This window comes from uncultured Aliiroseovarius sp., assembly GCF_947497285.1.
GTDB lineage: Bacteria > Pseudomonadota > Alphaproteobacteria > Rhodobacterales > Rhodobacteraceae > Aliiroseovarius.
This window is the reverse complement of the sequence record NZ_CANMFT010000008.1, coordinates 111,994-225,016: the sequence shown is the minus strand read 5'-3', so window position 1 is coordinate 225,016 and position 113,023 is coordinate 111,994. Positions and strand designations below refer to the sequence as shown.

The window sequence follows — 113,023 nt, the reverse complement described above, 5'->3', positions numbered from 1 at the left end:
GCGCAAGACCCTGCGCCAGACCGCGCCACCGCGCCCAACCCACCACCCGTGGCGCATTCCGGCGCCGCCCTCGCCATCGCCCCGACCACCACGCCGCCCGACACCCAGACCGACCCGGAACACCAAAACCTCGAGGCGTGGGAAGAGTTTTGACCACAATCAAATCGGGAACTTATGATGCAAGAAAAAACCCGTGTGCTGATCGTTGATGACAGTGCTTCGATGCGCGCCCTCATCCGACAGGTGTTGCAAGACGCGGCAGATATTGCCGTTGTTGGCCAAGCCGCCTCTGCGCAAGAAGCGCGCGACCTGATAAAGAAACACAACCCGGATGTTCTGACATTGGATGTCGAAATGCCGGGCATGGACGGCATCGCGTTCTTGGAAAAGCTGATGAGACTACGTCCCATGCCTGTCGTCATGCTTTCATCCTTCACACCGGCAAACAGTGATCTTGCACTGGCTGCCTTGTCGATGGGCGCGGTCGATTGTGTTGAAAAGCCCGCCTTTGCAGATTTGGGACGATTCCGTCGCCGTCTTGCACAGGCAATTCGTCTGGCAGCCACGGTTGCACCACACTCTGCCGCTGGACGCACGCTTACACAGCTTTCCGGTGTCCAAGAGGGCAAATGGAATGGAAGCGCGGTCTTGATCGGCGCATCAACGGGCGGGGTTGATGCGCTGGAAACCGTGCTCTCTGGTTTTCCCGCGATGTGTCCGCCCACCTTGATCGTCCAACACATGCCGGCACTGTTCTTAGAGAGGTTTGCCGACCGTCTGAACGAACATGTGCTGCCACATGTGAGCATTGCACAGCACGGTCAGAGTGTTGGCTGCGGTGAAGTGATCCTGGCACCCGGAGAAAACACCCACCTGATGCTCAGGCCAGGGCGAAGCTTCGTCGTCGACCTCGTGCAGGGTCCAAAGCAGAACGGTCACCGACCGTCCGTAGATGCTCTGATGCGCAGCGCAGTTCCTGTCGCCTCGCGCGTTGTCGGGGTCGTGTTGACGGGAATGGGGCGCGACGGTGCGCAAGGCATGGCGCAACTGCGCGCGCAGGGTGCGAAATGCGCCGCGCAGAATGAAGCAAGCTCTGTCGTGTTTGGGATGCCCCGCGCCGCGATCGCCCAAGACGGCGTTGATCGTGTTTTGCCTCTGTCTGAAATTGCCAGATGGGTTCTCCGTGCCACCTTCGATCCCCAAACGACACAGGCTTTTTCATGAACCAGATTAGTTTTCCCCACGCGCGGTTGCAAAAGACCTATATCTGCCAAGGTGAGTTTGCGATCCTGAAGCAGAGTGACAGCTGTATTTCAACCCTGCTCGGATCTTGTGTGTCGGCCTGCATTTGGGATCCACAGGAAATGGTAGGAGGGATGAACCATGTGCTTTTCGTCGGCGGCTATAGTGACGCCGAGGAGCATTTTGGCTATGGCGTGAATGGTATGGAGCTTTTGATAAATGGCCTGCTAAAAGCCGGCGCGCGGCGTCAAAATATGCGCGCAAAGGTCTTTGGAGGCGCGCAAATGTTTGACGGGCTATCAGATGCAGGATCGCGAAATGGCGAGTTCGTTCTAGATTTCTTGTCGCGTGAAAGCATCGCCTATGTTGGCGGGGATATTGGTGGCGTGAAAGCACGTCAGGTCGAATTCCACCCAGCGACAGGGCGTGCGCGCCAGAAACTGATCAATGATCGGGTGTGTGCCGCCCCAGTATTGCAAGATACTGGCACAGGGATCGAGCTTTTCTAAGGGTATCAACCAGCGACCGGTGAAGAAGCGCCTTCGGGCAAGTGGATTTCGGGTTTTCCTACACCTGCATCAAAACAGATCCACCTCGCCAGATTTGTTTGCGTTGTTGTGTGTTTGGCCAGAGGGAAACAGCCGTGCTTTTAAGCTGGCGAGTTTCAAAGCATCAGCAAGATCCTTGTGCTGCAGTGCGTGTTCTTCCGTGCTGCTGTCGAGTCGGTCGATGAACGCGGCCAGATCGCAAAGCGTCTGTTCCATCCGGTCAATAACCTGCAGCAAATGCATTTCAGTCGGTAGACCAACTGGGGGTGTCACTACTAACAGATCGCTCAACCCGTCCTGAATGACGTGGCAATCCGCATTCAGCTGATCCAACTCGATCTTGAACCGTTGAAGGGTGGTCGCATTCGACGGGTCGCCGACGCGCGCCAGATCGTCAAAGCCGGTGGGGTCATCCATAGCGTTATAGTCGCCCGACAATCGCTTCGACGGCTTTTCTGAGGTCGTCAGGTTCGAAGGGTTTCTTCACAAAGTTGTTCATGCCCAGCCGTTTGCCATGTTCGATGATTTGCCGGTCAGCCTTGCCCGTTATCAACAAGAAACCAACACCCTTGGTTTTAGGGGCGCTGCGTAGCGCATGCAGGAGCTGCAACCCGTTCATGCCAGGCATATTCATGTCGCTGATGACCAAATGAACGGGCCATGTAGCAATTTTTTGCAGCGCGCTGGTGCCATCGACTGCGGTTTCAACCTGGCGAATGCCGAAACCTTCCAGGGCTTGTGTAATCAAGCCACGACTTGTTGACATGTCATCTACGACGATTGTTCTGAGTTGGTCTCGGAGAGCCATTGAAGTCCCTTCTCATTCGGGGGTGGCGGAGGCTACGTGTCGATAGGTGGTCGTGCCGCTGGTGTGAAACGCCAAGACAGCGGGTTCAGAAAGGCGTTCGGAATGCCCAAGGATCAAGTGCCCATCATCGGTCAAAATCTTTGTGAACCGTTCCCAGAGTTGGTCTTGCGTGTCCTGGTCGAAATAGATCACAACATTGCGGCAGAAAATCACGTCGAATTTCCCAGTCATGGGCCAAGGAGAAAGCAGGTTGAGTTCGCGATAGCTAATCAGATCGCGAACTGATTTCGATGCGCGCCAAGACACGCCATCTTCGCCTGTAACCTGATCGAAGAATCGATCTCGGTTTTGGGGAGGCAAGCCGCTGATCATCCGGTCGGGATACGTGCCTGAAGCGGCGAATCGGATCACGTTTGGGTCGATGTCCGTGGCCAGAATTTTCACATCTCCATTAGGGCGCACCACCCCATGGTCGATCAAGGTCATTGCAATCGACAATGGTTCTTGACCGTTTGAACAACCGGCCGACCAAATGCGAACGCGATCCCCGCGTTCCTGTTTGGCGACCAGCGCGGGGCCGATATCCTTTGCGAGCGCCGAGAAGTGGTGGGGTTCGCGAAAGAAACTTGAGACATTTGTTGTCAGCACCGATATGAACTCACCCCGTTCGGTCGCGTCCGTCGCGTCGGAAACAAGGGCCAGATAGTCCTCAAAACTGCTAAGCCCAAGCCGGCGCAGGCGTGTGGTCAGGCGCGTCTGAAGCATAGCAAACTTCTGGGGCTCGATCGAAAGACCCGCTTCCTGGCGCGCAATGTCGGCCAGCTTCCGAAACGTTTCGGTCTGCTGATGCGCCAAGGGTGTCCGTGTCAGCGGATTTCGGGAAGCGCTAATGCTCATGCGGCCTCCTCACTCATCGTTGGTAACACGCTGTCCAGATCAAGAATGCGGATCATGCGGTCTTCGAATATGGTGAGGGCAGAGACGAATTGGTTTTCCGCATCCGCCTGCATGTCTGGTGGGGGTTGAAGGTCATCAGCAGCCACCGACAAGATGTCAGAGACGGCGTCAACCAGCAGTCCCAGTGTCTTGTCGCCGATGGCAACGACGATGATGACATTGCGGGCAAGTTCGGCGGAACGATCCATTCCAAGGCGAAGCGATAGGTCCAGAATTGGCAGGACGGTGCCGCGCAGGTTGATGACACCAAGCACATAGGACGGTGATCTTGGCAGAGGCGTGGCCTTGCTGGCGCTGCGTATTTCACGCACACTCATGATGTCGACGGAGTAGTCTTGATCCCCAACAATAAACGACAGAAGTTCGGTCTCTTTCTCGGCCTGCGCTGCGCAAAGGGCTTGGTCAGTTTCATCCATTGCATGCTCCTACTTCGTGCTGTTCCAGGGATGGTGGCCGTGTTCTCCATTCTGAATTTGCTATTAAATCAATGGGATCAAGGATCAGGGCGATTTGCCCGTCGCCAAGTATCGTTGCTGCCGCAATGCCGGGAATGCGGCCATAACTGTCTTGCAGTCCTTTGATGACGACCTGTCTTTGGTCTTCGATCGCGTCGACGATGATCGCGGCTTTCGAGCCGTCTTCGGTCGCAACCAGAAGCATCACGCAGCCAACATAGCTTTGAAGAGGGGCACGGTAGCCAAGTTCCGCGCCAAGATCCAACATCGCCACAAAGCTGTCACGGATGCAGATCACATTCGTCTCGGGACCAAAGGCGCGTATATCGTTGGCGGACAGCGTTTGGGTTTCCAAAATCGCATTCAGGGGAACCAACAAAGTCTGATCCGCGACGCGCACGACCATTCCGTCCAGGACAGCCAATGTCAGCGGTAACGAAATCGAGAAAGTGGTGCCCATCCCCGGTGTCGATGCGATTGATATCCGCCCCCCCAGCGCTTGAATTGCGCTGCGCACCACGTCCATGCCGACGCCGCGGCCAGACAGGTTGGACACTTCGGTCGCAGTCGAGAACCCCGGCAAGAACAGAAGGTTGTCAATCTCGGAATCGGTCAGGTCGGCGTCTTTCGGAACCAGACCTTTGCTGATCGCGATGCTTTGAACTTTTGGCCGGTTGATACCGTTACCGTCATCGCGAACCTCAATCACCACCCGGCCGGAACGGTGCGCGGCGGTAAGCTCTATCGTCCCTTCAGCCGGTTTACCTGCAGCAACACGGTCCGCATCGGTTTCAAGCCCATGATCAACGGCGTTGCGGATCATGTGTGTCAGCGGGTCGGCAAGACGTTCGATGACGGTTTTGTCGACTTCGGTATTTTCGCCATCGGTTCGCAAGCGCACGGATTTTCCGATATCGCGAGACGCTTCTCGGACGATACGGCTCATTCTTTGAAACAGGGACTTCACCGGTTGCGCGCGGATCAGCATGACGCTTTCCTGTATGTCGCGCGTTAGCTGCAGGAATTCTTCCAGCCCGGTATGAACTGAAGTGTTCGCTGACAGACCGGCGGCGTCTACACTTTGCGACAGCATGGCTTGGTTGATTACAAGCTCTCCGACGAGATTGACCAGTCGGTCGACGCGTTCAAGCTCTACCCGAACGGTCGCCCGTGGCGCTTCACGGCGCGTGTCATTCGCAGGTGCTGGCGCGGTGGCTTGGGTGACTGGTGACGGAGAAGGAGCGGGAGAAGGGAGAGCAAGCTCGAGGTTTGGCGCGACCTCAGGGTCTGGTGGGCTGATCGCGAGGTCTGCCCCGATGCTGTCACATAGGGTGGGCTGAGCGGTGCCCAAAGTGGTGATTTCGAGCGTGCAGATTCCTTCGACGAACTCAAAAACCTCGCTGAGGCAAGCCTCATCCTTTGTCGTTTGGATCTGGATTTCCCAGCACAGATAACCAGCTTCCGGGTCAAGGTCTTCAAGCGGCGGAACAGCGTTATCGTCGCAGCTTACCTGCACCGTGCCAAGTTCGCTCAGGGCAGACAGCAGGAAAACCGGTTCATTTCCAAGCGTGTAGAGCGCCTGTTGCGGGACAAAGCGGATCAGATAGGTTTTTGCAGTGTCGTCAGGGCCGCCTGCCAGCGGTGGTAGGCCATCGGTGGTCAGAGGCATGTCGTCCAGATCTGGCAAATCGAGTGAAACGGCCATTGGCTGAAAATCTACTGCGTCGTCGGTGTCTTCCTCATCCGCCGGGATCAGTTGGTCCAGCGCTGTTAAAACAGGTTGGACGCTGGCGATATCATGGGCGACGCCGTCGCGGGATTCACGCACAAGGTCCGACAGCACATCGCCACATTGGTAAAACAGCGCCAGCAGGGACTGGTCGATCTGCATCCGGTCAGCGCGCAATTCGTCCAGAACGGTTTCGAACCGATGGGCAAAATCCACAAGCTGCGTCAGGCCAAAGGCGCCCGCGCCGCCCTTGATGGAGTGAACCGCGCGGAAAATCACATTGACCGTGTCGCTGTCCTGCTCTCCGTTTTCGATCAGTTGCAGTCCATCCTGAAGCGCCTCCAGCAGCTCATCGCATTCTATGAAGAAGGACGCTTTTATTTCCGCCATCGGGTCAGCCATTGGATGTCCCCGCGACCATTTTTAGTGCTTTGACCAGCTTTTGCGGGTCAAACGGTTTGACGATCCAGCCTGTCGCACCCGCCTGACGCGCGCGGGTTTTCATGTCGTCAGCGCTTTCGGTTGTCAAAACGAGGATCGGGATCGCGCGACAGTCTGTGCGGGCGCGCACGGCGTCGATCAGACCGAACCCATCCATGCGCGGCATGTTGATATCGGTGATGATCGCATCCGGGGTGGGCATGCCGTCCAGCACCTCGAGCGCGTGAACTCCGTCATCGGCAAGATGGGTGGCAATCCCAGCATTGGTCAGGGTCAACCGCACCATATCGCGCATTGTGCGGCTGTCATCCACGGCAAGCACTTGCAATGTCATGTCGTTCCCTCTGCTTGGGTTAGTGTTTCGGGCGTGAAACCAAGCAATCGCAGCTGTTCCATGCCGTCCGGGGTCACATTCACCAAGGACAGGCGATGTCGGCTGGACGCCCAGCTGAGCGCGGCGGAGCGGATCAATTGCACTGACAACGCGCCGAAATGGGTCACATCCTGTGCGTCCAGAGCAACATCCTGACCTCGCAGATCAAGGATTTGTTCGCGCACGCCATCCAGCGCGTGCAGGTCGAGCTTGGGGGCCAAGGCGAGGGTGGTGAGGGTCATCGCAGACCCCGCATGGCGAATTCAAACCGAGTGTTCACGTGCTGCCCTTTCATCCTTCCGTTTCAAAAGGAATAGGGCATGGACCGTTAAGAATGGCTTACGCGCGCAGAGAATTTCGACCGGGCCGCAAACACGGCTAGCTTTGATGGTCTGATCCGGCAAGGAAATGAGCAAGCCCGGACAGCGCAGCGTAGTCATCCGACACCAGGCTGATCGAAAACCCGTCAAGGAAGGGGCCAAACCGTCCCTTGTCGCTGAAGGCTGCATCAAACCCCATCGGGGCAAGCCATGGCGCAATCGCGCGCGCCATACCGCCGACAAGGAAAATTCCACCAAACGGCAAAAGCGTCAGCGCAAGGTCACCGATCACGCCGCCCATGGCGCGCACGAAAAGCGCCAGCGACTGTTGGGCCACCGGGTCGCCCGCGTCGGCGGCGGCAAATATCTGCGTTGTGGTTGCTGTCCCGGCACCGCCCGCCCGCGCGGCGGCAAAGGCATAGCAGTGCTCCAGACCGCGGCCTGACAGAGCATCTTCGACCGCCGCGTGACCCAGCTTTGAGGTCAGATAGCGCGACAGATCCCATAGATCGGTGTCGACTGACGGCAATGTCACATGCCCGGCCTCGGACGGAGGGACAAGGCGTCCCTTCGCGGTTTGAAAGACGGGTGCGCAATTGAAACCGGTGCCTATGCCGACAACCAGCATTGCAGCCTGTGCGGAGGTCTCGGACCCTGTCTTCAGAACCATCAGATCCTCTGGCGCGATATGTCCAAGGGCGTGACCCTGTGCCTGTAGGTCGTTCACAACGGCTGATCGCGCCGCCCCGCTGAGCCGCGCAAGCGTTTCTTTGTCGAGCTTCCAGTTTAGGTTCGTCAGCTGCCCGGCACCATCCTTCACGGGTCCCGCTATGGCCACCGCAGCCCCGCTGCAGGTCGGCGATCCCTGACGGTCCAGATAGGAGGCAAGCAGCGCCTCAAGCCCCTCGTGGTCCAGATTGCGGTGCTTTACGATCGTGTCGGGCAAAATCGTCGTGCCCTTCGCCAAGGCGACGCGGGTATTCGTGCCGCCGACATCGGCAAGAAGTGAGTATTCGGTCATGGGCACGACAAGGCCTCTCTGAGGGTGTGATATGATGCTTTTGGCTGGCGTTCGAGCGTTTCGAAATCGACATGGACCAGCCCAAACCGAGGTGCATAGCCCAAGGCCCATTCATAATTGTCCAGAAGAGACCAGGTAAAGTAGCCTTTCACCGGAAGCCCTTTGGCAATCGCTCTGCGCACGACCTCCAGATGGGCGCCCAGATAGGCGGTCCTGTCGGGATCATGGGTCGGGTTGCCCTCTTGCTCAATCACGCCGGCCATACCGTTCTCTGTCACATAAAGCGGCAAGTCGCCGGTATAGTCTTGCACGACCATCTCCAGAAAATGGGCAAGGCCGTCAGGGTAGATTTCCCACCCCATGGCGGTTTTCGGCAAGGAGCCGTCATGTTCGCAGGTGCCGGGCCACGGGGCAGGTGCGCCGTCCACCGGGGCAGCGGGACCATAGAGCTTGCGCGTGTAGTAATTCACTCCGATCCAGTCGAGCGGTGCGGTAATTGTCGGAAAGTCATCTTGCCACCCATGCGGCAGATGCGGTTCAATCCCGTCCAGCACCTCGTCGGGATAAACGCCTTTGGTCATTCCAGAAATGAAAAACCGGTTATAGATCGCATCCTGAACGCGCGCTGCGCGATGGGCGTCGTCGCTGTCATCGACGGGGGCTGCGTATTCCATGTTGCACACGGCCCCAAGGTTGGACATGCCCAAACCTCGCATGACCTCGATCGCACGGCCATGGGCCAGCAGCACATGGTGCATCGCGCGGGCGGTCGCGCGAATGTCGCGCAGACCGGGGGCGTGATGGCCTTCGAAGTGGCTGAGCCACGACACGCACCACGGCTCATTGATCGGAGCGGCGGACCAGACGCGATCGCCGATGCGCGACATGATCACGTTGGTAAAATCAGCAAACCAATGCGCGATATCGCGATTGCGCCAGCCCCCCAGATCGGCCAGCGGCGAAGGCAGTTCCCAGTGATACAGCGTTGCCGCTGGTTTGATCCCCCGCTCCAGCATCCCGTCCACCAGACGATCATAGAAATCCAGCCCGGCCGTGTTGGGCGTGCCGCGCCCCTCGGGCAGCACACGCGCCCACGAGGTCGAGAAACGGTAAGCGTCGAACCCTGCGTCCCGCACAAGGTCCAGATCCTCGGCCCACCGATCCAGATGGTCGCAGGCGATGGCCCCGTTCGTGGCACCAGCCACATTGCCGGGTGTAGCAGCGAAATCGTCCCAATGGGTGCGCCCGGCACCGCCTTTGGCATGCCCTTCGATCTGATAGGCAGATGTGGCCGTCCCGAACTGAAAACCTTCAGGAAAATCAGCACGTTTCGGGAGCATATTCATCCCCTTCACTGGCTGGTGCCATGTGGGTGAGTGGCGTGATCGGACCTTCCTGCAATGGGCGGTCGTGGCGCGGGTCCGGTCGACAAGCCCAGGGTCAATTCAGCCTCCAGCAGGATCTCGCGGGGTCGGTCGTGACCTTGAATGATGTCGATCAGCATTTGCGCGGCCTGCCGACCGGCTTCGCGCACCGATGACCGGGTCGACGTATAGACCGGAATGTTCGCGCCATTGCGAAAATAGCTCAGATCATCGTCATAGGTGATCAGCGACACATCCCGTCCCATCGTCAGTCCCAGCTCCTCGATCCCGCGCCGCACGCCGATGGCGGTGATCATCGAGCTGACAAGAATGGCGCTGGGAGGCTCAGGGCGGGCCAGAAGGGCGCGCGTGATGTCATGCCCCTGTGCTTCGGTCATCTCGCCGGAAAACATCAAGGCGGGATCTGGCGCGATGCCGCGCGCCTCAAGTGCTGCCAGATACCCGGCCCGGCGGCGGATCGCAAAATCCATATGCTCCAGCCCGTTGACCAGCGAAATTCGTGTGTGCCCCAGATCCAGCAAGAAATCCGTCGCCCGCTGGAACGCGTGTGTGTTGTTGACATCAATCCAGGCATAAGGCGCGACCGACTGAGAGCTGCGGCCATGCACGACGAATGGGATCTGCAACTCGGTCAGCAACGGAATGCGCGGGTCTTGCAGCGTTGGGGCGTGTAGCATGATCCCATCGACGTTTCGTTTCGTGCGAAACTCACGGTAGGCCTGATCTTCGTCTTCGTCCGACACGACGGACAGCAGCATGTCATAGCCATTGCGGGAATAAACCTCGCCGGCGCCCGCGGTGAAGTCAGCGAAAACGGGGTTCACCATCTCGTGCTTTGCGCTGATCGGGATCACGTGCCCGATGGCCATTGCCCGCCCGGTGGCCAGCGACCGCGCGCGGGTGTTTGGGGCATAGCCATGTTCTGCGGCGGCGGCGGCAACCTTTTTGCGGGTTGCTTCGGATACCTCAGGATACCCATTCAACGCGCGGCTGATGGTGGTCGGGGACAGGCCCAGAAGTTGCGAGAGCTCTTTTAGGGTCATGGTGCGCGCAGCAGCTTTCAAAGCGGTTTGAACGTTCCGAGGTTAGCCACGACGTCCAAGCGCGTCAAAGCAATATTACAAAACTTCGGGGAAAATGCGCATATTTGCAAAGAAAACTGGTTGCGCTAGCAGCATCATTGACAGGCTTCGCGTTCTGGGCGAGGCTGAGTTATTCAAAGCGCTTTGGGGACGCTGGCGAATCTGTCGTTACCTGATGCGATTTGGCGAAATCATATGGCGCTTAGGCGTCGAGGCCGGGGCATCCGGTCTCATTTACCTGGGAAGCCCGTTTGGGCTGTAGGGAGGAAAAAGATGAAGAACGTGTTTTACGCCAGCGCCGCAGCGCTTGCGCTTACGGCTGGAATTGCGCAGGCGGACAACCACCTCAAATTCGCGCCGGGTGAAGGGACTTTCAGCTGGGACAGTTTCGAAGCGCTGAAGTCGATGGATTTGTCGGGTGAGGTGATCACCATTCTGGGGCCTTGGATCGGTGCCGATAAGGATTTGGTCGATAGCGTCCTTCACTATTTCGAAGAGGCCACCGGCGCGGACGTGCATTATGCCGGGTCCGACAGTTTCGAACAGCAGATCGTCATTGATACCGAAGCAGGCAGCCCGCCCAATATCGCGGTGTTCCCGCAGCCGGGCCTTGCCGCAGACCTTGCGTCGAAAGGCTTTCTGGCACCACTGCCCGAAGGCACGGATGACTGGGTGCGCGACAACTATGCCGCCGGACAAAGCTGGGTCGATCTTGGCACCTATAGCGACAAGGACGGCAACCCGGCCCATTTCGGGTTCTTCTATAAAGTCGATCTGAAATCGCTGGTTTGGTATGTGCCCGAAAACTTCGAAGATGCAGGCTATGATGTGCCGCAATCCATGGAAGAGTTGAAGGCGCTGTCCGATCAGATCGTCGAGGATGGTGGCGTTCCGTGGTGCATCGGCTTGGGGTCAGGCGGGGCCACTGGTTGGCCTGCGACCGACTGGGTCGAGGACATGATGCTGCGCACGCAATCGCCAGAAGACTATGATGCGTGGGTGTCCAACGACCTGAAATTCGATGACCCCAAGGTCGTCGGTGCGATCGAAGAGTTTGGCGCCTTTGCGCGCAATGATGCCTATGTGTCGGGCGGGGCAGGGGCTGTGGCAACCACAGATTTCCGCGACAGCCCGCAGGGCCTGTTTGCGTCGCCGCCGCAGTGCTACATGCACCGTCAGGCCAGCTTTATTCCCAGCTTCTTCCCCGAAGGCACCGAAGTGGGTGTCGATGCGGATTTCTTCTATTTCCCGGCCTATGCGGAAAAAGACCTTGGCAAACCGGTGCTGGGTGCCGGCACACTTTGGGCGATTACGGATGACAGCAAGGGCGCGCAGGCGTTCATGGACTTCCTGAAATCCCCGATCGCACATGAGGTCTGGATGGCGCAGAAGGGCTTCTTGACCCCGCATAAGGGTGTGAACACCGGCGTCTATACAGACCCGACCGTGGCCAAGATGAATGACATCCTGCTGAACGCGGATACGTTCAGGTTTGACGGCTCTGACCTGATGCCGGGCGCGATCGGTGCCGGGGTCTTCTGGACGGGCATGGTGGATTATGCTGGCGGTAAGGATGCAGGCGAAGTGGCTGCGTCGATCCAGTCCACCTGGGATTCGATCAAGTAAGCCCAACGTGAAACAAGTGGGTTTGGCCGATCTGTCGGCCAAACCCCTGCCACAACAGCACCGTGCGCGGTGACAGGAGGAGCCATGAACCAGCTGTTCTTTGCAGTCTCTACAATCATCGTCGGCGTGTTTGGCTGTGTCGCTTACTTCTATTTCTCGAACATCGTTCTGGACCGCGTCTTTCCAGCCCGAGGACCCAATGCTGGTCGCAACATCAACCGTTCCACGGCTATCCGGCCATGGCTGTTTGTGTTGCCTGCCCTTTTGGTGCTTGGCCTTTACCTCGTCTATCCCGTCTTCTCGACGTTCTTTTTGTCGATGCGCGACACCTCGGGTGACTTCGTCGGGGCGCAAAACTACGTCTGGCTCGCCGGCGACGAGAAATTTCGCGAAAGCCTTGGCAACAACCTTCTGTGGTTGGTGATCGTGCCGGCGGCCTCGACCTTTTTCGGCCTCGTCGCCGCAGGACTGACCGACCGCATCAAATGGGGATCACTGGCGCAAAGCCTTATCTTCATGCCGATGGCAATCAGCTTTGTCGGCGCCTCGGTCATCTGGAAGTTTATCTATGACTATCGCGGCGAAAATCAGGGCGAGCAGATTGGCCTGTTGAATGCCTTGGTGCAGGCGATGGGCGGGGACGCGCAGGCCTGGATCACGTTGCCGTTCTGGAACAATATCTTCCTGATGGTGATCCTGATCTGGATCCAGACGGGCTTTGCCATGGTCATTCTGTCGGCGGCCCTGAAGGGGATCAGCGAAGAAACCATCGAAGCCGCCTATCTGGACGGTGCGACGCCGCTGCAAATCTTCTTCAAAATCAAGATCCCGCAAATCTGGGGCACCATCGCCGTGGTCTGGACGACGATTACGGTAACCGTCCTGAAGGTCTTTGACATCGTCTTTGCGATGACCAACGGCCAATGGGGCACTCAGGTTCTGGCCAACCTCATGTATGACTGGATGTTTCGCGGGTCGCCCGATTTCGGGCGCGGATCGGCGATTGTCATGGTGATCATGCTGTTGGTGACACCCGTTATGGTCTGGAACATTTCGAACGCACATAAGGAGAACCGCTGATGGAAATGGCTGGCACCCGATCCCGCCTGACATGGGCGGTCAACCTGTCCGTGGGCTTTCTTGTCCTGCTGTGGATCATCCCGACCTTTGGCCTTCTGGTCAGCTCATTTCGGGATCGTGACGCGATCTCGACCTCGGGCTGGTGGACGGCGATGTCTGCCTCGGAACGTAACGCGATCGTGCGCGCGGATGCCCCCGACAATGCCGTGCAGGACGGCGCGGTCTGGGTCGTGACCGGCAATGCCTTCGACAGCGGCGCGGGCAATGTGACCGCCTTTGGCATCACCTCGCGCGAACCAGAGGCATTCGCCCCGGGCGAGGTCGCCACGCACCCAAAGGGCCATGAGATCACCGTCGCGGCCAACGGTGACTACCGCATCAGCTACGCCGAAAAGCCCGAGGGCAGTCGCGGTCAGCGCCTGTTTGTGCGCGCCGAGGCGCCGCCCAGCTTCACCTTCGACAATTACCGCGAGGTCTTGTTCGCCGAGGGGATGGGCAAAAGCCTTCTCAACACGTTCACGGTGACCATCCCGGCAACCATCATTCCGATCCTGATCGCAGCCTTCGCAGCCTATGCGCTGGCCTGGATGGAAATGCCGGGACGCGCGCTGTTGATTGCCGGCATCGTCGGTCTTCTGGTCGTGCCCCTTCAGGTCGCCTTTATCCCGCTGCTAAAGCTTCACAACGGGGTCGGGCTTGGCAAGGGTTATCTGGGAATTTGGCTGGCCCATACCGGGTTTGGTTTGCCCTTGGCGATCTTCCTGTTGCGCAACTACATGGTCGGGTTGCCGGGCGAGATCATTGAAAGCGCGCGCGTTGATGGCGCCTCGGATTTCGACATCTTTCGCAAGATCATCCTGCCGCTCAGCTTTCCGGCGCTGGCTTCATTCGCGATTTTCCAGTTCCTGTGGGTCTGGAACGACCTGTTGGTGGCCAAGGTGTTCCTTGGGTCTGGCGAGAACGAACTGGTCATGACCGGACGGATCGTCGAGCTGCTTGGGTCACGTGGCGGCGATTGGGAAATCCTTGCGGCCTCGGCCTTTGTGTCGATTGCGGTGCCGATCGCGGTGTTTTTCGGACTTCAACGTTATCTCGTGCGCGGCCTGCTGGCCGGCTCGGTCAAAGGAGGCTGAGATTTGAACGCGACTTTAATAAAAAGTGACCTGATCGGGCTTGCCAAGGATCAAGACTGGTGGCGCGGGGCTGTGATCTATCAAATCTATCCGCGCAGTTTTCAGGACGATACCGGGGACGGGATCGGGGATTTGCGCGGCATCACCCGCCGTCTTCCCTATATCGCCAGCCTCGGGGTGGATGCGATCTGGATTTCGCCCTTCTTCACCTCGCCGATGAAGGATTTCGGGTATGACGTGTCGGACTATTGCGACGTGGACCCGATGTTTGGCACGCTGGCGGATTTCGACGCGCTTGTGCATGCGGCGCATGTGCACGGACTGAAAGTGATGATCGACCTGGTGCTCAGCCACAGCTCGGATCAGCACCCTTGGTTTGGCGAAAGCCGTGCGGACCGGTACAATGACAAGGCCAACTGGTATGTCTGGGCAGATGCCAAACCCGACGGCACCCCGCCCAACAACTGGTTGTCGATCTTTGGCGGATCGGCTTGGTCGTGGGATGCGCGCCGGTGCCAGTATTACCTGCACAATTTCCTTGTGTCGCAGCCCGACCTGAATTTCCATGAACCCAAAGTGCAAGACGCGCTGCTGGACGTGGCGCGGTTCTGGTTGGAGCGCGGCGTGGATGGGTTCCGTCTGGATACGATCAATTTCTACACCCACGACGCCCAATTGCGTGACAACCCCCCGTTGCCGGTTGAAGCGCGCAATGCCTCCATCGCGCCTGCGGTGAACCCGTATAACCATCAAGAACACCTCTATGACAAGAACCGGCCCGAGACGCTGGAGTTCTTGCGCAAACTGCGCGCGCTAATGGACCCTTACGGGGCCGCCGCGGTCGGCGAAGTGGGTGACGCGCAACGCGGGTTGGAGATCATGGGCGAATACACTGCGGGCGATGACCTTGTGCAGATGTGTTATGCCTTCGAGCTTTTGTCCGGTGAGCAGCCTGACGCCGCCCATGTCGCCGAGGTGATGGACCACGTGGCACGTGTCGCCAGCGATGGTTGGGCTTGCTGGGCCTATTCCAACCACGACGTGGTGCGCCATGCGACCCGCTGGAACCTGACCGAGGACGCCCAACGGCTGTTTGCCACGCTTCTGATGTGCCTGCGCGGCTCGGCTTGCATCTATCAGGGCGAGGAACTGGGGCTGACCGAAGCAAGCGTCGCCTTTGACGACCTGCAAGACCCTTACGGCATCGAGTTCTGGCCCGAATTCAAGGGCCGCGATGGGTGTCGCACGCCGATGGTCTGGGAGGCGTCAAACCAAAACGGTGGGTTTTCGACCGCCGCCAAACCTTGGCTGCCGGTCGCGCACGAACATCTTGCAATGTCGGTCGAGCAAGCCGAACGCGACCCGCATTGCCTTCTTGATCACTACCGCCACGCCATCGCGTTGCGGCGCGCCCACCCGGCTCTTGCGAAGGGCGCGATGCAACAGATGCGCGCTGATGGTGCGGTTTTGCAGTTTCGGCGAAAAATGCAGGCAGACGAACTGTTGTGCCTCTTTAACATCGGACCGGACACCGCATCGGTCGCGCTGCCTGCGGGCAAGTGGGCCGTTGTGGATGCCGTGCCGAAAGCGACCAAGATCGAGGGCAAGACAGTCACGCTTGCCGGCTGGCAATCGCTTGTGATGAAACCCGAGGGGGACGAATGAATGGCTGATCTGAAGCTGACAGATGTCGACAAGACCTATGGCAAGGTGAATGTCCTGCGCGACATTGACCTGACCATAAAGACCGGCGAATTGATTGTCTTTGTCGGTCCCTCGGGCTGCGGCAAGTCCACGCTTTTGCGAATGATCGCGGGGCTTGAGAAGATCACCGCGGGCACGCTGGAAATCGACGGTGAGGTGGTCAACGATGTGCCGCCCAGCCAACGCGGCATCGCGATGGTGTTTCAGTCCTATGCGCTGTATCCACACATGACCGTGCGCGACAACATGGCATTTGCACTGAACATCGCGAAAAAGCCGAAGGCCGAGATTAACGCCGCTGTGGAAAAAGCCGCCAAGGCGCTGCAACTGGATCCCTATCTGGACCGTTTGCCCAAGGCACTGTCGGGCGGGCAACGCCAGCGGGTCGCGATCGGGCGGGCCATTGTGCGCGACCCCAAGGTTTATCTGTTCGACGAGCCGCTTTCAAACCTTGACGCTGCCCTGCGCGTCGCCACCCGGATCGAAATCTCGCAACTGAAAGAGGCAATGCCAGACAGCACGATGATCTACGTGACCCATGATCAGGTCGAGGCGATGACGCTGGCCGACCGTATCGTGGTGCTGGCCAACAAAGGCATCGCGCAGGTCGGCAGCCCGTTGGAGCTTTACGAACGCCCCCGCACCGAGTTTGTGGCGCAATTTATTGGCTCTCCCGCGATGAACCTTCTGCCCGGCAAGATCACCGGGACAGGCGCGCAGACCGAGGTGACGCTGGACGCCGGCGGCGTCGCGCGCGCTGACATTCCCACCACCTCCGATGACATGGGCAAGCTGGTCAACCTTGGTATCCGGCCCGAGGATTTCGTGCAGACCGATGGCGACGCGATCTTCACCGGTGCCGCCGAAATTGTCGAAGCATTGGGCGAAGTCACGCTGCTTTACCTGCCCGCCAAAATGTCAGTGGGCGAGGGCGCGGACAGCGCCAACCAAACCCACCTGATCGCCAAGGTGCCCGGCATCCACGATGACCTGAAGGGCAAGACGGTCAAACTGACTGCAGACCCATCGAAGCTACAGATTTTTCATGACGGTGTGACGATGCAATCGTAGGGTCTGATCCGCGCGATGATCGGGCGCATCTTGCCCATCCGCGCCCCTGTTGATATTGCGGGGGCAGGTTTTCGGACAAGGGACGCACCCATGCGGGCAGAGGCTCAGAACAACGTTGACGCAATCGAAAAATCTCTGGCGCTGTTGCGTCAGCGGATCGGTTGGGACACGGCGGAACATCGGTTGGAGGAATTCAACGCGATGACCGAAGACCCGGACCTGTGGAACGACCCGGACCGCGCGCAGAAGCTGATGCGCGAACGACAGGCGTTGATGGATTCTGTCAACAGTTACAAAGAGATGGCGCAGGATCTTCAGGATAATGTGGACCTGATCGAACTGGGCGAAATGGAAGAGGATGACGAGGTTGTCTCGGATGCCGAAGCGGCGCTGGCCAAGCTTGTGAAGAAAGCTGCCGCCGCCGAGTTGGAAGCGCTCTTGGACGGCGAAGCGGACGCGAACGATACATTTCTTGAGATCAACGCAGGCGCAGGCGGCACGGAAAGCTGTGACTGGGCGTCGATGCTGGCACGCATGTATGTCCGCTGGGCCGAAAAACAGGGTTACAAGGTCGAACTACAATCAGAAAGTGCGGGCGACGAGGCAGGGATCAAATCTGCTGCCTACAAAATTTCTGGCCATAACGCCTATGGCTGGCTGAAATCGGAAAGCGGTGTGCATCGTCTTGTGCGCATCTCGCCTTATGACAGTGCTGCCAAACGGCACACGTCTTTCAGCTCGGTCTGGGTCTATCCGGTGGTGGATGACAATATCGAGATTGATGTGAACCCTTCGGATATCCGCATCGACACCTATCGGTCCTCGGGCGCGGGCGGGCAGCACGTCAACACGACGGATTCGGCCGTGCGCATCACCCACATACCCACCGGCATCGTCGTCACCAGTTCCGAGAAGTCGCAACACCAGAACCGTGACATCGCCATGAAGGCCCTGAAATCGCGGCTGTATCAGATGGAGCTGGACAAGCGGAACGCCGCGATCAACGAGGCCCATGAAAACAAGGGCGATGCGGGCTGGGGCAACCAGATCCGGTCTTACGTACTGCAACCTTATCAGATGGTAAAAGACCTGCGCACAGGGCACGAAACCTCAGACACTAAGGGGGTTCTGGATGGTGATCTGGATGCGTTCATGGCCGCCGTTCTGGCTCAGGACGTGGCCGGGAAAAGTCGCGCGGAAGCCAACGCCGAGGAATAAGCGGTGCGCGATCGCGGCGACATCACACTTGAACCCCAAAACACCACGCATGCAGAGGGTCTGTTTGCGGCGCTCTCTGACCCTCGGATCTTTCGGTATTTGGATGAAAACCCGCCACTGTCCGTCACGGCCGTCAAGAACCGCATTGCGCGACTGATGGCCGGCGGGCCGCCTGACGGGTCAGAAATCTGGCTGAACTGGTGTGTGGTCCAAGGCGCTTCGATTGTCGGCTATACACAAGCCACATTGCCGCGCGACGGCCATGCCAGCATCGCCTATGTCCTGTCGCCAGAGGTTTGGGGAACCGGCGTTGCCCAAGTCGCTGTCGAGATGATGATCAACGAACTGCGATCACGACATAGCGTCTCAACCTTGGTCGCGGATACCGATCAAGGCAACATCGCGTCGCAACGCCTTTTGCTGCGCATGGGATTTGCCGAAACACACCGGGACGGGCGCGACGTTTTTTACAAACGCGACGCGGATATCGCTGGCTGAAACAACAGGCCGCACAGGCGTAGCCAATACCTTGGTCAGCCGTCGATCCGCGCGCCGATGATGGCAATGGCCTGCTGGTAGACCGTGGCCGCGTTCCATTGCTTGATCACGTTGAAGTTCGGCTGCCCCTGCTGGTATCCCTTGCCGGGCTTCCACCCTTTCTTTCGCAGGAAGTTTGCGGTCGACGCTAGCGCATCCGCCAGATTGTAAAGATCAACGCGCCCGTCGCCTGACGCATCAACACCGTATTTGAAGGCGTTGCCCGGAAGAAATTGGGTGTGTCCCAGCTCTCCGTGCTTTGCACCGCGGGTGTTGGCGGTGATCGTGCCGCGGTCGACAAGTTTCAACGCGCCGATGGCATGTGGCGTGAAGAACTCAGAACGACGGCAGTCATAGGCAAGGGTCGTGATCGCAGAGACGACCGAGGTATCTCCCATAAAGCCACCAAAGCCGGTCTCCATCCCGTGGATCGCGAGTAAAACACCGGCGGGCACGCCATACCCCTTTTCCAGCGCCTGGTAGAACCCAGGATTACGCGCTTTGCGTTTGCGCCCTTGGGCAATGATCGTTTCTGCCCCGCGCACTTGCATGAACTTGGAGAGCGAATATTTAAACGACCGTTGATTGCGGTCCGCGCGGATGGTCGCGGTCGAATAGCTTGCCGAAGCCAGCGCCTGCAAGCCGCGCTGGCCGACGCCTGCTGACTTGGCCTCTGCGGCGAAGCTTGCTTTCCAGGTCTCAAACCCGCTTGCAGTGTTTCCGCAGGTCGCCCCAAGGGCAAATCCAAAGCTTAGGGTGAGGGCGATGCCAGCATGTGCCAGCGTCCGAAAAATAGACATTTGCAATGACTCGTTTAGAAAGATGAACGGCTCCGATATTCGTGTTTATAGCATAACCGCCCCACACGACGCGGTTTTTCTGCGACACTGATCCAAGCAGAGACTGTGACCAAGCGCAGGTCAAGGTTTGTTTTTCGCGCACACGGGCCTGCGAAACTTTCACATGTTCACAAGCTTGACGAATGGCCTGCCACTCGCGACACTCTTTCCACGCGCGCGAACGCCAACAGATACGTGCAGGGAGAAGTCATGTCAGATAGCACCCATTTGGAGGCCTCGGCGCCCCCAAATATCGAAAACATCACGTTCAGCGACATCGTTGCCGCGCTCAATGCTGGCGCGCGGGATTTTGCGCGGGCGCCGGCCTTTGGTCTGTTCTTCGCCGGCTTCTATGTCGTCATGGGAATCGTGATCTACCTTCAGCTTGATGTGTTGGATCAAAGCTACTGGATCATCCCGGTGGGCTTGGGCTTTCCGCTGCTCGCGCCGTTTCTGGCCGTCGGCCTTTACGAGGTCAGTCGTCGACTGGAAAGCGGACAAGCCTTGGATTGGGCGCAAATTCTGGGCGTGGTGTTCAACCAGAAGGATCGACAGTTTCCGTCGATCGCGATGGTGATCATTATGATCTTCATGTTCTGGGTGTTCGTGGCCCATTTGGTCTTTGCCATCTTCATGGGGCTTGAGCCGCTGACCAACATCACAACGAACTGGCAGGATGCGCTGCTGAACCGCAATGGCATTACCATGTTGGTCGTGGGCACTGGGGTGGGGGCGGTTCTGTCTTTCTGCCTGTTTTCGCTGACCGTGACCAGCTTGCCCCTGCTGCTGGACCGCGAGATCGACTTCATCTCCGCGATGATCTATTCGTTCCAATCGGTTTTGCAAAACCTGGTGCCGATGCTGCTCTGGGGCGTGATTGTCAGCGTCGGCATGGTCCTGGCAATGTTGCCCTTCTTTCTAGGACTGTTCGTGGTGCTTCCCATCTTCGGGCATGCCACATGGCACCTGTATCGCCGTGTCATGAGCTTCGAGGCGGACTGACCCCAACGACAGCGCGGGCAGGTGGAACACACCAGACCACAGGCCCCGACATGCACAGCGGGTCGACCAGCGCGCTCAGCCGGATCAGGACGCCGGAAAAGACCCAGCCGAAAAAGAAAGAGGCCGCCCAACACCGGGGCGGCCTTTTTGTTGTCTGTTCGATTGCCTGTGCACGTGTCTGCGCCGCAGACAAAGCTGCGGCAAAGACCGCGTGGCTCAGATCAGCTCTTGTCGCTTTTGGAGGCTGGCTGCGCTGCCGGGGCCGCTGTTGTCTGCGGTGTGGCCATCTTGCCGCCGCCAAGCGGGTCGTCCTGCCGTTGCACGGACCCCTCGAAATGCGCGCCGCTTTCGATCGCGATCGTCTTGTGAATGATGTCGCCTTCGACACGTGCTGCCGAGGTCAGACGTACTTTCAAGCCGCGCAGGCGCCCAATGATACGGCCGTTGATGACCACGTCATCGCCGATCACTTCACCTTTTACGGTGGCGCCTTCACCGACCGTCAGCTGGTGGGCGCGGATATCACCTTCGACGGTGCCTTCGACAATGATATCACCGGTCGATCTGATGTCACCCTTGATGGTGATGTCGGATGACAGGGTGGATGCGGGTGGCTTGGGCTTGGGGGCAGCCGAGGACGACGGAGCGGGCGGAACGGCCGGAGCTGAAGACGACGGCTTGTCAGCCGATGCCGCGGGTTTCGTTTCTTTGTCGCCGGCTTTGGGGCCCGGTTCGTTGATCCTGCTTTTAGAGAACATCTTTTGCTGCCTTGATATAGACCATCGGGTTGATGGGCTTGCCGCCGACGCGCACTTCATAGTGAAGATGCGGTCCGGTTGAACGCCCGGAGTTTCCAATATCACCAATTCTATCCCCGCGCGAGACCCTTTGTCCCTTTTGCACATTCATGCGCGAAAGATGGGCATAGCGCGTTTCGATACCGAATTCATGTTGGATCTTGATTAACCGTCCATAGCCCGAGCTCCAGGCCGCGCTGACCACCACGCCATCTGCCGGCGCATAGACCGGTGTGCCGATGGGGGCGGCGAAATCGGTGCCGTTATGCATGCGGCCCCAGCGATAGCCATAGCCCGAGGTGAACCGAAACCCGGATTTCACCGGCATACCAAACGGCATTTTCTGGGCGGCGATCCGATACAGGTTCATCTTGTCCAGTTCGCTCAGAATAGTGTTGGCGCGATCGGCGTCCGGGTCTGGCCCAGTGCCTCGTGTGGACATGATCATCGGGGTCAGCGGGCCACCTTGGCCGGAATAGCCGCGCCGCACCTGATCAAGGATATGGTCCACAGACATGCCGGACTTGGCAAACATCTTGTCCAGTGGCTCCAACGAGATCGTCACGGCGTCTTCAAGCTGGCGGAAAATCTGGTCGTTGCGTTCGTCGCGCAGGCGCGCCTCATACAGCATGTCCTGAGCGAACCGTTCAGCTTCGGCGGCGTTGTTGGCGATCAGATCGCGTTCGGCCGCGATGCGGCCCAATTCGTCGGTCATGAAGGCAAGCGTTGCGTTCGCTTGGGTCTGGTTCGACCCACTTGTGCCGTTCTGGGTGTCATCCTTGACGGCGGCCAGCATCTCTTCAAGGCTGTCCGTGGCCGCGTCGCGTTCGCCCATGGTGCGGCGCAAGGTTGCCTGAATGACGCCAATGCCGGTTTCCAGTTCCTTGCGGCGTTCTTCTGATGACAGAAGTTCGCTTTGCATCTCGGAAATCTCGGCCAGTGCAAGGTTGAACCGCTCTTGCGCGGCAGCCGCTTCGATGGCGCGGGCGTCGCGTTCTTCGGACAGGGTCTGAAGGCGTTGTTCGTATAGCCGCTTTTCGCGCTGTGCCTGATCACGGAAGTTGCCTGACCCGATCGAATCCATCAACAACACGGCGGTGGCGATGATCGACCAGGCGAAAAAGGCGGCGGATCCGGTCCAGCCCAGAGCCTGCGTCAATGGCGAGAGGCGGATAAAGCGGGTGCCATCTTCGGAGCGCAAAAACAAACGCTGTTCGGGAAAAGCCCGGTCCAGCAGGTGATTTACCTTGTTGATCAAGCGGTTATGCAAGTTTCAAGTCCCAGTTTCTTCCCTAAACCCTCAATCCGCAGCTTTATTATGCTCTTGTCGGCGACGCCAACGGACCCGTGGTGATTACCGCGACGACTTTGCGGGCGCAACATTTTTTGGGTTTTCTGCACAGAGGCCATTGTTTCAAGCGGGAAATTGCCGATGCCCCTGCGTCCGGTAGCCGTATCGTCTGCACCCTTGCAGATCACTGCGGGGTGCCGCGCGTCTGTTTCGGTGTGCTGTCGGCCAGCGGCCAATAGAAATCTGGCGGCAAGCCGGCCTCGGCGCGTTTTTCTTCGTTGAACGGGGGTTTCAGGGCGCCATGGAAATAGGTGCGGACCAGAGTGTGGAACGTGTCTTTGGGGTCAAGCTCGTGGCGACCGCACAGAAAGTGAAACCATTTCGACCCATAGGCCACATGCCCGACCTCTTCGGCATAAATGACCTCCAGCGCCGCGACCGTGTCGTCCAGCTTGGCTTTGCGAAACACCTCGATCATGCCGGGGGTGACGTCCAGACCACGTGCCTCCAGCACCATTGGCACCACCGCAAGGCGCCCCAGAAGATCGCAGGCGGTGTCCTCGGCGGCGCGCCACATGCCAGCATGGGCAGCAAGGGCGCCATAGTGACTGCCCAATGCTTCAAGGCAGTCACTTACAAGGTTGAAATGCTTGGCTTCTTCATCGGCCGCTTTCACCCAGTCGTCGTAAAACCCCATCGGCATTGGCGTGTCGGTGAACCGGGCAATGATGTCCCAGTGCAGATCAACGGCGTTCAGTTCGATATGCGCCACCGCGTGCAACAGCGCGATTTGGCCGTCTCGGCTGCCGGGGCGGCGGCGCGGAACGTCGCGGGGGTCTTTCAGTTCAGGTCGCGCGGGGCGCGCGGGAAAGTCAGGCGGCACGGCGTGGCCGATGATGGCGGCGCGGTCTTCAAGCGGGGCGGTGATCGCGCCGCTGTCGCGCGCGGTGGTCCATTCCGCTGCAAACGCCCGAGCAAGCGCCGTCTTCGCACGACCGTCGGCGGTGCGCAGAACGGCATCCGCCATCTCGGCAAGCGGGCGCGACAGGGCGGTCATGCGCTGACCAGTGCACGCGTGGCGGCCAACACCTCTTCGGCATGGCCCTTCACCTTCACCTTGGGCCAGACCTGCGCGATCTTGCCATCTGGCCCGATCAGAAACGTGGCGCGCGTGATGCCCATATAGGTGCGTCCGTAGTTCTTCTTTTCGCCCCACGTGCCGTAGCGCTCGCACACATCGGTGCCATCATCCGACAAAAGCGGCACGCTCAGGTCCTGCTTCGCACGGAAGTTTTCGTGGCGTTTCAGGCTGTCTTTCGAGATGCCGAACACCTGTGCGCCAAGGGCGTGAAATTCAGGCAGAAGGGTCGAGAAATCAATCGCTTCGGTGGTGCATCCCGGTGTGCTGTCTTTTGGGTAGAAATACAAAACGACAGGGGCCGGCGCGAGCGTGCTCAGCGTGATCTGATCGCCGCCATCCTGCGGCAGGGTGAAATCAGGCGCAATGTCGCCGGTGGCAGGCATGTGATCGGTCATGGTCTTGGCAATCTCCGCTGCGAGTCTCTAATGTTTTGTGAGCTTTCGTTCTAAGCCCGTTCGCGTCAGGATGAAAGGGATGGGGCAGGTCGAAAGACACGCATTTGGGCAAACCGGATGAGCAAGCAGGAAACGCCAGATACCAAAGACGACCCGGCAACCGACCCCAACGGTGCCGGGCCTGATGCGTTGACGCAAGGCCCACCTCAGCAGGAACCCGACGCGGATCAAGTGCCGGATGACGACCAGGACAGCGACACGGATGACGACACCGACGGCGACACGCAAGACGACACGCAAGACGACACCGACGACAACACGGAAGACGACACGGACGGCGCGCCAGATCGGCTCGAAGATGCGTTGGTCGGGGCGGATGACCCAAAGGCGCCCGACGCTGACAGTGGCGAGAAAAAGGATGATCCGGCAGAAGACAAGCCCGCATCGGACGATGTGGCGACAGGCCTGACCGCTGCAGCTGCGACAAGGTCGCGCTTTGGCCGCAAGCGCGCGCGCGAGTCTGACCTTCCGCTCCCTGACCGCCACGCCCGTCGTCGTCGCCGTTTGACTTGGCATTTCAGCATCTGGACCGTCGCGCTTCTTGCCTTGGCCGCAGTCTTCTTGGTGCTGGTATCGATGTCCGCGACCGGCCGCGTGCTGACCATGCCCGACTGGGTGACGCAGCGCATCGAACGCAGCATCAACACGCAATCTGGCAATGTGCAGGTGTCTCTTTCACGGGTTGAGCTGGGCATAACCTCGCGGGGGTTGCCACGCCTTCGGCTTGTCGATCTTGGGGTGCGTGACGCAACGGGGCTGGAAATCGGTCGCTTGAATGCCGTTGAAGGTGCTTTGTTCCTGGGTCCGGTCCTGTCTGGCAATGTCGCGCCGCAATCGCTGTCGCTGTCCGGTGCCCAGATAACCGTGCGCCGCCAGCGAGATGGCGCGTTTGATCTGAGCTTGGGGCAGGGGATCGGCGCCTCGGGCGATCTGGCGGCCGTGCTGGATCGCATCGATACCGTCTTTTCGAAAGGCGTTCTGGCCCAGACCGACACGATCACGGCGACGAATTTGACAATCACGCTAGAAGACGCGCGCTCGGGGCGGTTGTGGCAGGTCACCGATGGGCGTCTTACGGTGTCTCAGACCGAAAAAGCGCTGGATATGACGTTGTCCTTCGACGTGTTCAACCAGACCGAGGAACTGGCCGAAACCGTTTTGGGGTTTCGGTCTGTCAAAGGCAGTTCGGCCGCTCGTCTGACTGCGACGTTCAAAAACGCATTGGCCCGTGACATTGCGGCACAGTCGCCGCTGTTGACCTTTCTGGGGCTAGTGGACGCGCCGATTTCGGGTGCCTTGCGCACGGTTATCGATGCAAGCGGTGCCGTGTCCGGGCTCGCGGGCACGTTGGAGTTCGGGGCTGGAACATTGTCGCCGGACCCTGCCGCGAAGCCCGTTAAATTCACCGGAGGCAAGGTCTACCTGGACTATGATCCTGAACGCGAGCGGATGAACTTTGCCGATATGTTTGTGGAATCCGACTGGGGCGTGATCCATGCCGATGGCCATACCTATCTGCGCGGCTGGAGCGCGGGTTGGCCGACCGAGCTGCTTGGGCAGTTGCAGGTGTCCAAGGCGCGCATAAGCCCGCCCGGCGTGTTCGAGGCGCCGATCGAACTTGGCGAAGGGGCTGCGGACTTCCGGCTGACGCTCGACCCGTTTCGCGTTGATATGGGCCAGTTTGCCGTGTCCCATGACGGGGCGCAGGTGACCGGAGCGGCGAAGATATCGACGGACTCTGAGGGCTGGGTGATCGCCGTCGACGCGCAGGCCAACCATGTCACCCCACAGCAAGTGACAGCGTTCTGGCCTTTGACCACGGGTCTTCGCAGCCGAAAATGGACACATGAGAACGTGATCGGCGGGCAGTTCAACGATGTGGCCGTGGCATGGCGCAAACAGGGATCGGACCCTGCCCACACTGCGCTTAGCGCAGATTTCGAGGGGGTGACGGTGCAGGCCGTCAAATCCATGGCTCCGATCGAAGAGGCCGCGGGCCAGTTCTCAATCGACGGGCGGCGACTGGTCGTCATGGCGGATCGTGGGGTCGTGCGCCCGCGCGACCGCAACGGCAAGGTGGCCGGCATGCTTGATGCGGCGGGCACCAGCTTTGTGATCCCCCAGATGGCGCGGCGTCCGAAGGATCCGGACGCGCCACGCCCACCGGTTCCCGCGCTGGTCAATCTGGCCGTGTCCGGTCCCCTGACCAGTGCCCTACATTTGTTGGACGACGCTCCATTTCGGATTTTTCGCGACACGCCTGAGGGGGCGATCGGCCCCGACATGGCAACGGGCCGGATTGACCTTGCAGGCCGGATCGACATCGCGTTGCAACCCAAGCCCCCGCGCGATGCTGTCCGCTATGATCTGACCGGCACGCTGGCCGCGGTCAAAAGCGACAAGATCGTCGCGGGCAAGACCCTGTCGCTGCCTCAGGCCACGCTGGAGGCCTCTGACACATCGGTGTCGATAGGCGGGCGGGGCAGCCTGTCTGGCGTGCCAATGACGGGCAAATGGGTTCAGGCGTTGAAGGATGGCAAAGCGGCGCCGGTATCAACGGTCAGTGGGCAGCTCACTCTGGATCAGGCGTTTCTAGACGCGTTCTCCATCGGTCTGCCAAAGGGCAGCATTTCGGGGTCCGCGCAGGGTGACTACGAGATTTCGCTGCAAAAAGGACAGCCGCCACGTATGACGCTTTCCTCGTCGTTGGACGGGCTGGGGGTCAGCATCGCCCCCTTGGGCTGGTCCAAGCCCAAGAGCAGCAAAGGCACGTTGTCGGTGGTAGGGCGACTTGGCGCCACGCCGGTGATCGACAAGATCGCCCTGCGCGCGCCAGGGTTAGAGACCTCGGGAAGTGTTCTGATGGCCGAAGGGGGCGGTTTGGTCGCCGCCCAGTTCGACCGGGTCAGGCTGGGCGGGTGGCTGGATGCACCTGTCACCCTGACCGGGCGCGGCGCTGGCAAGCCGGTGTCTGTGACGGTCAAGGGGGGGCGTGTGGATTTGCGCAAGGTCAAGCTTGGGGCGGGCAACGGTACCGCGCCCGTCAGCGGTGGCGCGGTGCCGATTTCGCTGATCCTTGATCGGCTGACCATCTCGGAAGGGATCTGGATCAACGAGTTTCAGGGTGACTTCACGCGCAGTTCCGCCGGGATGAAGGGCACCTTCAAGGGCCGTCTGGGTGGTGTTCCGAATTCCCGTGGGCCACGGATCAATGGCACCGCCGCGCCTCAACCCAATGGCACGGCCTACCGCATCACCTCGCCCAATGCCGGCGGTGTGATGCGCGCCGCAGGCGTTTTCAAGTCGGCGCGCAAGGGGGATCTGGAACTGATCCTGGCCCCCGGTGGCGGCGAAGGCGTATACGAAGGCAACCTGAAGATCAAAAACGTGGACGTGCACGATGCCCCCGCCATGGCCGAGCTTCTGTCCGCCATTTCGGTGGTCGGGCTGCTGCAACAACTGGGCGGCAAGGGCATCGCCTTCACCGATGTCGACGCGCGGTTCCGGTTGGATCCAGAAAAAATCACCGTCTATGAAAGCGCCGCGACAGGCCATTCCATGGGGATCTCGATGGATGGCTATTACCAGCTTGGGTCGGGTCAAATGGACATGCAGGGCGTCATTTCGCCCTTCTACGTGGTGAACTCTGCTGGGCGCATATTTGCCCGGAAGGGTGAAGGCCTGCTGGGGTTCAACTATGACCTCAGAGGCACCGCCAGCGACCCGAAAGTGTCGGTCAATCCGCTGTCCCTGTTCACCCCCGGCTTCTTTCGCGACATCTTTCGTCGCAACCCGCCCCCACAGCAGCAAGACGAATGACGAATGATTGACGCGGCGCGTCAAGAAGCCTACACGCGCGGCCATGAAACTGAGTGATTTTGACTTCGATCTGCCCGACGACCTGATCGCGACGCGTCCTGCGCGCCCGCGCACGTCCAGCCGTCTTTTGGTGGCCACGCCCGATCAGATCACCGACGCGCAGGTCAGCGACCTGACCCAGTGGCTCAGGCCCGGTGATCGGCTGGTGTTGAACGACACCAAGGTGATCCCCGGCCGGTTGTTCGGCACCCGCACCCGCGCGGGTCAAGCGCCCGGCGAAGGGGTCGCGAAGATTGAGGTGACGCTGTTGTCGCCGGACGGGGCCGGGCAGTGGCACGCAATGGCCAAACCGTTGCGCAAGCTGCGCGAAGGCGATGTGATCACGTTTTCCGACAGACTGCACGCAGAGTATCTGGGGCGGGATGGGGAACAGGCCCTGCTGGCGTTTAACCTTGAAGGTGATGCGTTTGACGCTGCGTTGCGCGTGGCCGGCAAGATGCCTTTACCCCCTTATATCGCGGCCAAACGCGCGGCGGATGCGCTTGATGACGAGGATTACCAAACCGTCTTTGCCCGCTATTCCGGAGCGGTTGCGGCACCGACAGCCTCGCTTCATTTCGACGAGGCGTTGCTCGCGCGCATCAAAGCGAAGGGCGTAGACTTAACCCACGTCACGCTGCATGTCGGGGCGGGCACGTTCCTGCCGGTCAAGGTGGACAATGTCACCGACCACAAGATGCATGCCGAATGGGGACAGGTCAGCGCTGAAGCTGCAGCCCAGATCACCGCCACCAAGCAAGCGGGCGGGCGCGTGATCCCGGTCGGCACCACGGCGCTCAGGCTGATCGAAAGCGCGGCCACGGGGCCGGGGCAGATCGCACCCTGGGAAGGCGAGACCGATATTTTCATCACGCCGGGCTTTCAGTTTCGCATCGCGGATGCCTTGATGACCAACTTTCACCTGCCCAAATCGACATTGATGATGCTGGTGTCAGCCCTGATGGGATCTGATCGTATGCGCCAGGTCTATGACCACGCGATTGCAGAGCGTTATCGTTTCTTTTCATATGGCGACAGCTCCTTGCTTTTGCCGTCCGAAGTGTGACAGCACACAAGGACGTATCGGGGCGTTGTAGTGTCGCGAAACCTCGATCCAACGCTGCGTCGTGCTGTTAGCGTGATGGTCTGACGCGAACAGGAGGGATCCATGCTGCAGGTACTCAAAAGCTCTTGGGCTCTGCTTCTTGGCATGATGCTGCTTATGGTGGGCAACGGCGTGCAAGGGACGCTTCTGGGCATCCGGGGCGGGCTCGAAGGCTTTTCCACCTTCGAGCTTTCGCTGGTGATGTCGGGCTATTTTGCTGGCTTCCTGTTTGGCTCGCGCATGGCGCCGATCATGATCCGTCGGGTTGGGCATGTGCGGGTGTTTGCGGCCCTTGGGTCGTTCATCTCGGCTGTGCTGATCCTGTATCCCACGTTCACCGATCCGTGGGCGTGGACAGCGCTGCGTGTGATCATCGGGTTTTGCTTTTCCGGGGTGTATGTCACCGCTGAAAGCTGGCTGAACAACGCGGCTGACAACGAAAACCGCGGCAAGGCGCTGTCGCTTTACATGTTCGTGCAGATGGTCGGCATCATCGCCGCGCAAGGCCTTTTGGTGATTGGAGACCCCGGCGGGTTTATCCTGTTCATCCTGCCCTCGGTGCTGGTGTCCATCGCTTTTGCGCCGATCCTTCTGTCGGTCAACCCGACGCCCGCCTTTGAAAGCATCAAGGGTTTGAGCCTGCGCGAGCTGTTCGAGATCTCCCCCTTGGGCTGTGTCGGCTTCATGCTTCTGGGGGGCGTGTTTGCTGCCCAGTTCGGTATGGCTTCGGTCTTTGGTCAACAGATCGGGCTGTCGGTCGGGCAGATCTCGGCTTTTGTGTCGGCACTGTTTATCGGCGGCCTTGTGCTGCAATATCCGATTGGCTGGATTTCTGACCGGATGGACCGACGCCTCTTGATCCTGATCGTGACCGCTATTGCCATGGTTGCCGCGCTTCTTCCGGTCGTTTTCGGCGTGCGCTACGAAATCTTGCTGGTGGCCTCGTTCCTTCTGGGCGGGATGACCAACCCGCTCTATGCGCTGTTGCTGGCCTATGTGAACGATTATCTGGAGCCTGAAGACATGCCCGCCGCCTCGGCTGGGCTGATCTTCATCAACGGGTTGGGGGCCATCGCGGGCCCTGTGGTCACGGGTTGGGTCATGGGGGTCATGGGGCCGCTTGGGTTCTTTGGCTATATGGCGCTATTGCTGTTTGGCTTTTTGGCCTACGGGATGTGGCGTATGACCCGGCGGTCTGGGCCTGGACCGAAGGAGACGGGTGCGTATATGACCATGTCTCCGGCCGCATCGCCCGTGGCTGCGGATATGGCGCAGGAAGTCTGGGCCGATGAGGCGCAAGACGACGACAACTGAAGCGGTATCGGTAGACGTCTTGCACTGTGTCCCTCACCCGTTAGGGTGGGGGAAAGCGAGAGGGCCAGACACATGACAGAGCCAAAAGACATCATCACTTTCTGGATCGACGAGGTTGGGCCAAAGGGGTGGTATGAAGCCTCGGACGCGCTGGATGACGAAATTCGAACGCGCTTCATGGCGGATTATGAGGCCGCGCGGGACGGTGAACGCGACCACTGGAAGAGCAGCGCAGACGGTGCGTTGGCCTTTTTGATCCTGACCGACCAGTTTCCGCGCAATATGTTTCGCGGCGACGCGCGATCCTTCGCGACCGACCCCGCGGCGCGGACCTGTGCAGACTATGCGATAGAGCATGGGCTAGATATGCAGATCGGGCTGCCCGACCGGCAGTTTTTCTATCTGCCCTTCATGCACAGCGAGGCGATGGAAGATCAGGACCGTTGCATCGCACTGATGGCAGAGCGCATGGCCGACACGCCGGGGCAGGGCGACACCCTGCATGCGCGCGCGCACCGAAAGATTATCGAACGTTTCGGCCGCTTCCCCTATCGCAACGATGCCTTGGGGCGTGACACCACACAAGAAGAAGCCAGCTTCATCGCCGACGGCGGCTATGGGGCGATATTGCGCAGCCTGGAGACGGGCGCCGACTGATGGCGTGCGCGTCGGTCGTCGCGTCAGGCAACAAACGTCGGGCGGGAAGTTTCCCGCTTGGCGCATGGCGGGTCTTCCGCTACGTCATTGATCTGCGAAAAGATATAGTTTAATGGCAAACTACCTTTGAGATAAGGAGATACCCCATGGCGGGCAAGGCTTTTGATACAATCGTTGTCGGTGCTGGTCCCGGCGGTTACGTCGCGGCGATCCGGGCTGCGCAGCTTGGTCAAAACGTGGCCATAATCGAACGCGAAAACCTTGGTGGCATCTGCCTGAACTGGGGCTGTATCCCGACCAAGGCGCTTTTGCGATCGGCAGAAGTCTTCCACCTGATGCACCGCGCCAAGGAGTTTGGCCTGTCGGCAGGAAAGATCGATTACGACCTGCCCGCCATCGTCAAACGCTCGCGCGGGGTGGCGGCTCAACTGTCCGGGGGCATCGGCCACTTGATGAAGAAAAACAAGGTCACCGTGTTCATGGGCGAGGCGACCATCCCCGCCAAGGGCAAGGTGTCCGTCAAAACCGACAAAGGGACCGAGGAACTGACCGCCAAGAACATCGTGGTGGCCACCGGTGCGCGCGCCCGCGAATTGCCGGGGCTTGAGGCTGACGGTGATCTGGTCTGGACCTATCGCCACGCCCTGAACCCGCCGCGCATGCCCAAAAAGCTGCTGGTCATCGGGTCGGGTGCCATCGGCATCGAATTTGCCAGCTTCTTCAATACGCTGGGCGCCGACACGACTGTCGTTGAAGTGATGGAGCGCGTGCTGCCCGTCGAAGATGCCGAGATTTCTGCCTTCGCCAAAAAGTCCTTCGTCAAGCAAGGTATCACGATCATGGAAAAAGCCATGGTCAAGCAACTCGACCGCGCCAAGGGCAAGGTCACGGCCCATATCGAGGTCGGCGGCAAGGTCGAGAAGCTTGAGTTTGACACCGTGATTTCCGCCGTTGGCATCGTTGGCAATGTCGAAGGGCTGGGGCTAGAGGAACTGGGCGTGAAGATCGACCGCACCCATGTTGTGACCGACGCACATTGCCGCACGGGTGTCGATGGACTGTATGCCATCGGCGACATCGCCGGGGCACCGTGGCTTGCCCACAAGGCCAGCCATGAAGGTGTGATGGTGGCTGAACTGATCGCTGGCCTGCACGCCCACCCGGTAAAGCCTGAAAGCATCCCCGGCTGCACCTATTGCCACCCACAAGTCGCCAGCGTCGGACTGTCGGAAGCCAAGGCGAAAGAGCAGGGATACGATATCAAAGTTGGCCGCTTCCCCTTCATTGGCAACGGCAAGGCCATCGCCATGGGCGACCCCGAGGGCATGATTAAGACGATCTTCGACGCCAAGACCGGCGAGCTTCTGGGTGCGCATATGGTCGGGCCGGAAGTGACCGAAATGATTCAGGGCTACGTGGTCGGCAAGACGCTGGAAACCACCGAAGAAGAGCTGATGCACACGGTCTTCCCGCACCCGACAATCTCGGAAAGCATGCACGAGGCGGTGCTGGACGCCTATGACCGCGTCATTCATATGTAAGACATAAAGGCCGGATCATTGCCCGGCCTTTATGCATCGTGCGTGGGTGGTCAGGCAGGGCTGACGGCCATTCAGGTCAACGCCTCATCCAGCTTGGCAAGGATCGCGGTCCAACCGCCATTGTGGTTGTCGCGGCTTTCCTCGGACGGGAAACGGATGTGATGCAGGCACAGGTCGGTGCCTCCGTCTTTCGGCGTCAGATCCAGCGTGACGATCGATTCCTCGGCCGTGCTGGCGGGCGATTCCCAAGTGAATTGCAGCTGCCTGGCGCGATCAATGATCCTGTATTCACCTTCATGCGGCAGATCGCCCGCGTTGGGGACCCGCATGATGATGCTGAAGCGCCCACCGATCTTGGCATCGACAGTCGCGTCGGGCACGGTGACGCCTGCGCCGGGGATCATGAATTTCGCGAGCATCTTCGGGTCCAGCCACGCATCGAATACGCGTTCGGGCGGGTAGGCGATGTGGCGGGTGATTTCGAGGGATAGATCAGTCATTGTCGTCCTCCTTCAAGGCAGCTTCGAGGGCATCCAGCCGCAGCGCCCAGATCGAACGCAATTCGGCAAACCATTGATCGATGTCGGAAAGCGGCCCCATCTGCACTTCGATCAAGTGCTCGCGCCATTCGGTGCGCCGGGTCGCCAGACCACAGGCCTCAAGCACTTTGATGTGCTTTGAAACCGAGTTCAGGCTGATATCAAAATGACGCGCGATATCCGTGACGCGCATGGGGCCTTCTTGTGCCAGCAGGGTCAGGATCGCACGGCGATTGGCGTCCGATGTGGCCTTGAGAACGGCGCTGAGGTGGTCCATGTCGTTTCGTTCAGCCATATGGGTGAATAACGGAATCAAAGGTATCAGTCAACCAAGAAGGTGAATGACGATTTGCCTCTACCATCAAAAACCCGCGCGGGCTGGGCCTGCGCGGGTTGCGTTGTGGGGGGGTGTAGGGCGCTTACCGCTCGATCTCGCCGCCTGCCTGATGCCAATGCCCTAGTCCGCCGATGTTATAGACCTCGTCATAGCCCAGTCGTTTCAGAACTTGCGCGCCTTGGGCAGACCGCGCGCCGGACGCGCAATAGAGCGCGATGGGCTTAGTCGGATCAATCGTCGCGTTGAAGTCCGGCCCCTTCGGGTCGCATTGAAAGGGCATCACCGTCAGCGGCACAACGACAGCGCCCTTGGCCTTGCCAGTCATCTGCACCTCGCCGTGGTCGCGCACGTCGATCACCGTGATCTCGCCAGCGCGGGCTTTGGTCACGGCCTCGCGCGGGTCCATTTTCGCGCCGCCCATCATGAAACCAAACATGTTTTCGCTCCTGTCCCGAAAAGGGTTTGATCCGGGATATAGATCGCAACGTATTCAGGTCAATGGGTCTGAGAATTAAAATTCAAGAAAGTGAATGTAACGGGCTGGGCAACGCAGCGCGTTTACAAGTGTTCCGCAAATGTTCTAACTTTCCGATTGTCCCGCCGCGCGGTTTGGCCTAACCGTTAAGCAATTGTGAACTGGGGGTCAGAATGGCCGAGTTGAAAGAAATTCAGGTTCGCGGCGCGCGCGAGCATAACTTGAAATCCATCGACGTGGATATTCCGCGCGACCGGCTTGTGGTGATCACCGGGCTGTCCGGGTCTGGCAAGTCGTCGCTGGCGTTTGACACGATCTATGCGGAAGGGCAGCGGCGCTATGTCGAAAGCCTGTCCGCCTATGCGCGTCAGTTCCTTGATATGATGCAGAAACCGGATGTGGATCACATTGCGGGACTGTCGCCTGCGATTTCGATTGAGCAAAAGACGACATCGAAGAACCCCCGTTCGACCGTCGGCACCGTGACCGAGATTTACGACTATCTGCGTCTGCTGTTTGCCCGTGCCGGGACGCCGTTTTCACCCGCCACCGGATTGCCCATCGAGGCCCAGCAGGTGCAAGACATGGTTGACCGCGTGATGCAGATGGAGGAGGGCACCCGTGCCTATCTGCTCGCCCCCATCGTTCGCGACCGGAAAGGCGAATATCGCAAGGAATTTCAAGAGCTTCAAAAGAAGGGATTCCAGCGCGTCAAGGTGAACGGAGAGCTGCACGAGCTTGATAATCCCCCCACATTGGACAAGAAGTTCCGCCACAATATCGACGTGGTTGTGGACCGTGTGGTTGTGCGTGAAGGCATGGATCAGAGGCTGGCGGACAGCTTCCGCACCGCGCTGGATTTGGCAGATGGAATCGCACTGTTGGAAACCGCCCCGACCGAGGGCGAGCCAGAGATTTTCACCTTCTCGGAAAACTTCGCCTGTCCCGTTTCGGGTTTTACCATTCCTGAAATTGAACCGCGTCTGTTTTCATTCAACGCACCGTTCGGGGCCTGTCCGGTTTGCGACGGGTTGGGCAAGGAGCTGTTCTTTGATGAGCGCCTTGTCGTGCCCGACGCCACGCTGCAAATCTATGACGGCGCTCTGGCGCCTTGGCGCAAGGGCAAGTCGCCCTATTTCCTGCAAACCATCGAGAGCATTGCGCGCCATTACGAGTTCGACAAAAGCACGCCATGGAAAGACCTGCCCGAACAGGTGCAGCAGGTGTTCCTGTATGGCTCGGGCGAGGAAGAGATCAAGTTCCGCTTCGATGAAGGCGGGCGCGTCTATGAGGTGACCCGTCCTTTCGAAGGCGTCATTCCCAACATGGAACGCCGCTATCGCGAGACGGATTCGAACTGGATTCGCGAAGAATTTGAACGCTACCAGAACAATCGCCCTTGCGGGGCCTGTGGCGGCTTCCGCCTGCGCGACGAGGCGTTGGCGGTGAAGATTGGCGGGCTGCATGTGGGGCAGGTGGTTCAGATGTCGATCCGCGAGGCGCTGGACTGGATCGAGGATGCGCCAAACCACCTGACCGTCCAGAAGAACGAGATTGCCCGTGCGATCCTGAAAGAAATTCGCGAACGTCTTGGGTTCCTGAACAATGTGGGGCTGGAATACCTGACGCTCAGTCGCAACTCCGGCACGCTGTCGGGCGGGGAAAGCCAGCGGATCCGTTTGGCCAGCCAGATCGGTTCGGGCCTGACGGGGGTGCTTTACGTGCTGGATGAACCCTCGATCGGGTTGCACCAGCGCGACAATGGGCGGCTTCTGACCACGCTGAAAAACCTGCGAGATCAAGGCAATAGCGTGATCGTGGTTGAACATGACGAAGAAGCCATTCGTGAGGCGGATTACGTGTTCGACATGGGCCCCGGCGCGGGTGTCCATGGCGGTGAGGTGATCGCCCACGGCACACCTGACGACATTGCGGCCTGCGACGCCTCGATCACCGGGCAGTATCTGACCGGCAAGCGCGAAATCGCGGTTCCGACGCGTCGGCGCAAGGGCAATGGAAAGTCGGTGAAGGTGGTGAAGGCCACTGGCAATAACCTGCAAAACGTGACCGCCACATTCCCGCTGGGCCAGTTCGTCTGCGTGACCGGCGTGTCGGGTGGGGGCAAATCGACGTTGACGATTGAAACGCTGTTCAAGACCGCCTCAATGCGTCTGAACGGTGCGCGCCAGACACCTGCGCCCTGCGAAACCATCAAGGGATTGGAGCATCTGGACAAGGTGATCGACATCGACCAGCGCCCCATCGGGCGCACGCCGCGGTCCAACCCCGCGACCTATACCGGCGCGTTCACCCCGATCCGTGACTGGTTCGCGGGCCTGCCGGAATCCAAGACGCGTGGTTATAAGCCCGGACGCTTCAGTTTCAACGTGAAAGGCGGGCGGTGTGAGGCCTGTCAGGGCGACGGTGTCATCAAGATCGAAATGCACTTCCTGCCCGATGTTTATGTCACTTGCGAGACCTGCAACGGTGCGCGCTACAATCGCGAGACGCTGGAAATTAAGTTCAAAGGCAAAAGCATAGCCGACGTTCTTGATATGACGGTTGAGGATGCGCAGACCTTCTTTCAGGCCGTCCCGACGATCCGCGAAAAGATGGATGCGCTGATGCGGGTCGGGCTTGGCTATATCAAGGTGGGCCAGCAAGCGACGACGCTGTCAGGTGGTGAAGCGCAGCGGGTGAAGCTGTCGAAAGAGCTGTCCAAACGCTCCACCGGGCGCACGCTTTATATCTTGGACGAACCGACCACCGGCCTGCATTTCGAGGATGTCAGGAAGCTGCTTGAGGTGCTGCACGAGTTGGTCGATCAGGGCAATACCGTGGTCGTGATCGAACACAATCTGGATGTGGTGAAAACGGCCGACCACCTGATTGATATCGGTCCCGAGGGCGGCGACGGGGGCGGGTTGATCGTAGCGACTGGCACACCGGAAAAGGTGGCGCAGGTCGCTGAAAGCTACACGGGTCATTATCTGGCGCAGATGCTGACGCCGATGCGTAAAGCGGGCGAGTGACAAACAAAAAGCCCGGCAAATATGCCGGGCTTTTCAGTCTTACTTCCAACTCAGCGTCTTAACCGTCGAAATCGGCTTCCTGCATCAGTTTCAGGGCGTCAGCGCGGTGTCCGGCCACTTCCATCAGATTCAATCCATCCGGGGTAAAGCTGCCCCAGCTTTGCACGATCTCGTCGGCCGCGACATCAGGCGCAATCGGGTATTCGAAGTTCTGCGCGGCGTAAATCTGCTGCGCTTTCGGTGATGCGAGGAATTCCATCAGCTTGATGGCGGTTTCCTTGTTGGGCGCGTGTTTGGTCAGCGCCATGCCCGATACGTTCACATGGGTGCCCGATCCCTCGAAGACCGGGAAGACGACATTGACGCTGTCGGCCCATTCCTTTTGTTCGGGGTCTGACAGCATCTTACCCATGTAATAGGTGTTGCCGATCGAAATGTCGCATTCGCCAGCCCAGATCGCCTTGACCTGCGCGCGGTCATTGCCTTGCGGTTTGCGGGCCAGATTGGCCTTCACGCCTTCGATCCAGGCGCGGGTGGCTTCTTCGCCGTTGTGGGTCAGATGGGCGGCGACAAGGCCTAACGTATAGGCGTGGGTGCCTGACCGCGTGCAGATACGACCTTTCCATTTCGGGTCGGCCAGATCTTCGTAGGTGGTGACTTCGCCGTCAGCGACGCGGTCTTTCGAGGCATAGACGATCCGCGCGCGCGAGGTCAGGCCGAACCATTCATTACCCGGATCGCGATAGGCGGCGGGAATGTTGGCCGTCAGGGTTTCGTTTTCGACCGGCTGGGTCAGGTCGGCTTCGACCACGGCGGCCAGACGGGCGAAATCGACGGTCATGATCAGGTCAGCCGGGCTGCGCTTGCCTTCGGCCTGCAAGCGTTCGATCACGCCGTTCTTCAGGAAGGCCACATTGACCGGAATGCCGGTTTCTTCCGTGAAGGCATCCATCAGCGGCTGGACCAGCTCTGGCTGACGGTAGGAATAGACGTTGACCTCGTCCGCGCTGGCAAGGGCGGGGGTCAGGGCTGTGGCCGCAGTCAGGGCCATGGCGAGTGTGCGGACAGTTTTCATCGCGCGATCTCCTTGTTTCGATGACGCCGCTTAAATCCGAGTCTTTTGCTAGGGTCAATACCTGATTAATTTAATCGGGAATTTTTTTTGCGACCCGCTCAGCAGCCTTCTCGGCGTCCCACAGCGCATCCATTTCTTCCAGCGTCGCATCATCAGGCGCGCGCCCGTCTGCGGCCAGTCGGCGTTCAATCCCCTGAAAACGCCGTTCAAACTTGGCGTTCGTATGGCGCAGCGCCTCTTCCGGCTCGACATTCAGGTGGCGGGCCAGATTGGCGACGACGAACAAAAGGTCGCCCAGTTCTTCGCGCACCTCGTCTTGGCTCAGACTGTCGCGCGCTTCGGCCAGTTCGCGCGCTTCTTCGGTGATTTTGTCTAGCACCGGGCCAATGTCAGGCCAGTCGAATCCCACGCGCGCGGCGCGTTTTTGCAGCTTCACGGCGCGCAGCAGGGCAGGCAGGCCGATGGCGACCCCATCCAGCACCCCTTGCTGCGCCTTGTCTGCCCGTTCTGCCGCTTTGATCGTTTCCCAATCGCGGGTCTGTTGATCGGCAGACTTGTCGCGGGATTCGCTGCCGAACACATGCGGGTGGCGGGCGACCATCTTGTCGGACATCGTGTCGGCGATCTCGTCAAAGCTGAACAGCCCGGCCTCTTCCGCCATTTGCGCATGAAAGACCGACTGAAACAGCAGATCGCCCAATTCGCCTTTTAGTTCGTCCCAGGCTTCACGTTCGATCGCATCTGCGACCTCATAGGCTTCCTCGATCGTGTAGGGCGCGATGGTGGCGAAGGTCTGTTCGATATCCCACGGGCAGCCCCCGTTTGGATCTCGCAGGCGGCGCATGATCTCGCGCAGGCGATCCATGCCACCTTTCGGGTCATACACCAACGCATCTGATCGGCTCAGGCCCTGTGTTTTGGTCATTGCATCCACGCCCTTTTCAGGATTGTCTCGTCGCACCCTTGATAGGAGGAAGTCATGGCCATCATCAACCGCATTGGCGAATTTGCCGGGGATATGACGACCTGGCGACGCCATCTGCACGCGCATCCCGAGTTTGGGTTGGAGTGTCACGACACGGCTGCCTTCGTGGTCGAACAATTGCGCAGCTTCGGGGTGGATGAGGTGCATGAGAAGATCGGAGTCTCGGGTGTCGTCGCGATCATCAACGGGCAGGGCGAGGGGCCGACGATTGGCCTGCGCGCCGATATGGACGCGTTGCCGATGGACGAGGCGACGGGGCTTGACCATGCCTCGACCGTGCCGGGCTTGATGCATGCCTGCGGTCATGACGGCCACACGGCGATGCTGTTGGGGGCGGCGCGATACTTGGCAGAGACGCGGAATTTCAAGGGCCGTGTGGCGCTGATCTTCCAACCGGCCGAAGAAAACTTTGGTGGTGCCAAGCACATGTGTGACGACGGTATAATGGATCGCTTTGCGATCGCTGAGGTCTATGCCCTGCATAACCTTCCCGGTCGCACGCTGGGCGCGTTCTACACCACGCCGGGGCCGATCATGGCGGCTGTGGATACGCTGGTGGTGAAGCTGCGCGGGTTGGGCGGGCATGCGGCCTATCCGCATGACACGGTCGACCCGATCACGGCGTTGGTCACAATGGTGCAGGCGCTGCAATCCATCGTAAGCCGCAATCTGTCGCCGATGGAAAACCTTGTCATCTCGGTCACGCAAGTCGGTGGCGGCACAGCGGACAACATCATCCCCGAAGAGGCATGGTTCGGCGCGACGATCCGCTCTTTCACGCCCGAGGTGCGCGAGATGGCGCAGCGGCGCATCCGCGAGGTGATCGAAGGGCAGGCGGCAAGCTTCGGCGTGACGGCCGATATTGATTATGAACTGGGCTACCCCCCCACGGTGAACGACGCCAGAGCGGTCGAAAAAGCGATCGAGGCCGCCCAAGAGGTCAGCGGCGCGGCGCGCGTTTTTGCCGATCAGGGGCGTGAAATGGGGGCCGAAGATTTCGCCTATATGCTGCAAGAACGTCCCGGCGCCTATTTGTTTTTGGGGCAGGGCGAAGACGGCGCAGGCGTGCATCACCCCGCCTATGATTTCAACGACGAGGCCGCGCCCTATGGGGCCAGTTTCTTTGCGCGGCTTGTCGAGCGATTGAACCCTGTCTAGATGGATCAGTCGATAATTTGATCAAATTATATGGCCAGACCAATCAGTCTGTGCTAATCGGTCTGAAAGCAAAGGAGGCGGCAATGGCTTTGGAAGACGCGAGAACTCAGGTGGACACCGCGTTTACGCGGGATGGGTTGAAGGGCTTAGCCTATGAAAACACGTTCGGCGGGGCGACATCTTTCCTGCGCCGCACCTATTCAAAAGACCTGACAGGGGTGGATATTGCTGTCACCGGCATTCCGTTTGATCAAGCTGTCACCAACCGCCCGGGCACGCGCCTTGGCCCGCGCGCCATCCGCGAGGCGTCATGCCTGCAATCGCCCGATCAGGCCTATGGCTGGGACTTCGACGTGATGAGCGAATTTGCCATCGCCGATTACGGCGACATGGCGTTCGACTATGCCCATATCGACCAGTTTCCCGCGACGCTCGAGGCGCATATCAGCGGTATTCTGGACCAAGGCGCGGCCTGTCTGACCCTTGGAGGCGACCATTACATCACCTTCCCCATCCTGCGCGCGCATGTGAAGAAGCACGGGCCGCTTAGCCTGTTGCAGTTTGATGCGCACACCGACACCTGGCCCGACGATGACATGACCCGTGTCGATCATGGAACGATGTTCTACAAGGCGGTGAAAGAGGGGCTGATTGACCCGTCACGATCCGTTCAGGTGGGCATCCGCACCCATAATGACGACACGTTGGGTGTGAATATCATTGATGCGCGCGAAGTGCATGAAACCGGCCCCGCTGCGGTGGTCAAGAAGATCAAGTCGATCCTTGGCGACCACAAAACCTACCTGACCTTCGACATAGACGGGCTGGACCCTGCCTATGCGCCGGGGACGGGCACACCGGTTTGGGGTGGTCTGACCACAGCACAGGTTGCGATCATCCTGCGTGATCTGGCAGGGATCAATCTTGTCGGTGGCGACATTGTCGAAGTCTCGCCTCCTTTCGACACCACCGGTGCGACGGCGATTGCCGGGGCGCATGTGGCAATGGAAATTCTGAACTTGTGGGCGTTTACGCGCCGAAGCTAGCCCTCACCGCAGGGCCTGCGCTACGTAACGGGCGGCCGTCTTTGCGTCTGCCAGACCGCCCGCGAAACAGCGTGGACTTGCAAGGGGAAGTCTGCTCCAGTATCGCTAGGGTATAGTGGGTGTGGCGGTTCTGGGTGCCGCGAGGGGGGCGTGTGAATCTTCTGACAAGTGTGATTTTGCTGGTCTTGTTTCTGGCCATATTGGGGATAGGCTGGGTGCGATTGGCGCCACTGCCGGTTGAGCGTTTTTCCGCCCGCCCCGGTCCGGACACACCGGGGCGCCATGTTTTTCCGGGCGGCGTCAAATACGTGGTGCCGTTGAAGGACCTGCCCGAGGGCGCGCTGGATCATCTGGCATGGGTCGCGCTGGAGGCCCCGCGCAGCAGGTTGCGCCAGCAATCCGATGACCAGATCGCCATTGTCACCCGAACGCGTCGGATCGGATTCCCCGATATCACCGTGGCATGGGTGGCGGACGACGCGCTTCATATACACGCCCATCTTGTCTACGGGCGCAATGATCTTGGCACCAACGTCGCGCGCATCGACCGTTGGCTGGAAAAGCTGCGCCATTTGGAAGAAGACGACGACTACTGATGGTGCCCGCGCTTACAGGCGGGAAAGATCGTTTGGCGCCGGACTGTTGGGCAGGGGCAGCGGGGTCGCATTGCCAGCCGAAACACAGCCTTTTCCAGTGTCACGCCACATGGGCACGTTCAGGCTCATCTCGCAGCGGGCCATGAAGGCGCGCCCGCCCACGAACAGGCAGATGCTTTCGCCCAACTCAACGCGGCTGCCTTGGGTGTCGGTGCAATAGCAGTCGATCACCTTGCCGCCCGGCGTGGTGACATCCGCGAACGCCGCGGGCGAGGACATCAGCCCCGCGAACAAGATGAAAAGCATGCGATTTGCCATATGCCATTTTACCCCGAAATGTGCGGAATTTGAAGCGTGTCGTCCAAGCGCACGCCAAAGCGCCCTGCCACTTGACCAAACCCGCGCAATAAGGGACACCGCCTGACATGGTTCCGATGGAAAAACTCTCAGCGATCACCGAACGGTTTCAGTTCCTTGAAGCGCGCATGGCCGAAGGGTTGACTGGCGACGAGATCGCCAAAGTTGGCCGTGAATATGCCGAACTTAGGCCTGTGGTCGAAGAAATCGCTTCGTATCGCCAACTTCTGGATGACATCGCCGAAGCCGAGGCGTTGCTGACGGACCCCGACATGCGGGAACTGGCCGAAGAAGAGCTGCCCCTGCTGCGCGAGCGTTTGCCGGAGGCTGAACAGGCGATGCGGCTGGTGCTGTTGCCCAAAGACGCCGCAGACGCGCGCCCTGCGATGATCGAGATCAGGCCCGGCACCGGGGGCGAGGAGGCCTCACTGTTCGCCGCCGATCTGTTGCGGATGTATCAACGCTATGCCGAGGCCCGCGGCTGGCGCTTTGAAATCATGGAACAAACCCTTTCAGAACTGGGTGGCGTCAAAGAGGTGGTGGCGCATGTGAAAGGCGACGGCGTGTTCGCGCGGCTGAAATACGAAAGCGGCGTGCACCGTGTGCAGCGCGTGCCCGAAACAGAAAGCGGTGGACGCATCCACACCTCGGCGGCGACCGTGGCGGTGCTACCCGAAGCCGAAGACGTGGATATCCAGATCGACCCCGGCGATCTTCGCATCGACACGATGCGCGCATCGGGGGCGGGGGGGCAGCATGTGAACACGACGGATTCCGCCGTGCGCATCACCCATATTCCGACCGGGATCATGGTGACCAGCTCGGAAAAAAGCCAACACCGCAACCGCGAGATCGCGATGCAGGTTCTGAAAACGCGGCTGTTCGACCTTGAACGCCAACGTGTCGATGATGCGCGCGCCGCGGATCGCAAGGCGCAAGTCGGGTCGGGCGACCGGTCCGAGCGCATCCGCACCTACAACTTTCCGCAAGGCCGGATGACCGATCACCGGATCAACCTGACACTCTACAAGCTGGATCAGATCATCGCAGGCGATCTGGACGAGGTCATCGACGCCCTGATCGCCGAGGATCAGGCGGCACAACTGGCTGCGCTGGACGGATGACCACCGGAACGGCGCTTTTGATTGCCGCCACGCAGACCCTGCGCGCGGCGGGCGTGAACGACCCCGCGCGCGACGCCCGTGTGCTGTTGGCCCACGCCTTGGGGATCGACCGAAGCCGACTGACGCTTGCCTTGCCCGATGAGGTCGCGCAAGAGGCAGAGGCGGTGTTTGCCGCGTCAATCAACGCCCGCACCGCGCGCCAGCCCGTGGCTCAGATCATCGGCAAACGCGCTTTCTATGGTCGCGATTTCTACGTCACCAGCGACGTTCTTGATCCGCGCCCCGACACCGAACGGCTTGTCGAAACGGCGCTGGATCACCCATTTGATACCGTTGTGGATCTGGGCTGCGGGTCGGGCTGTATCTTGTTGACTTTGCTGGCAGAAAGACCTTTGGCGACTGGGCAGGGGGTGGACATTTCCGCGCCCGCGTTGGGTGTGGCACAGAAAAATGCGTCCCAACTGGCCCTGACCGATCGTGCTGCCTTTCTGGAGGGGTCGTGGTTCGACCCCTTGGCCAAAGCCGAACCGGTCGATCTGATTGTTTCGAACCCCCCCTATATTTCTGAGGCTGAAATGCGCGCGTTAGCGCCTGAGCTGAGGGATTGGGAACCACATGTGGCGCTGACCCCGGGGGGGGACGGGCTGGCGGCCTTCAGGATCATCGTGGCCCAGGCCCCCGATTTCTTGCGCCCCAAAGGGCGCCTGATCGTTGAAATCGGGGCCACCCAAGGGCGCGCTGTGTCCGGGCTTTTTGAAAGTGCGGGGTTTCAATCGGTGCGGGTCGTGCAAGATCTGACCGGGCATGACCGGGTTGTGACCGGATTTTGGCAAGGCAGCTGACCGCTGTTGGTCACAAGAATCACCCGGCGTGAAGGGCGTGTCGGGATGTTGCCCAAGCCCTGCAAACCCGCAAATTTTCGGCAAAAACCCCCGCTTGCAGAGGTTTTGGACAGTTTGGGCTTGTCTTTCGACCCCGCGCATGACAATCAGAAACAAGCAGCGTCGCAGTCCTTTGGACAGCCGCCGCAGGTAAGCCCTACAATTCGGATGTCGTGGCACAGAATGGTGTCTTGTCCGAGAACTCAGCACGGTTATTGCATCGTGCGTCTGAAGCTAAAGCTGGAAAAACAAGCTTATGAGATCTTCCAAATCGCGTTCGCGCAACAAGTCGAACCGTAACCGGAACAATCCGGGAAACAATATCAATCGGGTCTTCGACAGTTCGGGGCCCGAGGGCAAGGTGCGCGGCACCCCCCAGCAGATCATCGAGAAATACACCCAGTTGGCCCGCGATGCGTTTTTGTCCAACGACAGGGTCGCCGCCGAAAACTTCCAGCAACACGCCGAACACTACACCCGCCTTCTGGGCGAAGCGCAGCGCGAGATGGAAGCCCGCCGGGTGCAAACCGAACAGCAGAACCGCGAACGCCAGCAACGCGAAAAAGAGGATCGCGAAGCGCGGCCCGACAACAAGCCGACGCCTGATGTGGCGGGCGAGGGTGAGCAACCCAATGTGTCGGCGCCATCGCAATCTGACGTGTCCAACGACGCCGACAGCGGTTTGGTGGAAACACCGGAAAGCAAGTCCAAGAAAGCCCCAACCCGGGCGCGCAAGCCGCGTAAACCGGTGAAACGATCGCCTGATCAGGGCGAGGCCTCATCTGGGTCCGCACCGGCCGCACCAGATGATGCGCCAAAAGCTGCTGAATAGCCCCGCGCGCTTCACGTCGCTACCAAAACGAAAAACACCCGGTCCTCTTGTCAGAGCGCCGGGTGTTCTTGTTTTTGGTCTGCGCTTTGGGGCAGGAGGGGCCTTGGCAACCGCGCCGCTGTTTAATCTGTGCCGCGATAAGGCTCTACATATTGCAAGGCCATGTCCCAGGGGAAGAAAATCCAGGTGTCCTGGCTGACTTCGGTGATGAAGGTGTTGACCAGCGGACGCCCTTTGGGCTTGGCGTAAACAGTCGCGAAATGCGCTTTGGGATACATCTTGCGCACCAGCTCCAGCGTTTTGCCGGTATCGACCAGATCATCGATGATCAAGATCCCTTCGCCGTCGCCCATCATTGCCGCATCCGGGGCTTTCAGAAGCTCTGCTTCGCCCTGCGATTGGTGGTGATAGGACTTGACCGAGACGGTGTCGACGGTTCGAATGTCCAGCTCGCGGGCGACGATCATCGCGGGGGCAAGGCCGCCGCGCGTGATCGCAACCACGGCGCGCCACCCAGTGTCTTTGGGCCCCTGACCATCAAGGCGCCACGCCAAGGCGCGGCTGTCGCGGTGGATTTGATCCCAGCTGATGTGGAACCCTTTTTCGTGCGGCAAGCGGTCGCTCATATCTGGGTCTCCTTACTTGCGGCCTGTGGCCACGTCGATATCCGGTGCGTCGACGGCCTTCATGCCGACGACATGATAACCACTGTCAACGTGGTGGGTTTCGCCGGTCACCCCCGACCCTAGGTCAGACAGAAGATATAGCGCGGAGTTTCCCACATCCTGAATGGTCACGTTGCGACGCAGCGGGGAATTCAGTTCGTTCCATTTGAGGATATAGCGAAAATCACCAATGCCCGAGGCCGCAAGCGTCTTGATTGGCCCCGCAGAGATGGAATTCACCCGGATGCCATCCTTGCCCAGATCTTCGGCCATATAGCGCACCGAGGCCTCAAGCGCGGCCTTCGCCACGCCCATGACGTTATAATGCGGCATGACCTGTTCGGCGCCGTAATAGGTCAGCGTCAGAAGTGATCCCCCGTCCGGCATCATGGCAGCGGCACGCCGCGCCACCGCAGTGAACGAATAGACCGAGATGTCCATTGTCATCCGGAAGTTTTCCGGGCTGGTGTCCACATAGCGGCCGCGAAGTTCGTTTTTGTCTGAGAACCCAATGGCATGAACGACGAAGTCGAGCTTGCCCCATTTTGCCTCAAGGGTGCTGAACAAGGTGTCGATCGACCCTTGGTCCGACACGTCGCATTCCAGCACGATGTCTGACCCAAGCTGGTCAGCCAACGGCCCGACGCGCTTCTTCAGCGCTTCGCCCTGATAGGAAAAAGCCAGCTCTGCCCCGGCCTCGGCACAGGCTTTCGCGATCCCCCACGCGATGGACTTGTCATTGGCAAGTCCCATGATCAGGCCGCGCTTGCCCTTCATCAATTCGGTCGACATATGTATTCCCCGTCCCGAGATACTGCAATAAGCCCGTTTAGGCGATTGGCATTGCTTCTTCAAGTCTTGGCACCGAAGACGTTGCGTGGTTGGAATTCAATTGGCGCCTTATCGCGCAGGCGCTTATATGTGGCACGAGCAGGAAAGGATGCGACCATGACGGAAAGAGGCGGGATATTTTCGGGCGACGATCCGTTTGTGATTGCACGCAGCTGGTTGACCGAAGCTGAGAAAACCGAGCCCAACGATCCCAACGCCATCGCCCTGTCCACGGTGGACGCAGACGGCCTGCCCAATGTGCGCATGGTTCTGTTGAAAGACATCGAAGACGATGCGTTCGTGTTCTACACCAACTTCGGCTCTGCCAAGGCGCACGAGCTTGATCAAGCCGGCAAGGCCGCATTCGTCATGCATTGGAAAAGCCTGCGCCGTCAGATCAGGGTGCGCGGGTTGATAACGCGCGAAGAGGGGCCGCAGGCCGACGCCTATTATGCGTCACGGTCGCTGAAAAGTCGGCTGGGCGCTTGGGCGTCGCAACAAAGCCAACCGCTCGCCTCGCGAGCGGCGTTGATGGCCGAGGTCGCGAAGGTGACCGCGACCCATGGCACGCATCCGCCGCGGCCTCCGTTTTGGGGTGGATATCGACTTAAGCCGGTCGAAATAGAATTCTGGGCCGACGGGGCATTCCGCCTTCATGACCGGTTTCGCTGGACGCGGGCCGAGGCAGGCGCACCGTGGTCTGTCACCCGACTAAACCCATGATTTCGGGCAATTGTGATGCGTAGCCTAGCTAAAAGTATAGGTTATTAGGTCTTGCGTCACCTGCGCATTAGTCCCATTTATGGAGCTGGGGATGCGAAATTCTAGAGGTTTCAAATGGCGCTAGCCAGCGACGCGCAAGAGCCAGTGGTCGTGCACGGGCAAGTCAAGTGGTTTGACCCGAGCAAGGGGTTTGGCTTCGTCATTGCGGACGAGGGCGGGGCAGATATTCTGCTTCACGCCAATGTCTTGCGCAACTTCGGGCAAAGCTCGGTGGCTGACGGGTCGCGGATCGAAATCACGGTACAGTCCACGGATCGGGGCCGTCAGGCGGTCAGTGTTCTGTCGATCGAGCCACCCGCAGATGGTGGACTTCACCAGTTGGAAGAATTTGCCGAAGGGCTGGTCGACCCCGAAGATGTCGGGCCGGTAGAGCCTGCGCGCGTCAAGTGGTTCGACAAGGCCAAAGGCTTCGGTTTTGCCAATGTGTTCGGCCGCCCCGAGGATGTTTTTATCCATGTCGAGGTTCTGCGCCGCTCTGGTCTGGCGGATTTGCAACCCGGCGAGGCGATCAGCCTTCGCGCGGCCCAAGGCAAACGGGGCTTCATGGCGGTCAGCGTGTCGGCTTGGGACGCAGCGATCCACGAAAAAGAGTGATCTGAGATGCGGCTTTCCTCCTTTGGACGGAACGTCGGGGTCAGCCTTTGGGTCTGGGCGGCAACCTCCATCGCCGCCGCGGCTGGTGATTGCAGCCCGACACATGTGGATTTGCGCGGTGACTGGGGCGTGGCACGTTTCACCGTCGAGCTGGCACAGACCCCCGCCGACCGGGCGCGCGGGTTGATGCACCGCGAAGACATGGCGGCCAGCCACGGCATGCTGTTTCTGTTTGAGGCCCCACAGAATGTGAGCTTTTGGATGAAGGACACGCTTATCGCGTTGGATATGCTGTTTCTGCGCGCAGATGGGACTGTGGCGTCGATCCATGAAAACGCCCTGCCACTTGACCTGACCCCCATTCCGGGCGGATCCGATATACTGGCCGTCCTCGAAGTGAACGGCGGGATGACAGATCGTCTGGGCATCACCACGGGCAGTGTTTTGCGCCACCCTGCATTGGATCAAACGCGCGCCGCATGGCCTTGTGATGCGCCTGAATGACGACTTCTTGCGATTGATGCTGGCCCGCGCGGCGTTTTGCTCTTTTCATCATGCGGAACGGTCGCTATGGAGAGGGCGTTCGGGGCGTAGCGCAGCCTGGTAGCGCGACGGTTTTGGGTACCGTAGGTCGCAAGTTCGAATCTTGCCGTCCCGACCACCACCTTTCTTGACCATCCTGCAGACAAGGTTTTTCCGCCAAACGGGTGTGGGCTGACCCAAGATGTTGTGTCTGATGTGGTGGTCTGAAAACGCCATGGTCCCCCTTGCTGTCTACTCTGCCGATTCTGTTCGTCACGCCGCGCGCTTGGGCAAGGACAGGGGCAAGCCTGTTGCGAACAGGACACGCGTTCAGGCACGAGCGCCTTGATTTGTTGAGTTTCTGCAGGTGCACAATGATTTTCAGTGTGACGGATGCTCCGGGCGCGGCCGGCTGCCACAAAATACACGCGCGCGGTGTTTTGCGACCTTGATGCTATTCAGGCGCCACCTTGCCTTTGTCAGATAAACCAGCCCCATAAATAGAAAAAACTCAATACACGCAGGGGTTGTCGGCGCGGGGGAATCAAACGCCACTTTCTTGCAGAATGAACATGCCCCTCAGGTCAATGGAAAAGAGTTGTGGATATCCCATAATTTTTCGTTGACCTGATAGGTGTCTCTACGCCAACTTGTGGGCGCTGGTCATCAAGCCACAACATATAGTGGCGGCAGGTTGTTGCGGGACAGTGAAACAAATTTGACATGACCCAATAGGTCACTTTGGTCCGAAGCGGTGTTTTCACGTCTCGGAGGGGAGGGGTTTTCTTTGTTTCCGGTCCTTTGTGATCAGCGCAGAAGGTATTGATCAAGGTGGACCCGCGCCAAGACGCGAGCCGCCACAGCGCATGAAGGACAGACGGGGCACATGAAGATTGAACGTAAGTTTACCAAGGCAGGCAAAGACGCTTATTCCGATCTGGATTTCATCACCACATCTTCGGAAATTCGAAACCCAGATGGGACCATCGTGTTCAAACTGGACGATTGCGAAGTCCCATCTGCCTGGAGCCAAGTCGCCTCGGACGTGATCGCGCAGAAATATTTCCGCAAAGCCGGTGTGCCTGCTGCCCTGAAGCGCGTGAAAGAAAAGGGTGTTCCTGAATTCCTGTGGCGCTCGGTTCCCGACGACAAGGCGCTGGCAGACCTTCCCAAAGAAGACCGCTTCGGCGGCGAGACCTCGGCCAAGCAAGTGTTTGATCGTCTGGCGGGTGCGTGGACCTATTGGGGTTGGAAGGGTGGTTATTTCACCACCGAGGCCGACGCCAAAGCCTATTTCGACGAAATGCGCCACATGCTGGCCAGCCAACGCGCGGCCCCGAACTCGCCCCAGTGGTTCAACACCGGCCTGCATTGGGCCTACGGCATCGATGGCCCCGCTCAAGGTCACTATTACGTCGATCACAAGACCCGCAAGCTGACCAAATCCAAGTCGAGCTATGAGCATCCGCAGCCCCACGCCTGCTTCATCCAGTCTGTTGGCGATGATCTGGTGGGTGACGGCGGCATAATGGATCTGTGGGTCCGCGAGGCACGTTTGTTCAAATACGGCTCGGGCACCGGCACCAACTTCTCGTCCTTGCGGGCGGCCAACGAGAATCTGTCCGGTGGCGGTAAGTCGTCCGGCCTGATGGGGTTCCTGAAGATTGGTGACCGTGCTGCTGGCGCGATCAAGTCGGGCGGCACCACGCGCCGTGCGGCCAAGATGGTGATCGTGGACAGCGACCACCCGGATATCGAGGAATACATCAACTGGAAGGTCAAGGAAGAGCAGAAAGTGGCCTCGTTGGTCGCGGGCTCGAAGATGCACGAAGAGCATCTGAACCACATCTTTGCCGCCATCCGCGCATGGGACGGGGCCGAGGAAGACGCCTATGATCCCAAGGTGAACGAGACCCTGAAAGGCGTCATTCGGGCCGCGAAAAAAGTCGCAATCCCCGAAGTTTACGTTAAGCGCGTGCTGGATTACGCCAAGCAAGGCTATGGCTCGATCGAGTTCCCGACCTATGACACCGACTGGGACAGCGAAGCCTATGCGACTGTATCGGGCCAGAACTCGAACAACTCGGTGCGCGTCACTGACGCTTATCTGAAAGCTGTTGAGGCCGACGCCGACTGGGAACTGATCCGCCGCACCGATGGCTCGGTCGCCAAGACCATCAAGGCGCGCGATCTGTGGGACCAGATCGGTCACGCGGCATGGGCCTGTGCTGATCCCGGCATCCAGTATCACGACACGGTCAATGCGTGGCACACATGCCCCGAAGATGGCGCGATCCGCGGCTCGAACCCGTGCTCGGAATATATGTTTCTGGACGACACCGCCTGTAACCTCGCCTCGATGAACCTGCTGACCTTCCTGAAGGACGGCGTGTTCCAGGCCGAAGACTACATGCACGCGACCCGCCTGTGGACGATCACGCTGGAAATCTCGGTGATGATGGCGCAGTTCCCGTCGAAAGAGATCGCCGAACGCAGCTATGTCTTCCGCACGTTGGGTCTGGGCTATGCCAATATCGGCGGTCTGCTGATGAACATGGGCTTTGGTTACGACTCGGCTGAAGGCCGCGCGATGTGCGGGGCGCTGACCGCGATCCTGTCGGGCGTGTCCTATGCGACCTCTGCCGAAATGGCGAGCGAGTTGGGCGCGTTCGAAGGCTACGAGCGCAACAAGGACCACATGCTGCGCGTCATTCGCAACCACCGCACCGCCGCTTACGGCGCGAAAGACGGCTATGAGGATCTGGCGATCAAACCTTTGCCGCTGGACCAGAAAAACTGCCCCGATGCCAAGCTGGTCGATCTGGCCATGGGCGCGTGGGACGAAGCGCTGGCGCTGGGTGAAAAGCACGGCTACCGCAACGCGCAAGTGTCTGTGATTGCGCCAACCGGCACCATTGGTCTGGTGATGGATTGTGACACCACAGGGATCGAGCCTGACTTCGCATTGGTGAAGTTCAAGAAATTGGCGGGTGGCGGTTATTTCAAGATCATCAACCGCTCGGTTCCCGCAGCGCTTGAAAAGCTTGGCTATGCCTCGTCCGAGATTGAAGAGATCATCAGCTACGCCGTGGGGCACGGCACCATCGGCAACGCGCCGGGGATCAACCACACGACCCTGATCGGGCACGGCTTCGGCCAAAACGAGATCGACAAGATCGAGGCGGCACTGCCGTCCGCCTTCGACATCCGTTTCGTGTTCAACCAGTGGACGCTGGGCGAAGAGTTCTGCACCAACGTGCTGGGCATCCCGACCGAGAAGCTGAACAACCCCGATTTCAGCCTGCTCAGCCACCTTGGTTTCACCCGCAAGGACATCGACGCGGCCAACGACCATGTGTGCGGCACGATGACGTTGGAAGGCGCGCCACACCTGAAGGAAGAGCATTACAGCGTCTTCGACTGCGCCAACCCGTGCGGCAAAAAAGGCAAGCGTTTCCTGAATGTTGACAGCCATATCTATATGATGGCGGCGGCGCAGAGCTTCATTTCCGGCGCAATCTCGAAAACCATCAACATGGCGAACGACGCGACGATTGAAGACTGTCAGAAGGCGTATGAGCTGAGCTGGTCGTTGGGGATCAAGGCGAACGCGCTCTATCGCGATGGCTCGAAACTCAGCCAGCCGCTGGCTGCGGCACTGGTCGAAGATGACGAAGAAGCCGAAGAGATCCTCGCATCGGGTTCGACCCACGATAAAGCCGTGACACTGGCCGAGAAGATCATCGAGAAAATCGTGATCAAGGAAGTGGCGCGTGGCCGTGAAAAGCTGCCCGAACGTCGCAAGGGCTACACCCAGAAAGCCATCGTTGGCGGGCACAAGGTTTACCTGCGCACCGGCGAATACGAAGACGGCAATCTGGGCGAGATCTTCATCGACATGCACAAGGAAGGAGCTGGCTTCCGCGCGATGATGAACAACTTCGCCATCGCGGTGTCGGTCGGCCTGCAATACGGCGTGCCGTTGGAGGAATTCGTCGACGCCTTCACCTTCACCAAGTTTGAACCGGCTGGGATGGTGCAGGGCAACGATTCAATCAAGAACGCGACCTCAATCCTGGATTACATCTTCCGCGAACTGGCCGTGTCCTACCTGGACCGCACCGATCTGGCGCATGTGAAGCCTGAGGGCGCTGCCTTCGACGATCTGGGCCGTGGTCAGGAAGAAGGCGTCGCCAACGTTCAGGAAATGACGGAAACCGCCGCCACTAAGTCCTTGGAAGTGTTGAAGCAAATCAGCTCGACCGGATATCTGCGCAAGCGCATGCCGCAAGAGCTGATGGTCTTGCAGGGTGGGGCCGGCGCGGAAGAAACCATGCTGACCGGCACTGATCCGGTGGGTGTTCTGAACACATTGGTTCCGGAAACGTCGGGCGTGACGACGACCGTGACCGAAACGCTGGTCAGCGAGACAGCGATTTCGGCGGGCACGATCAACAAGATCGACGCGCGCACCAAAGCCAAGATGCAAGGCTACGAGGGTGACCCTTGCGGCGAATGTGGCAACTACACATTGGTGCGTAACGGCACTTGCATGAAGTGCAACACCTGCGGCTCGACCACGGGCTGCAGCTAAGATCTTCCGCTGGTTGCCGCTTTTCCCAAGGGGTGGCAATCGGCGAAATAGGGGTAGGGCGGCTATGCCGCCCACCCGACATGACACGGGGCGGGTGCGCTCGCCCCCTGACGCGGATAGGGCCGCAGGTAAAAAACAAATCGGGCAGTATCAATCACGAGCCTTATCAGCGAAACTGGGGTGCCTTCGGGCGCCCCATTCTTTTTGGCTTGGCGGGTTTGGGGTGATCTTGCGCCTCTCCGCATTCAAATACATAGATACCTTTATGTATCGCACTGATTCCTAACGAAAATGATCAAATTGACGTTGGGGCAAATAATGCGCTGAATCCGATCGATTTGACGCGCCTTAGCGTCGGAAAAGCTGCGCAATGACGCCATGCAGCGGCGCTTAAAATTGATATTTGCCCTGTTTCTGCCGCAACCTGCTTCTAGAATAACTCCAAAGAATGGAGACGCGCATGTTGGGGATAATCCTGTGGTATAACGCCGAAAAGAGCGTTGGCTTGGTCTGGTGCGAAGATCAGGGGCCGCTTGCCTATATCGGACCCGAGGTTGAAACGGCGGGGCCAGTCATCAATTTTCATCGTGGAACGCAGATCCGCTTTGAGCTTGAGGAAAGAAACGGCTTTCGGACCGTGCAGCGCATCGACGCGATTGCCGTGTTGCCGGGGACGGTCGATCCGGGGCAGGTGCTGGCCAGCTATGAGCCCGCGCCGGAACGGTCGCGCCTTCGCGTCGTGGCCTGACGCGACTTTGAACGAAATGCGCCCGCCACGTTTCCGAGGCGGGCACAAATTTTCTGGACGGAGGCGCGGTGATCAGACCAGAGCGCCACGCGACAAGGCCGCAACGCCGGTGCGCGCAACCTCGATCAGGCCCAACGGGCGCATCAGGTCAGCAAACGCATCAATTTTTTCGGTTGTCCCGGTGATTTCAAAGACAAAACTGTCCAGCGTGCTATCGACGACATTGGCGCGGAAAATGTCGGCCAGGCGCAAGGCCTCGACCCGTTTGTCGCCAGAGCCCTCGACTTTGAACAAGGCAAGCTCGCGTTCGACCGAACGGCCTTCGACGGTCAGGTCATGCACTTCATGCACGGGCACGATGCGGCCCAGTTGCGCCTTGATTTGTTCGATCACTGCGGGTGTGCCGGTGGTCACGATGGTGATCCGCGACAGATGGCCCTTGTGGTCAACTTCGGCCACGGTCAGGCTTTCGATGTTATAGCCGCGACCGGCGAAAAGACCGATAACGCGGGCCAGAACGCCTGCTTCGTTGTCCACGACGCAGGCCAGTGTATGGCTTTCCACCACGTCGGAGTTGGGATCGCGCAGGTCATAAGCCGATTTGCGTGACGAGCCTTTTTTGATCTTCAGTGCAGACATGTCTCAGCCCTCCTTATACCAGCGTCGCGCCCGAGGCACCGATGACGCCCTGCGTCTCGGCTTCGCCCAGAAGCATCTTGTTGTGCGGTTCGCCCGACGGGATCATCGGGAAGCAGTTCGCGTGCTTTTCGACAAGCACATCCAGAATAAACGGGCCGTCATAATCCAGCATTTCCTGAATGGCGTCGTCCAGCTCGGCCGGGTCCGACACTTGTCGACCTTTACAGCCAAATGCCTCGGCCAGCTTCACGAAATCAGGCAGGCTTTCCGACCAGCTTTGGCTATAGCGTTCGCCGTGCAACAGCTCTTGCCACTGGCGCACCATACCCAGGCGTTCGTTGTTCAGGATGAACTGCTTGATGGGCGCGCGGAACTGAACGGCGGTGCCCATTTCCTGCATGTTCATCAGCCAGCTGGCGTCGCCGGCCACGTTGATGACCACGGCGTCGGGATGGGCAATTTGCGCGCCCAGAGAGGCGGGCAAACCATAGCCCATGGTTCCCAGGCCACCCGATGTCAGCCAGCGGTTCGGTTCCTCGAAGCCAAGAAATTGAGCCGCCCACATCTGGTGCTGGCCAACTTCGGTGGCGACATAGCGATCCGCCCCTTTGGTCAGCGCCTCCAGCCGTTCCAAAGCGTATTGTGGCTGGATGATCTCGTCCGAGTTGCGGTAGGACAGGCAGTTGCGCGCGCGCCAGTCTGCAATCTGTTGGGTCCATCCGGCCAGCGCCTCGCCATTGGTTTTGCGGCCGCGCGCCTTCCAGATTTTTAACATGTCTTCAAGCACATGCCCGACATCGCCGATGATCGGAATGTCCACATGGATCACCTTGTTGACCGAGCTGGGATCAATGTCGATATGCGCCTTTTTCGATCCGGGGCTGAACGCATCCATCCGCCCGGTGATCCGGTCATCAAAACGTGCGCCGACGCAGATCATCAGGTCGCAATCATGCATCGCCATGTTGGCTTCATAAAGCCCATGCATGCCCAACATGCCCAGCCAATGTTCGCCTGACGCGGGATAGGCCCCCAGACCCATCAGGGTTGAGGTGATGGGAAAGCCCGTCGCGGCAACAAGTTCGCGCAGAAGCTGGCAGGCCTCCGGGCCCGAGTTGATCACGCCGCCGCCGGTATAGAAGATCGGACGTTTCGCGGTCTCCATGGCTTCGACCAACGCGGTGATCGCCTCTGTGTCGCCACGCAGACGGGGCGCGTAGTGACCGGTTTCGGCCTTCGCGGGCGGTGTATAAGTGCCGGTGGCGAACTGCACATCCTTCGGAATATCGACAAGCGTTGGCCCCGGGCGACCCGAGGTTGCGACGTGAAACGCCTGATGGATCGTTTCCGCCAGCTTGTCTGTCTCTTTCACCAGCCAGTTGTGTTTGGTGCAAGGGCGGGTGATGCCGACGGTGTCCGCCTCTTGAAACCCGTCCGTGCCGATCATGAAGGTCGGCACCTGTCCGGTCAGCACCACAAGCGGGATCGAATCCAGCAACGCATCGGTCAGCCCGGTCACCGCGTTTGTCGCACCGGGGCCCGAGGTTACCAGAACGACGCCGGGTTTGCCGGTCGAACGCGCATAGCCTTCGGCCGCGTGCACAGCCCCTTGTTCGTGGCGCACAAGAATGTGGCGAATATCATTTTGCTGGAATATTTCGTCATAGATCGGAAGGACGGCACCCCCTGGATAGCCGAATACCGTGTCCACACCCTGATCCTTCAGGGCTTGAACCACCATTTTCGCTCCGGTTATCTGACGCGTCATTTCTCTCTCTCCGTTCCACGTGCGGTATTCACAAAAAAGCCCCCGGTTTTACGGGGGCGCATGGGGGACCTAAAGGGTTCCGTTACCGGCCCATGCGCCATATTTCTACAAGTACGAGGACGCTGCCCATTGCAACTTTTCCTATGCCTTGCCCAAGCGGGCTTCTTGACTACGTGCGCGGGACATTATGAGGGGGGGCAAAGGGCGTCAACCGCGAAATGGGTGAATAAAGTGTCGCAGGGGCGCTTTTTTTGAAATTTTCGTGCAGCATTTGGCTTGAGCGGCGCAATTATCGGAAAGCGAAGGCGAGTTTTGCGACTGTTGCGCGGTCTCGGTCGCCTGGCTCCGCCAACGGGCAGCCCGACGCCTGTGCGTCTCAGCCAAGGCTGCATCAGACCGCGGCCATGCAAATCATCGTTGTCTCAGGTGGTGTTTGGGCCGACCGTGTCCGGCAGGGTGATCCCTGCAACCTGTTCTGCGATCGGATCGGTGGACAGCGGGTGCAGCTCGGCCGAGTAATCTTCGTTTCCGTGCAGCGGTGTCCAGTTACCAGCGCGATAGATTTCAAGCGCGGAAAACTTGGATTTGTAGTCCATCTTCGGACTTCCCGGCACCCAATAGCCCAAGTAGACATAGGGCAACCCCGCCTCGCGCGCGATCTGGATGTGATCGAGGATCATGTAAGTGCCAAGCGAGGTCTTGGTCCGGTCAGGGTCGTAGAAGGAATACACCATCGACAACCCATCATCCAAAACATCCGTCAGGCAGACCGCCCGCAACGGCCCCGTGGCCTCGTCGCCGGGGGTTTGGTCGCGCCCGCGTTCAGCATATTCGATGACGCGACTTTTGATCGGTGTTTCCTCGATCATTGCGGCAAATTCGAACACATCCATATCCGCCATGCCGCCATCAGCATGGCGGGTGTCCAGATAGTGGCGGAACAGCTCGTATTGGTCTTCGCTGGCCCATGGCGCGCGGGCGCGTCGTTCCAGATCGGCATTGCGCCGAACGGTGCGCCGCTGACCTTTGGTAGGGGTGAAATCCGCCACGCGAATACGTGCGGACAGACAGGCAGAGCAATCGGCGCAAGACGGACGATAAAGCACGTTTTGAGACCGGCGGAACCCTTGCTTGGATAGGCTGTCGTTCAGCTTGGTAGCATGCTCGCCCTGCAACGCGGTGAAAAGCTTGCGTTCCATCCGGCCATCCAGATACGGGCAATCCTGCGGCGCAGTGACATAAAACTGAGGGGCAAGGGGTAGTGTATGGCGCATGACACCTTCAAATTTGACCAGTCCAGAGAAGGTTAGCGCGGTCGGTTGAAGCGGGCAAGTCCTGCTTGATCACAGGGTAAATGGCCAGTGCACGACCCGGCGCACCCGGACGATCAGCCTGGTGGCTAGTGGCCCGCGGCGCGGTTCATCGCCGCCGTGCCCAGCACCATGTCACCCAGTCCTTGACCGCGCGGCGTGGTGAACATCATCACGATCGAAAAGATCTGCAGCACGAAGGTGGACATGGCCACCAAATAGGCCAGCGTGTGCAGAACCGCTGTTTGTCGGTCAAAATGCTCTCCGCGATGGGTGCGAAGCTCAATCGCGACCAGCCGCATACCAAGGGTCGCCGAGGCACGCGTCAGCGTCGTTACCCGGTAGACAAATCCAACCGCCAGATAGATCAGGCCCCACAAGAAAAAGCCGATGCCAAGGGTCAGGAGGCTGATCAACAGGCAGATTGCCACGATCATCACCACGTCGATCACCCAAGCCAGCAGGCGCTTTAGGGTCACATCCTGGTAAAACTCGGCTTGCGTGACCGGGTCGGGAAGTCCCCAATAGGGCGCGTGCGTCTGCCCGTTGTCGTGAAAGCTGTGCGGATCGTCCGGCATGGCGGCTCCTGTTGTGAAAGGTCGTTCAGGTGGAAAGACCCGGCCCTGTTGTATGGGGCCGGGTCTGCAGGATGACAGAGTGAACAGTCAATCCCTAGCTTACGATGGCTTTTTCTTGCCGCGTTTGGGTTCGTCAAGCACTTCGATGTCGTCCGCATCAATGTCTGCGTCCATTTCGGTGTCGTCGAACTCGGCTTGGGCGGCTTCACGCGCCGACCGGGCTACGTTTGCGCGTTCATCCATGAACTCGTCAAACTCGGACTTGTCTTTGGCTGCGCGCAGGCGTTCCAAGAAGGCCTCGAAGGCTTCCTGTTCGCTCATCAGGCGGCGCAGGGTTTCCGCTTTATAGGCGTCGAACGCTGTGTTGCCTGAGCTGGAAAAGCCATGGCGACGTGCGAAACGCGCATCATTCCACGGAGCGGTTTCAGTCGAGGTGCGGTGGCGGCAGGATTTCGAAAACATGCGTTTGCTCCAGATCATATAGGCAAGAAGGGCCAGACCGATGGGCCAGAAGAGAATGAAGCCGATGACCATGGCGGCGATCCACGCGCCTTTGCCGCGCTCATCCAGCCAAGTTTCGCTTCGCGAAAACCAGCCACGCGGTGCGGCGGTGTAATCGGTTTGAGCGGCGGTGTTCATGGTGGTCTCCAATCGTTGAGTTAAGTAATGTGAATGCCTTTCACATGATTAAGATGTGGGGATTTCGTGGTCGGCATCAAGGGATAATGTGAAAGTATTTTACATTATTTTTATAAGATACTGTTTAGTAACGAAAAAAGGCCGCAGAAACTTCTGCGGCCCTAGTTCACAATGTATGTCCCCCGCTACAAAATTGGACTTATGCGGCCAAACCAGCAGTGTTTGAGCGCTGTCCTAGCCTGGGCTTAAAGGCTCCCATGAGGATTTCAGTTACCAGCGGAATGACATTGGACATGCCCACTAAGGCTTCTTTTGCTTCTAACGCGTGGAATGCCTCACTTACGGGTCCTGATGGGTCTCCAGCCTCGGCAAGAGCCAGCAACTTAGGCATCATAGGAACGAGGAAGACGAAAGCGTTCACGGCAAGGAAGGCTTGGCAAAGCAGTTTGACGATCATCCAGCGCCCGCGTTCGTTCCAATAAGTAAACAACGCAATGTCGCACATAAGTTTCATCGCTAACCCGGGTAGGATCAGTATATACGCGCTGATCAGCTTGTATTCGTAGATGACAGTTGCGGTCCCGCCATCTGTCGCGCCGACGGCTGCCCCGATGATAATGTGAGACAGGATGCCGCCGACATACATGATGCCGGCGACCTCATTCAGAAAATCAACAAACTTGCGGGACATCACTCGCTCCGTTTGCCGAACCACATCCGGCTGATCAGACCGTCCTTGAGGGCGAACTGGTGATAGGCCCAGCCTGCGACATGCGCAAGAATGGTCAGTGCAAGCAGCTTGGACAGGATCCCGTGCGCCTTGCGCGGGGCCAGATCGTTGAAGGTTTCGGGCAGGGGGGCGCCTGATCCGCCGAACACGATGTCGGGCAGGCCTGCGGTGATCGAAATGCCGATGCCGCTGGCAACCATGAGCAAAACCAAGCCGTAAAGCGCCCAATGGGCCACACGACCGCCCGTGTTCAACAGCGCGTTCCCGGTGTCTGCCTTTGGCGGGTGCTTTGTTCTGAGCCGCGTCACGAGGCGTAGAACCATCAGCGCACCAATCACCAGTCCAACTGTCATATGCGCGCGCAGGCTGAACAGTTTGTCGGGGCTGTCATTGGGCAGTGCAGCCAGCACCTGACCGCCCATGATCAGTGCGCCGGCAATCATTGCGGCCAGTCCCCAGTGCAGGGCGACGAGCAGGGGGTGGTAACGTGTCATGAGGGTCTCCGATGTGTAAAGAGTCGCGCCCATTATAGTTGCAATTGCAACATTGGCAACATTAACATTTGCGAATGCAACAGTTGTTGTCTATGGTTTTCCAGATGACCAAGGACACGCCTCTTTCAAAACGCGCAAAAGCCACGCGGCTCACAAGCGCTGGCTGGCACTTTCAACGGCTGGCCTGCGTGGTCGAGCGTGACATGAGCGCCAGGCTTGCAGCACATGGGCTGAAGATCGATCATTTTGTGATCCTTATGACATTGGCGGAACGCGACAACGTAACCCAGACCCAGTTGGGCGAGGGGATATCGATGCCGAACTACGCGATCACCCGTGCGCTGGATTTTCTTGAAGAAGCTGGGCTGGTCGAGCGTCGAAAAGATGCCCAGTCGCGCCGATCCCATCGGGTTTTTCTGACCCAATCCGGGTCTGACCTGATGCCAAAGCTGTTTGCGACCGTCAGCGACGTGAATGATGCGTTCCTGGCCCCGCTGACCAAAGACGAGCGCGCTTCGTTGGCCAAGTTGCTGGTGACGCTGTCTGCTTCGCCTGACGCTTAGGTGAAGGAACCGGGCAGCGCGCCGCATGCGCTGATCAGGGCGCGGGGCGCGGCGGAAAAGACGTGGCGCGGGGTGCCTGCAGCGGCCCAGACGGTGTCAAACTCCAGCAAACGCGGATCGAAGAACGCCCGCACCGGGCTGATCAGACCCACCGGGGACACGCCGCCAATGGCAAACCCGGTCTCGGCCCGCACAAGGGCCGCATCGGCCTTGCCAAGCGCCTCGCCAGCCAGATCCGAAGCTTTGTCCGTATCCACCTGGTGGCCGCCTGCAGTCAGGAACAGCACCACGTGGCCGCTCTGCGTGCCGCGAAAAATGATCGATTTTGCGATCTGATCGATGGCGCACCCCACCGCGCGCGCCGCGTCGGCTGCGGTGCGGGTGCCCTCGCTCATCTCGCGTATTTCGCTGTCGATCCCGGCGGTCTCCAGCGCCGCGCGCACGCGTTTCAGACTTTTGGACATTTGGCGGCTCCTGCGTTGCGGGTCACGGTAACAAACTGTGAAGGCGGCGCAAGCCAGCTTTGCCCGCCAGTTTTGCACCTTTGTCGCATTCGTCGATCCCCGGTTGACCCATCCCGCGCGGCGGCGCAATTTGCATCCATGACGCACCAGACCTTCTCTGCCCGTATCACCCGCTGTCCGATCCCCTACGAGGCCGATCCGGCGACGGAAATTGATACTGCCTTCGCTGATCAGCCCCCCGAGATCAGAGAGCTTCTGGCCGGGGCGGCGGGCTGCGCGCCCTATCTGAAATCACTGATGGAACACCAGTCCGACTGGTTGCGGCTGGCTTTGTCAGGCCCCCCGGAACACGCCATCACCGAGGTTCTGAACGGCATCGCAGGTGATACCGACAGCGCCCTGCGCGCCGCACTTCGCATTGCCAAGCAGCGGGTGGCCTTGCTGACCGGGCTGGCAGACCTTGCCGGTGTCTATGCGCTGGAGCAGGTGACCGGTGCCTTGACCGATCTGGCCGACACCGCCACCACCAAAGCGATGCAGTTTCAGGTCGGTCAGGAAATCCGACGCGGCAAGCTGCCCGGCAAGACGGAAGACGACATTGCCAGCGCCGGGGGCATGGTCGCGCTGGCGATGGGCAAGATGGGCGCGCACGAGCTGAACTACAGCTCGGATATCGACCTGATCATGCTGTTTGACGACAGCCAGTTCGACCGCGATGACTTCCACGACGCCCGCGCCAGCCACGTTCGCGCCACCCGCAAGATGAGCGCGATGCTGTCCGAGCTGACCGCCGATGGCTATGTTTTTCGCACCGATCTGCGTCTGCGCCCCGACCCGGCTGTGACGCCCGTCTGTGTCTCGATGGAGGCCGCAGAGCGGTATTATGAAAGCCTCGGTCGCACATGGGAACGCGCCGCGCATATCAAGGCGCGCCCCTGTGGCGGCGACCTTGCCGCCGGCGCGGCGTATCTTGAGCGGCTCCGCCCGTTTATCTGGCGCAAGCATCTGGACTTCGCCGCCATTCAGGACGCCCATGACATGCGCTTGCGTATTCGCAAGCACAAAGGCTTGCATGGCGCGTTGGCGCTGGAAGGCCATGACATGAAGCTGGGGCAGGGTGGCATCCGCGAGATCGAGTTCTTCACCCAGACCCGCCAGATCATCGCGGGCGGGCGCGACGAAAGCCTGCGGATGCGCGAAACCGTGCAGGGGCTGGCCGCACTGGCCGCGCGCGACTGGATTCCTGAGCGCGTGGCGCAGATTCTGACCGGCCATTACCGGTCCCACCGCGAGGTTGAACACCGGGTGCAGATGATGCGCGACGCGCAGACGCACAAACTGCCTGCAACGGACGGGGAATTTGACCGGCTGGCGCGGATGATGGGCGAAGGCGACACCGACAGCTTGCGCGCCCGCCTGCGCGACGCCTTGTCCGAGGTTCATGAGGTGACGGAAAGCTTCTTTGCGCCGGATGACGCGTCCTCGGCTGTGCCCGACCTGGACGAAAACGAAGCCGAGATCGTGCGCCGTTGGGAAACCTATCCCTGCCTGCGATCAGCGCGCGCGGTTGAAATCTTCAAACGCTTGAAGCCCGACTTGCTTGCGCGTCTGGCCGAAGCCCCACGCCCGCATGACGCATTGATCCATTTCGACGGGTTTCTGTCACGCCTGCCCGCCGGTGTGCAGCTGTTTTCCCTGTTCGAAGCCAATCCCCCCCTTGTGGACCTGATCGTGGACATCGCGGCCACCGCGCCGGCGCTGGCGGCGTATCTGGGCAACAATGCACAAGTGCTTGATGCTGTCATCGGGGGCGGTTTTTTCGAAGATTGGCCAAGCGCCGAGGCGTTGGAACGCCAGCTGGAGACCCGTTTGCAAAAAGCGCCCGACTATGAGGCGCGCCTTGATATGGCGCGGCGCTGGATGAAGGAATGGCATTTTCGCATTGGCGTGCATTTGCTGCGCGGACTGATCACCGCGCGCGAGGCCGGCATCCAGTATACCGACCTTGCCGATGCGGTCATCCGGGCGCTTTGGCCCGTGGTGATCGACAACTTTGCGCTCAAGCATGGCCCGCCGCCGGGGGCGGGCGCTGTGATTGTGGGAATGGGGTCATTGGGCGCGCGCAGTTTGACGGCGACATCGGATCTGGATTTGATCGTGATCTATGATCCCAAGGACGAAGACATGTCTGACGGGCGTCGTCCGCTGGCTACGCGGGCCTATTATGCCCGTCTGACGCAGGCGTTTCTGACCGCTCTGTCCGCACCAATGGCGGAAGGGCGGCTTTACGAGGTCGACATGCGCCTGCGCCCGTCCGGACGGCAAGGGCCGGTGGCGACGTCGATAAGCAGTTTCAGTGCCTATCAGCGCGACGAGGCCTGGACATGGGAGCATCTTGCGTTGACCCGTGCACGGGTGGTTGCCGGACCCGACGCTGTGGCCGCTTCCTATGACGCCGCGCGCGCCGAGGTTTTGGCGTTTGACCGTGACCCTCCCACGGTGGTCGCCGATGTGAAAGAGATGCGCGACCGGATCGCACAGGCCAAGGGCCACGGGGGCGGGGCTCTGGATGCCAAGCTGGGCGTCGGACATCTCCAGGACGTTGAACTGGTCGCGCAGGCCGCTGCCCTTTTGTCGCGTGAAACGGCCCGCGCGCCGCGCGACCAGATTGCACAAGGCATCGCGATCGGCTGGTTTTCCGACGCCCAAGGCCGCGCGTTGGCCGACAGCCATGACCTGATGTGGCGCCTTCAGGCGGTCTCTAAACTACTGTCAGAGGGTCCGTTGGACCTTGACGCGCTGGGGAAGGGCGGGCAGGACTTGCTCTTGCGAGAGACCGGTGCCGAAAGTGAGGCGGCGCTGGTAGAGGATTTGGAGAAAAAGGCAAGGGCCGCCGCCCAAGCCATCGAAGAGGTGCTGGCCGCACCACCGGGGTAACCCGATCGCGTCGGCACCCAAGGAGCCGCGATGAGCGATCTCATCAAAGACATCGACCCGCGCGGTCTGATCAAGGACAGCTATCTGATCGACGGGATCAGGATAGAGGAATGCCGGTCGATCTTTCTGGACTGGGCCTTGTTTGATGACCATGCCATGCCGCAGTCCGAACGGATCGCGCTGTTGCTGGACCACTACGAAACGGCTCAACCTGCGCACCCGATGACCACCGTGCTGCGCGACGCCCGACAAGAGCTACCCCAGCCCAAGCGGCGCGGTGGTCGAAAGGGGCGGGTCGATCAGGCCTGACCTGTCATGACCTGACCAGAGCGGTCGTTCTTCTGATCCGCCCACGCGATGTGTCGTCAAGCGACGACCCGGCCCAAACCCCAAAGAACCTGACCGTCAGGCTTTGGACAGCGTGGTCAGGCCGAGGTCATCCAAAATGGCATAGATCGCCGGCAGCACAAACAGCACCACCACGCTGGCTGACAGCAGCCCGAACACCAGGCTGGCCACCAGCGGGATCAGGATCTGCGCCTGCAGGCTGGTTTCCGTCAGGATCGGCAACAGACCCGCCGTCGTCGTAGTGGTGGTCAGAAAGATCGCCCTGAACCGCGCCCGTGCAGCGCGCGCAGCGGCTTGCGACACATTTGCCGCCTCGACATGTTCGTGTTTGACAAAATCGACAAGCAAGATCGAGTTGTTGACCACGACCCCCGCCAGCGCGACAAAGCCCAACATGCTGGGCATCGAAAAGTCGAGCCCCATCGCCATGTGGCCGAAGATCGCACCGGGCAGGGACAGCGGGATCACCAACATCACCACGATCGGCTCCAGATACGAGCGAAACAGGAAGCTGAGCAGCAAGAACACGCCCAATAGCCCGATGACGAACCCTTTCAGCATGGATTGCTGGGTCTTACCGGCTTCGGCATTCTGACCCTCGACATCAAGCGTGACGCCGGGATGGCGCGCCAGAAGCTCTGGCACAAAGCGCGTCAGGGTGTCGCCGACGATGGCGTTCGCATTCGCGGTGCGGGTGTCAATCGACCCCTGAACGGTGACCGTGCGCACCCCGTTTTCGTGGTTGATGCGGTTGTAGCCCTGACCGATCTCGACCTTGGCGACGATATCCAGGGGCACATAGCTGCCATCGCTCCGGGTGACCGAGAAGTTGTCGAAGATGGACCGGTCGCCGCGATCATCCTTGCCAAATTGCGCGGTGACCTCGATCAGGCTTCCGGCGACCTGCATTTCGCTGATTGTGGTGCCGATATAGGCGGCGCGCAACTGGTCTGCGACCATCGCCGCGGTGATCCCCATCGGGCCTGCGCTGTCCCTGAGCGTCACACGCAATTCACGTTTGCCCGGTCGCAGGTCATCAAGGATCGAGGTGACGCCCTCATACTGCCACAGCCAATCCTGCAACTCGATCGACGCCGCCTTGAGGGCTGCCAGATCGTCGCCCTTCAAGCGCAAATCGATGGCGATCCCGGCGGGGCCGATCGTGCTTTCGGCGTATTTCAGGCTGATCACATCGGCCACGGGACCGACGGTGTCGCGCCACAGCGCCATGATCTCGTCCGGTGTGCTGACGCGTTTGGCCGAGGGCAGAAGATCGACGCTCAGGGTGACCACATGGGCGCCGGTCTCGAAGGCATCCCGGTTCAAACCGTGAAAAACGCTGACATGGCGGATCAGAGTGGCCTCGTTGGGTTGCTCGGGCGTCAGAGTGGCATTGACCTCGTCCAGACCGGCCTCAAGCTGGGCGACGATCTGGTCGGTGCGCGACAGCGGCGTGCCTTGCGGCAGCAGAACGCGCGCGACAATCGTGTCGCCGTCCAATTCGGGAAAGGCGGTGAATTTCAGATAGCCTCCCGCCAGCATGCTGACCGAGGTCAACAGCACCGCAAGACTTAGCCCTGCCACCGCATATCGCCAACGGATCGTCAGATCGACCAGCGGCCCGACAAGGCGTTCGCGCGTCCAATCGACGGCGTGTTCGACACGCGCGCGCAGCCCCTTGTCGTGGTTGGCGACCTCAAGGCTGTGGATCAGGTGGTGGGGCAGGATCAGGAACGCCTCGACCAGCGACACCATAAGAACGAACAGCATCACCACAGGCACCACGCGCAACACAGCACCCAGATCACCGGCAAGAAAGGCAAGCGAGCCGAAAATCATCGCGGTTGTCCCGAACGAGGCAAAGACGTTGGGAAACACCTGCCTTGCGCCTTCGACCGCGGCGTCCAGCGCACTGCGCCCTTTTTCGCGCAACCGGGCGATGTTTTCCGCGATAACGATGGCGTCGTCCATCAACAGCCCGATCACGATCAACAAGCCCAGCGTCGTCATCAGGTTCAGCGAATAGCCGACAAGCCCCATCAGGGCGACGCCGCCCATGAAGGACACCGGTAGTCCCATCGCCACCCAGAACGAAAACCGAAAGCCGAAAAACAGCCACAGGACCATAAACACCAGAGCCAGACCTTGCAGGCCGTTGACCACCACCAGTGTAAGCCGGTCGCGCACCACCGACACGCCGTCAGCGGTAATTTCAAGTGTCACACCGGGGGGGGCTTGGGCGCGTTCGGCGTCAAGAAACCCCTGCAGCGCGTCCATTGTGCGCAGGCTGTCTTCGGCGCGGGTCTTGGTGATATCAAGGATGGCGGCGGGTTTGCCGTCGAACAAGATCACATCGTCATCAGAGGCGAACCCTTCGGAAATGTCTGCGATGTCGCCCAGCCGCACCTGTCCCCCCTGCGCCGAGGACCGCACGATCAGGGCTTCCAGCGCACGGCTATCGCGCCGCTCTTCGGCGACACGCACCAGCAGTGTTTCGGTTGCCGCCTCTATGTTGCCCGCTGGCAGATCAAGGCTGTTTGCCTGCACCGTGCGTGCAACGTCAGCGACGGAAATGCCGAATTTCTGAAGCTCTGACGGGCGGAGGTCGATCTGGAACTCGCGGGTGGCAAAGCCACGAATGTCAACTTTCGGAATGCCGCCCCAGCGCAGCATACCGGTGCGTATGTATTCGGCATAGTCGTTCAGATCCGTGCGCGTGCGCGGACCGGTCAACGCGACCGAGGCGACGAAATCGGTGCGCCCCAACGGTCTGACGGTGGCCGCCTCGGCGCGTTCTGGAAAATCCGAGATGGCGTCAACTTCCGTCTTCACATCGGCGACGAAGGTTTGAAAATTGTCGCCCTCGCGCATTTTGACGACCGCAAGCGCCGCGTTTTCGCGCGCCTCGCACGCGTGTTTCTCAAGACCCGTCACCCCATCAAGAGCGCTTTCGATCCGCTCGCAAATCGCGGTTTCCACCTCTTCGGGGCGGGCGCCGGGATAGGGGACGCTGATCTCAACCTCGCTGAGATTGGCACGCGGGAAGGTTTCGCGCAGCAAGGTCGGGCTGACAAACAGCCCCGCTGCAAGGAACAGGATCATCAAGAGGTTGGCGATGGTCGGGTGACCTGCGAAAAACCTGATCATTGAGCTGCGTCCTTGGCCAAAAGCTGCGGCATCAGACCTTCATCCACATGCGGATCAAGCAATTGTCCCTCGATCACCGGGTTTGGCGGGGTCAGCAAAACATGCGTGCCCTGTGCAAGCGTGTCGCTGGCAAAAAGCGCGATCTCGCCTTGTTCAAACCGAGGTGTGGCTGCGACCATACGCAGCCGGTTGTCACTGTCAGCGACATAGAGACTGCCGTCACGCAGCGCGCTGCGCGGCAAGACAAGACCCGAAACTGGCGCGCTGCTGAGCACCACATCGACGAACATGCCTTTGGTCAGGGGCGGGCGATTGCCTTGGCCGCTTTGCCCATAGGCGTTTTCCACCACCACAACCACACCGACCGTACCTGACCGTAGGTCGATCCCGTCGCTGACCCGGTCAACCGTGGCCGGCCAGGTTTCGGTTTGCTCGCCCAGCCGCAACCGGACCTGAGCCGTCAGTCCAAGGGCGTGAAGAGCTTCGGTCATCTGGGTTGGTTCGATCGGCATTGTCGGCGCTGTGCTGCGACCAAGCCGCACCAGACGGCCGAAATCGTCCAGAGACACCTGCACCACGACCTCGGCGCGCTCGATCCCGTCCAGACTTGCGGCTGTTTGCCCGGTTTTCAGAAACTGCCCGACCTCGACGGAATAGGCGGCGACGCGGGCCGCAAATGGCAACGTCAATTCACTGCGCTCAAGGTTCAGTTGCGCGGTGGCAAGCGTTGCCTGGTAAACGGCGATCTGTTCGGTCTGAACGGTGCGCTGGGTTGGAAACAAGGCCAGCGTGCTTTCAATCCCCTGCACCTTCTGGCGTTGCGCCAGATGGGCGGCACGGGACTGGTCGCGTGCGCCTTTCGACATGGTGCCTGCTTTGAACAGCGCCTCGGCGCGGGCCAGATCGGATGCTTTTACCTCCAGCGCCTCGCGTTCAATCTCCAGGGCGTCGCGCTGGTTCTGTTCGGACACGTCCAGTTCGGCCAGACGGGCTTCGGCGGCGCGAATGTTGGCCTTGGCCTGTGCAATGGCGAGGTTGAAATCCGTAGGCGATACGCGCAGAAGCACGGCGCCTGCGGGCAGGATCTGCCCGCCGCGGAGCCCCGGATTGACATATTCGACGCGCCCGCCGACCTCTGCGATTGCGTCGAACGTGCGTTGCGGGGTCACAAGCCCGAACCCGGTCAGGGTTGGCACAAGTGATCTGCTGTCAGCAGGGATCACCCGCACCGCGGCGCTGCGTTCGGCCAGCGTGCTGCGTTCGGGTGGTGGGCTTGTCGATACGACATAGGCCAGAATGCCCGCGCCAATGGCCGCGATGGGAAGGGTGATCAGAGCCAGTTTGAAGCCGGTTTTCATATGTCTTTTCCTTGGCGTTCGAAGAGCGTCAGTTGCAGGTCAAGCAGGCGTTCGCCGTCTGGCACAAGCGTTGCGGTGTCGCGGGTTACGATCAGGCGCAGCACCAGGCTTTGCACGATCCCGATCAGCAGCGTCACGCCATCTTCGCTTCGCAGATCGGGGCGAAGTTGTCCGGTCTGTTGGGCGTTCGAAAGATATTGCGCAAGCGTTGCACGAAATTCTGTCATCGCTTCCAGAATGAGGCGGCGGGTTTGGGTCAGATTGCCGGACGGGTCGCGCGTCACCATGATTTCGGGCAGTGCGGGGGTGTCGCAGACCAATTTCAGATGCCCAAGTATCAGGCGACGCAAGGCGTGGGTCGGGGGCAGGTTTGCTTGGGCGGTTCGGTCGATATTGTCGCGGATCAGGGCACAAAGCCGGTCGGTCGCGGCCCGCCAGATATCTTCTTTCTTGGGAAAGTGCTTGTAGATCGCCGGTTGGGTCAGCCCAAGTTGCGTTGCAATCATGCCGGTCGTCACATGGTCCGGCCCGACCCTGAAGGCCAGATCAAGGGTCACGTCCAGGATCTCGGTCTTGCGATCGTCTGTGGATTTGCGCGCGCTCATGCTGGGGCAGAGCGTCGGGTGGTGATCAAGGCAATCGCGGCCCAGAAGGCAAATCTGAGGGTCAGGGCGCCGACCGTGCGCATCTCAAACGGGCTGCCGCGCAAGACGACGAATGCGAAGCCCAGTCCGACCACTGCCGTAGCAATGGCGATCAGTGCGGCCAATCTGGGGGCCCAGGACTTGCCAAGCCACAGGCCGATGGCTGCCAGCACGTAAACGCCGCCTGCGAGGAAGTTGAACCAGACCACGAAACCGACATATTGCCCGGCGGAGGCGCGCGCTTCGTCCGGGCCAAACAGCACGTTGCCACCGGAAAAGAGGGTCAGAAGACCAAACACCAACGCAACAACAGCGATCGGTTTGAGCCAGCGAACGGGTGTGGATTGGTTGGGCATGGCGGCCTCGCAAGGTTAGTTATAGGCTTATAACTAATGACCCGTCACAAGGATTTCAAGCCAAAGCGTCCGGCATGCCAAAATGTCGCTGGGCAAGCTGGTGCCAAGCGGTCGGTGACACATTTTTGTAAAAAAGAGGTGATGTGCGACGGGCAGTTGATGCAGACGCGCCGAGCGCGTCCAATCAGGCCAAATCGTCCTGTGGGCGCAGCATCAGCCAGATCAGCGACGCGCCCGCCAGCGCCAAAAACGGCACCATGGCGATGTTGACCGCGTTCCAGCCCTCGACCGTCGATCCGCCTGAGCAGTTCATCAACCCGCCCGAGGCCAGCGACGCGATGGTCACGCAGCCAAACACGATCATATCGTTCATGCCCTGCACGCGGCCACGCTCTTCCGGGGCATGGGCACCTGCCAGCATGGTGGTTGCGCCGATGAACCCGAAGTTCCAGCCGACGCCCAGCAGGATCAGCGCGATGAAGAAGTTCTCAAGCTCGACGCCTTGCAGCGCGACGACGCCCGCCAGCCCAAGAATGGCCAGCCCGGTTGCGATCACCTTGCGGGTGCCGAAGCGGGCGATCAGGTGGCCGGTGAAAAAGCTGGGCACGAACATCGCCAGCACGTGTGCGGTGACGACATTTCCCGCCATATCGGTTTCAAACCCACAGCCGACGACGGCCAGCGGTGTCGAGGTCATGACAAGGTTCATCAATGCGTAGGATACCATCCCGCAGATGATCGCAACGGCGATGACAGGGTCGCGCAAAAGCTCGCGTCTTGTGCGGCCTTTGGGGTCATCCACATGCGGCTTCGGCGGCTTGGGGATGTCCAGCCCCAAAAATAGGAACGAGCCCAGAATGTTGATCGCGATGATGGTCAGATAAGCCCCAAGAAAGGGCACGACCATCGCGTCGTTTGTGGCGTTGAACAGCTGAGGTCCAATGACCGCCGAGGCCAGACCGCCCGCCATGACATAAGAAATCGCTTTGGGTCGGAACGCGGCCGAAGCCGTGTCGGCCGCCGCAAACCGAAAGAACCCTTGCGAGGATTGATATAGCCCCATCAGGAACGACCCGAGAAGGAAGATACCGAAATCGGCTTGGGTCAGGGCATAGGCGCTGATCGCGGCGCCCAGCGTGCCACCCATCGTGCCAAGCCAAAAGCCCACACGGCGGCCATAGGTCTGCATGACCCAAGATACAGGATTGGCGAAGAACATCGAGCCGCCGACCATCAGCGAGATTGGCAGCGTCGCCCAGCAGGGGTTCGACGCCAGCGATTGCCCGGCCAGCCCTGCCATGGTGAAAATCATCGGCATCTGCGCGCCCAGAAAAGCCTGCGCCAGCACAAGGATGGTCACATTGCGCTTGGCGCGGGCGTCGTCGCCTGGGGTCTGGATCGCGTCACTCATGCGCATATGGGTATCTGCGGGGCGCGGATTTGACCAGATGGAAAAACCAGCCGCGACGCGGCAATTGACCGCTGCCGTCTAGGCGCGGTCGATCAGATGCGCAAAGCTGCCTGAGACTTGGCCGTTCACCAGACCCATAGGGGGCAAGGCGGTGCATTCCGCATCCCTCGCATCGAACAGCGCTTGGCCATTGGCCCGCAGGGTGGTCGCATAGTGGAACTCATGCGCAGCCCATGCGCCGGGGAAGGGGCCGTGGGTCGCGTGAAGGGTCCGGTAGCCAAGATGCAACTTGCGCGTCGCGAAGCTGGTTTCAAGGTCGAGCAGCCCCAACATCTCGTGGCGATCTCCGTCCTTGTCGGTGATCGCGCGGCCCAGCACCATATACCCCCCGCACTCGCCATAGATCGGGCAGGTGGCGGCGCGCAGTCCGGCCTTGAACGTCTGTGCTGCGGCCAGCGTGGCGGCGTGCAACTCGGGATAGCCACCGGGCAGGAAGATGAAGTCGGCGTCGCGCGCCGGGGCTTCGTCGGCCAGCGGCGAGAAGGGCAGGATGGCCGCGCCGTCTGCCTGCCAATCGGCCAGAATATGTGGGTAGGCAAAGGCAAAGGCCCGGTCTGACGCGATGGCGATCCGCTTGCCCGGTGCCGCCAGACACGCCATGGCCTCTGCGCGCGCCGTGATCGGTTCCGCCAGCGCCACCAGCGCCTCCAGATCAAGCGCAGCCTCCACAGCATCGGCCACACGGTCGAGATAGGACTGCAAATCCGGATGTTCACCCGCCTGCACCAAGCCCAGATGGCGCGAGGGATGCGCCATGCCCGTTTGGCGATGAACCGCGCCCAATATCGCAATATTGCTTGGGTGCAGTGCGGCGCGCAGCATTGCCTCGTGGCGCGGGCTGCCGACATTGTTTAGAATCACACCCGCGACGCGGACGTCAGGGTCGTGTGACGCAAACCCGTTGACAAGCGGCGCGACAGAGTGCGCCAACCGCGCGCAGTCGATGACCAACACCACGGGCAGACCCAACTGGCGGGCCAGATCGGCCGTGGCCCCGCGCCCGTGTGGCGGTGCACCGTCAAACAGCCCCATCGCGCCTTCGATCAGTAACAGGTCCGCGCCAGACGCGGCCAAAGCGTCGATCCGTGCGGGTTTCATCGCCCACGCGTCCAGATTTGGACAGTCGCGCCCACAGGCGGCGGCGTGAAAACGCGGGTCAATGTAGTCGGGGCCGGATTTTGCACCGCTGACATCCACACCGCGGCGTGACAGCGCCCGCAAAAGGCCCAAGGTCAGGGTGGTCTTGCCGCTGCCTGACGACGGCGCGGATAGGATAAGCCCGCGCTGACCGTTTCGCGCGGCGGCGGGCATCACCGATCCTCGGCCGGGCGCCCACGGCCCAGCGGGTCGGTGTTGCGGGGCGCATGACCGGCTGCCATCGCCTGCCAGTCCAAGGCCTGTCGCATCAGGACGGCGCGACCGACGCAGATGATCGCAGGCGCGCCGATCCCGTCGCGCGCGGCGTCCTCGACGCAGCTGCCAAGGGTGGTTTCCAAAACCTGCTGCTGCGGCGTCGTCGCGTTTGAAGTGATCGCCACCGGCTCATCACTCGGGCGACCCGCCTCGACCAGCGCAGTGCGGATGCGGTCCAGATGCTTCATGCCCATATAGATCACGATTACCTGTGATCCGCGCGCAATCGCGGCCCAATCCAGCGTGCCGGGCGTTTCGCCCGACTGGTCGTGCCCCGTCACGAAGGTCACCGATTGGTTGACGTCACGGTGGGTGACGGGAACGCCCGCATAAGCCAGCCCGCCAATCCCGGCCGAGATGCCGGGAATAATGCGGATCGGAACGCCATGCTGCACAAGGGTCTGACCTTCTTCGCCACCACGTCCGAATACAAAGGGATCGCCACCTTTCAGGCGCAGGACCTTCTTGCCGGCGCGCGCCAAATCCACCAGTTGCAGGGAAATATCGCGCTGCAAGGCCGAGGGCTTGCCACCGCGCTTGCCGGCATAGATCGCTTCAGCATCGGCACGCGCCCACGCCAAGATCTCGGGTGCCACCAGCGCGTCATGCACGATCACATCGGCCTGGGACAGCGCGTTGAGCGCATGGATCGTCAAAAGCCCGGGATCGCCGGGACCGGCGCCGCACAGCCACACCCAACCGGGTTGCATCACGGGCCAGTCAGTTCCTGGCAAGGGGGGCGGGGTATAAGTGGACGACTCGCTCATTGGCTTCTTATGCACCGGACGGCGGGCAACGAAAAGCGCCGTTGCGACCCCAAACGATGGATTGGCGGCGTGCACCGCTGCGCCTATAGTCGGCGCGATGAGCAGTGATTTGCCCCCCAAACTGCGCCGTGGCTGGACCACGGGCGCCTGCGCTACGGCTGCCGTAAAGGCGGCGCTGGAGGGGGTGTGGGGCGCAGGTGTGCCGTCACAGGTCACGATCACCCTGCCCAAAGGTGAAACCCCAACATTCCAGATTGAAGAGGCCGCGCGGGATGACGGCTGGGCCGAAGCCGCGATCATCAAGGATGCGGGCGACGACCCGGATGTGACCCACGGTGCCCTGATCCGCGCGCATGTCGCGTCCAGGCAACCGGGGCAAGGCATCCGCTTTCTGGCAGGTGATGGCGTGGGCATCGTCACCAAACCCGGCCTGCCCATTCCACCGGGCGAACCCGCGATCAACCCTGTGCCGCGCCAGATGATGAAAGGGGTCATTCACGAAGCGGCGGATGCGTTCGGAAAAAGCGCGGATCTGGATGTCACGATCTCGGTTAGGAATGGCGCGGAACTGGCTGAAAAGACTTGGAATCCGCGTCTTGGCATCAAAGGCGGGCTGTCGATCCTTGGCACGACGGGCATCGTTCGCCCGTTTTCCTGCGCCGCATGGATCGCCTCGATCCACCGGGGCATTGACGTGGCCCGCGCCGAGGGGTTGGCACATGTGGCGGGCTGCACAGGCGCAACGTCCGAACGCGCGGTGCAGGCGCTTTATGGCCTACCGGATGGCGCAATGCTTGATATGGGGGATTTTGTTGGGGGATTGTTGAAATATCTCGCGCGCCACCCGATCCAGCGTGCGACCATTGGCGGAGGTATTGGAAAATTGACGAAACTGGCACAAGGCGCGCGCGATCTGCATTCAGGACGCAGTCAGGTGAATTTTGAAACACTCGCCATCTGGCTGGATGACGCCGAAGTAAAGCACATGAATACGGCCCTTGAGGCCTATGAAAAACATGGAAAAAAGATGTCAGACTTGATCGTCGAGAAAGCCCGGCGCGAGGCCGCCAAGATGTTGCGGGATGCGGACGTTGCCCTTGATGTTGTCATGATCGACCGCAAAGGCGCGGTGATCGCGCGGGCGTCGTGAAAACCTTACTGCTGGCAGGAACGCAAGAAGCGCGCGCGCTGGCGGACCTGTTCGTCGCAGACGGCGTGGATGCGGTCGCGTCACTGGCGGGTGTCACCGACGCGCCAAGGTTGTTCCCCATCCAAACTCGCAGGGGCGGGTTTGGAGGCGAGGCCGCGCAAGAACGCTTTATGCAAGACGGCGAGTTTGACGCCGTGATTGACGCAACGCATCCGTTCGCAACCCAGATTTCCAGCCGCAGCCTGACCATTGCGCGGCGATTGGGGGTGCCATATCTGCGCCTGCTGCGCCCCGCCTGGCGCGCTCAGGACGGCGATCTGTGGCACAGTGTTGAAACGGAGAAAGACGTCGAAAAGCTGATCCCGCAGCGCGCGCGCGTGTTTCTGGCGACCGGGGCGCAATCCATCGACAAATGGGCCGGTCTTGCAAAAGGCAGAACGCTGTTTTGCCGGCGTGTGGACCGAACAAATGACCCGTTTCCCTATGAGGGAAGCTGGATTATCGGCCAGCCGCCTTTTGTTCTGGCTTATGAAATGCGTTTGCTGAAAACATATGCAGTAGAGTGGGTTGTGGCAAAAAACTCAGGTGGTCCGACCCGCGCAAAGCTTGATGCAGCGCGCGCCTTGGGGTTGCCGGTCGCCTTGCTGGACCGGCCCGCGATGTTGGACTGCGATCATGCGCAAACCGCTCAAGAGGCGCTGACGTGGCTGACCACACAGAGCGCCTGATCCGTGGGCCGGATTGCTTGCACGAAGGTGCCGCGTGGCTTTGCGCCAAGGAGCCCAGATTTCAGGGTGTTCTGGATCAGATCGACGAAATACCGCTGCGCCTTCGCGACGACGGTTTTGAAGCCCTCTTGTTTGCCATCGTCGGTCAGCAGGTTTCAACCGCGTCGGCGGCGGCGATCTGGGCGCGGATTGACGCGGCCGGGATGACCACACCCGACAGCGTCGCCCAAGCCAGCCCGGAAGGTCTTGCCGCTTTGGGCCTGTCGCGCCCCAAAATCCGTTATGCCCACGCGCTGGCTGGGGCGGGGCTGGATTACCCAGCATTGCGTCGCGCACCGTCAGATCAGGTGATCGCGACCCTGACTGCCGTGCCGGGTATTGGGCTTTGGACCGCCGAAATCTATGCCTTGTTCGCGCTGGCCCGCGCCGACATCTTTCCGGCGGGTGATCTGGCCTTACAAGAGGCGGCCCGGATGCTGTTTGATCTGCCCACCCGGCCAACCGACAAAGCGCTGCGCACCATGGCCGCAGACTGGACACCCTGGAGGGGCGTTGCAGCCCGGCTGCTCTGGGCGTATTACCGGGTCGAGAAAAAACGCGAAGGGGTCGCATGATGAACCGCATTCTGGATGTAAAACGCCGCGAGGCTGCCTCGGGCACGACCAAGTCGGTCGTCGTGTTTCTGCACGGGTATGGCGCGGATGGCGCGGACCTTTTGGGTCTGTCTGATCCGCTGTCAGAACACATGCCGGATACCACGTTCATCGCGCCCGACGCCCCCGAGAAATGCGCAGGAAACCCGGTGGGCTTTCAGTGGTTCCCGATTCCGTGGCTTGATGGTTCTTCCGAAGAAGACAGCATGAACGGTGCCAATCAGGCCGCGCTGGATATCGATGCCTTCTTGGATCAGGTGCTTGAAGATGAGGGGATAACCCCTGAACAGCTCATCGTTTTTGGGTTTTCGCAAGGCACGATGATGGCGCTACGCGTGCTGCCGCGCCGGGCCGAGCCGATCGCGGGGCTTGTGGCGTTTTCCGGACGCATGCTGGAACCTGACCAGTTCGCGGAGCAGGTGAAATCGAAACCACCGGTGTTGCTGGTGCATGGCGATCAGGATGACATGGTTCCGCCCGGCCATTTTTCGGAAAGCGGCGAGATCCTGCAAGCCGAAGGGTTCGAGACCTACGGCTTCATCATGAAGGGCACGGGGCACGGCATCGCCATGGATGGCCTGTCGGTCGCGCTGAGCTTCATGCAAGACAAGCTGGGCATCGCGCGCGCCGCACAGCCCAAGTAGCTGGCGTTTCCACCATCTTGACGGACGGTGGTGTGATGCCGGTGCGGCCTCTATATCTAGGGGTTGTCAGGTTGAATTGCCCATATATAGTCATCTTATATTGCTGGGGCGGGTATCTCGCCCTGATCCGACCGCGACGGGTCGATAAGGTGAGGTGATGTGGCACGATGGACGGAGACTTCAGGACAGATTTTGTGCGCGAAGGGGGTGGCGTGAAGAACCACGCGGCCCTGGTGCTCAATGCCGACTACAGACCGCTTTCCTACTACCCTTTGTCACTGTGGCCTTGGCAAGAGGCGGTGAAGGCCGCGGTGCTGGACCGGGTCAACATATTGGTCGAATATGACGAGGTGGTCCGAAGCCCGTCGCTTGAGATACGGATCCCCTCGGTCGTTGTCCTGAAAGACTATGTGAAACCTCAAAAGCGCGTGGCCTTCACGCGCTTTAATCTTTTTTTGAGGGACGAATTTTGTTGCCAGTATTGCGGGGCCAAGGGGGATCTGACCTTTGATCATGTGGTGCCACGGGCCGCAGGTGGCGTGACCAGTTGGGAAAATGTCGTGGCCGCCTGCCAGAAATGCAACCTGCGCAAAGGGTCAAAGCCCCTGCGGTTTTCCGGGCTGAACCTGCGCAAACCGCCGCGCCAGCCTGCTGCGGAAGAATTGCGCAACATCGGGCGCAAGTTTCCGCCGGGCCACTTGCATGAAAGCTGGATGGATTTCCTCTATTGGGATGCCGAACTGGAGGCGTGACGGTGACTGCGCAAGGCGATAGCCTGCCTTCATGAAAAGGGAGCTTCGCCATGTCTGATCCGTTCTTCACGCCGATTTCTGGATTCGATCTGCCGCGCTTTGCAGGTGTGCCGACCTTCATGCGTCTGCCACACGTCGAATTTGACCATCCCCGATTTCCCGAGGTGCAGATCGGGTTGATCGGCGCACCGTGGGATGGGGGCACGACGAACCGGCCCGGCCCACGCCACGGCCCGCGACAATTGCGCGATCTGTCCACCATGATCCGTGCGCAAAACGGGGCGACCGGTGTGCGCCCGTTCGAGGCCGCGAACTGCGCCGATCTGGGCGATGTGGCCCCAAACCCCGCCGACCTGATGGACAGTTTGCAGCGGATGGAGCGGTTCTATGAACGGGTGAAGGCGGCGGGGATCAGGCCGCTGACAGCGGGCGGCGACCATCTGTGCACCCTGCCGATTTTGCGCGCTTTGGCCAAAGACAAGCCGCTGGGCATGGTGCATTTCGACAGCCACACGGATTTGTATCACTCCTATTTCGGCGGGACCATGTATACCCACGGCACCCCGTTCCGCCGCGCGGTGGAGGAGGGGCTTCTGGACCCTCTGCGTGTGGTGATGATCGGTATTCGTGGCACGGCTTATGACAACGAGGACCGGGATTTCGCCGAAAGCGTTGGCATCCGGGTCATCCCGATCGAAGAATTCCACAAGCGTGGCGTGGCCGATGTGATGGCCGAAGCTCGTGACATCGCGGGATCAGGCGACACCTATGTCAGCTACGATATCGACTTTGTTGACCCGGCCTTTGCGCCCGGCACCGGCACGCCGGAAGTGGGTGGCCCAAACTCGTTTCAGGCGCTCGACGTGGTGCGCGGCTTGCGTGGGACTAAGATTGTCGGGGCAGATCTGGTTGAAGTCTCGCCCCCGTTCGATGCATCCGGCGCAACCGCATATCTGGGCGCCTCGATCATGTTCGAGCTTTTGTGTGTCATGACGGGCTAGGTGACGGACCACTTTCGCTTGAGGTCGCGCCGATGAATGCTAGACTTCGTGGGTATTGATCGGTAGAACGCATTTCACACAGTTCGTTAGCGCTAACGCAGTCTTGGAGGTTCCCATGGTCTCTCGCGTCATTCCAGTCGATCCGTTCGACCTTGTGATCTTTGGGGGCACGGGTGACCTTGCGCGCCGCAAGATCCTGCCCGGTCTGTATCGGCGTTTTCAAGATGAACAAATGCCCGACACCGCGCGCATCATCGGCGTGGCGCGCAGCGACATGGATACCGAAGGGTATCGGGCGTTCGTCAGCGAAGCGGTGCGCGAATTCATTTCCAAAAAGAAGTGCGATCCCAAGGTGTTGTCAGCCTTTCTTGACAGGCTGTGTTTTGTTCAGGTCGACGCGGTTGGGGAACAGGGATGGGACAAGCTAAAGGCCGAAATTCGCGATGAGCACGTGCAGGCCTTCTATTTCTCGGTCGGACCAAACCTGTTTGGGCCCATCGCGGAACGCTTGCATCGCCATGGCATTGCCGGGCCCGAGGCGCGCATCGTGGTCGAAAAGCCCTTTGGGCATGATCAGGCGACTGCGCGGGCGCTGAACCAGGTGCTGGCCCGGCATTTCGATGAGGGTCAGATTTATCGCATCGACCACTACCTTGGAAAGGAAACCGTCCAGAACCTTATGGCCTTGCGCTTTGGAAACATGCTGTTTGAACCGCTGTGGAATGCGCAATACGTGGACCACATCCAGATCACGGTGGCCGAAACCGTCGGGGTCGAAGGTCGCGGCAGTTACTATGACAAGTCGGGCGCGATGCGCGACATGGTGCAGAACCACCTGATGCAGCTTCTTTGCCTGACCGCGATGGAGCCGCCTTCGAAATTCGAACCTGACGCTGTGCGTGACGAGAAACTGAAGATCATACGCGCCCTTGATCCGGTGACCTCTGACGATATCGTGCGGGGGCAATATCGCGGTGGCGACAGCGTGGCGACCTATCTTCAGGACGCCGAAACCGATGCCAGCACCACTGAAAGCTTTGTGGCGATGAAGCTGCATATCTCGAACTGGCGCTGGAACGGGACACCCTTCTATCTGCGCACGGGCAAACGTCTGCGCGCCCGGATGTCCGAAATCGTCGTGCGCTTCAAGGAACCGCCTCATTCGATCTTTGAAGAGGATACCGGCCAGTCCGCCAACGAATTGTCGATCCGCCTGCAACCCAATGAAGGCATGGATTTGAAGGTCACGATCAAGGAACCCGGACTGGGCGGCATGCGTCTGATCGACGTGCCGTTGGATATGACCTTTGCAGAAGCCCTTGGCGATGATGTGGCCGATGCCCCTGATGCCTATGAACGGCTGATCATGGATGTGATTCGGGGCAACCAAACGCTGTTCATGCGCGGAGACGAAGTAGAAGCCGCCTGGGCCTGGACCGATCCGATCATTGCTGGCTGGGTAGACCGTCGCGACAAGCCCAGGCTTTACGACGCTTTCTCGACGGGACCGGAAGAGGCGCTTATGCTGCTCCACAAAGACGGACGTCGCTGGAGGGAGATCCGCGAATGAAACTGATCGAATATGCCGATCGCGACATGATGATGCTGGATTTGGCGGACACGCTGGCCTCGGAATTGGTGGCGATGCTGGATCACGAGGATCGCGCGTCGTTGGCGGTGCCCGGCGGGACGTCTCCCGGTCCGGTGTTCGATGCCCTTTGCGCTGTCGATCTGGATTGGGCGCGGGTGGATGTCATGTTGACCGACGAACGCTGGGTGCCGGAAAGCGACCCGCGGTCAAATACGGCGTTGTTGAAGGCGCGGCTGTTGGTCAACAACGCCGCCAAGGCGCGTCTGGTGCCGCTTTACGCGGACACCGCAGCACCCGAAGACAGCCTGGACGCCCTGTCGCGCGGGGTTTCTGATGCCTTGCCCTTGTCGATCGTGCTGCTGGGGATGGGGGCTGATATGCACACGGCCAGCTTGTTTCCGGGGGCAGATCGGCTGTCAGATGCGTTGTCGACGCGTGCGCCGGCCGTGCTTGCTATGCGCGCGCCAGGGGCGAGCGAGCCGCGCGTCACGCTGACCGCCCCGGTTCTGAACGGGGCGATGTCAAAACACCTGTTGATCCTGGGTGAAGCGAAACGCGCGGCTTTGGCCGTGGCGCTCAAGGCGGATGACGCGATCGAGGCACCGGTCAAAGCCGTTTTGCCGGATATGACGGTGCATTGGGCGGCCTAGCTGCCAACACGGGGTGGGGGAACAATGGATATCAGTGATCTGAAGGTCTATCACGACGCCAATAAGGACCGTGATATCGCCGCGTTGTTTGCGGATGGCGACCGCGCGGCGGCGTTTTCAACGCGCACGAACGGGCTGGTGTTCGACTGGTCCAAGACCGCGTTGGACGATACGGGCGTTGACTTGCTGTTGGCACTGGCGGATGCGGCGCAGGTGGCATCACGGCGCGACGCGATGTTCTGTGGCGAAAAAATCAACCTCACCGAAGGGCGCGCTGTGCTGCACACGGCGTTGCGTGCCGGGTCCGAGGCACAAATCCACGTTGACGGTCAGGATGTCATGCCAGAGGTGCGCCAGACGCTGACCCGTATGCGCGATTTCGCGTCTCGTTTGCGATCCGGTCAGATCCGAGCCCCCGGTGGCGGACGCTTTCGCGATGTGGTCAATATCGGGATCGGTGGCTCTGATCTGGGGCCCGCCATGGCGACGCTGGCGCTGTCGCCCTACCATGACGGGCCACGGGTTCATTTTGTGTCGAACGTGGACGGGGCGCAGATCGCGGATGTGCTGTCGGGGTTGAACCCGGCCGAAACGCTGGTGATCGTGGCATCCAAGACCTTTACGACCATCGAAACGATGACCAATGCCGCGACGGCGCGCGATTGGCTGATGCGTGATCTTGGGGCAGCCGGGGTCGGGCTGCATTTCGTGGCGCTGTCCTCGAACCTTGAAAAGACCACCGATTGGGGCATCGCCGCTGAACGCGTGTTCGGCTTTGAAGACTGGGTTGGCGGGCGATATTCGGTGTGGGGCCCCATCGGGCTTTCGCTGATGATCGCGATCGGGCCTGAGCGGTTTGAACAATTGCTGGCCGGTGCGCGCGATATGGACGACCATTTCCGCACCACAGACGGGCGCGCGAACATGCCCTTGATGCTGGCGCTTGTCGGGATTTGGCATCGGCAGGTCTGTGGCTACCCGACACGGGCTGTTTTACCCTATGAACAACGCCTTGCACGGCTGCCGGCCTACCTTCAACAGCTCGAGATGGAAAGCAACGGAAAACGCGTGGCGCTGGACGGGCAACCATTGTCCGTGCCGTCAGGCCCCGTGGTCTGGGGCGAACCCGGCACCAACGGCCAACATGCGTTCTATCAATTGATCCATCAGGGCACGGATATCATTCCATGTGAATTTCTCGTGGGCGCGACAGGGCATGAGGGTGAGCTGGCCCATCAACACAGCTTGCTCGTCGCCAACTGCCTTGCACAGTCGCAAGCCCTGATGCAGGGGCGCAGTCTGGAGAAAGCGCGCGCGCTGATGGCGGCCATGGACTTTAGCGGAGACGAGCTGGAGCGGCAGGCCGCGCACCGCGTCTTTCCCGGCAACCGCCCGTCGACCACGTTGGTCTATCCCAAGCTGACGCCGCATGTCTTGGGCCAGATCATCGCGCTTTATGAACATCGGGTGTTTGTGGAGGGCGTGATCCTTGGCATCAACTCGTTCGACCAATGGGGCGTCGAACTGGGCAAGGAACTGGCTGTCGCGCTGGAACCGGTGGTGACCGGCGCGCGTGATGGGGCAGGGCTGGACGGATCGACCCGCGCCCTGGTGTCACATGTGCAGGCGATGATGGCCGCTGTGCCAAGAAATTGAATTTACTCGATTGCGATTGATGTGGCGAAGGGGTGTCCTGCGCGCCAGTTGGCTGGCTCAGGCCGCTGACGTCTCGCTCTGCCGCTGTGCCAATATCTCCAAAGCCTCATATACGCGTTTGCGGATCGGTCGGGCTTCCATCAGCACCTCGTGTTCGCATCCTTGGGCGATCTCAAGCCGACCAAGCGGCCAGCGCGCCATGTAGTCGTGAACCGGTCCCGGCTCGACGATGCGTTCGTGTGTGCCAAGAAAGGCGACAGCCGGCAACGATGGGGCTGGCATTGCCATCAGATCCCGCATTTCGGTCAATGCGGCGAACAGCCAGCCGGTGGTGGGTCCGCCCAAGGTCAGTTCGGGATGCTGCTTGGCCTGATCTTGCATCAGCGCATACATCTCGCGATCCGTGGTCAGCATGTTGTCGTCAAACGGCTGCGTGGAAACATAGGTCGCCCGCGCGGTTCCGGGTGACAGCATCAGCTTCAACGGGGTTTGATGCAACGCCCAAGACAGGCTCCAGGCAATGGGCTTGAGCGGTGTTGACATGGTGATGCCCCACATCGGCGCGGAAAAACAGGCACCGACGACATCCAGCCCATTCTGGAGCGACCGCAGACCAATACAGCCGCCCATCGAATGGCCCAGCAGGGTAAAGGGGCGGGGCAGGTCCAATTCCGTGGCAAGGGCCATCATTTCAGCCAAATCGGTTTGGTATTCGTCGAAATGGCTGACATGACCCAGCTCGCGTTCGGCATCGGGCCGGTCTGACAACCCTTGCCCGCGCCAGTCAATCGTCAGCGTGTCGAACCCGCGCGCGGCCAATTCTGCGGCGATCAGGCCATATTTCTCGATATATTCGGTGCGACCGGGAAACAGCAGAACGGTGCCACGCAAAGGTGTTTCGCTGATGCGCGGCCAGTGACCAAGACGCAGCCTGACCCCGTCCGAGGTCATGCGCCAAAACGCCCGCCCGTCAGGCGGACCTTTGGCGATATCTGCAAACAGCGGTGCGTCGCTCATCTCGCCCCCCGATTGACCCTTGTCAGACCATTCTAGCCCAACGCAGCGCCAAGTTGCATGGCCAGTCCCATGTTGCCATCGACCGACAGTTTGCCAGTCATGAACGCAGTGGTCGGGTTCATTTCGCCCGACAGCATGTCCTGAAACACGCCAGCATCGGCCGTCAGAGTGACATCTGCGTCGTCATCGCCTGCGCGTGCGCCGCTTCCATCCACAATGATCGCGCCTTCGCCTTCGATCACGAATTTGGCAGTTCCGCCGTCAAACCCATCGCTCATCTTCTCGTTCAGCGAAGCCACAGCCTTATTGATCACGTCACTCACGTGTAATCCTCCGATTGGTGCCCGACAGGGCTTTTGTATCATCTGAATGCTAACGCAGCGTTGACGCGGGCGTAAACGGCTTTTCGGCCGAAGTGACGTGTGGGAACCATCAGACGGGCGAAAACCTGCCGTTTGCACGGGAAAGTGTCTGTTACCGGCCCCGGCATGGCGTTAACTTGACGTATGACCTGCCGCATTCTGACCGCCTGCAACTTCAACAGCCTGTTCGCCTTGGCGATGATCACCTGTCTGGGCGGATCCTCTGGTGCGCTTTTGGCACAAGGAACGGATCTGGGGGACAGCCAGTCGGTGTCCTCTGAATTGATCACGGGGGAAGGTCAGAGCGAACTGGATCGCCTTTTGGCGCTTTTGCGTCAGGCCGATGACAGCAACTGGCAAGCGTTGGAGGACGAGGTCTGGGAGCTTTGGTCCAAGTCAGGCTCCGACGCGCTGGACCTGCTTTTGGCGCGGGGGCGCAAGGCGATGGAGGGCGACGACCTTGAGGCTGCAATCGAGCATCTGAGCGCGTTGACAGATCACGCGCCGGACTTTGCCGAAGGATGGAACGCCCGCGCCACAGCCTTCTATCGGGCGGGTCGGCTGGGGTTGGCGCTGGATGATATCGCCCGTGCACTGGCGTTGGAGCCGCGCCATTTCGCAGCACTGACCGGGCTGGGCATCATCATGGAGGATCTGGGCGACCCACGCCGCGCGCTGGATGCCTATCGCCTCTCGCTTGCTATACATCCCCGCAACCCCGACGTAAAAGAGGCCGTTCAGCGGCTTGAAGCGGCGGACGGGCAGGATATCTGATCGGAAATGGCGCGCGCGGGCGCGCCTGCCGAACAGCGACGGGAAAGGCAGAACATGGTCTCGGACAATGCGCGGGGTGGCCCGCGGATCACGGCCGTTCTTGGCCCGACCAACACGGGCAAAACCCACTATGCGTTGGATCGGATGCTGGGCTACCGCACCGGGGTAATTGGCTTGCCGCTGCGCCTTCTGGCGCGCGAGGTGTATGACAAGCTGGTGGCCCTTCGTGGCCCCAATGCGGTCGCGCTGGTCACTGGCGAAGAGCGCATCGTGCCCGAACGCGCGCAATATTGGGTCGCGACGGTCGAGGCGATGCCGCTGGGCGTCGGGGCAGAATTTGTCGCCATCGACGAAATCCAGCTTTGCGCCGACCCGGAACGCGGGCACGTGTTCACCGACCGGCTGCTGCACATGCGCGGCACGCAGGAAACGCTGTTCATGGGGTCCGACACGATGCGCAGCGCCATCGCGGGTTTGGCGCCTGAGGTGCAGTTCCTCTATCGCGAGCGGTTTTCCGAGTTGGTTCATTCCGGCTCTAAGAAACTCAGCCGCATGCCGGGGCGCTCGGCGATCGTGGGGTTCTCGGTCGATAACCTTTACGCCATTGCCGAGTTGATGCGTCGCCAAAAAGGGGGCGTGGCTGTCGTCATGGGCGCGCTGTCGCCCCGCACGCGCAACGCACAGGTCGAGATGTATCAGAACGGCGAGGTCGACTACCTGATCGCCACGGATGCCATCGGGATGGGGCTGAACCTTGATATCGACCATGTGGCGTTTTCGGCCCTGTCCAAGTTTGACGGCCACCGGATGCGGCAGCTAGCGCCCAACGAGCTGGCGCAGATCGCCGGACGGGCAGGGCGCTATATGAAACACGGCTCGTTCGGGGTGACGGGCGAGGCCGCGCCGCTTTCCGATGAGATGGCCGATGCCATCACCTCGCATTCCTTCACGCCGATCCGCAAGCTGTGTTGGCGTAACGGCGATCTGGCGTTTGGCAATGTGCAGGCACTTATTCGCTCACTCGAATTGCCCACCACCAACAGCTGGTTGGCGCGGGCGCGGGACGCGGATGACCTTGTGGCCCTGAAGATGCTTGCGGAAGACGCCGAGGTGGCCGCGCGCGCCACTGACGGGCGCTCTGTCGGGCTTTTGTGGGATGTGTGCCGCTTGCCCGATTTCCGCGGTATCAGCCATGCAGAACACGCCGGTCTGATCACCAGCCTTTTCAATGACATCCACGAACATGGGCGCGTGCGCGAAGACTGGTTTGCCCGGCAGGTGAAGCGGATTGACCGCACCGAAGGCGATATCGACACGCTTTCCAAACGGTTGGCATATATTCGCACATGGACATATGTTGCACAACGACGCGATTGGCTGGATGATGTTGCCCATTGGCGCGGCGAAGCGCGTGCTGTAGAAGATCGCCTGTCGGATGCACTACACAGCGCATTGACCAAAAGATTTGTAGATCGCCGCACCTCTGTGTTGCTGCGGCGGTTGAAACAGAAGGAGAGCCTCGTGGCTGACGTGAATGACAAAGGTGAAGTGACGGTCGAAGGCCAATTTGTTGGTCGACTGGAGGGGTTCCAGTTTCGTCAGGACTCCGCCCAAAGCCCGGAAGAGGCAAAAACCCTCCGCGCGGCCAGCATGAAGGCGCTCGCGCCCGAATTCCACCTGCGTGCGGACCGTTTCTATAACGCGCCCGATACCGAGCTTGATTTCACTGAGCAGGGCGGGTTGATGTGGGGCGAGCTTGCCGTTGGTAAGCTGGTCAAGGGCGACGAGCTGCTAAAGCCGCGCGTGCAGGCCTTTGTTGACGAGGAAGCCGGAACGGATGTCGCTGAAAAGGTCACCCGCCGCCTTCAGCACTTCATCGACCGCAAGGTGCAGGCGCTGTTCGAGCCGCTGACCACCATCGAAAAAGACGAGACGCTGACCGGTCTGGCCCGGGGTTTTGGGTTCCGCATGATCGAGGCGTTGGGCATTATCCCGCGCGATCAGGTGGCGCAGGAAGTGAAAGAGTTGGATCAGGATGCCCGCGCGGCATTGCGCAAGCATGGCGTCCGGTTCGGCCAGTTCACGATCTTCATGCCTTTGCTGCTGAAACCCGCGCCGACGCGTCTGCGTCTGGTGCTGGACAGCCTGTTCAAAGACCTGTCCGAGTTTCCGGAATCGCCCCCGCCCGGTTTGGTGACGATCCCTGCGGTCAGCGGTGTCGACCCGCATGCCTATTTGCTGGCAGGTTACCGCCCAGCCGGTGCCCGTGCGATCCGGATCGACATGTTGGAACGTCTGGCCGACCAGCTGCGCGCTGAAGACAGCCGTGGCGGGTTTGAGGCGAAAGCCGACATGCTGTCGATCACTGGCATGACGCTGGAGCAGTTTGCCGACTTGATGCAGGGACTTGGCTACAAGGCTGACAAGGCCGAGCGTGTGAAGGTGAAAGCGCCCGCAGTTGGGGCGGCTGACAGCACGGTTGCCGGTGATCCCCCTGTCGAAACGCCAACCGAGACGCCAAACGAAACACCTGCAGCGCCCCCCACTGAAGTGCCGGCCGAAGCGCCGGTTGAAGTGCCGGTTGAAGTCCCGACCGAGACACCAACCGAAGCCCCTACCGAGGTGCCGACGGAAACGTCTGCCACAGATGCGGCGCCCGCTTCCGACGGCGAAGAGGCCCCCGAAACAGAGGTCTTTTATACCTTCACATGGGGTGGTTTTGGCCGCGCGCGCGGTGGAAAACCGCGCGGCGAACGGGCGGCGCAGGGCGATCGTCCTCGTGGAAAGCAGGGTGGCAAACCCGGTGGCAAGCAAGGTGGCAAGCCGGGCCGGGGTGGTCCGCGCAAAGGACCGCAGGACAACAAGCCCAAAAGCTATCAGTCTGGTCCGCGCAAGGAAAAAGCCATCGATCCTGACAACCCGTTCGCGGCTCTGTTGGCGCTGAAGGAAAAGAACTGATTGGTGAAGGCCGACAACTCAGGGGGCGGTGATGCCGCCCCTTCGAACGGCCCGAAGATGCGGGCCGACAAGTGGCTTTGGCATGCGCGGTTTTTCAAGACGCGTGGGTTGGCGACCAAGTTGATTTCAGCAGGCCACTTGCGGGTCAACAGCACCAAGGTGTCAAAACCCGCCTTCAATGTTGGGTCCGGGGATGTGTTGACCTTCCCGCAAGGCAATCAGGTTCGGGTGATCCGTATTCAGGTCCTATCGACTCGTCGTGGTCCTGCCACCGAGGCACAGGCGCTGTATGAGGATCTTGATCCACCACAGCCGCGCCAGAATTCTGTCCCGGAAGGTCTTACCTCGGGCAAGAAATTCTACGGCAAAGGCCGCCCAACCAAGAAAGATCGTCGCAACTTGCCAGTTTCCCGTGGTGGAATGCTTGATTGATCGCGCGCCCTGCAATATTGGAGGCGGTAAGCCAAATTGAGGTGTCCACATGACCTATGTCGTTCTAGATAACTGCATCGCCTGCAAATACACCGATTGCGTCGAGGTTTGCCCCGTAGATTGTTTCTACGAAGGCGAGAATATGCTGGTGATTCACCCTGATGAATGCATCGACTGCGGTGTTTGTGAACCCGAATGTCCGGCGGATGCGATCCGCGCAGACACTGAGCCGGGCACCGAAAGCTGGGTCGAGTTCAACCGCAAATATTCCGAGCTCTGGCCCGTGATCATCGAACGCAAAGACCCAATGCCCGACGCGGAAGAACGCGATGGGGAAGAGGGCAAGATGCAGAAATACTTCTCCGAAGCCCCTGCAGAGCAGTGATTCGAATAGCCGAGGTTTTCTGCCCGTTTTGATCTGTATTTGACCGCCGGTCAGTCTTCTAAGTTACTGTTCGGGTTTGATTAACGCGCGCTGCTGCACTGCGGCACTTTCTGCAGGGCGCATTTTGTGCTATACTCCCTGTCAGACAGTTGGGATCCACCCTGCCACATGGCAGATTGTTTCGAAAATGAGATTGACCCGAAGGGAGCGTTTGCCCCCTGCGGTGTTCTTTTCGCTTCGCGAACAGCGCGTATTCCGACCGCACACTGAAACAAATACGCAAAGGATGCGTTGTATGACCAAGAAAAAGCTGGATTTCCGCCCTGACGAGTTTGTCGTCTATCCGGCGCATGGCGTTGGCAAGATCGTTTCGATCGAAGAACAAGAAGTCGCCGGGATCGAGCTGGAGCTTTTTGTCATTTCGTTTGAAAAAGACAAGATGATGCTTCGCGTGCCGACCCACAAGGCGACCGAAGTCGGGATGCGCAGCTTGGCCAGCCCGGATGAAGTGTCGAAGGCAATGGACACGTTGAAAGGCAAGGCCCGTGTGAAACGCGCCATGTGGTCGCGTCGGGCGCAGGAATACGAGCAGAAAATCAACTCGGGCGATCTGCAATCCATCGCTGAGGTCGTGCGCGACCTTCACCGCACGGATGATCAGCGCGAACAAAGCTATTCCGAGCGTCAGCTTTATGAAGCCGCGCTTGAGCGTCTAACCCGCGAAGTCGCCGCCGTTGGTGGTGGGGATGAGCTGGCCGCGCAAAAACGCGTAAGCGATGTGCTGATGTCGCGCGCCGCCTAAGCGCGGCGTTCGACGCAGAAGAAAATCCGCCGTTCGGGACACCGGGCGGCGGTTTTTTGTGTTTAGGTCTGACTAAGCAGCGCCGCGAAGACCGCCAGCGCCGCAATCTCGGAAAGCTGTTGGCTGGCACCAAGGATGTCGCCGGTCTGACCGCCGATTTTCGTTCTGGCCAATGCCGCCAAGGCCAACACCGGGACCGCAATCCAGAAAAACAGCGCCAGCAGCGCCCAAGGTGCGAAGATCAAGGTCGCCACGCCGCCCAGAGCGGTGGCAAGCCCGGCCGTCTTGACCGGAACGCGACCAACGGATTGGGCCAGTCCTACCTTGCGTGCATTTGGCAGCGAGGCCATCAGGATCACCATCGGCACCCGGCTCACCAGCCCGCAGACCAGAATAGCCCCGAATGCGCCGGACAGGGGCAGAAGGGCCGCGAGTGCGCTGATCCTGAGCAAAAGCGCCAAGATCAATGCGATCACACCATAGGCGCCGATCCGGCTGTCTTTCATGATTTCAAGGCGGCGCGCTGTGTCTTGGCCACCCCACAGCCCATCCGCTGTGTCGGCCAGCCCGTCTTCGTGCATGGCTCCGGTGACCATCACCTGCGCGCCCACCGCTAATGTCGCGGCCCAAATTGGCCCCGCACCCAGACCCAATGCCGCAAAGCCGGTCACGGCCGCAAGGCCGGCGGGCACCAGCCCGGCCACAGGCCACGCCCAGGCTGCCTGCGCGCCGCGTGCCACCGCGCGCGTTGTGTCCACCTTGATCGGCAAACGGGTCAACAGCCCCAACGCGGCTGGAACATCGACCGGGTCGATCAGCGGCGCGTCATCATGGGTATGTGTGTCGTGTTTGGTCATATTTGGTCTTTTGCGGTCTGGTTGCGGGCCACTGCCATGGGTAAAGAGGGTGTCAACGGGAATCAATCGGGATCATGCCATGACCACGCCGCCTTTCGCCTCGCTCTTGGAATTTGAAGCGGTGCTATTGGGAGCGCCAGACCCGGACAGCGACGCCCGCGCTGCTGCGCAGGATCGTAATGGCCAACTGACCAAACCCCCCGGCGCGTTGGGACGGTTAGAGGATTTGGCGATTTGGTATGGCAGCTGGCGTGGCACCGGTCGCCCTGCGGTCAATGCGCCACAAGTGATTGTCTTTGCTGGCAATCACGGGATCACGGCACAAGGGGTATCTGCTTTCCCGGCCGAAGTGACCGAACAAATGGTGCTGAATTTTCAACATGGCGGTGCGGCCATCAACCAATTGTCCAAAACGTTCGGCGCGAAAATGGATGTCCATGCGCTGTCTCTGGATGCACCAACGGCAGATTTCACCCGTGGACCCGCGATGGACGAAGCTGATCTGCTGGACGCATTGGCAATCGGCTGGAACGCTGTCGATGGGCGGACTGACCTGCTGGTCACCGGAGAGATGGGTATCGGCAACACGACCTCGGCGGCGGCAATCGCCTTCGCGCTGTTCGGAGGCGCGCCTGAGGACTGGGTGGGGCGTGGCACGGGTGTCGACGACGCTGGTCTTGACCTAAAGGCGCGGGTTGTCGGCGCGGGGCTTCAGGCGAACCCAATGGCGAAAGGCAGCGGGATAGAGGCGCTGCGCTGCCTTGGCGGTCGCGAAGTGGCGGCCATGGCCGGAGCCATGGCGCGCGCGCGTGTCGACCGCATTCCGGTCATCCTTGACGGGTTCATCTGCTCGGCCGCGGCTGCCTGCCTCAATGCGATATCCCCGACCGCGCTGGATCATGTGGTGGCAGGTCACGTGTCGGCCGAAGCGGCGCATGGTCAGGTGCTGGCCGCGTTGAACAAGGCGCCGCTTCTGTCCATGGGGATGCGGTTGGGCGAAGGGTCGGGTGGCGCACTTGCCATTGGCATCTTGCAAGGCGCAGTGGCTTGCCATTCCGGCATGGCGACCTTTGCCGAAGCGGGTGTTTCAGACGCCTGAAGTTGGGTCAGTGCGCCTCTCGCCACGCCCTGTCAGTCACGGGTCAGCGCTATGATATGCGCCTTGGCCTCGACCGCCTCAAGCCGCGCTGTGACCCGTTCCTGAAACAGCTTTAGCTGTTGGATGATGTCTGCCAGCCCAATGCCCCCTTCCTGCAAGCGCGCACTTTCGATCTTGCACATGATGCGTGTCGAGCTTAGCCCAAGCACATAGCGGTTCATCACCTTGCAGGCGTCCAGAATGCGTCTGGTTTCCCTGCGCACCTGCATCAAACCCTCATGGGCCAGGGTCTGGTAGGCTTTCGTCGCGGCGATCAATTGCGCATGTTCTTCGCTTGCGTCCTGATGTCCGAGCTTGCGTTGCTCATGGCGCATCTGCGCCTCGCACTCTGCCAAGACTCTGACCATCCCGGTCAGAAACAACGAGGTCGCGACCGTGCCCGTGATCTTGGAAAAGTCGCTTTTCGGGCCAAGCACGTTGTGTTCAAACCATCCCGACATTTCGCGCGACATGGTGCCATAGTTCTGCGATAGCGTGGAAATCGGTCCGCCTGTGGGTTCCAGACGCGAGGCGATGACCCTTAGATTGTGTGGAATGGTCTGCATCCCTTCGAAATCGTGGATCAACGCTTGGGTTTCGGCGGCCATATTGCGCGCGGCCTCGAACGTCGCCTTCATGGCTTGCAGATGCGGGTCCGCAGCACCTGTCAGAGCAAGATCGCGGCAGGTCAGTTCTTCGGCCAAGGCAATGGCGGCAAACTGGTCATAGCTGGCAAAGCCCAGATCAGCGAGTTGCCCCAGCAGGTGCTGCGCGCTGTCGTCGGGCGCTAGCTTGTCCGACTTTTCCGCCGCTGAAAGGTCGGCATAGACCGTTTCCATCTTTCGCCACAACGGGCTCGAGGGCTTGATCCGTGCCGACAGATACCCGTCACCCAGCGGCAAAACGACCGCAAAAACCCAATAGTGAAGGCCGTCACGCGCCAAATTCTTAACATAGGCGCCAAAGGGGTCACCTTGCCCGATCCGGGTCCAGAAATAGTGGAAGACACCTCGCGGCATGTCCGGGTGGCGCACGATTTTATGGGGCGCGCCGATCAGGTCAGGCCAGTCATAGTCGCTGACCCGACGAAAGACGTAGTTCCCGGATTGAATGATCCCTCGTTTGTCTGTGCGAGAATAAAATACCTCGTCCAACCGAAAGGGGGCGGCGCCTGTCTTGGGGCGTTGTTCTTGTCGCCGGTCAATGAATGTCAAACTGGTCTGCCCATGTTATTGCCGATGCCAAATGCGGGTGCCGGTCGACACCTGAGGCCCTCAGCTTATAGGTCAGACCCGTTTTGCATCGGTTAACGGGCGGGAAGAAAGTTGCCTTCAACTGTGATCAGTCGGCAGGGGGGCATCTTGTTTGACATGGTCCAGCACAATCTGGCTTTGGACCCGTGCCACCGAAGGGTGCGGCAACAACACATCGTGGATCAGCTCGTTCAAGGCGCCGAGATCCGAGCAATAGACCCGCATCAGGTAGTCGGAATTGCCCGTCAGCGTCCAGACCGATGTCACTTCGGGCCGCAATTCGACCAGACGCAGAAAAGCGCGCGCGGCTTTTGGGGCTTGGCTTTCCATCTGCACTTGCACGAAGGCCTGCACATGCAGCCCAAGGCGCGCCGGGTCCAGCCGCGCGGCATAGGCGCGGATATAGCCCTGTTCTTCGAGCCGGGCGCGCCGTCGTCCTGCCTGACTGGCCGACAGGTTCAATCGCTCGCCCAGATCCTGTGCGGTCATCTGCGCGTCGATCTGCAACGCCTTCAATAGACGCCGGTCTGTTTCGTCCATATGCGTGATCTCCACGGATTTCTGCCAAATATGCGCAAAACGCGCGGTATTTATCCAAAATACTGCAAAGAACGCGCGAAAAAATCAATGCTCTTGCGTGATACTCGTTTCATAACACGTTAATGAACAGGAGAGATCCACATGGGTCCGTTTCCACATGATGCCCCGCGCGCTGAAATCAGCGAAAAGAACCCCGCCGGAACCGACGGGTTCGAATTTGTCGAATTTGCCCATCCTGACCCGCAGGAATTGCGTGACCTTTTCACCAAGATGGGGTTTGAACACACCGCCAACCACAAACGACGCAAGATCGAGCTGTGGCAACAAGGCGACGTCAGCTATCTGATCAACATCGAACCGGGCAGTCATGCCGCGGACTTCATTGATCAACACGGCCCCTGTGCGCCCTCGATGGGCTGGCGCGTTGTCGATGCACAGCACGCGTTTGACCATGCGGTGAAGATGGGGGCAAAACCCTATGAGGCGGATGGCAAGGCGATGGATGTGCCTGCGATCTATGGCATCGGCGACTCGCTGATCTATTTCATCGACCAGTATTTCGACACCAGCGCCTATAACGCTGAGTTTGACTGGATCGCGGATGCCCACCCCAAGGGGGTTGGGTTTTACTACCTCGATCACCTCACCCACAATGTCTTCAAGGGCAACATGGAGGTGTGGTTCAAGTTCTACGGCGATTTGTTCAACTTCGAAGAAATCAGGTTTTTCGACATTCAGGGCAAGCATAGCGGGCTGTTCAGCCGCGCGTTGACCTCGCCCTGTGGCAAGATCCGCATCCCGCTGAACGAAGATCGCGGCGAGAAAGGTCAGATCGTCGCCTATCTTGAGAAATACAAAGGCGAGGGCATCCAGCACATCGCTGTCGGCACCGAGGATATCTATGCCTCGGTCGACGAGATTGCGGCGCGTGGGCTGAAATTCATGCCAGGCCCGAACGAGACCTATTATGACCTCTCCTATGACCGCGTGACGGGTCACGATGAACCCAAGGCCGACATGATGAAGCATGGTATTCTGATCGACGGCGAAGGTGTCCTTGGTGGCGGCGAAACACGTATCTTGCTTCAGATATTCTCGAAAACCGTGATCGGCCCGATCTTCTTTGAGTTTATCCAACGCAAGGGCGATGATGGCTTTGGCGAAGGCAACTTTAAAGCGCTGTTTGAATCCATTGAACGCGAACAGATTGAAAAAGGTGAATTGGGCGACGTGGCCTGAAGGGCCGGTTAGCAATCCAATTCAAGCAAGATTTGACGCCCGGCATGCACGATGTCGGGCGTCTTCCATTCAGTCCTAGCTGAAGGGAAGCACGACCAGTTCGTGGGTGCGCGACCCCTTTTTGTAAACCAGCTTCGTGGCCGAGATCGACAGAACCTTGCCACCATCCAGTCGGCTGCCCACCCCGACTTTCAAGTAACGACCCGATGGCAGCCGAACCAAGGCGCGCCGCGCCGAGGCCGAACCGTAGATCCCGATCAGGCTGACCTTGCGCAGATTGATCGCATTCTTGATCGTGGCTTGCTTGGCCACCGAGGCACGGGTCGGGATCTTCGGAGAAACGGTTTGCGCCGGCGAGGCCGCGGCGGCCGCCACGACGACAGACCCATCAGAGGCATCCCCATTGTCGCGTGATTGCGCGACGATCTTGCCGAAATTACGCGGGCGATGGCGTGGTTCGATCGACTTGGCGATGGCCAGCTTGGTCGGGGCGATGACTGCCGCCGCTGCGCTTTCGAAAACCTCGGCGTTTTCAAGCGCTGCTGCAATCGCGGCGGCCTGAGCGGCGGCTTTCGGCGTTGTTGGGCGCGCGCGTGGGCGCAAGCCAGCCATTTCGTTACGTGTGCGCCCGCCGAGCTGCAACCGTTCGTTGCCTTCGATCAGGCCCTCAGGGCGCGCGCGGGGGCGCAGACCGGGCTGCCCCGGCGCGACCTCGGTGGCCTCTTCTGGTTCCGGCTCGGTTGTGCTGCCCGGGCGCGGGGCGGGAAACAGCGATGGACGCCCAGCAAATACGATCGCGCCATCCGGTGTCAGCGCGCCATCAGGCGTTGCCAGAACCAGCCCGTCTTCGTTCAACGCAAACGTGGTGCCCAAGGGGGGCGGGGCGGCCAGGAGCAGACCTTCGGCCCCGAAGACGGTCAACGCAGGCGAGGGCAGGGCGATTGCATCATTGTTGCCTGCCAGCGGGTCGATTGAGGCGATGTAGAGATCGTCCAGATCATCGGTCACGGGGTCGCGCAACGGGTCCGGGGACCGCTGCCAGATCCCGGTCGCGGCATAGCGCGCTTGGGCGGCTTCGGAGGATAAGGGGTCGGGCGCGTTCGGATCGGCCCCGGTAACAAGTGCGCCATCTTCCTGATCATGGGTAGGGGCGTTGGCCGCGTCGATCTCGGCGCGATCAAGGTCAATTGGACGTGACGAAATCGCCGCTTCGAACTGGTCTTCACGGTCTGGAAACAACCACGCCGTGCTGTCGGTCATGAAAAACATCGACCAGATCACCACGACCGCCATGAACAACAGCAAACCAAGCACCAGAAAGACCCCAAGATATTTGGGTTTTCCGCCGATAACCTGCGTCTGACGCGCGCCAAAGATCGTCATCGCTTCGGCTTCACGGGTCCGGCGCGATGGGGGTCGTTGGCCTGTTGCCCCGGACGCCTGTGACGCCTGTGACGCCTGTGACGGCTGCGGCGGCGGCGCGATGGCGGTATCGGTTTCGGCCGATTGCGCCGCTTCCTGTTTGCGCCGCAGCCCGAATGCGCGCGCGCGTCCGGCCTCGGGCGTGTTTGGCGTGTCTGTTGCGGTCTTGCGAGGTTGCGGCAGCTTCTTGGCGGCATTGCGCCCGATGGCGCTGGCCGCACCGGCCGCCGCCGCCACACCAGCCACGCTTTTGCGGGCCGCCGTGGCGAGTTTCTCGGTCCCTTTCACGGCGTTGCGTTCAGGGCGTTTGGATGCCTCGGCCGACGCAAGATCAGGGTCGTCCCCGAATGCGGTGGGCGCAGTGACGGGCACGTGAACCGTCTTTGCGGGCGCCGTCGGTGCATCACCGTCGGGCTGCTCAGAGCTGGCCTGTGGCGGTGTGGCAAGATCAGCCGCGTCCCGGCTCACGCCAAACGACAACCGGGGCAGAGCGTCCGGCGCCGGCTCGACTTGCGGCGCCTCGGGCGCAGGCTTGTCAGCGGCAGGTTTGTCAGGGGCCGTGGGGGATGTGTCAGGGCGGTCAGCGGCGTCGTCCTCTGGTCGCGGGTCAGTATGATCCACGGCAGAAACCTCTGCCCGTTCTTCCGCGCGGCTGGACGAGAATGAGGGGCTGGCCTGCGTCTGCGGGCGCACAGCCGGGTCAGTGGACGGCGCAGGAGGCGCAGGTGGTGGCGGTGGCGCAGAAGGCGTTTCGGACGGCTCGGCACGGGTCTGTGCTGCAGGCGCTTTGGTGGAGGGTGGCAGGCTGGGTTCGCGCTCCGGGGCGGCGGGTTGCTTGGCGCCCGCCGGGTCTGAATTCGCATCGGTCGACCGCGCCTTGTCGGTGCGATCGCTGCTGCCAAGGGTCAGCGGAGGTGAGGCCGGCTGCTCCGGGGTTGGCGGGAAGGGGGCAAGTTCCGGCAGCGTTTTGGCCCCGTCCGAAGGCTTGCGCGCGCTGGTGTCCGTGCTGGCCGTGCCTTCGGGCTCAGAGGTGCTTTGGTCAGGGGCCGCAGTTGCGGTCGCTTGTATCGTGGCTGGGGTCTGTCCCAAAAGGACGGGAACGGGGCGCGTATCACGATCAACCCGCGTGCCCGGCGCCAACACATTGGCGCTGGACAGGCCAAAGAATGCCTCGCCCGAAAAGCTGGCTTCGGGACGGGCCACAAAACTGACAGGGTTAAGCTTGTGCTCTGTTGCGAAAGCTTCTGCCTCGTCGAGCGTTTCTTGGGCGACAACCGCGACATGGACCAAGGCCGTATCGTTCGCGTCCGGATGCCAGTCGAACACAAGATCGTCCACCGCATAAGGTGTCAGCCCCTCAAGCCCTTCGCGTATCCGCGCCTCGCGGGTGACGTCATCGGGGCCGGGGGCGGTCAGGCTAGTGAAAAGAAGTTGCGATCCGGGGATGATCAGCTTGGCCGAAAACCCGCCACTTTCCAACGCCGCTGCCTTTTGGCGCAGACGCTCGAGCGCACCATGCATATCGGGGTCGTCCAGCGACAACTCGCCCACAAGCGTCCAGCCGCCCTTGCCTCTATGGACAAGACCGATGCCGTCATGGCTGAGATCAAGCGCGAAATTGGGTTTCATGCCGTCTGACGTCCTGTCGTAACCCCACCCGAATAGACCGGGACCCTTCTTCAAAGCAGGCACATCCCATTGGCTGGGCCCACTGCATTGAAACTATAGCAGGAAATTGCCCATGGAAAGGGGGGCTGGAGGGCAGCCTTGCACATGGCGAAGATCGGCGCAAAGTGGCCGAAACAGGAGGCTAAGATGCGAAGAACGATTGCGATTATGGGTTTGGTGTTGGCGTTTGCCACGCCGCTTCAAGCTGAAAACGACGCTGCAGCGCGACTGACGGTCACAGGGCAGGGCGTCGCTGACGTGGTGCCGGACATGGCCCGGATCAGCCTTGGCGTGACCAAAGACGCGCCAGAGGCGCCCGCCGCACTTGAGGGCGTGGCCGAGGTCGCGCAGGCGATATTCGCACGGCTGGAGGCGGTTGGGATCGCCCCGCGCGACATGCAAACTGCGCAGGTCAGCCTGGCACCCCGTTATGATTACAACCGCAACAGCGATGGGCCACCGAAGCTGACAGGCTTCACCGCGAGCACGACACTAGCTGTGCAGGTGCGCGCATTGGATCAACTGGGCGCGATCATGTCGGCGGTAACGCAGGACGGTGCAAATCAACTGAACGGGCTGCAGTTTGACGTGCAGGACCGGGCCAGCGCCGAAGACGCGGCGCGCGCAGATGCGGTCAAGGACGCGATGGCGCGGGCAAAGGTGCTGGCGGACGCTGCGGGTGTCACGCTGGGGCCGATCATCTCGATCCGCGAAGGCGGCGCACGGGCGGCGCCAGTCTATGGCCGCATGACGATGGAGGCCGCGCAGTCGGACATGCCGATTGCGGCGGGCGAGCTTGAGATCGGATCAAGCGTGACTATGGTGTTCGAATTGCTTGAAGAATGATCTGAAGGGCATTGTAATAAAATAATAAAGGCCACCCTTTCAGGTGGCCTTTTTCTAGTTGGTGATCCAGACTTAGGCCGTGGCCTTCGCCAGCGCCTGATCCAGATCGGCGATGATGTCAGCGGCATCCTCGGTCCCGATCGAGATGCGCACCACGTTGGGTGCAGCCCCTGCGGCTTTCTGCTGCTCTGGCGACAATTGCCGGTGCGTGGTCGAGGCCGAATGGATGATCAGCGACCGCGTGTCGCCAAGGTTGGCGACGTGGCTGAACAGTTCCAGACTGTCCACCAGCTTGACGCAGGCGTCATAGCCGCCTTTCACAGCAACCGTAAACAGAGCGCCGGCGCCCTTCGGGCAGACGGTGGCCACGCGGTGCTTATAGGGCGAGCTGTCCAGCCCCGCATAGGTCACGGCATCGACACGCGGGTCGGCTTCCAGCCAATTGGCGACTTTCTCGGCGTTGGCGACGTGTTTTTCCATCCGCAGCGACAGGGTCTCGATCCCCATCAGCGTATAATGCGCGGCTTGCGGGTTCATGGTCATGCCCAGATCGCGCAGGCCAATGGCGATGCCGTGGAAGGTGAACGCCATCGGGCCGAGCGCCTCGGCAAAGACCAGACCGTGATAGGCGGGCTCTGGCTGGCTGAGCGACGGGAACTTGTCGGACGCCATCCAGTCGAACTTGCCCGAATCCACCACGCAGCCACCCATGACGGTGCCGTTGCCGGTCAGGTATTTTGTGGTCGAATGCACGACCAGCGTCGCGCCCAGCGAGATCGGGTTGCACAGGTAAGGGGTGGCCGAGGTGTTGTCGACGATCAACGGCACGCCCGCATTGTCCGAAATCGCGGCAATTGCCGGAATGTCGGTGATGTAGCCACCGGGGTTTGCGATGGATTCGCAAAACACCGCGCGGGTGTTGTCGTCGATGGCAGCGGCCACGGCGGCCTCGTCATCGAAATCGACGAACTTGGTTTCCCAGCCGAACCGCTTGATGGTCTGGCTCAGCTGCGTGACGGACCCACCATACAAACGGGTCGAGGCAACGATGTTCTTGCCCGGCGACATCAGCGGGAACAGCGCCATGATTTGTGCCGCGTGACCGGACGAACAGCACACAGCACCCGCACCACCTTCCAGCGCCGCGATGCGGTTTTGCAGGGCGGCGATCGTCGGGTTGGTCAGGCGGGAATAGATGTAGCCCACTTCTTCCAGATTGAAGAGCCGCGCAGCGTGGTCGGCGTCTTTGAAGACATAGGCGGTGGTCTGGTAAATCGGCACCTGACGGGCACCGGTGGCCGGATCAGGTTCGGTGCCAGCATGAATTTGCAGCGTGTCAAAGGCCAGTTGGCGGTCGTTGGACATGAAAGTCTCCCTCGTTTTCGTTGCGCGCAGGCTAGGCGAAAGGGCGTGGCGCTTCAACGGGTCTTGCTAAGTGAAACGGGCAGGGGTGCGGACATTGGAACCGCATTTGCGCCGGCGCTTTCGGCTGGTCCTTTTTTCGCCCGCTGCTATGGTTTTCAGAACCTTGTTCCGGAGCACGCCATGCTGACCCCTTTCCACCTTGCCCTGAATGTCACTGATCTGGACGCCGCGCGCAGCTTTTACGGCGACCTGCTGGGGTGTAAGGAGGGGCGATCCACAGACAGTTGGGTCGATTTCAGCTTCTTCGGCCACCAGCTCAGCCTGCATCTGGGCAAACCATTTGAGACCGCCGACACCGGTAAGGTCGGCGCGCATATGGTGGCGATGCCGCATTTCGGTGTGGTGCTTGGCTATAACGACTGGCGCGGGCTGGCTGATCGGCTTGAGGCGCATGGCACTGACTGGGTGATCCCACCTACCGCCCGATTTGAGGGCGAGCCGGGCGAACAATGGACGATGTTTTTCCGTGATCCATCCGGCAATCCGATCGAAGTGAAGGGGTTTCGCGATTTATCGCGCGTGTTCGCAAGCTAATCCAGACCCTGTTCACCCCTTGCCTTCCGTCGTCGCGGCGTGGTGTTCGGCAATTTGGCGCGCAAATTTCCACCGAAAATCAGCCGCAAGAGAAAAACACTTGTATTTTTGACCCAAGAGCCCCATGTAATCCCTGCGACGTTACGACTATCGACTACACTGCTCCTAAAGGCTCAGTCTCTCGATCTTGTACTGACTTTGCCGACCTGCCGCATCCTGCGGGCAGACTAACTAGGAGAAATATGATGGCTACTGGTACCGTCAAATGGTTCAACACAACTAAAGGCTTCGGCTTCATCGCACCTGAAGGTGGCGGCAAAGACGTGTTCGTGCACATCTCGGCTGTTGAGCGCGCAGGCCTGACCGGTCTGGCCGATGACCAAAAAGTGACTTTCGACATCGAACCCGGCCGTGACGGCCGCGAAAGCGCGTCGAACATCGCTCTGGCATAAGCCTTGAGTTCTAGATAGGTCGAGGTTTCCTTGACCAAGTGGGGCGCATCGGAAACGGTGCGCCCTTCTTCTTTGCAATGTGGGCCTTCATGATCGTGCAGGCCCGCGTGGCCCTGATCGGTCCGCCATCGGCACAGCCTGATAAAGCTGGCAATCCTAGCAAGCGGCAAAGCTTCGTGCGCTACCGCATCCAGAACCCTTCACGTTTGATCCGGTTGCGGATCACCTGTTCACGGCGGGGCAGGGCGTCGCGGTCGAACAGGGCGCGCACTTTCTGGCCGCGCCCCTGATAGATCATTCGCTTGATCGGATCATATTCCTTCAGGATCTTCTTGATTTTGTTTGGGGCGGCTGCGGCCTCGATCGTGTTAATCACGTGGTCGGATTCGCGTGCATACATCAGTGGTAAAATGCGCCAGTGGCAGGTGATATCGCCATCCAGCCCAGCCAGTTCCGACCCCGGGCGCCCACCCCCAAGGCTTGAAATCACGAGCGGCAAGGCGATTTGATCCAGCCACGGGAACAGTTCCTGACAGACCAGCGCATCGGGGCGGTCGTCGCGGATGGCCAGCGCATAGTCCAGATACCGTTGGCCGAAGACCCGTGGGCAAGCGCCGAAAAACCATCCGGCATTGAAATACATGTAGCGTTGCCAATATTCGTCTGGTTGGCTCGGATCCAGCGACGCGGCGTAATCAAGACCGAACCGGTCATAGAGGGATTTCCAGATTTCGCCGTAACCGGGGCCGTAGAGTTCGATCTGCGGCCATGTGCCTTCGCGTTTCATCGACGCCGAGGGGCGATCGAAATCGAACGCGACCTGTGACAGCTTTCCGGTCACCACGGTGTCGCTGTCGAAAAAGATGAAGGGTTCGCCTTCGGGCAGGACTGACAGGCCTTCGATCTTGTTTCCATTGGGATACTCGTGACCGAAATGTGTGTTCTCGAACGGTATGATCTCGGCGCCCAGCATCTCCAGCGCCTCGCAGATATGCGGCTTGAGGCGTGGGTCGTTGGGCCAGTGGTCGCCAGGTTGGGGTTCGGCAATGATCAAGCGGCCGGAAAAGTCGGGGTCGGCGTGCCGCAGCGATGCGGCAAACAACAACGCCTCGTAGGACAGCCGACCGGCCTGCGCGACAAGCATAATGTTGACGGCAGGGCGTGATTTTGCCGATCGGCGGGGGGCTTTGTTCATCGTTGCTTTGCCTGTCGTCTTTGTTTGGGGCAGTATAGGCGCGAAGCAGGCGAGTCTGAAAGTGTTGACGACGCGAAACCTGCAATGATCTCGGACCGGAGTTGCACCCGCTCTTGCGTAGGTTGCGCAAGGCACGTGTGCTCCGGTCCTGCAAGAAGGAACGTTTTATGCGCAAGTCGATGAGTGCGGCGGTCGGTTTGGCTTTGTTGGCGACCCAGGCGGGGGCACAGGATTTCACCACGGCAGACGAGGTGCGCCCGATCCTCGAGGCGACCAAGTCCAATTGGGTGGCAGTGCGGGAATACGAGGGGCAAGATCTGCTCTATTTCACCCATCTTCTGGCGTGGCGCTGCGGACTGGACCGCATCCACTATGCGCTGAATGGCGGGTCTGAACGCCAGTTCGAGGCTGAACCCTGCTATGAAGGCGAATCGCAACCCAACGCGATCAAGGTGGAAGACAAACTGCCCTATCTGAGCTTTGAGCTTGGCACGATCGAAACAGTCACGGTGCGCCTGGTCTATGATGATGGGCAAGAAGCGACCGGCGCTTACGAGCGTGCGTCGATCATGACCCCCTGATGGGTTGCCCGATCAATCAGGTGTGCTGAACGCGCCGAATTTGCCTGCATGAAACGCCAGTGGCGCCCCGTCGAACTGCGTCACCCGCAAGACCCGGCCCAACATGATTGAATGATCGCCAGCGTCCACAACCCGGTCCGTTGCGCATTCGAAACGGGCCAGACAGGGCACCACCAAGGGCAGGCCATGCGCGCCCAGGCTGTTATCGACGGTCGAAAAGTCCTCGCCTTGCCGGGCAAAGTGGCGCGCCAGATCCACCTGATCCTCGCGTAGCACATGCACCGTGAAATGGGACGCGGCCACGAACCCGTCATGGCGGGCCGAGACTTTGGCCGGACACCACAAGATCAAGGGCGGGTCCAGCGACACCGAGGTAAAGCTGTTCACCGTCATCGCCAGCGGCCCGCGCGCCGTGGTGGTGGTGACCAGTGCAACACCGGTTGTGAACTGCCCAAGGGCGGCCCGAAAGGCGCCAGCATGGTCCGGGCTTGGGGTGAAGCTGGTCATGGACGGTCTGTCCCCTGTCATCCTGTTTTGCCCATGGGGCAATCGCGTCGTTTTCGGCGCGGACCCTATAGCGCTTCGGACCAAACATGAAGCAGGAGTTTTCACCGCCTGACAAGCAGGGCATCGACAGGGCCAATGCGATGGACCTTACGGGTTCGCTCACTCGGCGATGGCGAAGCCCGAAATCAACTGCCGCAGTCCAAGTGCGGCGCCGGCAACAATCGCCAGAAAGGTGACAGGAGCGCCGTAATAAAGGATCGCGAAGGCCGACAAGCCCTGACCGATCGAGCACCCAAACGCGATGACCGCGCCAAGACCCATGATCGCGGCCCCGCCGATCTGGCGTTTCAGCTCGCGCGGGTCTTCACAGGCCTCCCAGCGGAAGTGACCTTTGAACAGGCTTCCGATGAAAGCCCCGACCAACACGCCGACGACGCTGCCGACGCCAAAGTTGAGATTGCTGCCAGACGAGGTCATCAGGTAAAGAACCATGTCGCCCAAAGGGGCGGAGAACGTGTGGCTTTCCATTGGGATAGCGGCAAATCCGTTCTCCAGAACCCACGCAGTGCCGCCCCAGCCAGTCACGATCGCAAGACCAGCTATGGTGGCCCAGAATGTCTCCTTGTGGGCGCGGCGCATCTCTTTGGTGGTGAACATCGCGGCGACGAGCACGGCGCCAAGGATGATCCCGATCAGCGCAGGCGACATGCCTGTGACGCGCCCCAGACCATCAGCGACGGATGGCAACGCGGTCGGGTCCGCAGCGCTTTCAGGAAAGAGCATCACCCGCAGCCACGCAAGCGGGCCGGAAATGGCGACATAGGCTGACACGCCCATCACTAGCACGATGACAAAGGCGCGCAGATCACCGCCGCCAAGCCGCGCCAAGGCCCCGAACCCGCAGTTTCCCGACAGCGCCATGCCATACCCGAACATCAGACCGCCGATGACCGAGGCGATCGGGTTCCAGCCCAATCGAAGGTAGACCGCGTCTGCGGCCTGAACGGTCCCGGCTGCCATCAGAACATGCGTGCCGATCATCGCGACACCGATCGCGATACCCCACATACGAAGCCGTAAAAACGACCCGGCATAAAGAGCATCTTCGATGGCACCCAGCGTGCAGAACCGGCCAAGCCGGGCCGACAAGCCCAGCATTACGCCGCCGATCAGTCCTACAAGAGCGGCCAAACTGGTGTCGCTGATCCAGTCAAACATAGGCCACTCCTTCGCTTCCGGATTGACGAATTGGGGACGGTGGCGGTGGGGTGCGCCGGTTTATTCCGCAGCCTTGCGATCGTCGGCCGGCGTGTCGAGCGAACAGAAAAGCTCGTAAATCACTTCAAGAATGCGCCGGGGGCGATCATCGGTCAAAGAATAATAGATCGTCTTGCCTTCGCGCCGCGGCGTCACAAGCCCCTCAAGCCGCAGACGGGCCAGTTGCTGGGACACGGCCGCCTGGCGGGCATGCAGAAGGTTTTCCAGTTCGGTCACAGATTTTTCGCCGGTGACAAGATGGCAAAGGATCATCAGTCGCCCCTCGTGGCTGATCGCCTTGAGAAGGGTCGAGGCATCACAGGCGCTGGTCATCATCTTGTCCAGCTCGTCATTTGTCATATTCTCGCGGATGACAGGCAATGCCATTGTCGGATCCTCTTTCTATCTGATACCGCACTTTTTCTGTCATAAAGGTGCAGCGATCAATTTGCAATCTTGCCGCATTTGCGTTCAATCGACCGTGATCACGGTGTCACAGCGCCCTTTTTGACCAAATCGTGGGCTTGTTGGTCTATGCAGGGCTTTGCCAATCGGATTGCTAATTCTCAGGCGGCGTATAGTCGGTCTGGTCGACCAGCATCTGTTTTAGCAGCCCCCAGAAGAAATCCTCGCCAGGATACCCTTCAAGGCGGGAAAGCTCTTTGCCGTCCTCGATCAGCACGAAGGTCGGGGTGAACATGGCCGGACGGACAAGGGTGAAACCGTGCCGCGAAACCGCGTCGCTTTTGCGTAAATCGTGCAGTTGCACCTTGCGCAGCGGGGCAAACTGGCCTTCGGGCGTTTTCGGATAGATGGCGCCCAGCTCTCTTTCCCATTTGGCGCACCACGCACAGCCCGGCTCCTCGACCATGATCAACTCGGCCGCGCGAACAGGTGCGCCAAGAAAGACGCAAAGCGCAAGTGTCGCGGCAGCAAAGGCACGTAGCATGAAGTATCCCGTTCGCGAAAAGGTTGACCTTGTTTCAATACAACACCTAATTTGAATATGTTGCGAATTCAAGGAACACCATATGTTGGACATCTCATTGGCAGGCGCTGCGTTCGCGGGGCTGTTGTCGTTTTTCACGCCCTGTATCCTGCCCATGGTGCCGTTTTATCTGTGCTACATGGCCGGAATTTCGATGTCCGAGCTAACGGGTGAAGGGAAAATCAGCTCTGGTGCGCAGAAACGGCTTGTGGTGTCTTCCATCGCATTTGCGCTTGGGGTGACGACGATCTTCATCCTTTTGGGGCTGGGGGCCACGGCTCTTGGGTCCACCTTCGCGCGTCACAAGGAAACGCTTAGCTATTTTGGCGCGGCCATCCTGTTGGTCTTCGGTCTGCACTTCCTTGGCGTGATGAAAATCCCGTTTCTGTATCGCGAGGCGCGTTTGGAAAGCCGGGCCGAGCCCAGTTCGATCATCGGCGCCTATCTGATGGGGCTGGCCTTCGGCTTTGGATGGACGCCCTGTGTTGGCCCGGCGCTGGCCTCGATCCTGATGATTGCCAGCGGCATGGGGGATTTGTGGCGCGGGGCGCTGTTGCTTGCCGTCTATGGGCTGGCCATGACCACACCATTTGTCATAGCGGCGCTGTTTGCGCGACCGTTTCTGGCGTGGGCGGGGCGCAATCGAAAATACCTGCCATGGGTCGAGCGGGTCATGGGGGTCATGCTGATCCTGTTTGCGGTGCTGATCGTGACCAACAGCGTCAACGCGATCGGGCAGTTCTTGCTCGACTGGATGCCATGGCTGGCCAGCGTCGGCTAGGCATTGGTCGCCCGCAAGGGGGATTCGCGCACGGTCCGCTCAGATGGCCCCAGAGCAGCATCGCACGCGATCACTTTTTTCATTGCTCATGCAACGACTCGACGAAGCTCTGCAAAAGAGACGCCTAAAGCGGCAGACCAAGCGCCCCGTGTGGGGTGGTAAAACCTCAACGTATACAGCGGTACCCTGCCAGCAGCACCGCCGATTTCGCAGGTGCAGCGAAGCCATAGGTGTCGGCGCCCTAACATTAATTCAAATAATGGAATTTGATATTGCGAAAATTACTTCACATGGCTAGTTTATCACAACAACGGTCATGGGAGGTAACATGAAGCGGACAACGATCACGCTTGTAGCCCTGCTTGCAGGGCTTGGAATGGCAAACGCCGAAACGGTAATGCCAGAAGCTGTCACGTTTGAAGAGGGCGCAGTCGCCCAATCTTTGACGGGCGTCACGGGCAACCCGGCGGAAGGTGCCAAGGTTGTTTCAACGAAATCGATGGGCAATTGCATTGCCTGCCACGAAATCACCGATCTGGAAGATGTTCCCTTTCATGGTGAGGTGGGACCGTTGCTCGATGGGGCAGGGGATCGCTGGACCGCGGCAGAGCTGCGCGGCATTCTGGTAAACGCCAAGGTATTGTTCGAGGACTCGGTCATGCCGGCCTTCTACCAAACCACCGGGTTCAACCGCCTGGGCAATGCCTACACGGGCAAGGCGCATGAAGGCGAAGTCCAACCGCTGCTGTCGGCACAGCAGATCGAAGATGTTGTCGCCTACCTGATGACGCTGAAATAAGCACACAGGTCGGCACGAAAACCTATCTACAGGAGACACAGATGAAATTCACTCGACGTGAAGCTCTGGCACTTGGACTCGGCGCGACCGCCGTCGCCATGCTGCCGATGCGTGCGGCGGCTGCCGCCGACGAGGCGATCGCCGCCTTCACCGGTGGCGCTGAAGCTGGCGCTGGCGGGATCACCCTGACAGCCCCCGAGATTGCAGAGAACGGCAACACAGTGCCGGTATCGGTCGACGCCCCCGGCGCCGTTTCGATCCTGCTGCTGGCCGCAGGCAACCCGACCCCCGGTGTGGCGCAGTTCAACTTCGGCGAAGCCGCCGGTAGCCAGGCTGCATCAACCCGTATTCGTTTGGCCGGCACTCAAGACGTGATTGCGATCGCCAAGATGGCCGATGGCAGCTTCGTGCAAGCCACTTCGACCGTTAAAGTCACCATCGGCGGCTGCGGCGGCTAATCAGAGGAGTTTGAAGACATGGCAAAAGGTGTAAAACCCCGCGTAAAAGTCCCCAAGTCGGCAAGCGCCGGCGAAGTGGTGACCCTGAAGACCCTGATCAGCCACAAGATGGAATCGGGTCAGCGCAAAGACGGCGACGGCAACCTGATCCCGCGCTCGATCATCAACCGTTTCACGTGCGAGCTGAACGGCAAGATGGTGGTCGACGTGACTCTGGAACCGGCGATTTCGACCAATCCGTATCTGGAATTCGACGCCAAGGTCGACGAAGCCGGTGATTTCAAATTCACCTGGTATGACGACGACGGCTCTGTCTACGAAGAGTCGAAGCCGATCGCAGTCGGCTAAGCGCGGCGCAAGGGAGGAATAAATATAATGAAAAAACTTCACGGCATAGCAGCATTGATCGCTGCCTCGTTCACCGGGGCGGCGGTCGCCACCGCCGATGAAAACGCTGAACTTATCATCAATGGTGACATCGAGATCGTCACCAGAACGGCCGCACCTGCGCATCTTTCGGATGCGCTGGACGAAGTGATGTCCGGCTGGCGTTTCCGGTCCGATCAGACCCAGACCATGCAAATGGATGATTTCGACAACCCCGGTATGTTGGGTGTCGAAAACGGGATCGAGATCTGGTCCACCGCTGATGGCACCGAAGGCAAGTCCTGTGCTGATTGTCACGGTGCACCGGAAGATATGGCCGGCGTCAAAGCGGTCTATCCCAAGTGGAATGACGAAGCCCAAGAAGTTCGCACATTGCAAATGCAGGTGAACGATTGTCGCGAAAACCGCATGGGGGCCGAGCCTTGGGGCTATGACAAGGCGCCCGCCATCGATACCGAGGCGCTTTTGGCGTCCGTGTCACGCGGGATGCCGGTCAATGTCGCAATTGACGGCCCGGCGCAGGCCACATGGGAGCAGGGTAAAGAGCTTTACTATACCCGTTTCGGTCAGTTGGACCTGAGCTGTGCCAACTGTCACGAACAGAACTATGGCAACATGATCCGCGCCGACCACCTGAGCCAAGGTCAGATCAATGGATTTCCGACGTATCGATTGAAAAACACCAAGCTGAACGGTGTTCATTCGCGCTTCAAGGGCTGTATCCGCGATACGCGCGCTGAAACGTTCAGCCCTGGGTCGGACGAGTTCGTGGCGCTTGAGCTTTATGTCGCTTCGCGCGGCAACGGTCTGTCGGTCGAAGGTCCGTCTGTCCGTAACTAAGTCTTTCGCCCCGTCCGGGTTCATCCGGGCGGGGTTTCTTTTCGTGAACATATTCAAACCTGCGCATGACTTGTGGTCGCCAAGGGTTTGAAAGCCAAGGAAAACCGCACATGATCTCTCGCCGCGACTTTCTTCAGGTCTCTATGGCTGCCTCGGCGCTTTACGGCAGCTCGGGCTTCGGCAATTGGGCGCGTTTGGCCGCCCAGCAGGCGCTGACCCAGGACGATCTTCTGAAGTTCGACACGTTTGGCAATGTCAGCCTGATCCATATCACAGACATTCACGCCCAACTGAAACCGATCTATTTCCGCGAGCCCGAGATCAATCTTGGCGTGGGCGCTGCCAAAGGGCAGATGCCGCATGTGACCGGCGCAGATTTCCGCAAGGCTTACGGGATCGAGGATGGATCGCCGTCTGCTTACGCCTTGACCTATAACGACTTTTCGGCGCTGGCGCAGACCTATGGCCGCGTTGGCGGGATGGATCGCGTGGCGACCGTGGTGAACGCCATTCGCGCCGAGCGCCCTGATGCGCTGCTGCTGGATGGCGGCGACACGTGGCATGGCTCCTACACCTGTCACCACACGCAGGGCCAAGACGTGGTCAATGTGATGAACGCGCTCAAGCCCGACGCGATGACCTTCCACTGGGAATTCACGCTGGGATCGGACCGGGTGAACGAGATCGTCGAAGGTTTGCCCTTCGCCGCCCTCGGTCAAAACATCTTTGACGCCGAGTGGGACGAGCCGGCTGAACTGTTCAAGCCTTACAAATTCTTCGAGCGTGGCGGCGTGAAAGTCGCGGTGATCGGGCAGGCTTTCCCCTATATGCCGATTGCCAATCCCGGCTGGATGTTCCCTGAATACTCGTTCGGTATTCGCGATGAAAACATGCAGGCGATGGTGGACGAAGTGCGCGCGGCGGGGGCCGAGTTGGTCGTTGTCCTCAGCCATAATGGCTTTGATGTGGACAAGAAAATGGCCAGCAAGGTCAAGGGGATCGACGTGATCTTGTCGGGCCACACCCATGACGCGCTGCCGGAACCGGTGCAAGTCGAACAGACCTTCATCATCGCCTCGGGATCGAACTCGAAATTTGTCAGCCGCGTCGATCTGGATGTGCGCGATGGCAAGATGATGGGCATCCGTCACAAGCTGATCCCGATCTTCGCCGACGTGATCACGCCGGACGCGACCATCACCCAACTGATCGACGAGCAACGCGCGCCGTATAAGGCCGAGTTGGAAGAGGTGATCGGCACCACCGACACGCTTCTGTATCGTCGCGGCAATTTCAACGGCTCGTGGGACGACCTGATTTGCGACGCGCTGATCAACGAACGCGAGGCCGACATTGCCATGTCGCCCGGCGTGCGTTGGGGGCCGAGCATTCTGCCGGGGCAGGAGATCACGCGGGAAGACATCTGGAACGTGACCTCGATGTCCTATGGCAAGGCCTACCGCTCAGAAATGACCGGCGAATTCATCCACACGATCCTTGAGGATGTGGCCGACAACCTGTTCAACCCCGATCCCTATTACCAGCAGGGCGGCGACATGGTGCGGATCGGTGGCATGGGCTATCGGATCGACATCACCAAGCCGCAGGGCGATCGGATCACCGAGATGACTTTGCTGAAAACCGGCGAAGCGATTGACCCGGCCAAGACCTATGTGGTCGCGGGGTGGGCGTCGGTGAACGAAGGCACGGAAGGTCCGCAGATATGGGATGTGGTCGAAAGCCACATCAAGAAACAAGGCACGATCAAACTGGACCCGAACAACTCGGTCACAGTGGTCGGCGCCTGATCTATCACGGCTCGGGGCGGCATCGCTCCGGGCCATTTTTTCCAGCCTATTCATGCATGTAGGCGAATGTTGAGATGTTAGAGGAGAGATGCCAAATGAGTGACAGCTCTACTAAATCGGGCGCATCCCGCCGCGCGTTCCTGAAAGGGGCCGCGGCAACAGGGGCCGCGCTTGGAGCCGCAGGGGCCGCACGGGCCGAAGGTGATCCGCTGATCACCGAGGTGCAGGACTGGGCGAGCGGTTTTGGGGACGGTGTTGATGCAACGCCGTATGGCCTGCCGATTGAGTTCGAAGACGACGTGGTCCGGCGCACAGTGGAATGGCTGACGGCGGACACGATCAGCTCGATCAACTTCACGCCCATTCACGCGCTGGACGGCACGATCACCCCGCAGGGCTGTGCGTTTGAACGTCACCACTCAGGCGCGATCACGCTGAAGAAGGAAGACTATCGTCTGATGATCAACGGGCTGGTCGATACGCCCTTGGTGTTCAGCTATGCCGATCTGGAACGCTTCCCGCGTGTCACGCGCACCTTCTTTCTGGAATGTGCCGCCAACACCGGCATGGAATGGGCGGGCGCGCAGCTCAATGGCGCGCAATACACCCACGGTATGATCCACAATATGGAATATACCGGTGTGACTTTGCGCACCTTGTTGGAAGAGGCCGGACTGGACGCCGCAGGCGATCTGGCAGGCAAGTGGGTCTATGTCGAAGGGGCGGATGCCTCGTCGAACGGCCGCTCGATCCCGATTGAGAAGGCGCTGGACGATTGCCTGGTCGCGTTCAAAGCCAATGGCGAAGCGCTGCGGATGGAGCATGGTTATCCTGTGCGTCTTGTCGTGCCCGGTTGGGAAGGCAACATGTGGGTCAAATGGCTGCGCCGGATCGAGGTGATGGACAAGCCGGTGGAAAGCCGGGAAGAGACCTCGAAATACACCGACACGCTGGAAGATGGCACATCGCGCAAGTGGACTTGGACGATGGACGCCAAGTCGATCATCACCAGCCCCAGCCCGCAAATGCCGATCACACACGGCAAAGGGCCGTTGGTCATTACCGGTCTGGCATGGTCAGGCAACGGCGCGATCACGGCGGTCGATGTATCGCTGGACGGCGGTGTCACGTGGCAAGAGGCGCGGCTGACCGAACCCGGCAAGCCGATGGCGCTGAGCCGCTTCTATCTGGATATCGACTGGGACGGGTCCGAGATGTTCCTGCAGTCGCGCGCTATGGATGACAGCGGCTATGTGCAACCCACCAAGACGCAACTGCGCGAGGTGCGCGGGTTGAACTCGATCTATCACAACAACGGCATTCAGACCTGGCACGTCAATGCAAACGGGGAGGCGAACAATGTCGAAGTTTCCTAAATTCCTGATGGCGACCGCCATTGCCACCCTGACTGCCGCGCCTGCGATGGCGGAAAAGCTTGGCCTTGGTCGCGCGGCCACCGATGCCGAAGTGGCGGCGTGGGATCTGGACGTGTTCCCCGACGGGTCGAACCTGCCGGAAGGCTCGGGTGATGTGCTGACTGGCGAGACGGTCTTTTCGGAGAACTGCGCATCGTGCCACGGCGAATTTGCCGAAGGAGTGGACAACTGGCCGAAACTGGCGGGCGGCGAGGACAGTCTGGCGGATGAAGATCCGTTGAAGACGGTGGGGTCTTACTGGCCTTACCTTTCGACCACGTTTGACTATGTGCGCCGTTCAATGCCGTTTGGATCGGCGCAAACGCTGTCGGACGACGATGTCTATGCGATCGTGGCGTATATCCTCTATTCGAATTATCTGGTCGAAGAAGATTTCACCCTGTCGAAAGAGACGTTTACCGACGTGGTCATGCCCAATGCGGACGGGTTCATCATCGATGACCGGCCCGAGACCGAGTATGGCACATTCACCGAACGCTGCATGAGCGATTGCAAATCCGGCCCGGTCGAAATCACGCGCAACGTCGTCTTCAAAGGCGACCCGAATGCGGGCGCTGATGCGGGCGAGGTGGAAACCACAGCCCCTGCCGCAACGGACGAGGCCGCAGCCCCTGCCGCCGAAGAGGCAGCGCCCATGGCTGTCGCCTTTGATGCCGATCTTGCCGCCGATGGCGAGAAGGTCTTCAAGAAATGCAAAGCCTGCCACAAGGTGGGTGAGGGCGCGAAGAACGGCGTTGGACCCATCTTGAACGGTGTCTGGGGTCGAACCGCTGGCACCATCGAAGGGTTTAAATACTCCAAACCCATGATGGCGGCCGGCGAAGGCGGGTTGGTGTGGGACACGGAAAGCCTGTCGGGCTATCTGGCCAACCCGCGCAATTATCTGAAGGGCAACAAGATGACCTTCGCTGGCTTGAAAAAGGATGCGGATATCGAGGCCGTCCTCGAATTTCTGAAGTCACACAGCCAGTAAGCTGATCAGGCTGCAAGTAGAAGGCGCCGCCGGGACACCAGCGGCGCCTTTTCTGTGCGCGCTATTTGGTAAGTGGGCGTGATCGTGCTAGAATTTTCGAAGGTTTCCAGTCTGCCTGGCGGTCTTTCTAACCCGTCAGTCCAACACAAACTCGCGGGAGGGTCCGATGCGCTTTCTAACAGTAATCCTTGGTGTTCTTGCCTTCACAATGGCGACCAGCGTGACAGCCGCTGAACTGGGCGATGACGGCTTGCACAAGCAGCCATGGTTCACCGACAGTTTTCTTGAAATGTCCGATGATCTGGCCGAAGCCGGGGCCGAGGGCAAAGACCTTCTGATCCTGATCGAACAGCAGGGCTGTCCCTATTGTCGCGAACTGCACGAGGTCAACTTTGCCCGTGAGCAAATCGTCAAACACCTGAATGATAGTTTCATGGTCGTGCAGCTGAACCTGTTTGGTGCGCGCGAGGTGGTGGATTTCGACGGCGAGGCCTTGGAAGAACGTGATCTGGCGGTGAAATGGGGCGTCAACTTCACGCCGACCGTGGTGATTT

Annotated in this window: 109 protein-coding genes and 1 tRNA gene (1 of these 110 cut by a window edge); 60 read left to right on the top strand and 50 right to left on the bottom strand. The window is 60.1% G+C overall.

Features of this window, described 5'->3' with window-relative positions; all coding sequences use genetic code 11:
* Nucleotides 1-177: 177 nt before the first annotated feature.
* Together Q0864_RS14800 and Q0864_RS14795 are read left to right on the top strand one after the other, a co-directional pair.
* Complete coding sequence (locus Q0864_RS14800) at nt 178-1,224, top strand: chemotaxis response regulator protein-glutamate methylesterase (protein ID WP_298571205.1); 1,047 nt, start codon at nt 178-180, stop codon at nt 1,222-1,224.
* Entirely contained in the window at nt 1,221-1,751 is a 531-nt protein-coding gene (locus tag Q0864_RS14795) for a chemotaxis protein CheD (RefSeq protein WP_298571204.1), read from the top strand. Before Q0864_RS14800 ends, Q0864_RS14795 begins: the two co-directional genes overlap by 4 nt.
* 69 nt (nt 1,752-1,820) lie before the next feature.
* On the opposite strand, the gene Q0864_RS14790 is transcribed toward Q0864_RS14795, so the two are convergent.
* The 10 genes from Q0864_RS14790 to Q0864_RS14745 all read right to left on the bottom strand — a co-directional run bounded on the left by Q0864_RS14790 (nt 1,821) and on the right by Q0864_RS14745 (nt 10,322).
* Nucleotides 1,821-2,207, bottom strand: a complete 387-nt coding sequence (locus tag Q0864_RS14790) for a hypothetical protein (protein WP_298571203.1) — start codon at nt 2,205-2,207, stop codon at nt 1,821-1,823.
* A gap of 4 nt (nt 2,208-2,211) precedes the next feature.
* A complete protein-coding gene (locus tag Q0864_RS14785; RefSeq protein ID WP_298571202.1) occupies nt 2,212-2,598 on the bottom strand; it encodes a response regulator in 387 nt (128 codons plus the stop codon).
* A 12-nt stretch (nt 2,599-2,610) separates the two neighbouring features.
* Nucleotides 2,611-3,495: a protein-glutamate O-methyltransferase CheR gene (locus Q0864_RS14780; RefSeq protein ID WP_298571201.1), complete on the bottom strand. Its 885-nt coding sequence runs from the start codon at nt 3,493-3,495 to the stop codon at nt 2,611-2,613.
* Nucleotides 3,492-3,971 carry a chemotaxis protein CheW gene (locus tag Q0864_RS14775; protein WP_298571200.1) on the bottom strand — a complete coding sequence of 160 codons (480 nt, stop codon included), beginning with the start codon at nt 3,969-3,971 and terminating at the stop codon, nt 3,492-3,494. The genes Q0864_RS14780 and Q0864_RS14775 overlap by 4 nt, the downstream gene beginning before the upstream one ends.
* Nucleotides 3,964-6,141, bottom strand: a complete 2,178-nt coding sequence (locus tag Q0864_RS14770) for a chemotaxis protein CheA (RefSeq protein ID WP_298571199.1) — start codon at nt 6,139-6,141, stop codon at nt 3,964-3,966. Before Q0864_RS14770 ends, Q0864_RS14775 begins: the two co-directional genes overlap by 8 nt.
* Nucleotides 6,134-6,514, bottom strand: coding sequence for a response regulator (locus Q0864_RS14765; RefSeq protein WP_298571198.1), 381 nt, complete (start codon nt 6,512-6,514; stop codon nt 6,134-6,136). Before Q0864_RS14765 ends, Q0864_RS14770 begins: the two co-directional genes overlap by 8 nt.
* The gene (locus tag Q0864_RS14760) at nt 6,511-6,795 is read right to left on the bottom strand and encodes an STAS domain-containing protein (protein ID WP_298571197.1); all 285 of its coding nucleotides are present in this window, start codon (nt 6,793-6,795) and stop codon (nt 6,511-6,513) included. The genes Q0864_RS14765 and Q0864_RS14760 overlap by 4 nt, the downstream gene beginning before the upstream one ends.
* A gap of 136 nt (nt 6,796-6,931) precedes the next feature.
* A complete protein-coding gene (locus Q0864_RS14755) occupies nt 6,932-7,894 on the bottom strand; it encodes an ROK family protein (protein WP_298571196.1) in 963 nt (320 codons plus the stop codon).
* Nucleotides 7,891-9,234 carry a GH1 family beta-glucosidase gene (locus Q0864_RS14750; RefSeq protein WP_298571195.1) on the bottom strand — a complete coding sequence of 448 codons (1,344 nt, stop codon included), beginning with the start codon at nt 9,232-9,234 and terminating at the stop codon, nt 7,891-7,893. Before Q0864_RS14750 ends, Q0864_RS14755 begins: the two co-directional genes overlap by 4 nt.
* An 11-nt stretch (nt 9,235-9,245) precedes the next feature.
* Nucleotides 9,246-10,322 (bottom strand): substrate-binding domain-containing protein, encoded by a 1,077-nt coding sequence (locus Q0864_RS14745; protein ID WP_298571194.1) that lies wholly within the window; start codon nt 10,320-10,322, stop codon nt 9,246-9,248.
* Between the two features lie 312 nt (nt 10,323-10,634).
* On the opposite strand from Q0864_RS14745, the gene Q0864_RS14740 reads away from it, so the two are divergent.
* The 7 genes from Q0864_RS14740 (at nt 10,635) to Q0864_RS14710 (ending at nt 18,691) form a co-directional block, all read left to right on the top strand.
* The gene (locus Q0864_RS14740; protein ID WP_298571193.1) at nt 10,635-11,987 is read left to right on the top strand and encodes an ABC transporter substrate-binding protein; all 1,353 of its coding nucleotides are present in this window, start codon (nt 10,635-10,637) and stop codon (nt 11,985-11,987) included.
* Nucleotides 11,988-12,071: 84 nt separating this feature from the next.
* A complete protein-coding gene (locus Q0864_RS14735) occupies nt 12,072-13,067 on the top strand; it encodes a sugar ABC transporter permease (RefSeq protein WP_298571192.1) in 996 nt (331 codons plus the stop codon).
* Complete coding sequence (locus tag Q0864_RS14730) at nt 13,064-14,200, top strand: carbohydrate ABC transporter permease (protein ID WP_298571215.1); 1,137 nt, start codon at nt 13,064-13,066, stop codon at nt 14,198-14,200. The genes Q0864_RS14735 and Q0864_RS14730 overlap by 4 nt, the downstream gene beginning before the upstream one ends.
* Nucleotides 14,201-14,203: 3 nt before the next feature.
* Entirely contained in the window at nt 14,204-15,865 is a 1,662-nt protein-coding gene (locus Q0864_RS14725) for an alpha-amylase family glycosyl hydrolase (RefSeq protein ID WP_298571191.1), read from the top strand.
* Nucleotides 15,866-16,975 carry a sn-glycerol-3-phosphate ABC transporter ATP-binding protein UgpC gene (ugpC, locus tag Q0864_RS14720; RefSeq protein ID WP_298571190.1) on the top strand — a complete coding sequence of 370 codons (1,110 nt, stop codon included), beginning with the start codon at nt 15,866-15,868 and terminating at the stop codon, nt 16,973-16,975.
* A 90-nt stretch (nt 16,976-17,065) separates the two neighbouring features.
* A complete protein-coding gene (gene prfB / locus Q0864_RS14715; RefSeq protein ID WP_298571189.1) occupies nt 17,066-18,193 on the top strand; it encodes a peptide chain release factor 2 in 1,128 nt (375 codons plus the stop codon).
* Nucleotides 18,194-18,196: 3 nt separating this feature from the next.
* Nucleotides 18,197-18,691: a GNAT family N-acetyltransferase gene (locus Q0864_RS14710; protein WP_298571188.1), complete on the top strand. Its 495-nt coding sequence runs from the start codon at nt 18,197-18,199 to the stop codon at nt 18,689-18,691.
* A 35-nt stretch (nt 18,692-18,726) separates the two neighbouring features.
* Here the strand turns inward: Q0864_RS14710 and Q0864_RS14705 are convergent, their stop codons facing one another.
* On the bottom strand, nt 18,727-19,530 hold the full coding sequence (locus Q0864_RS14705; protein ID WP_298571187.1) for a lytic murein transglycosylase: 804 nt from the start codon (nt 19,528-19,530) through the stop codon (nt 18,727-18,729).
* A 249-nt stretch (nt 19,531-19,779) separates the two neighbouring features.
* On the opposite strand from Q0864_RS14705, the gene Q0864_RS14700 reads away from it, so the two are divergent.
* Nucleotides 19,780-20,571, top strand: a complete 792-nt coding sequence (locus Q0864_RS14700; RefSeq protein WP_298571186.1) for a DUF2189 domain-containing protein — start codon at nt 19,780-19,782, stop codon at nt 20,569-20,571.
* Between the two features lie 221 nt (nt 20,572-20,792).
* On the opposite strand, the gene Q0864_RS14695 is transcribed toward Q0864_RS14700, so the two are convergent.
* From Q0864_RS14695 to bcp, 4 genes are all read right to left on the bottom strand, one after another.
* Nucleotides 20,793-21,329 (bottom strand): polymer-forming cytoskeletal protein, encoded by a 537-nt coding sequence (locus tag Q0864_RS14695; RefSeq protein ID WP_298571185.1) that lies wholly within the window; start codon nt 21,327-21,329, stop codon nt 20,793-20,795.
* Nucleotides 21,319-22,638: a M23 family metallopeptidase gene (locus tag Q0864_RS14690; RefSeq protein ID WP_298571183.1), complete on the bottom strand. Its 1,320-nt coding sequence runs from the start codon at nt 22,636-22,638 to the stop codon at nt 21,319-21,321. The genes Q0864_RS14695 and Q0864_RS14690 overlap by 11 nt, the downstream gene beginning before the upstream one ends.
* A gap of 205 nt (nt 22,639-22,843) precedes the next feature.
* Nucleotides 22,844-23,716 (bottom strand): ferritin-like domain-containing protein, encoded by an 873-nt coding sequence (locus tag Q0864_RS14685; protein ID WP_298571181.1) that lies wholly within the window; start codon nt 23,714-23,716, stop codon nt 22,844-22,846.
* Nucleotides 23,713-24,195: a thioredoxin-dependent thiol peroxidase gene (bcp, locus tag Q0864_RS14680; RefSeq protein WP_298571179.1), complete on the bottom strand. Its 483-nt coding sequence runs from the start codon at nt 24,193-24,195 to the stop codon at nt 23,713-23,715. The genes Q0864_RS14685 and bcp overlap by 4 nt, the downstream gene beginning before the upstream one ends.
* Before the next feature lie 117 nt (nt 24,196-24,312).
* Here bcp and Q0864_RS14675 point away from each other — a divergent pair, with 117 nt between their 5' ends.
* From Q0864_RS14675 to lpdA, 5 genes are all read left to right on the top strand, one after another.
* Complete coding sequence (locus Q0864_RS14675; RefSeq protein WP_298571178.1) at nt 24,313-28,074, top strand: AsmA-like C-terminal region-containing protein; 3,762 nt, start codon at nt 24,313-24,315, stop codon at nt 28,072-28,074.
* Nucleotides 28,075-28,117: 43 nt separating this feature from the next.
* Nucleotides 28,118-29,179 (top strand): tRNA preQ1(34) S-adenosylmethionine ribosyltransferase-isomerase QueA, encoded by a 1,062-nt coding sequence (gene queA / locus Q0864_RS14670; protein ID WP_298571177.1) that lies wholly within the window; start codon nt 28,118-28,120, stop codon nt 29,177-29,179.
* A 102-nt stretch (nt 29,180-29,281) separates the two neighbouring features.
* Nucleotides 29,282-30,532, top strand: coding sequence for an MFS transporter (locus Q0864_RS14665; protein ID WP_298571176.1), 1,251 nt, complete (start codon nt 29,282-29,284; stop codon nt 30,530-30,532).
* Between the two features lie 72 nt (nt 30,533-30,604).
* A complete protein-coding gene (locus tag Q0864_RS14660; protein WP_298571175.1) occupies nt 30,605-31,189 on the top strand; it encodes a DUF924 family protein in 585 nt (194 codons plus the stop codon).
* Nucleotides 31,190-31,335: 146 nt separating this feature from the next.
* Nucleotides 31,336-32,730, top strand: coding sequence for a dihydrolipoyl dehydrogenase (gene lpdA, locus Q0864_RS14655; protein WP_298571174.1), 1,395 nt, complete (start codon nt 31,336-31,338; stop codon nt 32,728-32,730).
* 71 nt (nt 32,731-32,801) lie between these two features.
* Here the strand turns inward: lpdA and Q0864_RS14650 are convergent, their stop codons facing one another.
* The 3 genes from Q0864_RS14650 to Q0864_RS14640 form a co-directional block, all read right to left on the bottom strand.
* Complete coding sequence (locus Q0864_RS14650) at nt 32,802-33,230, bottom strand: SRPBCC domain-containing protein (protein ID WP_298571173.1); 429 nt, start codon at nt 33,228-33,230, stop codon at nt 32,802-32,804.
* The gene (locus Q0864_RS14645) at nt 33,223-33,546 is read right to left on the bottom strand and encodes a metalloregulator ArsR/SmtB family transcription factor (protein ID WP_298571172.1); all 324 of its coding nucleotides are present in this window, start codon (nt 33,544-33,546) and stop codon (nt 33,223-33,225) included. Before Q0864_RS14645 ends, Q0864_RS14650 begins: the two co-directional genes overlap by 8 nt.
* Nucleotides 33,547-33,688: 142 nt before the next feature.
* On the bottom strand, nt 33,689-34,042 hold the full coding sequence (locus Q0864_RS14640) for a rhodanese-like domain-containing protein (protein WP_248410835.1): 354 nt from the start codon (nt 34,040-34,042) through the stop codon (nt 33,689-33,691).
* Nucleotides 34,043-34,254: 212 nt separating this feature from the next.
* On the opposite strand from Q0864_RS14640, the gene uvrA reads away from it, so the two are divergent.
* Complete coding sequence (gene uvrA, locus Q0864_RS14635) at nt 34,255-37,113, top strand: excinuclease ABC subunit UvrA (RefSeq protein WP_298571171.1); 2,859 nt, start codon at nt 34,255-34,257, stop codon at nt 37,111-37,113.
* A 58-nt stretch (nt 37,114-37,171) separates the two neighbouring features.
* On the opposite strand, the gene Q0864_RS14630 is transcribed toward uvrA, so the two are convergent.
* Together Q0864_RS14630 and mazG are read right to left on the bottom strand one after the other, a co-directional pair.
* Complete coding sequence (locus tag Q0864_RS14630) at nt 37,172-38,188, bottom strand: Fe(3+) ABC transporter substrate-binding protein (RefSeq protein ID WP_298571170.1); 1,017 nt, start codon at nt 38,186-38,188, stop codon at nt 37,172-37,174.
* A gap of 70 nt (nt 38,189-38,258) precedes the next feature.
* Nucleotides 38,259-39,113 carry a nucleoside triphosphate pyrophosphohydrolase gene (gene mazG / locus Q0864_RS14625; protein WP_298571169.1) on the bottom strand — a complete coding sequence of 285 codons (855 nt, stop codon included), beginning with the start codon at nt 39,111-39,113 and terminating at the stop codon, nt 38,259-38,261.
* Nucleotides 39,114-39,167: 54 nt separating this feature from the next.
* Here mazG and Q0864_RS14620 point away from each other — a divergent pair, with 54 nt between their 5' ends.
* The 3 genes from Q0864_RS14620 to Q0864_RS14610 all read left to right on the top strand — a co-directional run bounded on the left by Q0864_RS14620 (nt 39,168) and on the right by Q0864_RS14610 (nt 41,973).
* A complete protein-coding gene (locus Q0864_RS14620; protein ID WP_298571168.1) occupies nt 39,168-40,331 on the top strand; it encodes a M20 aminoacylase family protein in 1,164 nt (387 codons plus the stop codon).
* 83 nt (nt 40,332-40,414) lie between these two features.
* A complete protein-coding gene (speB, locus tag Q0864_RS14615; protein WP_298571167.1) occupies nt 40,415-41,377 on the top strand; it encodes an agmatinase in 963 nt (320 codons plus the stop codon).
* Nucleotides 41,378-41,529: 152 nt separating this feature from the next.
* Entirely contained in the window at nt 41,530-41,973 is a 444-nt protein-coding gene (locus Q0864_RS14610) for a DUF1499 domain-containing protein (RefSeq protein ID WP_298571166.1), read from the top strand.
* A gap of 12 nt (nt 41,974-41,985) precedes the next feature.
* Here Q0864_RS14610 and Q0864_RS14605 read toward each other — a convergent pair whose 3' ends face one another.
* Entirely contained in the window at nt 41,986-42,279 is a 294-nt protein-coding gene (locus Q0864_RS14605) for a hypothetical protein (RefSeq protein WP_298571165.1), read from the bottom strand.
* 119 nt (nt 42,280-42,398) lie between these two features.
* Between Q0864_RS14605 and prfA the strand changes: the two genes are divergently transcribed.
* The 3 genes from prfA (at nt 42,399) to Q0864_RS14590 (ending at nt 45,167) form a co-directional block, all read left to right on the top strand.
* A complete protein-coding gene (prfA, locus tag Q0864_RS14600; protein ID WP_298571164.1) occupies nt 42,399-43,454 on the top strand; it encodes a peptide chain release factor 1 in 1,056 nt (351 codons plus the stop codon).
* Nucleotides 43,451-44,296 carry a peptide chain release factor N(5)-glutamine methyltransferase gene (gene prmC / locus Q0864_RS14595; protein ID WP_298571163.1) on the top strand — a complete coding sequence of 282 codons (846 nt, stop codon included), beginning with the start codon at nt 43,451-43,453 and terminating at the stop codon, nt 44,294-44,296. The genes prfA and prmC overlap by 4 nt, the downstream gene beginning before the upstream one ends.
* A 295-nt stretch (nt 44,297-44,591) precedes the next feature.
* Nucleotides 44,592-45,167 (top strand): DUF4167 domain-containing protein, encoded by a 576-nt coding sequence (locus Q0864_RS14590; RefSeq protein ID WP_298571162.1) that lies wholly within the window; start codon nt 44,592-44,594, stop codon nt 45,165-45,167.
* Nucleotides 45,168-45,289: 122 nt separating this feature from the next.
* Here Q0864_RS14590 and gpt read toward each other — a convergent pair whose 3' ends face one another.
* Both gpt and fabI read right to left on the bottom strand, forming a co-directional pair.
* Entirely contained in the window at nt 45,290-45,793 is a 504-nt protein-coding gene (gene gpt / locus Q0864_RS14585; RefSeq protein ID WP_298571161.1) for a xanthine phosphoribosyltransferase, read from the bottom strand.
* Between the two features lie 12 nt (nt 45,794-45,805).
* Entirely contained in the window at nt 45,806-46,624 is an 819-nt protein-coding gene (gene fabI, locus Q0864_RS14580) for an enoyl-ACP reductase FabI (protein WP_298571160.1), read from the bottom strand.
* Between the two features lie 156 nt (nt 46,625-46,780).
* On the opposite strand from fabI, the gene pdxH reads away from it, so the two are divergent.
* The 6 genes from pdxH to Q0864_RS14550 all read left to right on the top strand — a co-directional run bounded on the left by pdxH (nt 46,781) and on the right by Q0864_RS14550 (nt 53,904).
* Nucleotides 46,781-47,386 carry a pyridoxamine 5'-phosphate oxidase gene (pdxH, locus tag Q0864_RS14575; RefSeq protein WP_298571159.1) on the top strand — a complete coding sequence of 202 codons (606 nt, stop codon included), beginning with the start codon at nt 46,781-46,783 and terminating at the stop codon, nt 47,384-47,386.
* 114 nt (nt 47,387-47,500) lie between these two features.
* Nucleotides 47,501-48,040, top strand: coding sequence for a cold shock domain-containing protein (locus Q0864_RS14570; protein ID WP_298571158.1), 540 nt, complete (start codon nt 47,501-47,503; stop codon nt 48,038-48,040).
* Nucleotides 48,041-48,046: 6 nt separating this feature from the next.
* On the top strand, nt 48,047-48,544 hold the full coding sequence (locus Q0864_RS14565; RefSeq protein WP_298571157.1) for a DUF192 domain-containing protein: 498 nt from the start codon (nt 48,047-48,049) through the stop codon (nt 48,542-48,544).
* A gap of 80 nt (nt 48,545-48,624) precedes the next feature.
* Nucleotides 48,625-48,701, top strand: a tRNA-Pro gene (locus Q0864_RS14560).
* Between the two features lie 747 nt (nt 48,702-49,448).
* Nucleotides 49,449-53,156, top strand: a complete 3,708-nt coding sequence (locus tag Q0864_RS14555) for a vitamin B12-dependent ribonucleotide reductase (protein ID WP_298571156.1) — start codon at nt 49,449-49,451, stop codon at nt 53,154-53,156.
* 460 nt (nt 53,157-53,616) lie between these two features.
* The gene (locus Q0864_RS14550; protein ID WP_298571155.1) at nt 53,617-53,904 is read left to right on the top strand and encodes a hypothetical protein; all 288 of its coding nucleotides are present in this window, start codon (nt 53,617-53,619) and stop codon (nt 53,902-53,904) included.
* 72 nt (nt 53,905-53,976) lie between these two features.
* On the opposite strand, the gene ilvN is transcribed toward Q0864_RS14550, so the two are convergent.
* The 7 genes from ilvN to Q0864_RS14515 all read right to left on the bottom strand — a co-directional run bounded on the left by ilvN (nt 53,977) and on the right by Q0864_RS14515 (nt 60,062).
* Nucleotides 53,977-54,543 (bottom strand): acetolactate synthase small subunit, encoded by a 567-nt coding sequence (gene ilvN / locus Q0864_RS14545; protein WP_298571154.1) that lies wholly within the window; start codon nt 54,541-54,543, stop codon nt 53,977-53,979.
* 13 nt (nt 54,544-54,556) lie between these two features.
* Nucleotides 54,557-56,311: an acetolactate synthase 3 large subunit gene (locus Q0864_RS14540; RefSeq protein WP_298571153.1), complete on the bottom strand. Its 1,755-nt coding sequence runs from the start codon at nt 56,309-56,311 to the stop codon at nt 54,557-54,559.
* A gap of 422 nt (nt 56,312-56,733) precedes the next feature.
* Nucleotides 56,734-57,585: an arginyltransferase gene (locus tag Q0864_RS14535; RefSeq protein WP_298571152.1), complete on the bottom strand. Its 852-nt coding sequence runs from the start codon at nt 57,583-57,585 to the stop codon at nt 56,734-56,736.
* Nucleotides 57,586-57,710: 125 nt separating this feature from the next.
* A complete protein-coding gene (locus Q0864_RS14530) occupies nt 57,711-58,199 on the bottom strand; it encodes an RDD family protein (RefSeq protein ID WP_298571151.1) in 489 nt (162 codons plus the stop codon).
* Nucleotides 58,200-58,298: 99 nt separating this feature from the next.
* The gene (locus Q0864_RS14525) at nt 58,299-58,838 is read right to left on the bottom strand and encodes a DUF2852 domain-containing protein (RefSeq protein WP_298571150.1); all 540 of its coding nucleotides are present in this window, start codon (nt 58,836-58,838) and stop codon (nt 58,299-58,301) included.
* A gap of 199 nt (nt 58,839-59,037) precedes the next feature.
* On the bottom strand, nt 59,038-59,529 hold the full coding sequence (locus tag Q0864_RS14520; RefSeq protein WP_298571149.1) for an enoyl-CoA hydratase: 492 nt from the start codon (nt 59,527-59,529) through the stop codon (nt 59,038-59,040).
* Nucleotides 59,529-60,062, bottom strand: coding sequence for a cytochrome b/b6 domain-containing protein (locus Q0864_RS14515; RefSeq protein ID WP_298571148.1), 534 nt, complete (start codon nt 60,060-60,062; stop codon nt 59,529-59,531). The genes Q0864_RS14520 and Q0864_RS14515 overlap by 1 nt, the downstream gene beginning before the upstream one ends.
* 104 nt (nt 60,063-60,166) lie before the next feature.
* Here Q0864_RS14515 and Q0864_RS14510 point away from each other — a divergent pair, with 104 nt between their 5' ends.
* Nucleotides 60,167-60,625, top strand: a complete 459-nt coding sequence (locus tag Q0864_RS14510; protein WP_298571147.1) for a MarR family transcriptional regulator — start codon at nt 60,167-60,169, stop codon at nt 60,623-60,625.
* Here the strand turns inward: Q0864_RS14510 and Q0864_RS14505 are convergent.
* The gene (locus Q0864_RS14505) at nt 60,622-61,089 is read right to left on the bottom strand and encodes a YbaK/EbsC family protein (protein ID WP_298571146.1); all 468 of its coding nucleotides are present in this window, start codon (nt 61,087-61,089) and stop codon (nt 60,622-60,624) included. The two genes, Q0864_RS14510 and Q0864_RS14505, sit on opposite strands and share 4 nt — an antisense overlap.
* Nucleotides 61,090-61,227: 138 nt before the next feature.
* On the opposite strand from Q0864_RS14505, the gene Q0864_RS14500 reads away from it, so the two are divergent.
* Both Q0864_RS14500 and Q0864_RS14495 read left to right on the top strand, forming a co-directional pair.
* On the top strand, nt 61,228-64,026 hold the full coding sequence (locus Q0864_RS14500) for a glutamine-synthetase adenylyltransferase (protein WP_298571144.1): 2,799 nt from the start codon (nt 61,228-61,230) through the stop codon (nt 64,024-64,026).
* 30 nt (nt 64,027-64,056) lie between these two features.
* Nucleotides 64,057-64,335, top strand: coding sequence for a hypothetical protein (locus tag Q0864_RS14495; RefSeq protein WP_298571143.1), 279 nt, complete (start codon nt 64,057-64,059; stop codon nt 64,333-64,335).
* 96 nt (nt 64,336-64,431) lie between these two features.
* On the opposite strand, the gene Q0864_RS14490 is transcribed toward Q0864_RS14495, so the two are convergent.
* The 7 genes from Q0864_RS14490 to cobA form a co-directional block, all read right to left on the bottom strand.
* Nucleotides 64,432-67,521, bottom strand: coding sequence for an efflux RND transporter permease subunit (locus Q0864_RS14490; RefSeq protein WP_298571141.1), 3,090 nt, complete (start codon nt 67,519-67,521; stop codon nt 64,432-64,434).
* Complete coding sequence (locus tag Q0864_RS14485) at nt 67,518-68,879, bottom strand: hypothetical protein (protein ID WP_298571139.1); 1,362 nt, start codon at nt 68,877-68,879, stop codon at nt 67,518-67,520. The genes Q0864_RS14490 and Q0864_RS14485 overlap by 4 nt, the downstream gene beginning before the upstream one ends.
* Entirely contained in the window at nt 68,876-69,484 is a 609-nt protein-coding gene (locus Q0864_RS14480) for a TetR/AcrR family transcriptional regulator (RefSeq protein ID WP_298571137.1), read from the bottom strand. The genes Q0864_RS14485 and Q0864_RS14480 overlap by 4 nt, the downstream gene beginning before the upstream one ends.
* Nucleotides 69,481-69,879 carry a DoxX family protein gene (locus Q0864_RS14475; RefSeq protein ID WP_298571135.1) on the bottom strand — a complete coding sequence of 133 codons (399 nt, stop codon included), beginning with the start codon at nt 69,877-69,879 and terminating at the stop codon, nt 69,481-69,483. Before Q0864_RS14475 ends, Q0864_RS14480 begins: the two co-directional genes overlap by 4 nt.
* 184 nt (nt 69,880-70,063) lie before the next feature.
* Nucleotides 70,064-71,290: an MFS transporter gene (locus Q0864_RS14470; RefSeq protein ID WP_298571214.1), complete on the bottom strand. Its 1,227-nt coding sequence runs from the start codon at nt 71,288-71,290 to the stop codon at nt 70,064-70,066.
* 78 nt (nt 71,291-71,368) lie between these two features.
* Nucleotides 71,369-72,661, bottom strand: coding sequence for a cobyrinate a,c-diamide synthase (locus tag Q0864_RS14465; RefSeq protein ID WP_298571133.1), 1,293 nt, complete (start codon nt 72,659-72,661; stop codon nt 71,369-71,371).
* Nucleotides 72,661-73,530, bottom strand: a complete 870-nt coding sequence (gene cobA, locus Q0864_RS14460) for a uroporphyrinogen-III C-methyltransferase (RefSeq protein WP_298571132.1) — start codon at nt 73,528-73,530, stop codon at nt 72,661-72,663. The genes Q0864_RS14465 and cobA overlap by 1 nt, the downstream gene beginning before the upstream one ends.
* A gap of 97 nt (nt 73,531-73,627) precedes the next feature.
* Between cobA and Q0864_RS14455 the strand changes: the two genes are divergently transcribed.
* From Q0864_RS14455 to pgi, 9 genes are all read left to right on the top strand, one after another.
* Complete coding sequence (locus tag Q0864_RS14455; protein WP_298571130.1) at nt 73,628-74,680, top strand: cobalt-precorrin-5B (C(1))-methyltransferase; 1,053 nt, start codon at nt 73,628-73,630, stop codon at nt 74,678-74,680.
* Complete coding sequence (locus tag Q0864_RS14450; protein ID WP_298571128.1) at nt 74,677-75,408, top strand: precorrin-6A/cobalt-precorrin-6A reductase; 732 nt, start codon at nt 74,677-74,679, stop codon at nt 75,406-75,408. Before Q0864_RS14455 ends, Q0864_RS14450 begins: the two co-directional genes overlap by 4 nt.
* On the top strand, nt 75,384-76,022 hold the full coding sequence (locus Q0864_RS14445) for a DNA-3-methyladenine glycosylase 2 family protein (protein WP_298571126.1): 639 nt from the start codon (nt 75,384-75,386) through the stop codon (nt 76,020-76,022). The genes Q0864_RS14450 and Q0864_RS14445 overlap by 25 nt, the downstream gene beginning before the upstream one ends.
* The gene (locus Q0864_RS14440) at nt 76,022-76,705 is read left to right on the top strand and encodes an alpha/beta fold hydrolase (protein WP_298571124.1); all 684 of its coding nucleotides are present in this window, start codon (nt 76,022-76,024) and stop codon (nt 76,703-76,705) included. The genes Q0864_RS14445 and Q0864_RS14440 overlap by 1 nt, the downstream gene beginning before the upstream one ends.
* 167 nt (nt 76,706-76,872) lie before the next feature.
* Complete coding sequence (locus tag Q0864_RS14435; protein ID WP_298571122.1) at nt 76,873-77,457, top strand: HNH endonuclease; 585 nt, start codon at nt 76,873-76,875, stop codon at nt 77,455-77,457.
* A 50-nt stretch (nt 77,458-77,507) separates the two neighbouring features.
* Nucleotides 77,508-78,458 carry an agmatinase gene (locus tag Q0864_RS14430; protein ID WP_298571120.1) on the top strand — a complete coding sequence of 317 codons (951 nt, stop codon included), beginning with the start codon at nt 77,508-77,510 and terminating at the stop codon, nt 78,456-78,458.
* 115 nt (nt 78,459-78,573) lie between these two features.
* Nucleotides 78,574-80,028 (top strand): glucose-6-phosphate dehydrogenase, encoded by a 1,455-nt coding sequence (gene zwf / locus Q0864_RS14425; protein ID WP_298571118.1) that lies wholly within the window; start codon nt 78,574-78,576, stop codon nt 80,026-80,028.
* On the top strand, nt 80,025-80,699 hold the full coding sequence (pgl, locus tag Q0864_RS14420) for a 6-phosphogluconolactonase (protein ID WP_298571117.1): 675 nt from the start codon (nt 80,025-80,027) through the stop codon (nt 80,697-80,699). Before zwf ends, pgl begins: the two co-directional genes overlap by 4 nt.
* A 24-nt stretch (nt 80,700-80,723) precedes the next feature.
* Nucleotides 80,724-82,355 (top strand): glucose-6-phosphate isomerase, encoded by a 1,632-nt coding sequence (gene pgi / locus Q0864_RS14415; RefSeq protein ID WP_298571115.1) that lies wholly within the window; start codon nt 80,724-80,726, stop codon nt 82,353-82,355.
* A gap of 57 nt (nt 82,356-82,412) precedes the next feature.
* Here the strand turns inward: pgi and Q0864_RS14410 are convergent, their stop codons facing one another.
* Nucleotides 82,413-83,372 (bottom strand): alpha/beta hydrolase, encoded by a 960-nt coding sequence (locus Q0864_RS14410; protein WP_298571113.1) that lies wholly within the window; start codon nt 83,370-83,372, stop codon nt 82,413-82,415.
* Nucleotides 83,373-83,404: 32 nt separating this feature from the next.
* Nucleotides 83,405-83,695: an SCP2 sterol-binding domain-containing protein gene (locus Q0864_RS14405; protein WP_298571111.1), complete on the bottom strand. Its 291-nt coding sequence runs from the start codon at nt 83,693-83,695 to the stop codon at nt 83,405-83,407.
* A gap of 183 nt (nt 83,696-83,878) precedes the next feature.
* On the opposite strand from Q0864_RS14405, the gene Q0864_RS14400 reads away from it, so the two are divergent.
* The 5 genes from Q0864_RS14400 to Q0864_RS14380 all read left to right on the top strand — a co-directional run bounded on the left by Q0864_RS14400 (nt 83,879) and on the right by Q0864_RS14380 (nt 89,085).
* Entirely contained in the window at nt 83,879-84,508 is a 630-nt protein-coding gene (locus Q0864_RS14400) for a tetratricopeptide repeat protein (protein WP_298571109.1), read from the top strand.
* A 54-nt stretch (nt 84,509-84,562) separates the two neighbouring features.
* A complete protein-coding gene (locus tag Q0864_RS14395) occupies nt 84,563-87,466 on the top strand; it encodes a helicase-related protein (protein WP_298571107.1) in 2,904 nt (967 codons plus the stop codon).
* Between the two features lie 57 nt (nt 87,467-87,523).
* Complete coding sequence (locus tag Q0864_RS14390; RefSeq protein ID WP_298571213.1) at nt 87,524-87,898, top strand: RNA-binding S4 domain-containing protein; 375 nt, start codon at nt 87,524-87,526, stop codon at nt 87,896-87,898.
* Between the two features lie 49 nt (nt 87,899-87,947).
* Nucleotides 87,948-88,283: a ferredoxin FdxA gene (fdxA, locus tag Q0864_RS14385; protein ID WP_248365160.1), complete on the top strand. Its 336-nt coding sequence runs from the start codon at nt 87,948-87,950 to the stop codon at nt 88,281-88,283.
* A 295-nt stretch (nt 88,284-88,578) separates the two neighbouring features.
* Nucleotides 88,579-89,085, top strand: coding sequence for a CarD family transcriptional regulator (locus Q0864_RS14380; RefSeq protein ID WP_298571103.1), 507 nt, complete (start codon nt 88,579-88,581; stop codon nt 89,083-89,085).
* 62 nt (nt 89,086-89,147) lie between these two features.
* On the opposite strand, the gene cobS is transcribed toward Q0864_RS14380, so the two are convergent.
* The gene (gene cobS / locus Q0864_RS14375) at nt 89,148-89,942 is read right to left on the bottom strand and encodes an adenosylcobinamide-GDP ribazoletransferase (RefSeq protein ID WP_298571101.1); all 795 of its coding nucleotides are present in this window, start codon (nt 89,940-89,942) and stop codon (nt 89,148-89,150) included.
* Between the two features lie 79 nt (nt 89,943-90,021).
* On the opposite strand from cobS, the gene cobT reads away from it, so the two are divergent.
* Nucleotides 90,022-91,041: a nicotinate-nucleotide--dimethylbenzimidazole phosphoribosyltransferase gene (cobT, locus tag Q0864_RS14370; protein ID WP_298571099.1), complete on the top strand. Its 1,020-nt coding sequence runs from the start codon at nt 90,022-90,024 to the stop codon at nt 91,039-91,041.
* 32 nt (nt 91,042-91,073) lie between these two features.
* Here the strand turns inward: cobT and Q0864_RS14365 are convergent, their stop codons facing one another.
* Nucleotides 91,074-92,294, bottom strand: coding sequence for a chemotaxis protein (locus Q0864_RS14365; protein ID WP_298571097.1), 1,221 nt, complete (start codon nt 92,292-92,294; stop codon nt 91,074-91,076).
* Nucleotides 92,295-92,411: 117 nt separating this feature from the next.
* Entirely contained in the window at nt 92,412-92,873 is a 462-nt protein-coding gene (locus Q0864_RS14360) for an Lrp/AsnC family transcriptional regulator (RefSeq protein ID WP_298571094.1), read from the bottom strand.
* A gap of 141 nt (nt 92,874-93,014) precedes the next feature.
* On the opposite strand from Q0864_RS14360, the gene hppD reads away from it, so the two are divergent.
* A complete protein-coding gene (gene hppD / locus Q0864_RS14355; protein ID WP_298571092.1) occupies nt 93,015-94,112 on the top strand; it encodes a 4-hydroxyphenylpyruvate dioxygenase in 1,098 nt (365 codons plus the stop codon).
* A 75-nt stretch (nt 94,113-94,187) separates the two neighbouring features.
* Here hppD and Q0864_RS14350 read toward each other — a convergent pair whose 3' ends face one another.
* Nucleotides 94,188-97,163, bottom strand: coding sequence for a hypothetical protein (locus tag Q0864_RS14350; RefSeq protein WP_298571090.1), 2,976 nt, complete (start codon nt 97,161-97,163; stop codon nt 94,188-94,190).
* Between the two features lie 186 nt (nt 97,164-97,349).
* Between Q0864_RS14350 and Q0864_RS14345 the strand changes: the two genes are divergently transcribed.
* The gene (locus Q0864_RS14345) at nt 97,350-98,048 is read left to right on the top strand and encodes an SIMPL domain-containing protein (RefSeq protein WP_298571089.1); all 699 of its coding nucleotides are present in this window, start codon (nt 97,350-97,352) and stop codon (nt 98,046-98,048) included.
* A 72-nt stretch (nt 98,049-98,120) separates the two neighbouring features.
* Here Q0864_RS14345 and Q0864_RS14340 read toward each other — a convergent pair whose 3' ends face one another.
* Nucleotides 98,121-99,413 (bottom strand): O-acetylhomoserine aminocarboxypropyltransferase/cysteine synthase family protein, encoded by a 1,293-nt coding sequence (locus Q0864_RS14340; protein WP_298571087.1) that lies wholly within the window; start codon nt 99,411-99,413, stop codon nt 98,121-98,123.
* 180 nt (nt 99,414-99,593) lie between these two features.
* Between Q0864_RS14340 and Q0864_RS14335 the strand changes: the two genes are divergently transcribed.
* Both Q0864_RS14335 and Q0864_RS14330 read left to right on the top strand, forming a co-directional pair.
* The gene (locus Q0864_RS14335) at nt 99,594-100,007 is read left to right on the top strand and encodes a VOC family protein (RefSeq protein WP_298571085.1); all 414 of its coding nucleotides are present in this window, start codon (nt 99,594-99,596) and stop codon (nt 100,005-100,007) included.
* A 245-nt stretch (nt 100,008-100,252) separates the two neighbouring features.
* Nucleotides 100,253-100,459, top strand: coding sequence for a cold-shock protein (locus Q0864_RS14330; protein WP_298571084.1), 207 nt, complete (start codon nt 100,253-100,255; stop codon nt 100,457-100,459).
* Nucleotides 100,460-100,640: 181 nt separating this feature from the next.
* Here the strand turns inward: Q0864_RS14330 and Q0864_RS14325 are convergent, their stop codons facing one another.
* A complete protein-coding gene (locus tag Q0864_RS14325; RefSeq protein WP_298571082.1) occupies nt 100,641-101,654 on the bottom strand; it encodes a hypothetical protein in 1,014 nt (337 codons plus the stop codon).
* A gap of 167 nt (nt 101,655-101,821) precedes the next feature.
* Between Q0864_RS14325 and Q0864_RS14320 the strand changes: the two genes are divergently transcribed.
* Nucleotides 101,822-102,235 (top strand): hypothetical protein, encoded by a 414-nt coding sequence (locus tag Q0864_RS14320; RefSeq protein WP_298571080.1) that lies wholly within the window; start codon nt 101,822-101,824, stop codon nt 102,233-102,235.
* A gap of 12 nt (nt 102,236-102,247) precedes the next feature.
* Here Q0864_RS14320 and Q0864_RS14315 read toward each other — a convergent pair whose 3' ends face one another.
* The 4 genes from Q0864_RS14315 to Q0864_RS14300 all read right to left on the bottom strand — a co-directional run bounded on the left by Q0864_RS14315 (nt 102,248) and on the right by Q0864_RS14300 (nt 104,948).
* Nucleotides 102,248-102,742, bottom strand: a complete 495-nt coding sequence (locus Q0864_RS14315) for a flavin reductase family protein (RefSeq protein ID WP_298571078.1) — start codon at nt 102,740-102,742, stop codon at nt 102,248-102,250.
* 159 nt (nt 102,743-102,901) lie between these two features.
* A complete protein-coding gene (locus Q0864_RS14310; protein ID WP_298571076.1) occupies nt 102,902-103,960 on the bottom strand; it encodes a YeeE/YedE family protein in 1,059 nt (352 codons plus the stop codon).
* Nucleotides 103,961-104,020: 60 nt separating this feature from the next.
* Complete coding sequence (locus tag Q0864_RS14305; protein ID WP_298571074.1) at nt 104,021-104,386, bottom strand: metalloregulator ArsR/SmtB family transcription factor; 366 nt, start codon at nt 104,384-104,386, stop codon at nt 104,021-104,023.
* A 172-nt stretch (nt 104,387-104,558) separates the two neighbouring features.
* On the bottom strand, nt 104,559-104,948 hold the full coding sequence (locus tag Q0864_RS14300) for a thioredoxin family protein (RefSeq protein WP_298571072.1): 390 nt from the start codon (nt 104,946-104,948) through the stop codon (nt 104,559-104,561).
* Nucleotides 104,949-105,030: 82 nt separating this feature from the next.
* Here Q0864_RS14300 and Q0864_RS14295 point away from each other — a divergent pair, with 82 nt between their 5' ends.
* The 9 genes from Q0864_RS14295 to Q0864_RS14255 form a co-directional block, all read left to right on the top strand.
* A complete protein-coding gene (locus tag Q0864_RS14295; RefSeq protein ID WP_298571071.1) occupies nt 105,031-105,768 on the top strand; it encodes a cytochrome c biogenesis CcdA family protein in 738 nt (245 codons plus the stop codon).
* A gap of 328 nt (nt 105,769-106,096) precedes the next feature.
* The gene (gene soxX, locus Q0864_RS14290) at nt 106,097-106,567 is read left to right on the top strand and encodes a sulfur oxidation c-type cytochrome SoxX (RefSeq protein ID WP_298571069.1); all 471 of its coding nucleotides are present in this window, start codon (nt 106,097-106,099) and stop codon (nt 106,565-106,567) included.
* A 41-nt stretch (nt 106,568-106,608) separates the two neighbouring features.
* On the top strand, nt 106,609-107,025 hold the full coding sequence (gene soxY, locus Q0864_RS14285; protein WP_298571067.1) for a thiosulfate oxidation carrier protein SoxY: 417 nt from the start codon (nt 106,609-106,611) through the stop codon (nt 107,023-107,025).
* Between the two features lie 18 nt (nt 107,026-107,043).
* Nucleotides 107,044-107,373, top strand: a complete 330-nt coding sequence (gene soxZ, locus Q0864_RS14280; protein WP_298571065.1) for a thiosulfate oxidation carrier complex protein SoxZ — start codon at nt 107,044-107,046, stop codon at nt 107,371-107,373.
* Nucleotides 107,374-107,400: 27 nt separating this feature from the next.
* Nucleotides 107,401-108,252, top strand: a complete 852-nt coding sequence (gene soxA / locus Q0864_RS14275) for a sulfur oxidation c-type cytochrome SoxA (protein ID WP_298571063.1) — start codon at nt 107,401-107,403, stop codon at nt 108,250-108,252.
* A 110-nt stretch (nt 108,253-108,362) separates the two neighbouring features.
* Complete coding sequence (gene soxB, locus Q0864_RS14270; RefSeq protein WP_298571061.1) at nt 108,363-110,060, top strand: thiosulfohydrolase SoxB; 1,698 nt, start codon at nt 108,363-108,365, stop codon at nt 110,058-110,060.
* 95 nt (nt 110,061-110,155) lie between these two features.
* A complete protein-coding gene (soxC, locus tag Q0864_RS14265) occupies nt 110,156-111,436 on the top strand; it encodes a sulfite dehydrogenase (RefSeq protein ID WP_298571059.1) in 1,281 nt (426 codons plus the stop codon).
* Nucleotides 111,420-112,469, top strand: a complete 1,050-nt coding sequence (locus tag Q0864_RS14260; protein ID WP_298571057.1) for a c-type cytochrome — start codon at nt 111,420-111,422, stop codon at nt 112,467-112,469. The genes soxC and Q0864_RS14260 overlap by 17 nt, the downstream gene beginning before the upstream one ends.
* Nucleotides 112,470-112,635: 166 nt before the next feature.
* On the top strand, nt 112,636-113,023 hold the 5' portion of the coding sequence (locus Q0864_RS14255; protein WP_298571055.1) for a thioredoxin family protein. 200 nt of this gene lie beyond the right edge of the window; only the first 388 of its 588 coding nucleotides appear in the window; the start codon lies at nt 112,636-112,638; the stop codon falls past the right edge of the window.

Excerpts from the sequence above, each read along its gene's own strand:
- Q0864_RS14390 (WP_298571213.1), top strand. The coding sequence starts at position 87,524 with ATGCGGGCCGACAAGTGGCTTTGGCATGCGCGGTTTTTCAAGACGCGT.
- Q0864_RS14750 (WP_298571195.1), bottom strand. The coding sequence starts at position 9,234 with ATGCTCCCGAAACGTGCTGATTTTCCTGAAGGTTTTCAGTTCGGGACG.
- Q0864_RS14765 (WP_298571198.1), bottom strand. The coding sequence starts at position 6,514 with ATGACATTGCAAGTGCTTGCCGTGGATGACAGCCGCACAATGCGCGAT.
- Q0864_RS14705 (WP_298571187.1), bottom strand. The coding sequence starts at position 19,530 with ATGTCTATTTTTCGGACGCTGGCACATGCTGGCATCGCCCTCACCCTA.
- pgi (WP_298571115.1), top strand. The coding sequence starts at position 80,724 with ATGGATATCAGTGATCTGAAGGTCTATCACGACGCCAATAAGGACCGT.
- Q0864_RS14410 (WP_298571113.1), bottom strand. The coding sequence starts at position 83,372 with ATGAGCGACGCACCGCTGTTTGCAGATATCGCCAAAGGTCCGCCTGAC.
- Q0864_RS14315 (WP_298571078.1), bottom strand. The coding sequence starts at position 102,742 with ATGACCAGCTTCACCCCAAGCCCGGACCATGCTGGCGCCTTTCGGGCC.
- speB (WP_298571167.1), top strand. The coding sequence starts at position 40,415 with ATGGCTTTGGAAGACGCGAGAACTCAGGTGGACACCGCGTTTACGCGG.
- mazG (WP_298571169.1), bottom strand. The coding sequence starts at position 39,113 with ATGACCAAAACACAGGGCCTGAGCCGATCAGATGCGTTGGTGTATGAC.
- Q0864_RS14795 (WP_298571204.1), top strand. The coding sequence starts at position 1,221 with ATGAACCAGATTAGTTTTCCCCACGCGCGGTTGCAAAAGACCTATATC.
- Q0864_RS14520 (WP_298571149.1), bottom strand. The coding sequence starts at position 59,529 with ATGTCCCGCAAGTTTGTTGATTTTCTGAATGAGGTCGCCGGCATCATG.
- Q0864_RS14295 (WP_298571071.1), top strand. The coding sequence starts at position 105,031 with ATGTTGGACATCTCATTGGCAGGCGCTGCGTTCGCGGGGCTGTTGTCG.
- soxZ (WP_298571065.1), top strand. The coding sequence starts at position 107,044 with ATGGCAAAAGGTGTAAAACCCCGCGTAAAAGTCCCCAAGTCGGCAAGC.
- Q0864_RS14485 (WP_298571139.1), bottom strand. The coding sequence starts at position 68,879 with ATGAAAACCGGCTTCAAACTGGCTCTGATCACCCTTCCCATCGCGGCC.
- Q0864_RS14515 (WP_298571148.1), bottom strand. The coding sequence starts at position 60,062 with ATGACACGTTACCACCCCCTGCTCGTCGCCCTGCACTGGGGACTGGCC.
- Q0864_RS14800 (WP_298571205.1), top strand. The coding sequence starts at position 178 with ATGCAAGAAAAAACCCGTGTGCTGATCGTTGATGACAGTGCTTCGATG.
- Q0864_RS14685 (WP_298571181.1), bottom strand. The coding sequence starts at position 23,716 with ATGACCGCCCTGTCGCGCCCGCTTGCCGAGATGGCGGATGCCGTTCTG.
- Q0864_RS14510 (WP_298571147.1), top strand. The coding sequence starts at position 60,167 with ATGACCAAGGACACGCCTCTTTCAAAACGCGCAAAAGCCACGCGGCTC.
- Q0864_RS14440 (WP_298571124.1), top strand. The coding sequence starts at position 76,022 with ATGAACCGCATTCTGGATGTAAAACGCCGCGAGGCTGCCTCGGGCACG.
- Q0864_RS14260 (WP_298571057.1), top strand. The coding sequence starts at position 111,420 with ATGTCGAAGTTTCCTAAATTCCTGATGGCGACCGCCATTGCCACCCTG.
- Q0864_RS14400 (WP_298571109.1), top strand. The coding sequence starts at position 83,879 with ATGACCTGCCGCATTCTGACCGCCTGCAACTTCAACAGCCTGTTCGCC.
- gpt (WP_298571161.1), bottom strand. The coding sequence starts at position 45,793 with ATGAGCGACCGCTTGCCGCACGAAAAAGGGTTCCACATCAGCTGGGAT.
- Q0864_RS14380 (WP_298571103.1), top strand. The coding sequence starts at position 88,579 with ATGACCAAGAAAAAGCTGGATTTCCGCCCTGACGAGTTTGTCGTCTAT.
- Q0864_RS14540 (WP_298571153.1), bottom strand. The coding sequence starts at position 56,311 with ATGACGCGTCAGATAACCGGAGCGAAAATGGTGGTTCAAGCCCTGAAG.
- Q0864_RS14310 (WP_298571076.1), bottom strand. The coding sequence starts at position 103,960 with ATGTTTGACTGGATCAGCGACACCAGTTTGGCCGCTCTTGTAGGACTG.
- Q0864_RS14500 (WP_298571144.1), top strand. The coding sequence starts at position 61,228 with ATGACGCACCAGACCTTCTCTGCCCGTATCACCCGCTGTCCGATCCCC.
- Q0864_RS14785 (WP_298571202.1), bottom strand. The coding sequence starts at position 2,598 with ATGGCTCTCCGAGACCAACTCAGAACAATCGTCGTAGATGACATGTCA.
- Q0864_RS14630 (WP_298571170.1), bottom strand. The coding sequence starts at position 38,188 with ATGAAAACTGTCCGCACACTCGCCATGGCCCTGACTGCGGCCACAGCC.
- Q0864_RS14345 (WP_298571089.1), top strand. The coding sequence starts at position 97,350 with ATGCGAAGAACGATTGCGATTATGGGTTTGGTGTTGGCGTTTGCCACG.
- Q0864_RS14605 (WP_298571165.1), bottom strand. The coding sequence starts at position 42,279 with ATGCTTTTCATCTTGTTCGCGGGGCTGATGTCCTCGCCCGCGGCGTTC.
- Q0864_RS14550 (WP_298571155.1), top strand. The coding sequence starts at position 53,617 with ATGTTGGGGATAATCCTGTGGTATAACGCCGAAAAGAGCGTTGGCTTG.
- Q0864_RS14695 (WP_298571185.1), bottom strand. The coding sequence starts at position 21,329 with ATGTTCTCTAAAAGCAGGATCAACGAACCGGGCCCCAAAGCCGGCGAC.
- Q0864_RS14570 (WP_298571158.1), top strand. The coding sequence starts at position 47,501 with ATGGCGCTAGCCAGCGACGCGCAAGAGCCAGTGGTCGTGCACGGGCAA.
- Q0864_RS14775 (WP_298571200.1), bottom strand. The coding sequence starts at position 3,971 with ATGGATGAAACTGACCAAGCCCTTTGCGCAGCGCAGGCCGAGAAAGAG.
- Q0864_RS14335 (WP_298571085.1), top strand. The coding sequence starts at position 99,594 with ATGCTGACCCCTTTCCACCTTGCCCTGAATGTCACTGATCTGGACGCC.
- cobA (WP_298571132.1), bottom strand. The coding sequence starts at position 73,530 with ATGAGCGAGTCGTCCACTTATACCCCGCCCCCCTTGCCAGGAACTGAC.
- Q0864_RS14755 (WP_298571196.1), bottom strand. The coding sequence starts at position 7,894 with ATGACCGAATACTCACTTCTTGCCGATGTCGGCGGCACGAATACCCGC.
- Q0864_RS14320 (WP_298571080.1), top strand. The coding sequence starts at position 101,822 with ATGCGCAAGTCGATGAGTGCGGCGGTCGGTTTGGCTTTGTTGGCGACC.
- Q0864_RS14505 (WP_298571146.1), bottom strand. The coding sequence starts at position 61,089 with ATGTCCAAAAGTCTGAAACGCGTGCGCGCGGCGCTGGAGACCGCCGGG.
- Q0864_RS14535 (WP_298571152.1), bottom strand. The coding sequence starts at position 57,585 with ATGCGCCATACACTACCCCTTGCCCCTCAGTTTTATGTCACTGCGCCG.
- Q0864_RS14555 (WP_298571156.1), top strand. The coding sequence starts at position 49,449 with ATGAAGATTGAACGTAAGTTTACCAAGGCAGGCAAAGACGCTTATTCC.
- Q0864_RS14525 (WP_298571150.1), bottom strand. The coding sequence starts at position 58,838 with ATGAACACCGCCGCTCAAACCGATTACACCGCCGCACCGCGTGGCTGG.
- uvrA (WP_298571171.1), top strand. The coding sequence starts at position 34,255 with ATGGCCGAGTTGAAAGAAATTCAGGTTCGCGGCGCGCGCGAGCATAAC.
- prfA (WP_298571164.1), top strand. The coding sequence starts at position 42,399 with ATGGTTCCGATGGAAAAACTCTCAGCGATCACCGAACGGTTTCAGTTC.
- Q0864_RS14735 (WP_298571192.1), top strand. The coding sequence starts at position 12,072 with ATGAACCAGCTGTTCTTTGCAGTCTCTACAATCATCGTCGGCGTGTTT.
- Q0864_RS14325 (WP_298571082.1), bottom strand. The coding sequence starts at position 101,654 with ATGAACAAAGCCCCCCGCCGATCGGCAAAATCACGCCCTGCCGTCAAC.
- Q0864_RS14740 (WP_298571193.1), top strand. The coding sequence starts at position 10,635 with ATGAAGAACGTGTTTTACGCCAGCGCCGCAGCGCTTGCGCTTACGGCT.
- prmC (WP_298571163.1), top strand. The coding sequence starts at position 43,451 with ATGACCACCGGAACGGCGCTTTTGATTGCCGCCACGCAGACCCTGCGC.
- Q0864_RS14495 (WP_298571143.1), top strand. The coding sequence starts at position 64,057 with ATGAGCGATCTCATCAAAGACATCGACCCGCGCGGTCTGATCAAGGAC.
- soxC (WP_298571059.1), top strand. The coding sequence starts at position 110,156 with ATGAGTGACAGCTCTACTAAATCGGGCGCATCCCGCCGCGCGTTCCTG.
- soxY (WP_298571067.1), top strand. The coding sequence starts at position 106,609 with ATGAAATTCACTCGACGTGAAGCTCTGGCACTTGGACTCGGCGCGACC.
- ugpC (WP_298571190.1), top strand. The coding sequence starts at position 15,866 with ATGGCTGATCTGAAGCTGACAGATGTCGACAAGACCTATGGCAAGGTG.
- Q0864_RS14645 (WP_298571172.1), bottom strand. The coding sequence starts at position 33,546 with ATGGACCACCTCAGCGCCGTTCTCAAGGCCACATCGGACGCCAATCGC.
- Q0864_RS14305 (WP_298571074.1), bottom strand. The coding sequence starts at position 104,386 with ATGGCATTGCCTGTCATCCGCGAGAATATGACAAATGACGAGCTGGAC.
- soxX (WP_298571069.1), top strand. The coding sequence starts at position 106,097 with ATGAAGCGGACAACGATCACGCTTGTAGCCCTGCTTGCAGGGCTTGGA.
- Q0864_RS14430 (WP_298571120.1), top strand. The coding sequence starts at position 77,508 with ATGTCTGATCCGTTCTTCACGCCGATTTCTGGATTCGATCTGCCGCGC.
- Q0864_RS14745 (WP_298571194.1), bottom strand. The coding sequence starts at position 10,322 with ATGACCCTAAAAGAGCTCTCGCAACTTCTGGGCCTGTCCCCGACCACC.
- Q0864_RS14455 (WP_298571130.1), top strand. The coding sequence starts at position 73,628 with ATGAGCAGTGATTTGCCCCCCAAACTGCGCCGTGGCTGGACCACGGGC.
- Q0864_RS14350 (WP_298571090.1), bottom strand. The coding sequence starts at position 97,163 with ATGAAACCCAATTTCGCGCTTGATCTCAGCCATGACGGCATCGGTCTT.
- Q0864_RS14770 (WP_298571199.1), bottom strand. The coding sequence starts at position 6,141 with ATGGCTGACCCGATGGCGGAAATAAAAGCGTCCTTCTTCATAGAATGC.
- Q0864_RS14300 (WP_298571072.1), bottom strand. The coding sequence starts at position 104,948 with ATGCTACGTGCCTTTGCTGCCGCGACACTTGCGCTTTGCGTCTTTCTT.
- soxB (WP_298571061.1), top strand. The coding sequence starts at position 108,363 with ATGATCTCTCGCCGCGACTTTCTTCAGGTCTCTATGGCTGCCTCGGCG.
- pdxH (WP_298571159.1), top strand. The coding sequence starts at position 46,781 with ATGACGGAAAGAGGCGGGATATTTTCGGGCGACGATCCGTTTGTGATT.
- Q0864_RS14660 (WP_298571175.1), top strand. The coding sequence starts at position 30,605 with ATGACAGAGCCAAAAGACATCATCACTTTCTGGATCGACGAGGTTGGG.
- zwf (WP_298571118.1), top strand. The coding sequence starts at position 78,574 with ATGGTCTCTCGCGTCATTCCAGTCGATCCGTTCGACCTTGTGATCTTT.
- hppD (WP_298571092.1), top strand. The coding sequence starts at position 93,015 with ATGGGTCCGTTTCCACATGATGCCCCGCGCGCTGAAATCAGCGAAAAG.
- Q0864_RS14360 (WP_298571094.1), bottom strand. The coding sequence starts at position 92,873 with ATGGACGAAACAGACCGGCGTCTATTGAAGGCGTTGCAGATCGACGCG.
- pgl (WP_298571117.1), top strand. The coding sequence starts at position 80,025 with ATGAAACTGATCGAATATGCCGATCGCGACATGATGATGCTGGATTTG.
- Q0864_RS14780 (WP_298571201.1), bottom strand. The coding sequence starts at position 3,495 with ATGAGCATTAGCGCTTCCCGAAATCCGCTGACACGGACACCCTTGGCG.
- Q0864_RS14700 (WP_298571186.1), top strand. The coding sequence starts at position 19,780 with ATGTCAGATAGCACCCATTTGGAGGCCTCGGCGCCCCCAAATATCGAA.
- lpdA (WP_298571174.1), top strand. The coding sequence starts at position 31,336 with ATGGCGGGCAAGGCTTTTGATACAATCGTTGTCGGTGCTGGTCCCGGC.
- Q0864_RS14530 (WP_298571151.1), bottom strand. The coding sequence starts at position 58,199 with ATGCCGGACGATCCGCACAGCTTTCACGACAACGGGCAGACGCACGCG.
- Q0864_RS14590 (WP_298571162.1), top strand. The coding sequence starts at position 44,592 with ATGAGATCTTCCAAATCGCGTTCGCGCAACAAGTCGAACCGTAACCGG.
- Q0864_RS14640 (WP_248410835.1), bottom strand. The coding sequence starts at position 34,042 with ATGTTTGGTTTCATGATGGGCGGCGCGAAAATGGACCCGCGCGAGGCC.
- Q0864_RS14475 (WP_298571135.1), bottom strand. The coding sequence starts at position 69,879 with ATGCCCAACCAATCCACACCCGTTCGCTGGCTCAAACCGATCGCTGTT.
- cobS (WP_298571101.1), bottom strand. The coding sequence starts at position 89,942 with ATGACCAAACACGACACACATACCCATGATGACGCGCCGCTGATCGAC.
- Q0864_RS14620 (WP_298571168.1), top strand. The coding sequence starts at position 39,168 with ATGGCCATCATCAACCGCATTGGCGAATTTGCCGGGGATATGACGACC.
- fdxA (WP_248365160.1), top strand. The coding sequence starts at position 87,948 with ATGACCTATGTCGTTCTAGATAACTGCATCGCCTGCAAATACACCGAT.
- Q0864_RS14790 (WP_298571203.1), bottom strand. The coding sequence starts at position 2,207 with ATGGATGACCCCACCGGCTTTGACGATCTGGCGCGCGTCGGCGACCCG.
- ilvN (WP_298571154.1), bottom strand. The coding sequence starts at position 54,543 with ATGTCTGCACTGAAGATCAAAAAAGGCTCGTCACGCAAATCGGCTTAT.
- Q0864_RS14465 (WP_298571133.1), bottom strand. The coding sequence starts at position 72,661 with ATGCCCGCCGCCGCGCGAAACGGTCAGCGCGGGCTTATCCTATCCGCG.
- soxA (WP_298571063.1), top strand. The coding sequence starts at position 107,401 with ATGAAAAAACTTCACGGCATAGCAGCATTGATCGCTGCCTCGTTCACC.
- Q0864_RS14760 (WP_298571197.1), bottom strand. The coding sequence starts at position 6,795 with ATGACCCTCACCACCCTCGCCTTGGCCCCCAAGCTCGACCTGCACGCG.
- bcp (WP_298571179.1), bottom strand. The coding sequence starts at position 24,195 with ATGACCGATCACATGCCTGCCACCGGCGACATTGCGCCTGATTTCACC.
- Q0864_RS14490 (WP_298571141.1), bottom strand. The coding sequence starts at position 67,521 with ATGATCAGGTTTTTCGCAGGTCACCCGACCATCGCCAACCTCTTGATG.
- Q0864_RS14565 (WP_298571157.1), top strand. The coding sequence starts at position 48,047 with ATGCGGCTTTCCTCCTTTGGACGGAACGTCGGGGTCAGCCTTTGGGTC.
- Q0864_RS14330 (WP_298571084.1), top strand. The coding sequence starts at position 100,253 with ATGGCTACTGGTACCGTCAAATGGTTCAACACAACTAAAGGCTTCGGC.
- queA (WP_298571177.1), top strand. The coding sequence starts at position 28,118 with ATGAAACTGAGTGATTTTGACTTCGATCTGCCCGACGACCTGATCGCG.
- Q0864_RS14395 (WP_298571107.1), top strand. The coding sequence starts at position 84,563 with ATGGTCTCGGACAATGCGCGGGGTGGCCCGCGGATCACGGCCGTTCTT.
- prfB (WP_298571189.1), top strand. The coding sequence starts at position 17,066 with ATGCGGGCAGAGGCTCAGAACAACGTTGACGCAATCGAAAAATCTCTG.
- Q0864_RS14675 (WP_298571178.1), top strand. The coding sequence starts at position 24,313 with ATGAGCAAGCAGGAAACGCCAGATACCAAAGACGACCCGGCAACCGAC.
- fabI (WP_298571160.1), bottom strand. The coding sequence starts at position 46,624 with ATGTCGACCGAATTGATGAAGGGCAAGCGCGGCCTGATCATGGGACTT.
- Q0864_RS14480 (WP_298571137.1), bottom strand. The coding sequence starts at position 69,484 with ATGAGCGCGCGCAAATCCACAGACGATCGCAAGACCGAGATCCTGGAC.
- Q0864_RS14435 (WP_298571122.1), top strand. The coding sequence starts at position 76,873 with ATGGACGGAGACTTCAGGACAGATTTTGTGCGCGAAGGGGGTGGCGTG.
- cobT (WP_298571099.1), top strand. The coding sequence starts at position 90,022 with ATGACCACGCCGCCTTTCGCCTCGCTCTTGGAATTTGAAGCGGTGCTA.
- Q0864_RS14470 (WP_298571214.1), bottom strand. The coding sequence starts at position 71,290 with ATGAGTGACGCGATCCAGACCCCAGGCGACGACGCCCGCGCCAAGCGC.
- Q0864_RS14665 (WP_298571176.1), top strand. The coding sequence starts at position 29,282 with ATGCTGCAGGTACTCAAAAGCTCTTGGGCTCTGCTTCTTGGCATGATG.
- Q0864_RS14340 (WP_298571087.1), bottom strand. The coding sequence starts at position 99,413 with ATGTCCAACGACCGCCAACTGGCCTTTGACACGCTGCAAATTCATGCT.
- Q0864_RS14650 (WP_298571173.1), bottom strand. The coding sequence starts at position 33,230 with ATGACTGATCTATCCCTCGAAATCACCCGCCACATCGCCTACCCGCCC.